The sequence below is a fragment of the Kibdelosporangium aridum genome (assembly GCF_900176515.1).
GTDB classification, from domain to species: domain Bacteria; phylum Actinomycetota; class Actinomycetes; order Mycobacteriales; family Pseudonocardiaceae; genus Kibdelosporangium; species Kibdelosporangium aridum.
Genome location: NZ_FWXV01000010.1, coordinates 114,729 through 227,847, shown reverse-complemented (window position 1 = coordinate 227,847; position 113,119 = coordinate 114,729). Strand labels below are relative to the sequence as shown.

113 protein-coding genes, 1 tRNA gene and 1 pseudogene (2 of these 115 only partly in view) are annotated in these 113,119 nt (G+C 67.2%); 57 read left to right on the top strand and 58 right to left on the bottom strand.

The features are described 5' to 3' along the window. The 3 genes in view from cbiQ to B9C43_RS41755 are tightly spaced (each overlapping or abutting the next) and all read right to left on the bottom strand, a layout consistent with a single transcriptional unit that may run on beyond the window. Positions 1-392: the 5' portion of a cobalt ECF transporter T component CbiQ gene (gene cbiQ, locus B9C43_RS41765; RefSeq protein ID WP_084432955.1), read on the bottom strand. 370 nt of this gene lie to the left of the window's left edge; only the first 392 of its 762 coding nucleotides appear in the window; it begins with the start codon at positions 390-392; the stop codon falls past the left edge of the window. Further along, complete coding sequence (locus B9C43_RS41760; protein WP_084432954.1) at positions 392-727, bottom strand: PDGLE domain-containing protein; 336 nt, start codon at positions 725-727, stop codon at positions 392-394. Before B9C43_RS41760 ends, cbiQ begins: the two co-directional genes overlap by 1 nt. Then, entirely contained in the window at positions 724-1,419 is a 696-nt protein-coding gene (locus B9C43_RS41755; protein WP_084432953.1) for an energy-coupling factor ABC transporter permease, read from the bottom strand. Before B9C43_RS41755 ends, B9C43_RS41760 begins: the two co-directional genes overlap by 4 nt. A 187-nt stretch (positions 1,420-1,606) precedes the next feature. Here B9C43_RS41755 and B9C43_RS41750 point away from each other — a divergent pair, with 187 nt between their 5' ends. Together B9C43_RS41750 and B9C43_RS41745 are read left to right on the top strand one after the other, a co-directional pair. Next, entirely contained in the window at positions 1,607-3,010 is a 1,404-nt protein-coding gene (locus B9C43_RS41750; RefSeq protein WP_033389106.1) for a glycoside hydrolase family 28 protein, read from the top strand. A 152-nt stretch (positions 3,011-3,162) separates the two neighbouring features. Next, positions 3,163-3,546, top strand: coding sequence for a histone-like nucleoid-structuring protein Lsr2 (locus B9C43_RS41745; RefSeq protein WP_033389107.1), 384 nt, complete (start codon positions 3,163-3,165; stop codon positions 3,544-3,546). Between the two features lie 72 nt (positions 3,547-3,618). Here the strand turns inward: B9C43_RS41745 and B9C43_RS41740 are convergent, their stop codons facing one another. After that, complete coding sequence (locus tag B9C43_RS41740; RefSeq protein WP_084432952.1) at positions 3,619-4,203, bottom strand: TetR/AcrR family transcriptional regulator; 585 nt, start codon at positions 4,201-4,203, stop codon at positions 3,619-3,621. Further along, positions 4,200-4,568 (bottom strand): hydroxyphenylacetyl-CoA thioesterase PaaI, encoded by a 369-nt coding sequence (gene paaI, locus B9C43_RS41735; RefSeq protein WP_033389117.1) that lies wholly within the window; start codon positions 4,566-4,568, stop codon positions 4,200-4,202. Before paaI ends, B9C43_RS41740 begins: the two co-directional genes overlap by 4 nt. 75 nt (positions 4,569-4,643) lie before the next feature. Here paaI and B9C43_RS41730 point away from each other — a divergent pair, with 75 nt between their 5' ends. Further along, entirely contained in the window at positions 4,644-5,819 is a 1,176-nt protein-coding gene (locus tag B9C43_RS41730; RefSeq protein WP_084432951.1) for a thiolase family protein, read from the top strand. Between the two features lie 42 nt (positions 5,820-5,861). Continuing rightward, positions 5,862-6,185 (top strand): hypothetical protein, encoded by a 324-nt coding sequence (locus B9C43_RS41725; protein ID WP_084432950.1) that lies wholly within the window; start codon positions 5,862-5,864, stop codon positions 6,183-6,185. Here B9C43_RS41725 and B9C43_RS41720 read toward each other — a convergent pair. Further along, positions 6,182-6,952 (bottom strand): enoyl-CoA hydratase/isomerase family protein, encoded by a 771-nt coding sequence (locus B9C43_RS41720; RefSeq protein ID WP_084432949.1) that lies wholly within the window; start codon positions 6,950-6,952, stop codon positions 6,182-6,184. The genes B9C43_RS41725 and B9C43_RS41720 overlap by 4 nt on opposite strands. A 62-nt stretch (positions 6,953-7,014) precedes the next feature. Here B9C43_RS41720 and paaZ point away from each other — a divergent pair, with 62 nt between their 5' ends. The 6 genes from paaZ to paaE are packed head-to-tail and all read left to right on the top strand — an operon-like array spanning position 7,015 to position 12,646. Further along, on the top strand, positions 7,015-9,048 hold the full coding sequence (paaZ, locus tag B9C43_RS41715) for a phenylacetic acid degradation bifunctional protein PaaZ (RefSeq protein ID WP_084432948.1): 2,034 nt from the start codon (positions 7,015-7,017) through the stop codon (positions 9,046-9,048). Then, a complete protein-coding gene (gene paaA, locus B9C43_RS41710; RefSeq protein WP_084432947.1) occupies positions 9,045-9,971 on the top strand; it encodes a 1,2-phenylacetyl-CoA epoxidase subunit PaaA in 927 nt (308 codons plus the stop codon). Before paaZ ends, paaA begins: the two co-directional genes overlap by 4 nt. Continuing rightward, complete coding sequence (gene paaB, locus B9C43_RS41705) at positions 9,968-10,249, top strand: 1,2-phenylacetyl-CoA epoxidase subunit PaaB (RefSeq protein WP_033389112.1); 282 nt, start codon at positions 9,968-9,970, stop codon at positions 10,247-10,249. The genes paaA and paaB overlap by 4 nt, the downstream gene beginning before the upstream one ends. 6 nt (positions 10,250-10,255) lie before the next feature. Continuing rightward, complete coding sequence (gene paaC, locus B9C43_RS41700; protein ID WP_084432946.1) at positions 10,256-11,089, top strand: 1,2-phenylacetyl-CoA epoxidase subunit PaaC; 834 nt, start codon at positions 10,256-10,258, stop codon at positions 11,087-11,089. Next, positions 11,083-11,571 carry a 1,2-phenylacetyl-CoA epoxidase subunit PaaD gene (gene paaD / locus B9C43_RS41695; RefSeq protein ID WP_033389113.1) on the top strand — a complete coding sequence of 163 codons (489 nt, stop codon included), beginning with the start codon at positions 11,083-11,085 and terminating at the stop codon, positions 11,569-11,571. The genes paaC and paaD overlap by 7 nt, the downstream gene beginning before the upstream one ends. Before the next feature lies 1 nt (position 11,572). Continuing rightward, positions 11,573-12,646 carry a 1,2-phenylacetyl-CoA epoxidase subunit PaaE gene (paaE, locus tag B9C43_RS41690; protein ID WP_084432945.1) on the top strand — a complete coding sequence of 358 codons (1,074 nt, stop codon included), beginning with the start codon at positions 11,573-11,575 and terminating at the stop codon, positions 12,644-12,646. Between the two features lie 335 nt (positions 12,647-12,981). Here the strand turns inward: paaE and B9C43_RS59740 are convergent, their stop codons facing one another. Then, a complete protein-coding gene (locus B9C43_RS59740) occupies positions 12,982-13,116 on the bottom strand; it encodes a hypothetical protein (protein ID WP_260478633.1) in 135 nt (44 codons plus the stop codon). Between the two features lie 89 nt (positions 13,117-13,205). On the opposite strand from B9C43_RS59740, the gene B9C43_RS41685 reads away from it, so the two are divergent. Continuing rightward, the gene (locus B9C43_RS41685) at positions 13,206-14,597 is read left to right on the top strand and encodes a GGDEF domain-containing protein (RefSeq protein ID WP_200825931.1); all 1,392 of its coding nucleotides are present in this window, start codon (positions 13,206-13,208) and stop codon (positions 14,595-14,597) included. A 128-nt stretch (positions 14,598-14,725) separates the two neighbouring features. On the opposite strand, the gene B9C43_RS41680 is transcribed toward B9C43_RS41685, so the two are convergent. After that, the gene (locus B9C43_RS41680; protein ID WP_084432943.1) at positions 14,726-18,223 is read right to left on the bottom strand and encodes an AAA family ATPase; all 3,498 of its coding nucleotides are present in this window, start codon (positions 18,221-18,223) and stop codon (positions 14,726-14,728) included. Between the two features lie 58 nt (positions 18,224-18,281). Between B9C43_RS41680 and lpdA the strand changes: the two genes are divergently transcribed. Continuing rightward, on the top strand, positions 18,282-19,667 hold the full coding sequence (gene lpdA, locus B9C43_RS41675) for a dihydrolipoyl dehydrogenase (protein ID WP_084432942.1): 1,386 nt from the start codon (positions 18,282-18,284) through the stop codon (positions 19,665-19,667). A 225-nt stretch (positions 19,668-19,892) separates the two neighbouring features. Here the strand turns inward: lpdA and B9C43_RS41670 are convergent, their stop codons facing one another. Further along, on the bottom strand, positions 19,893-20,549 hold the full coding sequence (locus B9C43_RS41670; RefSeq protein ID WP_235039155.1) for a response regulator transcription factor: 657 nt from the start codon (positions 20,547-20,549) through the stop codon (positions 19,893-19,895). Positions 20,550-20,742: 193 nt separating this feature from the next. Here B9C43_RS41670 and B9C43_RS41665 point away from each other — a divergent pair, with 193 nt between their 5' ends. The 3 genes from B9C43_RS41665 (at position 20,743) to B9C43_RS41655 (ending at position 26,208) form a co-directional block, all read left to right on the top strand. Continuing rightward, positions 20,743-23,883, top strand: a complete 3,141-nt coding sequence (locus tag B9C43_RS41665) for a DPP IV N-terminal domain-containing protein (protein WP_084432941.1) — start codon at positions 20,743-20,745, stop codon at positions 23,881-23,883. A gap of 109 nt (positions 23,884-23,992) precedes the next feature. Beyond that, positions 23,993-25,024: an L-threonine 3-dehydrogenase gene (tdh, locus tag B9C43_RS41660; protein WP_084432940.1), complete on the top strand. Its 1,032-nt coding sequence runs from the start codon at positions 23,993-23,995 to the stop codon at positions 25,022-25,024. Then, complete coding sequence (locus B9C43_RS41655; RefSeq protein WP_033389127.1) at positions 25,024-26,208, top strand: glycine C-acetyltransferase; 1,185 nt, start codon at positions 25,024-25,026, stop codon at positions 26,206-26,208. The genes tdh and B9C43_RS41655 overlap by 1 nt, the downstream gene beginning before the upstream one ends. A gap of 33 nt (positions 26,209-26,241) precedes the next feature. On the opposite strand, the gene B9C43_RS41650 is transcribed toward B9C43_RS41655, so the two are convergent. Together B9C43_RS41650 and B9C43_RS41645 are read right to left on the bottom strand one after the other, a co-directional pair. Beyond that, complete coding sequence (locus B9C43_RS41650) at positions 26,242-27,135, bottom strand: LysR family transcriptional regulator (RefSeq protein WP_084432939.1); 894 nt, start codon at positions 27,133-27,135, stop codon at positions 26,242-26,244. Between the two features lie 59 nt (positions 27,136-27,194). After that, entirely contained in the window at positions 27,195-28,034 is an 840-nt protein-coding gene (locus tag B9C43_RS41645) for a helix-turn-helix transcriptional regulator (RefSeq protein WP_235039154.1), read from the bottom strand. Between the two features lie 101 nt (positions 28,035-28,135). On the opposite strand from B9C43_RS41645, the gene B9C43_RS41640 reads away from it, so the two are divergent. Next, complete coding sequence (locus tag B9C43_RS41640) at positions 28,136-29,563, top strand: MFS transporter (protein ID WP_084432937.1); 1,428 nt, start codon at positions 28,136-28,138, stop codon at positions 29,561-29,563. Here the strand turns inward: B9C43_RS41640 and B9C43_RS41635 are convergent. Genes B9C43_RS41635 through B9C43_RS41605 form a run of 7 tightly spaced genes read right to left on the bottom strand, consistent with a single transcriptional unit; the run spans position 29,535 to position 35,331 of the window. Continuing rightward, positions 29,535-30,095 carry a histidine phosphatase family protein gene (locus B9C43_RS41635; RefSeq protein WP_160097064.1) on the bottom strand — a complete coding sequence of 187 codons (561 nt, stop codon included), beginning with the start codon at positions 30,093-30,095 and terminating at the stop codon, positions 29,535-29,537. The two genes, B9C43_RS41640 and B9C43_RS41635, sit on opposite strands and share 29 nt — an antisense overlap. 44 nt (positions 30,096-30,139) lie before the next feature. Then, complete coding sequence (locus B9C43_RS41630) at positions 30,140-30,784, bottom strand: response regulator (RefSeq protein WP_084432935.1); 645 nt, start codon at positions 30,782-30,784, stop codon at positions 30,140-30,142. Beyond that, positions 30,775-31,842 carry a sensor histidine kinase gene (locus tag B9C43_RS41625; protein WP_084432934.1) on the bottom strand — a complete coding sequence of 356 codons (1,068 nt, stop codon included), beginning with the start codon at positions 31,840-31,842 and terminating at the stop codon, positions 30,775-30,777. The genes B9C43_RS41630 and B9C43_RS41625 overlap by 10 nt, the downstream gene beginning before the upstream one ends. Continuing rightward, on the bottom strand, positions 31,842-33,185 hold the full coding sequence (locus B9C43_RS41620) for a vWA domain-containing protein (RefSeq protein WP_084432933.1): 1,344 nt from the start codon (positions 33,183-33,185) through the stop codon (positions 31,842-31,844). The genes B9C43_RS41625 and B9C43_RS41620 overlap by 1 nt, the downstream gene beginning before the upstream one ends. Beyond that, on the bottom strand, positions 33,182-34,036 hold the full coding sequence (locus B9C43_RS41615; protein WP_084433127.1) for an AAA family ATPase: 855 nt from the start codon (positions 34,034-34,036) through the stop codon (positions 33,182-33,184). Before B9C43_RS41615 ends, B9C43_RS41620 begins: the two co-directional genes overlap by 4 nt. Before the next feature lie 55 nt (positions 34,037-34,091). Beyond that, the gene (locus B9C43_RS41610) at positions 34,092-34,799 is read right to left on the bottom strand and encodes an anti-sigma factor family protein (protein WP_084432932.1); all 708 of its coding nucleotides are present in this window, start codon (positions 34,797-34,799) and stop codon (positions 34,092-34,094) included. Between the two features lie 7 nt (positions 34,800-34,806). Continuing rightward, on the bottom strand, positions 34,807-35,331 hold the full coding sequence (locus B9C43_RS41605; RefSeq protein ID WP_380144766.1) for a sigma-70 family RNA polymerase sigma factor: 525 nt from the start codon (positions 35,329-35,331) through the stop codon (positions 34,807-34,809). Positions 35,332-35,611: 280 nt separating this feature from the next. On the opposite strand from B9C43_RS41605, the gene B9C43_RS41600 reads away from it, so the two are divergent. Genes B9C43_RS41600 through B9C43_RS57860 form a run of 4 tightly spaced genes read left to right on the top strand, consistent with a single transcriptional unit; the run spans position 35,612 to position 39,608 of the window. Then, a complete protein-coding gene (locus tag B9C43_RS41600; protein ID WP_051896895.1) occupies positions 35,612-36,409 on the top strand; it encodes a DUF4142 domain-containing protein in 798 nt (265 codons plus the stop codon). Continuing rightward, the gene (locus tag B9C43_RS41595; protein WP_084432931.1) at positions 36,406-37,011 is read left to right on the top strand and encodes a ferric reductase-like transmembrane domain-containing protein; all 606 of its coding nucleotides are present in this window, start codon (positions 36,406-36,408) and stop codon (positions 37,009-37,011) included. Before B9C43_RS41600 ends, B9C43_RS41595 begins: the two co-directional genes overlap by 4 nt. Next, entirely contained in the window at positions 37,008-37,214 is a 207-nt protein-coding gene (locus B9C43_RS41590; protein WP_033389138.1) for a ferredoxin, read from the top strand. Before B9C43_RS41595 ends, B9C43_RS41590 begins: the two co-directional genes overlap by 4 nt. Further along, positions 37,215-39,608, top strand: coding sequence for an NAD(P)/FAD-dependent oxidoreductase (locus B9C43_RS57860; RefSeq protein ID WP_200825930.1), 2,394 nt, complete (start codon positions 37,215-37,217; stop codon positions 39,606-39,608). A gap of 130 nt (positions 39,609-39,738) precedes the next feature. Here B9C43_RS57860 and B9C43_RS41575 read toward each other — a convergent pair whose 3' ends face one another. From B9C43_RS41575 to B9C43_RS41555, 5 genes are all read right to left on the bottom strand, one after another. Beyond that, positions 39,739-40,359, bottom strand: a complete 621-nt coding sequence (locus tag B9C43_RS41575) for a response regulator (protein ID WP_033389143.1) — start codon at positions 40,357-40,359, stop codon at positions 39,739-39,741. Continuing rightward, positions 40,356-41,600 (bottom strand): sensor histidine kinase, encoded by a 1,245-nt coding sequence (locus B9C43_RS41570; RefSeq protein WP_084432929.1) that lies wholly within the window; start codon positions 41,598-41,600, stop codon positions 40,356-40,358. The genes B9C43_RS41575 and B9C43_RS41570 overlap by 4 nt, the downstream gene beginning before the upstream one ends. A 6-nt stretch (positions 41,601-41,606) precedes the next feature. Continuing rightward, positions 41,607-42,332, bottom strand: a complete 726-nt coding sequence (locus tag B9C43_RS41565) for an ABC transporter permease (protein WP_160097062.1) — start codon at positions 42,330-42,332, stop codon at positions 41,607-41,609. 73 nt (positions 42,333-42,405) lie between these two features. Next, positions 42,406-43,308: an ABC transporter ATP-binding protein gene (locus B9C43_RS41560; protein WP_084433126.1), complete on the bottom strand. Its 903-nt coding sequence runs from the start codon at positions 43,306-43,308 to the stop codon at positions 42,406-42,408. A gap of 72 nt (positions 43,309-43,380) precedes the next feature. Continuing rightward, positions 43,381-43,887: an RNA polymerase sigma factor gene (locus B9C43_RS41555; RefSeq protein ID WP_051793268.1), complete on the bottom strand. Its 507-nt coding sequence runs from the start codon at positions 43,885-43,887 to the stop codon at positions 43,381-43,383. Between the two features lie 508 nt (positions 43,888-44,395). Here B9C43_RS41555 and B9C43_RS41550 point away from each other — a divergent pair. Next, positions 44,396-45,004: a response regulator transcription factor gene (locus B9C43_RS41550; RefSeq protein ID WP_033389154.1), complete on the top strand. Its 609-nt coding sequence runs from the start codon at positions 44,396-44,398 to the stop codon at positions 45,002-45,004. A gap of 276 nt (positions 45,005-45,280) precedes the next feature. On the opposite strand, the gene B9C43_RS41545 is transcribed toward B9C43_RS41550, so the two are convergent. Both B9C43_RS41545 and B9C43_RS41540 read right to left on the bottom strand, forming a co-directional pair. Further along, complete coding sequence (locus tag B9C43_RS41545) at positions 45,281-45,934, bottom strand: response regulator (protein WP_084432927.1); 654 nt, start codon at positions 45,932-45,934, stop codon at positions 45,281-45,283. After that, positions 45,886-47,781: a sensor histidine kinase gene (locus B9C43_RS41540; protein WP_084432926.1), complete on the bottom strand. Its 1,896-nt coding sequence runs from the start codon at positions 47,779-47,781 to the stop codon at positions 45,886-45,888. The genes B9C43_RS41545 and B9C43_RS41540 overlap by 49 nt, the downstream gene beginning before the upstream one ends. Before the next feature lie 174 nt (positions 47,782-47,955). Between B9C43_RS41540 and B9C43_RS41535 the strand changes: the two genes are divergently transcribed. Together B9C43_RS41535 and B9C43_RS41530 are read left to right on the top strand one after the other, a co-directional pair. Then, positions 47,956-48,873 (top strand): ABC transporter ATP-binding protein, encoded by a 918-nt coding sequence (locus tag B9C43_RS41535; protein ID WP_084432925.1) that lies wholly within the window; start codon positions 47,956-47,958, stop codon positions 48,871-48,873. After that, a complete protein-coding gene (locus B9C43_RS41530; RefSeq protein ID WP_200825929.1) occupies positions 48,870-49,679 on the top strand; it encodes an ABC transporter permease in 810 nt (269 codons plus the stop codon). The genes B9C43_RS41535 and B9C43_RS41530 overlap by 4 nt, the downstream gene beginning before the upstream one ends. Here B9C43_RS41530 and soxR read toward each other — a convergent pair. Then, positions 49,651-50,184, bottom strand: a complete 534-nt coding sequence (gene soxR / locus B9C43_RS41525) for a redox-sensitive transcriptional activator SoxR (RefSeq protein WP_051896898.1) — start codon at positions 50,182-50,184, stop codon at positions 49,651-49,653. The two genes, B9C43_RS41530 and soxR, sit on opposite strands and share 29 nt — an antisense overlap. Before the next feature lie 36 nt (positions 50,185-50,220). Then, positions 50,221-51,348, bottom strand: coding sequence for a hypothetical protein (locus B9C43_RS41520; protein ID WP_084432924.1), 1,128 nt, complete (start codon positions 51,346-51,348; stop codon positions 50,221-50,223). Between the two features lie 172 nt (positions 51,349-51,520). On the opposite strand from B9C43_RS41520, the gene B9C43_RS41515 reads away from it, so the two are divergent. After that, a complete protein-coding gene (locus tag B9C43_RS41515) occupies positions 51,521-52,228 on the top strand; it encodes a M50 family metallopeptidase (protein ID WP_084432923.1) in 708 nt (235 codons plus the stop codon). Between the two features lie 59 nt (positions 52,229-52,287). Here the strand turns inward: B9C43_RS41515 and B9C43_RS41510 are convergent, their stop codons facing one another. Further along, a complete protein-coding gene (locus B9C43_RS41510) occupies positions 52,288-53,856 on the bottom strand; it encodes a hypothetical protein (protein WP_235039153.1) in 1,569 nt (522 codons plus the stop codon). Then, entirely contained in the window at positions 53,853-54,581 is a 729-nt protein-coding gene (locus tag B9C43_RS41505) for a class I SAM-dependent methyltransferase (RefSeq protein WP_084432922.1), read from the bottom strand. The genes B9C43_RS41510 and B9C43_RS41505 overlap by 4 nt, the downstream gene beginning before the upstream one ends. A gap of 127 nt (positions 54,582-54,708) precedes the next feature. Between B9C43_RS41505 and B9C43_RS41500 the strand changes: the two genes are divergently transcribed. Continuing rightward, a complete protein-coding gene (locus B9C43_RS41500) occupies positions 54,709-55,569 on the top strand; it encodes a helix-turn-helix domain-containing protein (RefSeq protein ID WP_084432921.1) in 861 nt (286 codons plus the stop codon). A gap of 57 nt (positions 55,570-55,626) precedes the next feature. On the opposite strand, the gene B9C43_RS41495 is transcribed toward B9C43_RS41500, so the two are convergent. Beyond that, positions 55,627-56,994, bottom strand: a complete 1,368-nt coding sequence (locus tag B9C43_RS41495; protein WP_084432920.1) for an amidase — start codon at positions 56,992-56,994, stop codon at positions 55,627-55,629. Between the two features lie 32 nt (positions 56,995-57,026). Here B9C43_RS41495 and B9C43_RS41490 point away from each other — a divergent pair, with 32 nt between their 5' ends. The 4 genes from B9C43_RS41490 to B9C43_RS41475 all read left to right on the top strand — a co-directional run bounded on the left by B9C43_RS41490 (position 57,027) and on the right by B9C43_RS41475 (position 62,260). Further along, positions 57,027-58,313: an aldehyde dehydrogenase family protein gene (locus B9C43_RS41490; protein ID WP_084432919.1), complete on the top strand. Its 1,287-nt coding sequence runs from the start codon at positions 57,027-57,029 to the stop codon at positions 58,311-58,313. Positions 58,314-58,479: 166 nt separating this feature from the next. After that, positions 58,480-60,240 carry an aa3-type cytochrome oxidase subunit I gene (gene ctaD, locus B9C43_RS41485; RefSeq protein WP_084432918.1) on the top strand — a complete coding sequence of 587 codons (1,761 nt, stop codon included), beginning with the start codon at positions 58,480-58,482 and terminating at the stop codon, positions 60,238-60,240. 38 nt (positions 60,241-60,278) lie between these two features. Next, the gene (gene serB / locus B9C43_RS41480; protein ID WP_033389165.1) at positions 60,279-61,505 is read left to right on the top strand and encodes a phosphoserine phosphatase SerB; all 1,227 of its coding nucleotides are present in this window, start codon (positions 60,279-60,281) and stop codon (positions 61,503-61,505) included. Next, entirely contained in the window at positions 61,502-62,260 is a 759-nt protein-coding gene (locus tag B9C43_RS41475; protein ID WP_084432917.1) for a peptidyl-tRNA hydrolase, read from the top strand. The genes serB and B9C43_RS41475 overlap by 4 nt, the downstream gene beginning before the upstream one ends. A gap of 158 nt (positions 62,261-62,418) precedes the next feature. Here B9C43_RS41475 and B9C43_RS41470 read toward each other — a convergent pair whose 3' ends face one another. The 3 genes from B9C43_RS41470 to B9C43_RS41460 form a co-directional block, all read right to left on the bottom strand. Beyond that, a complete protein-coding gene (locus B9C43_RS41470; RefSeq protein WP_084432916.1) occupies positions 62,419-63,606 on the bottom strand; it encodes a S1 family peptidase in 1,188 nt (395 codons plus the stop codon). A gap of 66 nt (positions 63,607-63,672) precedes the next feature. After that, positions 63,673-65,715: an ATP-dependent DNA helicase gene (locus B9C43_RS41465; RefSeq protein WP_235039152.1), complete on the bottom strand. Its 2,043-nt coding sequence runs from the start codon at positions 65,713-65,715 to the stop codon at positions 63,673-63,675. Positions 65,716-65,749: 34 nt separating this feature from the next. Then, positions 65,750-66,610: a LysR family transcriptional regulator gene (locus tag B9C43_RS41460; RefSeq protein WP_084432915.1), complete on the bottom strand. Its 861-nt coding sequence runs from the start codon at positions 66,608-66,610 to the stop codon at positions 65,750-65,752. Between the two features lie 11 nt (positions 66,611-66,621). Here B9C43_RS41460 and B9C43_RS41455 point away from each other — a divergent pair. After that, a pseudogene (locus B9C43_RS41455) lies at positions 66,622-67,572 on the top strand (DMT family transporter); the annotation flags it as partial. A 63-nt stretch (positions 67,573-67,635) separates the two neighbouring features. Here the strand turns inward: B9C43_RS41455 and B9C43_RS41450 are convergent. Further along, positions 67,636-68,217, bottom strand: a complete 582-nt coding sequence (locus tag B9C43_RS41450) for a biotin transporter BioY (RefSeq protein WP_084432914.1) — start codon at positions 68,215-68,217, stop codon at positions 67,636-67,638. Positions 68,218-68,403: 186 nt separating this feature from the next. On the opposite strand from B9C43_RS41450, the gene B9C43_RS41445 reads away from it, so the two are divergent. Then, entirely contained in the window at positions 68,404-69,051 is a 648-nt protein-coding gene (locus B9C43_RS41445) for a choice-of-anchor P family protein (protein ID WP_084432913.1), read from the top strand. Between the two features lie 38 nt (positions 69,052-69,089). Here B9C43_RS41445 and B9C43_RS41440 read toward each other — a convergent pair whose 3' ends face one another. Both B9C43_RS41440 and B9C43_RS41435 read right to left on the bottom strand, forming a co-directional pair. Next, positions 69,090-69,659, bottom strand: coding sequence for an isochorismatase family protein (locus tag B9C43_RS41440; RefSeq protein WP_084432912.1), 570 nt, complete (start codon positions 69,657-69,659; stop codon positions 69,090-69,092). A 35-nt stretch (positions 69,660-69,694) separates the two neighbouring features. Continuing rightward, a complete protein-coding gene (locus B9C43_RS41435; RefSeq protein WP_033389175.1) occupies positions 69,695-70,990 on the bottom strand; it encodes a nicotinate phosphoribosyltransferase in 1,296 nt (431 codons plus the stop codon). Positions 70,991-71,104: 114 nt separating this feature from the next. Between B9C43_RS41435 and clpS the strand changes: the two genes are divergently transcribed. From clpS to B9C43_RS41405, 6 genes are read left to right on the top strand one after another with little or no spacing between them, the layout of a single operon-like run. After that, a complete protein-coding gene (gene clpS / locus B9C43_RS41430; protein WP_033389176.1) occupies positions 71,105-71,392 on the top strand; it encodes an ATP-dependent Clp protease adapter ClpS in 288 nt (95 codons plus the stop codon). Beyond that, positions 71,389-71,946 carry a DUF2017 domain-containing protein gene (locus B9C43_RS41425; RefSeq protein WP_033389177.1) on the top strand — a complete coding sequence of 186 codons (558 nt, stop codon included), beginning with the start codon at positions 71,389-71,391 and terminating at the stop codon, positions 71,944-71,946. The genes clpS and B9C43_RS41425 overlap by 4 nt, the downstream gene beginning before the upstream one ends. Continuing rightward, positions 71,943-72,959 (top strand): P1 family peptidase, encoded by a 1,017-nt coding sequence (locus B9C43_RS41420; RefSeq protein ID WP_033389179.1) that lies wholly within the window; start codon positions 71,943-71,945, stop codon positions 72,957-72,959. The genes B9C43_RS41425 and B9C43_RS41420 overlap by 4 nt, the downstream gene beginning before the upstream one ends. Positions 72,960-73,015: 56 nt before the next feature. After that, positions 73,016-73,471, top strand: a complete 456-nt coding sequence (locus B9C43_RS41415) for a M67 family metallopeptidase (protein WP_033389180.1) — start codon at positions 73,016-73,018, stop codon at positions 73,469-73,471. Between the two features lie 47 nt (positions 73,472-73,518). Then, the gene (locus B9C43_RS41410) at positions 73,519-73,791 is read left to right on the top strand and encodes a MoaD/ThiS family protein (RefSeq protein WP_033389181.1); all 273 of its coding nucleotides are present in this window, start codon (positions 73,519-73,521) and stop codon (positions 73,789-73,791) included. Between the two features lie 3 nt (positions 73,792-73,794). After that, a complete protein-coding gene (locus tag B9C43_RS41405) occupies positions 73,795-74,745 on the top strand; it encodes a PLP-dependent cysteine synthase family protein (protein ID WP_084432911.1) in 951 nt (316 codons plus the stop codon). A 25-nt stretch (positions 74,746-74,770) separates the two neighbouring features. Here the strand turns inward: B9C43_RS41405 and B9C43_RS41400 are convergent, their stop codons facing one another. Continuing rightward, positions 74,771-75,628: an SMP-30/gluconolactonase/LRE family protein gene (locus tag B9C43_RS41400; RefSeq protein ID WP_235039151.1), complete on the bottom strand. Its 858-nt coding sequence runs from the start codon at positions 75,626-75,628 to the stop codon at positions 74,771-74,773. 21 nt (positions 75,629-75,649) lie between these two features. Here B9C43_RS41400 and B9C43_RS41395 point away from each other — a divergent pair, with 21 nt between their 5' ends. From B9C43_RS41395 to rdgB, 6 genes are read left to right on the top strand one after another with little or no spacing between them, the layout of a single operon-like run. Next, positions 75,650-76,324, top strand: coding sequence for a rhomboid family intramembrane serine protease (locus B9C43_RS41395; protein WP_084432909.1), 675 nt, complete (start codon positions 75,650-75,652; stop codon positions 76,322-76,324). A 54-nt stretch (positions 76,325-76,378) separates the two neighbouring features. Next, positions 76,379-77,035, top strand: coding sequence for a rhomboid family intramembrane serine protease (locus tag B9C43_RS41390; RefSeq protein ID WP_084432908.1), 657 nt, complete (start codon positions 76,379-76,381; stop codon positions 77,033-77,035). Beyond that, on the top strand, positions 77,032-77,838 hold the full coding sequence (gene murI / locus B9C43_RS41385) for a glutamate racemase (RefSeq protein ID WP_235039150.1): 807 nt from the start codon (positions 77,032-77,034) through the stop codon (positions 77,836-77,838). Before B9C43_RS41390 ends, murI begins: the two co-directional genes overlap by 4 nt. A 37-nt stretch (positions 77,839-77,875) precedes the next feature. Then, positions 77,876-78,646: an MBL fold metallo-hydrolase gene (locus B9C43_RS41380; protein WP_033389191.1), complete on the top strand. Its 771-nt coding sequence runs from the start codon at positions 77,876-77,878 to the stop codon at positions 78,644-78,646. Positions 78,647-78,669: 23 nt separating this feature from the next. Then, a complete protein-coding gene (rph, locus tag B9C43_RS41375) occupies positions 78,670-79,446 on the top strand; it encodes a ribonuclease PH (RefSeq protein WP_084432906.1) in 777 nt (258 codons plus the stop codon). Next, entirely contained in the window at positions 79,443-80,048 is a 606-nt protein-coding gene (gene rdgB, locus B9C43_RS41370) for an RdgB/HAM1 family non-canonical purine NTP pyrophosphatase (protein ID WP_084432905.1), read from the top strand. The genes rph and rdgB overlap by 4 nt, the downstream gene beginning before the upstream one ends. Positions 80,049-80,082: 34 nt before the next feature. Here rdgB and B9C43_RS41365 read toward each other — a convergent pair whose 3' ends face one another. After that, positions 80,083-80,625: a TetR/AcrR family transcriptional regulator gene (locus B9C43_RS41365; protein WP_160097060.1), complete on the bottom strand. Its 543-nt coding sequence runs from the start codon at positions 80,623-80,625 to the stop codon at positions 80,083-80,085. Positions 80,626-80,668: 43 nt separating this feature from the next. On the opposite strand from B9C43_RS41365, the gene B9C43_RS41360 reads away from it, so the two are divergent. Then, positions 80,669-81,799, top strand: coding sequence for an FAD-dependent monooxygenase (locus tag B9C43_RS41360; RefSeq protein WP_084432904.1), 1,131 nt, complete (start codon positions 80,669-80,671; stop codon positions 81,797-81,799). 11 nt (positions 81,800-81,810) lie between these two features. On the opposite strand, the gene B9C43_RS41355 is transcribed toward B9C43_RS41360, so the two are convergent. The 7 genes from B9C43_RS41355 to B9C43_RS41325 form a co-directional block, all read right to left on the bottom strand. Next, complete coding sequence (locus tag B9C43_RS41355) at positions 81,811-82,761, bottom strand: serine hydrolase (protein WP_143446960.1); 951 nt, start codon at positions 82,759-82,761, stop codon at positions 81,811-81,813. A 117-nt stretch (positions 82,762-82,878) separates the two neighbouring features. Further along, positions 82,879-83,352: a thioredoxin-dependent thiol peroxidase gene (bcp, locus tag B9C43_RS41350; RefSeq protein WP_037252817.1), complete on the bottom strand. Its 474-nt coding sequence runs from the start codon at positions 83,350-83,352 to the stop codon at positions 82,879-82,881. A 20-nt stretch (positions 83,353-83,372) separates the two neighbouring features. Further along, positions 83,373-83,924: a hypothetical protein gene (locus tag B9C43_RS41345; protein WP_051896904.1), complete on the bottom strand. Its 552-nt coding sequence runs from the start codon at positions 83,922-83,924 to the stop codon at positions 83,373-83,375. A 171-nt stretch (positions 83,925-84,095) separates the two neighbouring features. Next, the gene (locus tag B9C43_RS41340) at positions 84,096-84,278 is read right to left on the bottom strand and encodes a hypothetical protein (protein WP_084432902.1); all 183 of its coding nucleotides are present in this window, start codon (positions 84,276-84,278) and stop codon (positions 84,096-84,098) included. Between the two features lie 84 nt (positions 84,279-84,362). Further along, complete coding sequence (locus tag B9C43_RS41335; RefSeq protein ID WP_084432901.1) at positions 84,363-84,596, bottom strand: hypothetical protein; 234 nt, start codon at positions 84,594-84,596, stop codon at positions 84,363-84,365. A gap of 19 nt (positions 84,597-84,615) precedes the next feature. Beyond that, positions 84,616-85,134, bottom strand: a complete 519-nt coding sequence (locus B9C43_RS41330; RefSeq protein WP_143446993.1) for a GNAT family N-acetyltransferase — start codon at positions 85,132-85,134, stop codon at positions 84,616-84,618. A gap of 19 nt (positions 85,135-85,153) precedes the next feature. Then, positions 85,154-85,627 carry an NUDIX hydrolase gene (locus tag B9C43_RS41325; protein WP_084432899.1) on the bottom strand — a complete coding sequence of 158 codons (474 nt, stop codon included), beginning with the start codon at positions 85,625-85,627 and terminating at the stop codon, positions 85,154-85,156. Positions 85,628-85,702: 75 nt separating this feature from the next. Here B9C43_RS41325 and B9C43_RS41320 point away from each other — a divergent pair, with 75 nt between their 5' ends. After that, positions 85,703-86,152, top strand: a complete 450-nt coding sequence (locus B9C43_RS41320; protein ID WP_084432898.1) for a hypothetical protein — start codon at positions 85,703-85,705, stop codon at positions 86,150-86,152. Here B9C43_RS41320 and B9C43_RS41315 read toward each other — a convergent pair. Together B9C43_RS41315 and B9C43_RS41310 are read right to left on the bottom strand one after the other, a co-directional pair. Then, complete coding sequence (locus tag B9C43_RS41315) at positions 86,112-86,894, bottom strand: TetR/AcrR family transcriptional regulator (RefSeq protein ID WP_235039149.1); 783 nt, start codon at positions 86,892-86,894, stop codon at positions 86,112-86,114. The two genes, B9C43_RS41320 and B9C43_RS41315, sit on opposite strands and share 41 nt — an antisense overlap. 94 nt (positions 86,895-86,988) lie before the next feature. Continuing rightward, positions 86,989-87,198: a hypothetical protein gene (locus B9C43_RS41310; RefSeq protein ID WP_084432897.1), complete on the bottom strand. Its 210-nt coding sequence runs from the start codon at positions 87,196-87,198 to the stop codon at positions 86,989-86,991. Between the two features lie 315 nt (positions 87,199-87,513). Here B9C43_RS41310 and B9C43_RS41305 point away from each other — a divergent pair, with 315 nt between their 5' ends. Further along, a complete protein-coding gene (locus tag B9C43_RS41305) occupies positions 87,514-88,101 on the top strand; it encodes a hypothetical protein (RefSeq protein ID WP_143446959.1) in 588 nt (195 codons plus the stop codon). A gap of 212 nt (positions 88,102-88,313) precedes the next feature. Here B9C43_RS41305 and B9C43_RS41300 read toward each other — a convergent pair. Next, positions 88,314-88,387, bottom strand: a tRNA-Leu gene (locus B9C43_RS41300). A gap of 118 nt (positions 88,388-88,505) precedes the next feature. On the opposite strand from B9C43_RS41300, the gene B9C43_RS41295 reads away from it, so the two are divergent. Further along, a complete protein-coding gene (locus B9C43_RS41295) occupies positions 88,506-88,727 on the top strand; it encodes a DUF3618 domain-containing protein (protein WP_084432896.1) in 222 nt (73 codons plus the stop codon). Positions 88,728-88,740: 13 nt separating this feature from the next. On the opposite strand, the gene B9C43_RS41290 is transcribed toward B9C43_RS41295, so the two are convergent. Both B9C43_RS41290 and B9C43_RS41285 read right to left on the bottom strand, forming a co-directional pair. Next, the gene (locus tag B9C43_RS41290; protein WP_033389209.1) at positions 88,741-89,106 is read right to left on the bottom strand and encodes a hypothetical protein; all 366 of its coding nucleotides are present in this window, start codon (positions 89,104-89,106) and stop codon (positions 88,741-88,743) included. A 126-nt stretch (positions 89,107-89,232) separates the two neighbouring features. Continuing rightward, positions 89,233-89,871, bottom strand: coding sequence for a TetR/AcrR family transcriptional regulator (locus B9C43_RS41285; protein ID WP_327224509.1), 639 nt, complete (start codon positions 89,869-89,871; stop codon positions 89,233-89,235). Positions 89,872-89,947: 76 nt separating this feature from the next. On the opposite strand from B9C43_RS41285, the gene B9C43_RS41280 reads away from it, so the two are divergent. Next, positions 89,948-91,417 (top strand): flavin-containing monooxygenase, encoded by a 1,470-nt coding sequence (locus B9C43_RS41280; protein ID WP_084432895.1) that lies wholly within the window; start codon positions 89,948-89,950, stop codon positions 91,415-91,417. A gap of 55 nt (positions 91,418-91,472) precedes the next feature. On the opposite strand, the gene B9C43_RS41275 is transcribed toward B9C43_RS41280, so the two are convergent. From B9C43_RS41275 to B9C43_RS41265, 3 genes are all read right to left on the bottom strand, one after another. Next, entirely contained in the window at positions 91,473-92,015 is a 543-nt protein-coding gene (locus tag B9C43_RS41275) for a helix-turn-helix transcriptional regulator (RefSeq protein WP_143446958.1), read from the bottom strand. Between the two features lie 99 nt (positions 92,016-92,114). Continuing rightward, positions 92,115-93,731: an LCP family protein gene (locus tag B9C43_RS41270; RefSeq protein WP_235039147.1), complete on the bottom strand. Its 1,617-nt coding sequence runs from the start codon at positions 93,729-93,731 to the stop codon at positions 92,115-92,117. A 333-nt stretch (positions 93,732-94,064) separates the two neighbouring features. After that, positions 94,065-95,996, bottom strand: a complete 1,932-nt coding sequence (locus B9C43_RS41265; protein ID WP_143446957.1) for a phospholipase A2 — start codon at positions 95,994-95,996, stop codon at positions 94,065-94,067. Between the two features lie 94 nt (positions 95,997-96,090). Between B9C43_RS41265 and B9C43_RS41260 the strand changes: the two genes are divergently transcribed. Then, the gene (locus B9C43_RS41260; protein ID WP_084432893.1) at positions 96,091-99,525 is read left to right on the top strand and encodes a tetratricopeptide repeat protein; all 3,435 of its coding nucleotides are present in this window, start codon (positions 96,091-96,093) and stop codon (positions 99,523-99,525) included. Between the two features lie 367 nt (positions 99,526-99,892). Beyond that, on the top strand, positions 99,893-100,780 hold the full coding sequence (locus tag B9C43_RS41255; RefSeq protein WP_084432892.1) for an SDR family NAD(P)-dependent oxidoreductase: 888 nt from the start codon (positions 99,893-99,895) through the stop codon (positions 100,778-100,780). Between the two features lie 368 nt (positions 100,781-101,148). Here the strand turns inward: B9C43_RS41255 and B9C43_RS41250 are convergent, their stop codons facing one another. Then, positions 101,149-102,036 carry a universal stress protein gene (locus tag B9C43_RS41250; RefSeq protein ID WP_084432891.1) on the bottom strand — a complete coding sequence of 296 codons (888 nt, stop codon included), beginning with the start codon at positions 102,034-102,036 and terminating at the stop codon, positions 101,149-101,151. Between the two features lie 80 nt (positions 102,037-102,116). Between B9C43_RS41250 and B9C43_RS56065 the strand changes: the two genes are divergently transcribed. The 4 genes from B9C43_RS56065 (at position 102,117) to B9C43_RS41225 (ending at position 107,248) form a co-directional block, all read left to right on the top strand. Continuing rightward, positions 102,117-103,541, top strand: coding sequence for a PucR family transcriptional regulator (locus B9C43_RS56065; protein WP_160097058.1), 1,425 nt, complete (start codon positions 102,117-102,119; stop codon positions 103,539-103,541). Positions 103,542-103,593: 52 nt separating this feature from the next. Then, positions 103,594-104,931 carry a 4-aminobutyrate--2-oxoglutarate transaminase gene (gene gabT, locus B9C43_RS41235; protein ID WP_084432889.1) on the top strand — a complete coding sequence of 446 codons (1,338 nt, stop codon included), beginning with the start codon at positions 103,594-103,596 and terminating at the stop codon, positions 104,929-104,931. Next, a complete protein-coding gene (locus tag B9C43_RS41230; protein ID WP_084432888.1) occupies positions 104,928-106,313 on the top strand; it encodes an NAD-dependent succinate-semialdehyde dehydrogenase in 1,386 nt (461 codons plus the stop codon). The genes gabT and B9C43_RS41230 overlap by 4 nt, the downstream gene beginning before the upstream one ends. A 116-nt stretch (positions 106,314-106,429) precedes the next feature. Next, positions 106,430-107,248: a S1 family peptidase gene (locus B9C43_RS41225; RefSeq protein WP_380144393.1), complete on the top strand. Its 819-nt coding sequence runs from the start codon at positions 106,430-106,432 to the stop codon at positions 107,246-107,248. 44 nt (positions 107,249-107,292) lie between these two features. On the opposite strand, the gene B9C43_RS41220 is transcribed toward B9C43_RS41225, so the two are convergent. Next, on the bottom strand, positions 107,293-107,781 hold the full coding sequence (locus B9C43_RS41220; protein ID WP_235039146.1) for an Lrp/AsnC family transcriptional regulator: 489 nt from the start codon (positions 107,779-107,781) through the stop codon (positions 107,293-107,295). A gap of 91 nt (positions 107,782-107,872) precedes the next feature. On the opposite strand from B9C43_RS41220, the gene B9C43_RS41215 reads away from it, so the two are divergent. Genes B9C43_RS41215 through B9C43_RS41205 form a run of 3 tightly spaced genes read left to right on the top strand, consistent with a single transcriptional unit; the run spans position 107,873 to position 111,164 of the window. Continuing rightward, a complete protein-coding gene (locus tag B9C43_RS41215; RefSeq protein WP_084432887.1) occupies positions 107,873-108,943 on the top strand; it encodes a thiamine pyrophosphate-dependent dehydrogenase E1 component subunit alpha in 1,071 nt (356 codons plus the stop codon). Further along, a complete protein-coding gene (locus tag B9C43_RS41210; RefSeq protein WP_084432886.1) occupies positions 108,943-109,923 on the top strand; it encodes an alpha-ketoacid dehydrogenase subunit beta in 981 nt (326 codons plus the stop codon). Before B9C43_RS41215 ends, B9C43_RS41210 begins: the two co-directional genes overlap by 1 nt. Continuing rightward, positions 109,920-111,164, top strand: a complete 1,245-nt coding sequence (locus B9C43_RS41205; protein ID WP_084432885.1) for a dihydrolipoamide acetyltransferase family protein — start codon at positions 109,920-109,922, stop codon at positions 111,162-111,164. Before B9C43_RS41210 ends, B9C43_RS41205 begins: the two co-directional genes overlap by 4 nt. Positions 111,165-111,202: 38 nt before the next feature. Here the strand turns inward: B9C43_RS41205 and B9C43_RS41200 are convergent, their stop codons facing one another. The 3 genes in view from B9C43_RS41200 to modA are tightly spaced (at most 55 nt apart) and all read right to left on the bottom strand, a layout consistent with a single transcriptional unit that may run on beyond the window. Next, a complete protein-coding gene (locus B9C43_RS41200) occupies positions 111,203-112,255 on the bottom strand; it encodes an ABC transporter ATP-binding protein (RefSeq protein WP_084432884.1) in 1,053 nt (350 codons plus the stop codon). Further along, a complete protein-coding gene (modB, locus tag B9C43_RS41195; protein ID WP_407657158.1) occupies positions 112,252-112,995 on the bottom strand; it encodes a molybdate ABC transporter permease subunit in 744 nt (247 codons plus the stop codon). The genes B9C43_RS41200 and modB overlap by 4 nt, the downstream gene beginning before the upstream one ends. A 55-nt stretch (positions 112,996-113,050) precedes the next feature. Beyond that, positions 113,051-113,119, bottom strand: the 3' portion of a protein-coding gene (modA, locus tag B9C43_RS41190) for a molybdate ABC transporter substrate-binding protein (protein ID WP_084432882.1). Its footprint extends 717 nt past the window's final position; 69 of the gene's 786 nt are visible here — the last part of the coding sequence; its start codon lies beyond the right edge, outside the window; its stop codon occupies positions 113,051-113,053.

The window sequence follows — 113,119 nt, the reverse complement described above, 5'->3', positions numbered from 1 at the left end:
CTCGTCGTGGCGGCCAGGGTCAGCGACACCAGTACGCCGAGCGTGCCCTTGATCAGGATGTTCCACCCGGCCAGCGCTCCCGCTACGGACACCGACAGGCCGAGGAACTGCGTCCGCTCCCCGCCGCCGACGAACGGCAGCAGAAAAGCCAGTACCACGAACGGAATCTCGATCATGGCGCGCGCGGCGAACCACCTCAGCGGCACTCCCGCGATCGCCCACACCACCAGCAGCACCAGGAAATACCCGGCGAACGCCCAATATTCCGTGCGGGGCGTGGCCACCACGCACAGCACCATCGCCAGCGCCGAGATGATCTTCACCTCGGGTGCGAGTTGATGCACCGGCGAGTCACCCGCGCGGTACAACAGGTGGCTGTGCCCGGCTCCCATCAGCTGTCCTTCGGGGAACGCTTGCGTAGCACCCAGAACAGCCCGCCCGCGACCGCCAGGGTCGCGATCACGCCGATCACGCCGGCCAGGCCGGTAGTCCCTTCGGCGCCGCCCACCGCGTAGTCGGCCAGTGGGCTGTCCTTGAGCGAGTGGTCGGTGGCGCCCTGCGCGATGCAGGTCCCGGTCAGTTGCTCGTTCTCGCCGACTGTGCAGCCTTGCAGGGTGGCGTGATCAAGACCGTCCGGATTGGAATCGGCGAAATACGACACGCCGCCGGCCAGGATCAGGGCTATCAGGGCGAAACCGATGAAGAACAGGCTACGACGGCGAGTCACGACGCCTCCTTGATCACGAGCGGACGCGAGGTGCCGCGCAGCAGATACACCAGGTCCGGGCGTACCGCGGCGACAGCGCCGACGGTCAGCGCGGTGATGATGCCCTCGCCGATCCCAATGAGACAGTGCACGCCGATCACCGTTGCGGCTACGCCGCCCAGTGCGAACGCCGAGTCACCGCCGATCGCGAACTCCAGCACGAAGCCGAGCGACGCGATGACCGTGTTACAGAAAGCGGCGAAGAACGCGACCGCCACCAACCCGAACTTGTTGCGAGTGGCCAGTTTCCGCAGCGCCACGGCCACCAGGTAACCCGCGGCGGTACCGATCAGCGCCATGTTCGTGACGTTCGCCCCCAAAGCGGTCAAACCGCCGTCGGCGAACAACAATGCTTGCAGCGTAAGCACAATCGTCACGCACAGCGCACCGGCGAACGGCCCCACGAGGATGGCGGCGAGCGCGCCGCCGAGCAGGTGTCCGCTCACACCGGGCAAAACGGGGAAGTTCAGCATCTGTACGGCGAAGATGAACGCTGCGACCAGTCCGGCCATCGGTGCGGTGCGGTCGTCGAGGTCCCGCCGTGCGCCGATTGTCGCTATCACCAGCCCGATCACCGCCACCGCGCCAAAAAGGATCGACGTCGGAGCGTTGAGCAGGCCGTCGCTCATGTGCATCGCCACCGAGGTGGACATGGTGGCCTCCTTATCAGGCGTCGACTCACCCTAATCGCCACCCTCGTGTTGTCACTAGAGGTTGGCTATAGCCGCTGAGTATCACTTCGGCGCCGGCCTCGCTCCGGCTTGGCCGAGGCTGGACCGACCGTGGTGAAAACGTTTACAGTCAGAGGCACCCCATCCGCCGCTGGGTTCCTTCGACCACGTGGAGGCACGGATGGATCGCCGTCAGTTGTTCCGGACCAGCGCAATGGCCGCCGCGACCGTGATGGCCCCTATTTCTCCGGCATTACTCCGTACGGCCCATGCCCAGCCGATCATGCTCACTGCCGCGATACCGACACTGCCGTGGCCCGAGGCCAACGAGATCGTCGCGGCCACCAAGCTCCCCATTTTTCCGAGTGTGAATTTTCTCGCCACGGATCCGAAGTACGGGGCGAAAGGGGACAACTCGACCGACAACACCGCGGCGTTCCGGAAGGCCATCGACGCGGCCAGTGCGGCGGGTGGCGGGCACGTGATCGTGCCCAAGGGCAACTATGTCACCGGGGCGATTCATCTGAAGAGCAATGTGGACTTCCACCTGCAATCCGGCGCCGTGCTGAAGTTCAGCTCGGACGCCTCGAAATTCCCCACGGTGCTCACCCGGTATGAGGGCATCGAGTGCATGAACCGCTCGCCGATGGTCTATGCGCACGGCCAGCGGAACATCGCGCTGACCGGAAGCGGCACCCTGGACGCGAACGCCACGTCGTCGTGGAACAAGGGCTCGGACCGGGCCTGGCTGGAATCCCGGATCGCGGCGGGCGTGACCGATCCGGCCAAGCGGGTCTTTCCCGGATCCGGGCACACCGCCCGCTCCACCTTCATCGAGCCGTACAACTGCGACACGGTCCTTATCCAGGGCGTCACTGTTAAAAACCCCAAGTTTTGGCAAATTCACCCAACCCTGTGCAAGAACGTGACTGTCGACGGGGTGACCACCGACCCCAGCACGGCGGCGAACAACACCGACGGGGTCGATCCCGAGTGCTGTGACCACGTCGTCATCGCCAACTGCACACTCGGGGCGCACGACGACAACATCGCCATCAAGTCCGGCCGGGACGCCGATGGGCGCCGGGTCAACATCCCATGTCAGAACGTCGTCGTGGTCAACTGCACGATGAACGGCAACTGGGGTGCGATCACCTGTGGCAGCGAGCAGACCGGTGGTATCCGGAACGTCTACGCCTACAAGTTGAATGTCATTGGCGCGACGAAGTATGCGCTCTACGTCAAGTCCAACACGAAACGTGGCGGTTTCTCGCAGAACATCAACCTTGACTCGGTGACGGGCACGTTCCAGCGTTCCTTCGTGTTCGTCACGTCGACCTACAACAACCAGACCGGTAACTTCCCGCCCGCGTTCGGGCCGTTTACCGTCACCAACTCCTCGTGCACGAAGGCCGCGCGCGTGTTCGACGTCAGCGGCCTGCCGAACGCTCACGTCAAGGGACTCGTCGCGGCCGACTGTAAGTTCACCGGCGTGGCCAACACGGGCAACATCCTCAACAACGTGGACGGCCGCAAGTTCACAAACGTGACGGTCAACGGAAAACCTATCTGATGCATGTCCGTGTGATCCGCCACGCCGGAACGCCGGTAGTTGCGAAGTGCGGGTAGTGACAAACTATAGTCTCTCGTAACTCCTGCACCGGGTAGATTCGATCGGCAGGAGTTACCCATTGTCACCACTGTCGCAAATCGAGGTAACCTTTAATGGCTCAGAGGGTCACCGTCCAGTTGGTTGATGACCTCGACGGCACCGCCGCCGACGACATCAGCACCGTGAGCTTCGCACTCGACGGCGTGAGCTACGAGATCGACCTGACCGAGGCCAACGCGGAAAAGTTGCGTGCCGGCCTTGAGGAGTTCGTGAACTCGGCGCGCCGCACCGGTGGCCGTGTCAAGCGCGGCACGTCGCCGACGAAGCGGGCCGGTTCGCCGGCGAGCCGGGAACAGACCAAGGCCATTCGGGACTGGGCTCGGCAGAACGGCTTCGAGCTTTCCGACCGCGGCCGTATTCCGGCCAACGTCATCGACGCCTTCGAGGCCGCGCACACCGGCAAGAAGAAGAAGGCTGAGCCGGCATTCTCGTCGTGACGCCGGCGCTGGAAGTGGCCGCGGGGAGAGCCACTTCCAGTCACGCCTCGAATGGATTGTTGTCTGTTTTTGTCATCGGGTTCGAAGGCCGTCGAACGCGATCGCGCAGACGGCGTCCGCCAGCTCGGCGCTGCCGAGCCCTCCTCGCGGGCGATACCACTCGATGAGTGAGTTGACGGTGCCGAACAGCAGCCGGGCCGTCACCGACGGATCGATGTCCGGCCGCACGTCGCCTTCGGCCTCGGCCTGTTTCACCAACTCGGTGACCAGCTGATCGAATTCCCGTCGCCGGGCCAGCGCGGCGCGCTCCACTTTGGTGTTTCCACGCACGCGCAGCAGCAGCGTGACGAACGGCAGCCGCTCGACGAGCACGTTGATGCTGCCGCGGACCAGGAATTCCAGCCGGTCGATCGACGGGCCCTCGATCGTCATCGCCTCGTCGGCCACGGCGAACAGGCCGTTCAGCGCCCGGTCGACCGCCAGCCGAAGCAGTTCGTCCTTGCTGGCGACGTGGTAGTAGATCGCCGATTTGGTGATTCCGAGCTTGCGGGACAGCTCTTCCATGCTGGTGGCTTCGTACCCGCGCTCGTTGAACAGTTTGACCGCGACCGCGAGCAGCGATTCCAGGTCATATCCGGGGCGTCCGCGGCGGGTCATCGGTTGATCACCCTGCTGCGGCCGCGGAACTCCGCGATCACTTCGCCGTCCCGGTCCACTGTCACGTCATAAATTCCACTACGCCCGTAGCGCGTCTTTTCCACGGCGTGCGCTATGAGAACATCTCCGGCCCGGGCCGATGTGACGAAAGTGATATCGGCACCCGCGGCCACGGTGACCGGTCCGCGGCTGTTGCACGCGAGCGCGAAAGTCGTGTCCGCGAGCAGGAAAACGTATCCGCCGTGCGCGATGTCGTGCCCGTTCACCATGTCTTTTGTGACGCGCATCCTGGTGACCGCGCGGCCGTCGGCTGCTTCGATCAGCTCGATGCCCAGCGCACGCGACGCGGTATCCGCTTCGAACATGTCGTGCGCCGCATTGTGTGACACCGGATTCACCACCTTGCCAACTGACCGAATGGACGGTTGATAATAGCCGGTATGGCTGAGGCATTCGTGGTTGATGGTGTTCGAACCGCGCAGGGCCGGTACGGCGGAGCGCTCGCCGCGGTACGGCCGGACGACCTCGCGGCGCTGGTGGTGGCCGAAGCGGTGCGCCGCGCCGGAGTGCCGCAGGACGATATCGACGAAGTGATCCTCGGCGCGGCCAACCAGTCCGGTGAGGACAATCGCAACGTCGCCAGGATGGCCGTGCTGCTGGCCGGATTGCCGCACACGATCCCGGGCTTCACCGTGAACCGGTTGTGCGCCAGCGGTTTGACCGCGGTTGCGTCCGCGGCGGCGGCCATCAAGTCCGGTGACGCCGACATCGTGGTCGCGGGCGGCGTCGAGTCGATGACACGTGCGCCATGGGTGATGGCCAAGCCGGGCACGCCGTGGGCCAAACCGGGCGAGGTCGCCGACACGTCCTTGGGCTGGCGGTTCACCAACCCGAAGTTCCCGGCCAAGAGCACGATCTCGATGGGTGAGACGGCCGAGGAAGTGGCCACTCTGGACGGCATCACCCGCGAGGACTCCGACGCGTTCGCATTGCGCAGCCACACTCGTGCCCTCGCAGCCATCGACGCTGGCCGCTTCGACAGCGAGATCGTTCCCGTGCCAATCAAAGACGGAACAGTGACTGTGGACGAAGGGCCGCGCCGCACCACGACGCTCGAAAAACTCGGCCAGCTCAAGACAGTCTTCCGTAAGGACGGCATCGTCACGGCTGGCTCGTCTTCGCCATTGTCTGACGGCGCCGCAGCCCTCGTGCTCGCGAGCGGGGCCGCCGTGGAGCGCCTTGGCCTCAACCCCCGCGCGCGGGTTGTCGCTAGCGCGAGCGCGGGGGTTGAGCCTCACATCATGGGACTCGGACCCGTGCCTGCGACTGAAAAAGTGCTAGCCCGCACGGGTTGGCAACGCGACGACCTGACCGTCGAGTTGAACGAGGCGTTCGCCGCGCAGAGCCTCGCGGTGATCCGTCGGCTGAAGTTGGACGACGAGCGCGTCAACGCCGACGGCGGGGCCATCGCGTTGGGCCACCCCCTCGGTTGTTCCGGCGCGCGCCTGGTGGTCACTTTGCTGGGCCGCATGGAGCGTGAGAACAGCAACCGGGGCATCGCCACGCTGTGCGTGGGCGTCGGGCAAGGCGTGACAGTCGCGTTCGAAAGGCCGTAATTCACAAGCGTCCACGCCGTCGCGCCGGATACAAAGATCGCCATGTACACGATTCGGCGCGACGAGGACGACGAGATCATGGGCTATGTGGTCCCGGTAGGCGACCACTGGCAAGCCACGACGGTGTTCAACGCCGCCCTGGCCGATCCGACGAGCCTGGAAGAAGCCGAGGACATCGTGCGGCGGGATGGGTTGTCCTGCCTGGCCGACCGGTGGCTCGTCGAGTACGACGGCGAGTGGCGCGAGGCGCGTCTGCAGGAGGTCCGTCCGGACAGCGTGCGGTTGTGGTGGGCCGACCCGATGATCGAGCAGTCACCGCACGGGCAGTGGATCGACACCCGCGCCCACAAGATCCGTCGTGCCTAACGTCCCTCGAATGTCGGGGTTTGCTTGTTAAGGAAAGCTTCAACAGCGTTCTGGTGGTCCTTGGTGACGCCGAGGCGTGCCTGACCGGCGCCCTCGGCCGCCAAGGCCTGGCTCAACGAAACGGCCATAGCCGCCTTGGCCTCGGCATACGCCAACGTTGGGCCGTTGGCGAACTTCTGCGCCAGTGCCGAGGTCTCCTCGGCCAGGTTCTCCGGTTCGACCACTTGCCCGACGATGCCCCACGTCAGGGCCTCTTCGGCACTGAACGTGTTGGCGCGGAACACCAGCTCACTCGCGCGCGCCGCGCCGACGGCCCTGCCCAACGTCACAGACAAGCCGGAGTCGCAGGTCAGCCCGATCGCGGTGAAGGCAGTTCCGAACTTCGCCTTGGCCGACGCGATCCGTAGATCGCACGCGAGCGCGAAACCCAACCCCGCACCCACGCACAACCCGTTGATGGACGCGATGACCGGCTTCGGCATCGTCGCGAGGCCCAGGACGATCGGGTTGTAGTGCTGCTCGACGGTGTCGAACGCGTGCGCCGCGTCCGCCCGCAACGTCTCCGCGTGCTCGTTGAGGTCCTGGCCGACGCTGAAGGCCTTCCCAGTCCCGGTCAGCACCACCGCGCGGACCTCTGAGTCCTTGCTGACCTCGGTGATCGCATCGAGCAGATCGTTCTTCACCCGCGTGCTCAGCGCCGCTGAAGTCATCGTGATTGTGGCGACCGCGCCATCGCGAACGAGCGCCACACCGCTTTCGTCAGCCATGCCGCCAAGCTACCATGCCTACTGAACGGACGGTTAGTAATTCAGCTTGGAGGTCGACCAGGATGGCTCCGCTGCGCAGCTATGTGTCCGGCCAGTGGCACACGCCGGATGACGAAGGCGCGCCACTGCACGACGCGGTGACCGGCGAGGAGATCGCACGGATCTCGTCCGCTGGCGTGGACATGGCTGCCGCTCTGGCATATGGCCGCGAGAAGGGCGCCGAGCTGCGTGAGATGACCTTCCATGAGCGCGCCGCGCTCCTGAAGGTCCTGGCTTCGTACCTCATGGAGCACCGTGACGAGCTCTACGCGCTGTCTCACCGCACGGGTGCCACCAAGGGCGACAACAAGTTCGACATCGACGGCGGCATAGGCACGCTGTTCGGTTACTCCAGCAAGGGACGCCGTGAACTGCCCAACGACACGGTCTACGTCGACGGCAACGTCGAACCGTTGGGTAAGGGCGGCACGTTCCTCGCGCAGCACATATGTACGCCGTTGCGGGGCGTCGCGGTGCAGATCAACGCGTTCAACTTCCCGGTATGGGGGCCGATGGAGAAGTTCGCGCCCGCGTTCATCGCCGGTGTGCCGAGCCTGGTCAAACCGGCGAGCCAGACCGCGTACCTGACGGTCAAGCTGATCGAGCTGATCATCGAGTCCGGCATCCTGCCTGAGGGGTCGTTGCAGCTCGTCGCGGGCAGCGCGGGCGATCTGCTCGACCACCTCATCGAGCAGGACCTGGTGTCGTTCACCGGATCCGCCTCCACCGCGCAGCGCTTGCGTACGCACGAGAACATCGTGCGCCGCTCCGTCCGGTTCAACGCCGAGGCCGACTCGCTGAACTGCTCGATCCTTGGCCCGGATGTCACGCCAGGCACGCCCGAGTTCGACCTGTTCGTCAAGCAACTGGTCACCGAGATGACCGTCAAGGCGGGCCAGAAGTGCACCGCGATCCGGCGCGCGTTCGTCCCCACCGCGCTGCTGGACGACGTCGCCCAGGCCGCCAGCGAGCGCCTGGCCAAGATCCAGGTCGGCAACCCGGCCAACCCGGATGTCCGGATGGGTGCGCTGGCCAGCCTGGAACAGCGCGAGGAAGTCCGCCGGTCGCTGAAAGCGTTGCTCGAGGCAGGCCGGGTCGTGTTCGGCGACCCCGACCAGGTGTCCGTCGTGGACGCCGACGCCGAGCGTGGCGCGTTCATCTCGCCAGTCCTCTTGGTGGCCGAAGATTCGAGCCAGGCCCAGCCGCACGAGGTCGAGGCCTTCGGTCCGGTCAGCACGCTCATGCCATACCGCGACACACAGCACGTCATCGAACTCGCCGCGCGCGGCCACGGCAGCCTCGCGGGATCCGTCGTCACTGCGGACACCGCTTTCGCACGCGACGTCGTAATTGGCGTGGCGCCATGGCACGGCCGTCTGCTCGTCACGGACAACGAGAACGCCAAGGAGAACACGGGTCACGGATCGCCGTTGCCCGCGTTGGTTCACGGCGGCCCGGGTCGTGCCGGTGGCGGTGAGGAGATGGGCGGCGTCCGTGGCGTGCTGCACCACATGCAGCGCACGGCCGTCCAGGGCAGCCCGCGCGTGCTGAGCGCCGTCACCAACCGGTGGGTGCCGGGGACCGAGCGGACCGAAGGCGAGCACCCGTTCCGCAAGCACCTCGAAGACCTGCGCCTCGGCGACACGGTCGTGGCCGGGCCGCGCGAAGTGACCATGGCCGACATCGAGCACTTCGCGGAGTTCACCGGCGACACGTTCTACGCGCACATGGACGAGGAAGCCGCCGCGGCCAACCCCTTCTTCGGCGGCCGGGTCGCCCACGGCTACCTCGTCGTGTCGTTCGCCGCTGGCCTGTTCGTTCAGCCAGACCCGGGTCCGGTGCTGGCCAACTACGGCCTGGAGAATCTGCGGTTCCTGACGCCGACGTTCCCCGGCGACTCGCTGACGGTCACCTTGACCGCCAAGCAGATCACGCCACGAAACGACCAGGACTACGGCGAAGTCCGGTGGGACGCCGACGTGACCAACCAGAAGGGCGAGTCCGTCGCCAAGTACGACGTGCTCACGCTCGTCGCGAAGCGGGAGAAGTCCTCATGAGCCTCGAAGAACACTTCGACGCCACGATCGAGCGCGACCAGCGGATCGAGCCGCGGGACTGGATGCCCGATGGCTACCGCAAGACGATGATCCGGCAGGTCGCGCAACACGCCCACTCGGAAATCATCGGCATGCAGCCGGAAGGTGACTGGATCACCCGGGCGCCTTCGTTGCGCCGCAAGGCGATCCTGCTGGCCAAGGTACAGGACGAGGCCGGGCACGGGCTCTACCTGTACTCGGCGGCCGAGACGCTGGGCGCCGACCGGACGGACCTGACCGAGCGGTTGATCGAAGGACGGCAGAAATACTCGTCCATCTTCAACTACCCGACGTTGACGTTCGCAGACGTCGGCGTGATCGGGTGGCTCGTCGACGGAGCCGCCATCTGCAACCAGGTCCCGTTGTGCCGCAGTTCGTACGGGCCGTACGCGCGGGCAATGATCCGGATCTGCAAAGAGGAATCGTTCCACCAGCGCCAGGGCTACGAGCTGCTGATGACGATGATGCGCGGCACCCAGGCACAGCGCGACATGGTGCAGGACGCGACCAACCGCTGGTGGTGGCCCTCGCTGATGATGTTCGGCCCGCCGGACTCACAGTCGACCAACACCGCGCAGTCCATGGCGTGGAAGATCAAGCGGCACACCAACGACGAGCTGCGCCAGCGGTTCGTGGACATGAGCGTGCCGCAGGCCGAGAAACTCGGCGTCACGCTGCCGGACCCGGATCTGAAGTGGAACGCCGAGCGCGGCCACTACGACTTCGGCGAGATCGACTGGGAGCACTTCAAAGAAGTGGTCAGCGGGAACGGCCCGTGCAACAAGATCCGGCTCGAACGGCGCCGCAAGGCGCACGAGGACGGCCAGTGGGTGCGCGACGCGGCCACCGCGTACGCCGCCAAGCACAAGGAGGCTGCGGCATGAGCGATTGGCCGCTGTATGAGGTTTTCGTGCGCGGGAAGCGTGGACTCAACCACGTCCACGTCGGATCGCTGCACGCCGCCGACGACGAGATGGCGGTGCGCAACGCCCGCGATCTCTACACACGCCGCAACGAGGGCGTGAGCATCTGGGTCGTGCGGGCCGACCACATCACCGCGTCCAGCCCGGACGAGAAGGATCCGTTCTTCGCGCCCAGCGGCGACAAGGTGTACCGGCACCCCACGTTCTATGACATTCCCGAAGACGTCCCCCACATGTGAGTGGCCATGTCCTTTGACAACGCCTACGAGGCGCTTACCGAAGACAACGACACCCGGTGGGCATTCGGCACCGGGTTCGCCGACCCCTTGGCGGGCCTTGACACCACGGTTCCGTCCGGTGTGGACGCTGCCGAGCTGGCCAGGACATGCCTGTGGCTCGGTGACGATGCCTTGATCATGTCCCACCGGCTGCAGGAGTGGTGTGCCGCGGCACCGGAGCTGGAGGACGAGGTCGCGCTGGCCAACATCGGCCTCGACCTGCTCGGCCAGGCCCGGCTGTTGCTCGCCCGAGCGGCCAAGGCCGACCCGTCACTCGTGCCGCCGGTGAACCAGTCCGATGAGGACGCCCTGGCGTTCTTCCGTGACGCCGCGGACTTCCACAACGTCCGGCTGGTCGAGCTGGCCGGCGGGGACTTCGCGTTCTCGATGGCCCGGCTGCTGGTGTTCAGCACGTGGCGGCTGGCGCTTTTCCAGCGCCTGGTCGATTCACCGGACCAGGTCCTCGCGGCGATCGCATCCAAGGGCATCAAGGAACTGACCTATCACCGCGACTACGCGGCCCGCTGGGTCGTCCGCCTCGGCGACGGCACGGAGTTGTCGCACGAACGGATGCAGGCCGGGATCGACGCGGTCTGGCCGTACGTCGATGAACTCTTCGACGGCGATTCGGTGCTGCGTGACGAGTTCGACGCGGTGATCGCGCAGGTCATGACCGCTGGCACACTCAAGCAGCCACCTATCCACTCGGTGCCCACGCCTGGCGCACACACTGAGCACCTGGAACCGTTGCTGGCCGAAATGCAGAGCGTCGCCCGTGCCCATCCGGACGCGACATGGTGAGCGCGCGTGCCGTGGCCGAGACGGTCACCGATCCCGAACTGCCCATGCTGACCCTGGCCGATCTGGGCGTCCTGCGTGACGTCCACGAGAGCACGGACGGCGTGGTCGTGACCATCACGCCGACGTACACCGGTTGCCCCGCCATGGATGCGATGCGCTCGGATCTGTACTCGGCGCTGCACCGAGCCGGGTTCGATTCGGTGGACGTGCGGACGGTGTTGTCGCCCGCGTGGACCACCGACTGGATCACCCCTGCTGGGCGGGAGAAACTCGCCTCGGCTGGGATCGCCCCGCCGAGCGCCGCACCTCGCGGCGGCGGCCCGATCCCGCTCACGCTGACCGCCCCGCCGAAACGGGTCGCCTGCCCGCAATGCGGCTCGATGGACACCGAGTTGTTGTCGGAATTCAGCGCCACAGCGTGCAAGGCGCTCCGGCGTTGCCGGGCCTGCGACGAACCGTTCGAACACGTCAAGGAGATCTGACGTGTCCACTTCTCTGCGCCGTAGGACCGAGTTCCACAAGCTGACCGTGGCTCACGTGGAGCGCCTCTGCGACGACGCCGTCGCGGTGACCTTTGACGTGCCCCCCGAACTGGCCTCGGAGTACGAGTTCCGCGCCGGGCAATCGCTGACGCTGCGCCGGATCATCGACGGCCGGGACGAGCGCCGGTCGTACTCGATCTGCGCCATGGTCGGTGCGAAACCGCGGATCGGCGTGCGCGAAGTGCCTGGCGGCGCGTTCTCGCCATGGCTCGTGCACGAGGTCAAACCAGGCGACACCATCGAAGTCCTGCCGCCCACCGGCGACTTCACCCCCGACTCGACGCCCGCGCGGCACGTGCTGCTGGCCGCTGGCTCAGGAATCACGCCAGTGATGTCAATCCTGTCGACGGTGCTGCAGGACCCCGCGGCGAGCGCGATGGTGCTGTACGGCAACCGCCGCACCAACACAGTCATGTTCGCGGACGAGCTCGCGGATCTTAAGGACCGCTACACAGCACGGATGGAACTCGTGCACGTGCTGTCCCGCGAGCCGCGCGAGGCCGAACTGTTCACCGGCCGCCTGGACGCCGCGAAACTCCGGACCTTGCTGCCGATGTTGCTCCAGGTGTCCAAGGTGGACCACTGGTGGCTGTGCGGACCGTTCGGAATGGTCACCGACGCCCGTGAAGTACTGACGGACCTGGGTGTCCCGCGTGAGCGCATCCACTTCGAACTGTTCTATGTGGAGGACGAGCCGCCCGAGCAGGTCCAGCACGTCGACCCAGCCATGACCGGCCCGAGCGCCGAAGTGACCGTTCGGCTCGACGGCAAAACCACCACCGCGATCGTCCCGCGCGACACGACCCTGCTCGAAGGTGCCCAACGTGTCCGCCCGGACTTGCCTTTCGCCTGCAAGGGCGGGGTGTGCGGGACCTGCCGGGCCAAAGTGGTCAACGGCAAGGTCCACATGCGCCGCAACTTCGCACTGGAGGACGCCGAGGTCGACGCCGGATTCGTGGTCACCTGCCAAACCGTGCCCACATCGGACGCCGTGGAGATCGACTTCGACCAATAACCCAACCCGCCAACACCCAACCCACCACGTCCACCCACCAAGCCCCGACCAGAACCGAGACCCATCACGAACCGCCCCACGCAGCGCGACCCCAGACATCCCTCATGCAGCCCGTCCCCAGGCAGCCCCCGCCACTCCCGGGGGGCGACCCCGACGCCATTCTATCCGGGATAAGGCCTGGTCAAGGGGGTTACTGGTCGGTTGTGGACAACTAGATTCGCGAACGGACCGTTCGTACGGCAGCGGGGCGACACAGCGGCCGATTGAGGACCGGTGCCTGGTGGCGCCGGGGTGGCGGGCTCAGCGAGGGCGAGCCCGCCACCTCCCGAGCCACATCAGCAGGCGGCCTGGAAGAGCCACTCGTTGCCGGTGAACCACTCGTTTCCCGCGATGAACCATTCATTCCCAGCGAACCACTCGTTGCCGGCGAACCATTCGTTCCCGCGCTGAACCCACTCGTTGCCGTTCACGGTCGTTCCTCTCTGTACACATCGGATCGGCACAAGACCCCCGACTGGCCGAAAGACATCGGGTGACCTTGCCGATTACCGTTCACCGGGTGACCCGCGTTCGAGATACGGGCCTGGTGATGAGTGTGAACCCCAGGCTGCGCTGGGTCTCGCCCCGAAAGTGGCGTCTCTGGTCGCTGCCACCAGCCTCGATGGCGTATGTGCTGGTCACAGACGTGGTCGCGGTGCTGGTCACAGTCATGGCAAGCCTGCATCTGAGCGTAAGTCGCACCGAATGGGTGTGGTTCGGCGTGCTGGCCGGGGCCTCGCTGCTGCACCTCGAAGCGGCCCGGAGCATCGAACGCAGGCGCGAACTGGCCGTCGAAGGCGTCCCGTACACCAACCTGAAGTCACTCTGGGTGTTCACCGGGGTCCTGCTGTTGCCGCTACCGCTCGTAGTCGCCCTCGTGGTGATCGCCTACACCTTCTGCTGGGCGCGGGTGTACGGCCAGTTCATCTGGCATCGCAAGATCTTCTCCGCGGCCACGTTCATCCTGGCCAGCGCGTGTGCGTCGGCAGTGCTGCGTGCCGGCGGCCTGGAAAACGCGCCACGGGTCCCGGTTGGACCGTGGTCGCTGGTCATCGTGGTCGCCGCGGCCACCACCTGGTGGCTCATCAATTACGCCATGGTCGTCGGCGCGATTCTCTTGTCGTCTCCAGAGACCACCGCCCGGCGTGCGCTCGGTGAATTGTCCGACCAGCTCGTGGTGGCTGCCGCGCTCGGCCTGGGCATCGCGGTCGGCGCGCTCGAGGCGTCCAACCCGTGGGTTGTGCCGGTGCTGATGGTCACCGTGCTGGCTCTCCATCGCGACCTGCTGTTGCCGCAGTACCAGCGTCAGGCCCGGACGGACGACAAGACGGGCCTTGCGGCACCGACGTTCTGGTCGCAGGTGGTCGATGCCGAGCTGCGCCGTGCCCAACTGGTCGGCGCCAACGTCGGCGTGCTGATGATGGACGTCGACAAGTTCAGCGAGATCAACAACAGCTACGGCCATCCGGCAGGTGATCAAGCCCTCCAGGCGGTCGTCCGCGTGGTCCGCTCCGAGATCCGGCGTGGCGACCTGGCCGCGAGATGGGGTGGCGACGAACTCGCAGTCGTCCTGCCCGGCACAAGTAGCACTGAGCTGTTGTCGGTCGGCGAACGCATCCGGCTGCGCTTGGCGCATACGCCGGTGTCCATCACGCACGCCAAAACCGGCAAGACCATCATCCTCGACGGTATCCGGGTGTCCATGGGCGCGGCCGTCTACCCGGATTCCGGTGTGGACGTCGACCGTCTCGTCCTGGCCGCTGACGCCGCGCTGCTGGCGGCCAAGGAAGCGGGCCGCAACCAGATCTGTCTGGCCACGCCGAGCGAGAACGGCTCGGCCCCAGCCTCCGCTCCGCCGGCCATTCCCTTACAGGCGCGTCCGATGCGCCGCCGCACGGACATCCCGTCCTGACCAGCCGTTTGGTCGTTGTACGAATGTAAGAAGCATCATCCAATTGTCGTAATTGCCTGGTCGGTGCACGGTTCTGGCCGGTCGCCGTCGGCATCCTTCTGACCTGGGGTTATGTAGTTGTACAAATGTCAGAGGTATTGGCCAGTTGGCGCATCGGGACCGGAGTCCAGCGATTCCGGCAGGTCCTCGGCCAGCAGCACACGGACTTCGGGGGACTCCGCGCTGCTGGTGATCCGGTGGCCCTGCAGAGCCACCGCCCGGTCGAACATGTTGCGGACGAACCTGCCGTTGCCGAACGACTCGCCCCGCGTCGTGCGCTTGAGCAGCCGGCGGACCGCCGGGAGCACGTCGGGGTGCAGCTCGTAGCCGGCCTTCTCGGTCATGGCCTGGAAGATCGCGATCAGTTCGTCGTCGCTGTAGTCGGGGAACCGCAGTTTGGACGGGAACCGCGACGCCAGGCCCGGGTTCTTGTCCAGGAACTTGGCCATCTTGGCGTCGTACCCGGCCACGATGACGACCAAGTCCTCCCGATGCTCCTCCATCAGTTTGATCAGTTCGGCGATGGCCTCCGAGCCGTAGTCGTCGAACCAGGCCTCGGTCAGTGAATAGGCCTCGTCGATGAACAGCACGCCACCGAGCGCCTTGGCCACCGCGGCACGCACCTTGGGCGCGGTCTGCCCGAGGTACTCGCCGATCAGGTCGCCGCGGGAGACCTCGACCAGATGCCCGGACGAGAGCAGGCCGAGTTTGGCGTAGACGGCCGCGAGCAGCCGGGCCATGGTCGTTTTCGCGGTGCCCGGGCTGCCGGTGAAGACCAGGTGGCGCGTTGGCGAGGCCAGCGGGATCCCGGCCTCGCGGCGCATCCGGTCGGCCTTGGCCTCGGCCACCAGCAGCCGGACCTCGTGCTTGACCGACTCCAGCCCGATCAGCTTGTCGATCTCCGACAGCGGGTCGTGCGGCAGCTCGACCCACGAGGTCGTGGCCAGCGTGTCGGGCACGTCGTCGACCAGGATCTCGTGCAGTGACTCGTTTTCCCCGACCACGCCGTCAGCCAGCACACGCCGGGCCTGCCGGGCGATGGCGCGTTCCAGCAGCCCGATCGCCAGCCGGGCGTTGCCGGTCGGCGTCGACTTCACCAGGCTGCGGACCTTCTGCACGACGCCGTCGCGCAGGGTGAACCCGGCGGCCTCGGACTTGGCTTCGAAAAGCGCCACGAAGTTGTCCTCGGTCAGCGCCGGGAACCGCAGCACGGACGGGAAGTACGCGGCCAGGTCCGGTTCGGACTTCAACAACCCGTTGACGCCCGCGTCCGGACCGGTCAGCACCACCACGAGGTCCTTGGTGTGGCTCTGCACAGCGGCCACCAACGCGTTCACGGTCTCCCGGTTGCGCCAGTCGTCCTCGCTCGGCTGCAGCTCGTGCGCCGACTCGACACACAACACGCCACCGACAGCCCGGTCGACCAGCCGACGCACCCGTGGCCCGATTTCCCAGCCTTCACCGTGGACGAGGTCCGCCCGGTCGACCACCACGATGTGCCCGGACGACAGCACACCGGTCGCCGCGAACATGCGGCCGAGAATCCGGGCCACCATCGTCTTCCCGGTGCCCGGCGGGCCGGTGAACACCATGTGCCGGGCGCGGGCGTCGACGACCATGCCTGCCTCGCGGCGCATCCGGTGGGCCTTCTCCTCGGCCACCAGCAACGCCAGTTCCCGCTTGATCTTCTCCAGGCCCACGCACGAGTCCAGCTCGGCCTGCGGGTCGGATCCGGCGATGTCACCCGGAACCAGCTGGCGCGGCAGATCAGCCTCGGTCACAGTGACCGACCGGGACGGCCCGACCTTCGCCCGTTTACGTGCCGCGCGCACCGACTGCTCGGCGAGGTGCTCCACGAGACGAGCCCCGCGCAGGTTCAGCAGCGGGGGAGTGCGCGTGAGCAGCACACCGGCGGCGAGGCTGACCGTCCGGCTGATCGTCGCACCCCGGCGGGCGACGGCCCGCTTGAGCAGTTCCGCGTAGTGCTTGTCGGTGAACTCGGTCGTCCTGGCCACGCGGAACAGCTGGTACAGCGCCGGGTTCGTGTCGAACAGCCTGGTGTCGCCGCCCGGCCCGCAGACCACGATGACGTTGAGGTCCGGGTGCCGTTTGAGGCTGCGGCGCAATTCTTCGGCCACCGCCGTGCCACACCGGTCGAAGCCGATGATCCGGTCCAGCCCGTCGATCACCAGCAGCGTCTTCTCGGCGAGGCACTCGCGGACGTCCCTGGTCAGCTGCTGCAGCGCGTTGCTTGCGTCGAGGGCGGCGTAGATCGGGTCGGAGATCCAGCGCGCCGACGACACCACACGGTTGTCCACGAGGTTCTGGATCAACGCGCTCACGGCTGTCCGGCGCCCGGTCGCGTCCTGCCCGGCGACCAGCAGCCGAATCTGCCGCTCCGCACCTGGGCGTTCCACCCGCAGGTCCCGCAGCGCAGCCGTCAGTTCGGGCTGGCCCACCAGGGAAACCTCCGGTGCCGCGGCTGCCGCCTGCGCCTGGCGCTCCTGGGTGGCCACCGCGAACTTCTGCTCCAGCGGATTGACCAGCTGGCGCCTGCGGTACAGATCGCTGACGGTCCGCTGGAAGGCGCCGATGGGCAGCAATGTGCCGGTGGAGTTCGGCACGTCCGGCATGCCTCGGAGGCACGCTTCCAGGCGCACGGCCATGTCCAGCCACGCCCGGCACGCGTCCGCCTCGCCCTCGACCACGCCGCGGGCCAGCCACGCGCGGACCTCGTTCGCCCAGCCCTCGGCGAACGGCTGACCGATGTACCTCTTCATGTCTTCGTACAGGGACTCGTCGCTGAACACGGAGAACTCGCTCGGGCTCTCCCAGATGCCCGCCTGCTGCGCCAGGCATGCCACGGCGGCTGCGGCCTCCCAGCCTGAGATCACCGACCGGAGCCGGTTGTGCGCCGCGACGAACCCTTTGACCAGCCACTCCAGGTAGTTCACCGATCCGGCCAGCTCCGGCAGATCGGCCAGGATCTCGTCGGTGGCCGAGCGAGCCCAGTGGTCGGCCAGGTGGGTGTAGGCGATGGGTTTGCGCACGTCCGGCATGTTCAGCTCGTACAGCGCGATGGTCGCCTGGCGGCGCCGTTCGAACGGCTCGATCCCGGCGAACACATCGAGGCATTCCCTGGCCAGCTGGACGGCGAGCTCTCGTTTGTCCAGGTCATCGCCTGCCGCGGCGATCAGCCACTCGCCGGGTGGCCGGAACTTGCTGGTGCGTACGGTGAACCACGTCGGGTTGAAGCTGACGATGGGCTTTTCCGCGCGGAAGTCCTCGAGCAGCCAGCCTTCCAGATCTCCGCATGTGCCGCCGCGGATCGCGGCCGTCCCGGACAGCCACGGGATCATGCCCCACAGCTCGGCACCGACGATGGTGGCCTTCTCGCTGTAGAAATCGGTGAGCTTGTACGGCAGCTCGGCGACACGGGGATCGTTGTTGAGCACGCGGGCCCGCTCGCTGATCTCGTCGAGCAATCCGGCTGGCACTCGCCACGGGCCATACGAGTACAAGTCGATGACTTCGGCCCGGTCGTTCAGCAGTACCTGCAGGTGGTCCGGTAGTCGCGCACGTCCCATCGTGAGCCCCCTCTCGTCGGTTCGGACACCCTAATCCGACCGACATAGGGTTAAGACCATGACCACTGAATTCGATGTCGTCGTCCTTGGGGCCGGTGTCGGCGGCTACGTCGCGGCGATCCGCGCGGCACAGCTGGGCCTGAAGACGGCCGTCGTCGAGGAGCGCTACTGGGGCGGCGTATGCCTCAATGTCGGCTGTATCCCGTCGAAGGCGCTGTTGCGCAACGCCGAACTGGCGCACATCTTCACCAAGGAAGCCAAGTCGTACGGCATCCAGGTCGATGGGACGGTCAGCCTGGACTACGGCGAGGCGTTCCGCCGCAGCCGCAAGGTCGCGGACGGGCGCGTCAAGGGCGTGCACTTCCTGATGAAGAAGAACGGCATCACCGAGGTGCACGGCCGTGGCACGTTCGTTGACGCCAACACCATCCAGGTCGGCGCCGAACAGATCAAGTTCAAGCACTGCATCATCGCGGCGGGTGCCAAGCCGCGGCTGCTGCCCGGGACGGCCAAGAGCGACCGGGTGGTGACCTACGAGGAGCAGATCCTCGCCGAGGACGTGCCGCAGAGCATCGTGATCGCTGGCGCCGGCGCGATCGGCGTGGAGTTCGCGTACGTGCTGCACAACTACGGTGTGAAGGTCACCATCGTCGAGTTCCTCGACCGGATGGTCCCGCTCGAGGACGAAGAGGTGTCCGCCGAGCTGTTCAAGCGCTACCGCAGGCTGGGCATCGACGTGCTGACGTCCACCAAGGTGGAGACCATCGAGGAGACCGGCAACGGTGTCCGGGTGACCGTGTCCAAGGACGGCCAGCAGCAGGTTCTCGAAGCCGACAAGGTGCTGCAGGCGATCGGGTTCCAGCCGATGGTCGAGGGCTACGGCCTGGAGAACACCGGCGTCAAGCTGACCGACCGCGGCGCGATCGACATCGACGCGCGTGGCCGCACCAATGTGCCGCACATCTTCGCGATCGGTGACGTGACCGCGAAGCTGATGCTGGCGCACGCGTCGGAGTCGATGGGGATCGTGGCGGCCGAGACGATCGCCGGTGCGGAGACCATGGAGCTGGACTTCGTGATGATCCCGCGTGCGACCTACTGCCAGCCGCAGATCGCCAGCTTCGGCTGGACCGAGGCGCAGGCAAGGGAACGCGGCTTCGACGTGAAGGTGGCGAAGTTCCCGTTCACCGCCAACGGAAAGGCCCACGGCCTCGGCGACAGCGCGGGCTTCGTCAAAATCCTGTCGGACGCCAAGTACGGCGAGATCATCGGCGCGCACCTGATCGGCCCGGACGTCACCGAGTTGCTGCCCGAGCTGACCCTGGCGCAGCAGTGGGACCTCACGGTGCACGAGGTCTCCAGGAACGTGCACGCGCACCCGACACTGGGCGAGGCGGTCAAGGAAGCCGTCCACGGCCTCGCCGGCCACATGATCAACTTCTGATTGGGCCGTCCGGGTGAAGTCGGTGCGAACGGACCGTTCGCACCGGCCCGCCCCTTGATTGCGCACGTCAGGCCCTCTATCGCCGGTAGACTTTCTGCCGGGGGCGTTTTGCCCCCTTGGGGAGGGCGGGCCCCTGCCCGGGGGCTGGTGATCTTGGTGGATGTGAGTTGTGGGCGTTTGCCGGCCCGAGGTCCGCGCCGTGGTTGCCGTGGTGGGTAAGGGTTTTCAGGGGGCGATGGCGCCGGCCTTGTAGCCGAGGCGGTAGACCGAGCGGACGACGCCCTGGCCGAGTTTCTTGCGCAGGTAGTACACGTAAGTGTCCACCGTGGACTCGCTGGCGTCGGTGCCGAAGACCCGGGTCCGCAGTTCCGCCTTCGGGTAGATCACCGTTGGCCGGGCCACGAGCGTGCGCAGCAGGTCGAATTCGCGTATTGACAGCGACACCCGTTTCCCGCGAGGCATGACGACTTCGTAGCGGCGGACATCCAGCTGCGCGCGGCCAAACGGGATCGTCTCGGCGTTGTCGATGTGCCTGCGCAGCAAGCCGCGGATTTTCCCGAGCAGCCGCGCGGGCAGGAAAGGCTTGGGCAAGTAGTCGTCCGCGCCCGCGGCCATCGCGTCGGCTTGGTCCTTGTCCGAACCGATCGTGGAGAGGACCAGTGCGCGGGCCGTCATCGCTTGGCGGCGCATCGCGGCGAGGTTTTCCAGGTTCTCCGTGGTCCGGTCGACGATGACGACGTCATAGTACGAGTCCAGTGCCCTGGCCATGGTCGGGTCGACGTCGTGGGAATACCCGGCGCCGTCCAGCAATTCGCCGAGCCGGGAGATGAGTTCTTGGTCGTCGGCCACGATCAGCAGTCGCGGCACCGCCTTCCGGTTCACCTTTCCATCCTGCCCGCGCCGACGGCAACTCGCTCACTGTCCACTGTGTATCGCCCGGTGCCCCGGTCGTTCATGCCCACCTCCCTGTGGCCTGTTCGAGCTTAGCGCTCTGTAACGGCGGATACCCGCCGTGTGGTCAACACTGATGGACTCGGATCATCTGGCACGGCATAGTTGCCCGAGGGAGGTAAATATGTCACCTGAGGGCGTAACACGTCGGGAACTTCTTTTGCGCAGCGGCCAGGTCGCTGCGGGGCTGACTCTCGCGAGCGGGGCGACTGCGATGGCAGCGCCGGACGGCCAGGTTGTCTTACGCGAGGGCACGAACATGTCCGCCGCGCTGTCGCCGGACGGCAAACGCATTGTGATCGACCTGGTGACCGGGATCTGGGTGGTGCCCGCGACTGGGGGACGGGCGAAACGGCTGACCGATGACCTGCAGGACGCGACTCTGCCGTCCTGGTCGCCAGACGGCAAACAGATCGCGTTCCAGTCGTACCGCGACGGCAACTTCCATCTCTACGTCATCGACGCGGACGGTGGCAGGCCGCGCAAACTGACCAGCGGCACGTTCGACTACCGCGAACCGGCCTTCTCGCCGGACGGCAAACGCCTGGCGTTCAGCAGCGACCGGGACGGAAGCTACGGAATCTGGCTGCTCGACCTGGCGTCCGGCGCGATCACCGCGGTGACCACGACGCCTGACGAGGAAGCGGCGCCGAAGTGGTCGGCGGACGGGCAGCGCCTTGTCTTCACTGTCAACGACACCGCGATCGACTCCGTGACGGTCGCGACCGGCGAGCGGAAACGACTCATCACGGCCACTGGGGTGGACCGATTTTTCGGCCCGGCTTTCGGGCCCGACGGACAGACGCCCAGCTACATGCGGCTACGCGGCGCGGACGCGCACCTGATGCTGGGCGACCAACAACTCACGCGCGACGAAGACGTCTTCGGCTTCGCCGCCTCGTGGTCCGGCCAGGACGTCCTTTACGTGGCTGACGGCCGCATCCGTCGCCGCTCCGGTGAAGCGGTCAAGGACATCCCAATCGAGGCAGGCGTTTCTGTCGCCCGGCGTAATTACCGGCACCGCGTGCGGGATCTGGGCTCGCCGGCGCCTATGCCGGTGCGCGGGATCGTCAGCCCGGTCGTGTCGCCGGACGGCACGCAGATCGCTTACCGGGCGCTGAATGCGCTGTACCTGGTGTCAAGTACTGGGGGGACACCAAAGCGGATCGTCAGCGACGACTACTTCAACGCCGATCCGGATTTCTCGCCTGACGGCAAGAGCCTGCTGTACGCGAGCGACCGGCTAGGCACCGCTGACCTGTGGGTGCGGGACCTGGCCAGTGGCAAGGACACTGTCCTGACCTCGCTGCCGGGCGCCCAGACAATGCCACGGTGGTCGCCGGACGGGCGCAAGGTCGCCTACATCGACCAGGGCGGTGCATTGTGGACACTTGAGGTGGCCACAGGCAACGTCCAGAAGGTCACGCCCGAGTTGTTCCAGCCGGGGCGGCCGAGTTGGTCGCCCGACGGCAACGTGATCGTGCTGGCCGCGGTCAAGCCGTTCTCCCGGCGTTTCCGTGAGGGCACAAGCCAAATCCTGACGGTGGACCTGCGCAGCGGTGAACTCAGGTACACCGAGCCGATGCCGTTCCGCTCGCTGGCCACCAGGGGCTACGACGGTCCACTGTGGTCTCCCGATGGCAAGTACCTGGCGTTCGTGGTGGAGAGCGTCGCCTGGATCGCGCCGGTGGACGCGGCGGGCAAGTTCATCGGCGACCCGAGGCAGGTCACCGACGAGGTCACCGATTCGCTTGCCTGGCAAGGTTCTCACTCGTTGGTGTACATGTCCAACGGGCAGTTGCGCGTGGTCAGGATCAGTGGTGGACGCCCGCGCACGATCAGGCTCACCACGACCTGGCGCCGTCCACGTCCGCCGGAGCGCTCGATCATCCACGCGGGCGCGGTGTGGGACGGCGAATCGGACCGGCTGCGCAACGACGTTGACATCGTGATCGAGGGCGGGCGAATCGCCGAGATACGGCCCCATCGCGCCGGTGCGGAAACCGTTGACGCCAGCGGGCTTGTCGCGATGCCCGGGTTGATCGACGCGCATGTGCATTGGCATTTGCGTGGCCGGGAATGGGGTGCCCGGCAGGGCAGGCTGTGGCTCAGTTACGGCATCACGACCACCCGCTCGCCTGGTGATCCGGCTTACCAGATGGTGGAGACCAGGGAGTCGCTTGAATCCGGCAGCCAGATCGGGCCGCGATTTCTGGCCACTGGCGAGGCGGTCGACGGATCGCGCATCTACTACAACTTCATGCGCCCCACGCTGTCGCGCAAGCAACTCGACCTCGAGATGTCCCGGGCCATCGCTCTGGAATACGACCTCATCAAGACGTATGTCCGAATGCCGGTCGAGTACCAGCAGATGGTCGTACGGGCGGCGCATACCGCCGGTCTTCCGCTCTCGTCGCACTATCTGTACCCGGCCGCCAACATCGGTATGGACGGGATGGAACACACCGGCGCCACCAACCGGCTCGGGTATTCGCACACGGTCAGCCGGATCGGCCGGGCATATCAGGACGCGGTGACGCTCTTCACCCGATCGGGCATGTCGGTCACGCCGACTTTGTTCAATTCCAAGGTGCTTTACGCCGACGACAAGTCGCTGTTCACCGACGAACGAACCAGAGTCCTTTTCCCGCAATGGGAATACGACCGGCTGCAGAACGACATCAACCTCATCGGCACGCCAGGGGCGTCGTTCAACGCGAAAGCGCTCGAGGCGAACGTCAACATGGTGCTCCGCGTGCACCGCGGTGGCGGGCTGGTCATCTGTGGCACGGACGCTCCGCTCGACAATGTGGCTGTCTCGTTGCACCAGAACCTCCGGGCCATGGTCAAGCACGGGTTCACACCGCGCGAAGCGTTGATCACCGCGACGCGCAACCCGGCGCTTTGGCTCGGCCTGCAGAACCGGGTCGGTGTGCTGAAACCCGGCGCCTTTGCGGACCTGGCGCTCGTGGACGGCAACCCGCTGGCGGACATCAAGGCGGCGGCCGCCGTACGGCGCACGGTCCTCGGCGGCGTCCACTACACCGTGGACGAGTTGCTGGCGCCGTTCCGCAGCCAGGCCCCTGAGAGCAGCCAGGCCGCGGAGAACAGCCAGGCTGCTGGGATCGGCCAGGCTGTTGCGGGTGGCCAGGCTCAGGGGAACGGCCGGGTGGTCAACCAGGTCCTGCCGCCGTTGCCGTCGGCCGAGCGGCGGCACTGGTGGCACGAACCCGAATGGGCGAACCACATCTGCTGTGACCATTGACAGATCCGCAGGTCAGTGTCCAACCGGAGAGGCTAATCAAGCTGCGCTAACAAGCGAGTTCAGAAAGTCCTGATGGACTGCACAACAGGCCCGGGTCCACACTGCCCGCATGAAGGCACTCGTCAAGCTGGTCGAGGGCCCGGGCCTGGAGTTCACCGACGTCCCAGACCCCGAACCGGGCCCGAACGACGTGGTGGTGCGCGTACTGCGCACAGGTATCTGTGGCACAGATCTGCACATCGACGCATGGGACGACTGGGCCGCGAAAACCATCCGCACGCCACTCGTGGCCGGCCACGAGTTCGCGGGCGAGGTCGTCGAGATCGGCGCGGCCGTCACCTCGGTCAAAGTCGGTGACCTGGTCAGCGGGGAAGGCCACCTGGTCTGCGGCAAGTGCCGCAATTGCAAGGCCGGCAGGCGCCATCTGTGCGCCAACACCCTTGGCCTCGGGGTGCACAGCAACGGCGCCTTCGCCCAGTACGCCGTGCTGCCCGAGCTGAACGTCTGGGTGCACCGCAATCCGGTGGACCTGGATGTGGCCGCGATTTTCGACCCGTTCGGCAACGCCGTGCACACCGCGCTGTCGTTCCCGGTCATCGGCGAGGACGTGCTGATCACCGGCGCCGGGCCGATCGGGATCATGGCCGCGGCCGTCGCCCGGCACGCCGGCGCCCGCAACATCGCCATCACCGACGTCAGTGACCACCGGCTTGAGCTGGCCAAACGGGTCGGCGTGGACCTGGCTCTGAATGTGCGCCATGCCTCGATCGCCGACGCGCAGTCCGTGCTCGGCATGTCCGAGGGCTTCGACGTCGGCATGGAGATGTCCGGCCAGCCCAGCGCGATGCGCGACATGATCGCCAACATGTCCCACGGCGGCCGGATCGCGATGCTCGGCCTGCCCGCCGCCGAGTTCCCCGTCGACTTCAGCACGGTCGTGCTCAAGATGCTGCACATCAAGGGCATCTACGGCCGGGAGATGTTCGAGACCTGGTACTCGATGTCGGTGCTGCTGCAGGCGGGCCTTGATCTGACGCCGGTGATCACCCACCGGTACAAGGCCGAAGAATTCGACCTGGCGTTCGCCACGGCCAGGGACGGCAACTGCGGCAAGGTCATTCTGGATTGGACGGAGAGCTGATGTACGGCGCGATGCGCGAGGGCCTGCGGGCCGGGCTGGACGAGATCCGCGCGGCAGGCCTTTACAAGGCCGAGCGGGTGATCGGCACCCCGCAGCGGGCGGCTGTGCGGGTCGGTACCGGTGACGAGGTGCTCAATTTCTGTGCCAACAACTACCTCGGCCTCGCCGACCACCCGGCGCTGATCGAGGCGGCGAAGAACGCGCTGGACGAGTGGGGCTTCGGAATGGCCTCGGTCCGGTTCATCTGCGGCACCCAGCAGCCGCACAAGCAACTCGAGGGCAAGCTGTCGGAGTTCCTCGGCACCGACGACACGATCCTGTACAGCTCCTGCTTCGACGCCAACGGCGGGCTGTTCGAGACGCTGCTGACCGACCAGGACGCGGTGATCTCCGACGAGCTCAACCACGCGTCCATCATCGACGGCGTCCGGCTGTGCAAGGCCCGCCGCTACCGCTACAAGAACCGCGACATGGACGACCTGGAGCGCCAGCTCAAGGACGCCGCCGACGCCCGCTACCGGCTGATCGCGACCGACGGCGTGTTCTCCATGGACGGCTATCTGGCGCCCCTGGACCAAATTTGCGACCTGGCCGAAAAATACGACGCCCTGGTGATGGTCGACGACTCGCACGCTGTCGGCTTCACTGGGCCGACCGGTCGCGGCACGCCCGAGCTGTTCGGCGTGACCGAGCGGATCGACGTCATGACCGGCACGCTCGGCAAGGCCCTTGGTGGCGCGAGCGGTGGTTACGTGTCCGGTCGCGCGGAGATCGTAGAGATGCTGCGGCAACGCTCGCGGCCGTACCTGTTCTCGAACTCGCTCGCGCCGTCGATCACGGCAGCCTCGCTGGCCGCATTGGAGTTGCTCAGCTCGTCGGGTGAGCTGCTGGACAGGTTGCGCGACAACACCAAGCTGTTCCGGACGCGGATGACCGAGGAAGGCTTCGACCTGCTGCCCGGCGAGCACCCGATCATCCCGGTGATGATCGGCGACGCGGCGCTGGCGGGCAGGCTCGCGGATCTGTTGCTGGAGCAGGGAATCTACGTGATCGGCTTCTCGTATCCGGTCGTCCCGCACGGCAAGGCCCGAATCCGCACCCAGATGTCGGCCGCGCACTCGACCGACGACGTCAACCGCGCAGTCGACGCGTTCGTCGCCGCAAGGGCCAAATTGGACAGCTGAACGAAGACTGCTGGGCTTTGAAGGAAAACTTCATTAGGCGCCGTTGCGGGCCTCGTCGATCAGAGCGCCCAAGACCATCTTGAACAGCGGGTGTTCGTCGCTGCCACGTCGGACGGCGACGAACACGCGGCGCTCAGGTGGCGCGTCTCCGACCGGGATCCGGACCGCGCCACGCGTCTTGGTGAAGGCGTTGCGTGGCACCAAAGCGACGCCCGCGCCTGCCGCGACCAACGCGACGATCGCACGGAAGTCGTCTGACGTGTGCGTGATGCGCGGGTTGTTCCCGGCGACCTCGACGATGTCGCGACACGGGTTGCCGGGCAGCGGCGCGATCCAGTCTTCGTCGTCACCGAGGTCCCGGATGCTGATGGTCTTCTGGTCGGCCAGGCGGTGGCGCTCTGGCACGACCACGTCGAACGGTTCGGTGTACAGCGGATACCGGATCAGCCGGGGGTCGTCGGTGCGCGGGCTCTGGCGGCTGTCCTCGGTGATCGCGATGTCGATCTCGCCGTCCAGCAGCAGTGGCACGCTCGCGTGGCCCTCGGCGTCCCGGACGACCACGGTGATGTCCGGGGCGAAGAAGCGGAGCTTGCGGATCGTCGGAGCGACCACCTGGGTGATGGCCGACGCGAAGCTGGCCAGTTCGACGCGCCCCCTGGTGCCGGTGGCGAACGACGCGAGCGTGGCCTGCGCGCGTTCCAACTCGGCCGCGACCGCGTTGGCGTGTTCGACGAGCAATTCGCCGACAGGCGTCAGCGACACGCGCCGGCCGCGTCGGCGCAGGAGTTCCTGACCGGTCTCGGATTCGAGCGCGGCCAGTTGCTGCGACACCGCGGACGGCGTGAGGTGCAGCGCCTCACCCGCAGCGGTTACTGTCCCGTGGTCTGCCAGCGCTCGTAGCACCCGCAGCCGTCGAGGGTCGATCACACGACCATTCTCCATCCTTGGCGGTCGTGCCTGGGAACAGCCCAGCTGTGCCGAAACGATCAGAACCGGGCGCGCAGCTTGTCCCACGTGTCCTGTGTGGAGGGAGTGAACGTGCACAGCCTGGTCTCGCTGCGCGGCCCGAACCACAGGTTCGTGTAGTTGAACTCCAGCAGCCCGGCTTCGGGGTGGTCGAACCGTTTGGTCATGTTGTCCATCCAGCGCACCTCGTGCCTGCTCCACAGCGACTCGAAGTCCGGTGACTTCGCCCGCAGCTCGCGGACCAGGCATTTCCAGTTCTTGTCGGCGACATGCCCGGCCATCGACGCGCGGAACTGCGCCACCGCCCGGGGCATCGTTTCGGCCCGGTCGAGCAGCCGGTCGCGCCAGCCGGGACGAACGAACAACAGCAGCATCGCGTTGCGGTCCTCGAAGGGGATGTCCTCCAGGCCGAAGACCCACTCGTAAGCAGGGTTGCAGCCGAGGATGTCCATTCGCCCGTTCAACACGCCAGCTGGAAGGGGGTGCAGCTGCTGGAGGATCTCGTGCATCTGAGGAGTCAGCGCCCGGCATTCGCTCGGTTCGACCGGGCGCGTCGATCCGGCGAGCGTGAACATGTGTGAGCGTTCGTGCGCGTCCAGCCGGAGCGTGTCGGCGAGTGCGGCGAGCACCTGATCGGATGCGCGGATATCGCGACCTTGCTCGAGCCACGTGTACCAGGTCACGCCGACCCCGGCGAGCTGCGCGACCTCCTCGCGCCGCAGACCTGGCGTACGGCGTCGGCCACCCGGCGGCAGGCCCACCTCTTCCGGACTGATGCGTTCCCTGCGGCTGCGCAGGAACGCGGCCAGTTCGCGCCGCCGCACGTCATCGGGTGTCTTGACCAGGGTCGGGGAGGTCACGACACCAGGATGCCCGCCAATCGATCCTGTTACCAGGTAGTGGACATACCTGGATAACCACACTCTGGTACCAGGCTATGACCAGGCGAAGAGTGGATTTCATGACGACACCCACTCTCCGGCGCACCACCACGGCGCCGGTCGACGCCGCGAGGCTGACGACGGCGGGGCTGATCACGCTCCTGCTGGGCGCGTTCTTACCGATTCTCGACTTCTTCATCGTCAACGTGGCCCTGCCGACCATCGACCGGACCCTGAACGCTTCGGCCACCATGCTGGAGCTTGTCGTCGCTGGGTACGGCATCGCGTACGGCGTGCTGCTGGTCCTCGGCGGGCGCCTCGGGGACACCTACGGTCGTAAGCGCCTCTTCAAGTTCGGCCTGGTGTCTTTCACGATCACTTCATTGGCCTGTGGCCTCGCGCCGACCGCGGGCGTGCTGGTGGCGGCCCGAATCGCGCAGGGCGCCGCGGCCGCGTTGATGCTCCCGCAGGTCCTTTCCACCATCCAAGCCACCACGACCGACGAGCACCGCTCCCGGGCGCTCGGGTTGTACGGCGCCAACGCCGGGATGGCCATGATTTTGGGCCAGCTGCTGGGTGGCGTGCTGCTCGCCGCAGACATCGCGGGCATGAGCTGGCGGCCGATCTTCCTCGTGAACGTCCCCATTGGACTGTTGGGGCTGGTGCTGGTCCGGCGCATCCCGGAGACCAGGTCGGCCAATCCGGCCACTTTGGACCTGGCGGGCACGGCACTGCTCGGCCTCGGATTGTTCACGCTGCTGGTGCCGTTGACCGAAGGCCGGACGATCGGCTGGCCATTGTGGACATGGCTGCTGCTCGCGGCCAGTCCGGTTCTGTTCGCCGCCCTCGTCATGGTGGAACGGAGAATCGAACGCGCCGGACGGATCGCATTGCTTCCACCGTCCGTTCTGCGGATGCCAAGCATCAAGCGCGGTCTGTTGCTAAGCGGGCCGTTCTTCTTGGCGTACGGCGCGTTCACGTTCGTCGCGGCGATAACCCTGCAGGATGGCCTGCGCTACGGGCCACTTGCCGCTGGCCTCGCCATTGCGCCCATGGCCGTGTCGTTCCTCGTCGCGTCGTTGATCTCAAGCCGGTTGGTCAGCCGGTTCGGGCGGGGAGTGATCACGGTCGGCGCGGCGATCCAGGGGACCGGTGTCGTCATCGCGATAGCGACGATTCTCGTGGCGTGGCCGGATGTGACCGTGCTCAGCCTGGCACCGGCCATGGTGGTCACCGGTTTCGGCCAGGGCCTGATGGTGACCACCTTGTTCCGGGTGGTTCTGTCACGGGTCCCCGCGGAAAGCGCGGGCGTCGGAAGCGGATCGTTGGTCACGGTCCAACAGGTGAGCATCGCGCTCGGCGTCGCCACCCTCGGTTCGTTGTTCCTGTGGCTCAGTGAGCCGGACGTGCTCGGGATGCGTGACGCGTTCGCCACAGTGATGGCGGTCCAAGCGGTCGTCGCGGTGATGGTCTGTTTGTTCAGCCGGCGCTTGCCGGATCCGCGCTAGGAAACTCGACCACAGCAGTGTTCGGAATGCCCGTGCTCGTGGAGAACGTGTCGGCCGCGCGACGAGCCAAGGCCAGCCGCATCGACATGCCGTGGCACACCACGAGAGCCGGGCGTGGTCCTTGCTCGATCTCGGAGAGGGCGGCCATCACGCGTTCGGTCTGCTCCGCGAACGTCTCGCCGCCCTCGAAGCCGAAGTCCGCCGCGCCCGAGATCCAGCCCTGGTAGCCGTCGGGGTCCTGGGTGGCGAAGTCCTCGACCAGCCGGTCGGTCCAGATCCCGGTGTCGGTCTCCTGCAGCCGGTCGTCGAACTGGATGGGCAGGCCGATGTGGGCCGACACCGCCTCGGCGGTCTGCCTTGCCCTGGCCAGCGGGCTCGACCAGAGCGCCACCAGGCCCAGGTCGGCGACCTTGACGGCCAGTTCCTTGGCCTGCAGGAGCCCGGTTTCGTCCAGCGGGACGTCCAGCTGCCCCTGGAACCGCCCGGTGGAGTTGTACGCGGTCTGCCCGTGCCTCGCGAGATAGATCGTCACGTGACTTAACCGTAGTGAGGGTTCACCAGGGCTGGCGTGTGATTTCAGGAACCGAGGTACCGCAGTACGGCCAGTACTCGGCGGCTGTAGCCGGTGCTGCGCGCCAGGTCGAGCTTGTCGAAGATCGAGTTCACGTGCTTTTCGACAGCGCTTCGAGAGATGTGCAGTGAGCTGGCGATTCTGTCATTTGTATAGCCTTCCGCCATTTGTCTGAGGACGTCTACCTCGCGAGATGTCAGACGGGACAGCGGATCGGTGTGCGTGGTGCGCGCCAGCAACTGCCGGACGACCTCCGGGTCGAAGGCCGCGTTGCCCGCGCCGACACGGTCGAGGGCGTCGAGGAACTCGCCGACTTGGGCGACCCGGTCCTTCAACAGGTAGCCGACCGCGCCCGCGTCGGAAGTGATCAACTGGGTGGCGTAGCGCTTCTCCACGTACTGGGACAGCACGAGCACACCGATCTCCGGCCAGCGCTCGCGGATTTCCAACGCCGCCCGCAGGCCCTCGTCGGTATGTGTTGGCGGCATGCGCACGTCCACAACGCACACGTCGGGCTGCTCGGCAGCGACCGCATCGACGAGCGCGGCGCCGTCGCCGACCGCGGCGACGACCTCGTGGCCTTCCTCAGCCAGTAGGCGGACCAGGCCTTCGCGCAGCAGGGTCGAATCCTCGGCCAGCACTATCCGCACGGGAACTCCGCGGTCACGACGGTCGGGCCGCCTGCCGGGCTGGTCACGGTGAGGTGGCCGTCCAGTGCGGCCACCCGGCGGGCGAGGCCGGACAGGCCGCTTCCGCTCGTGTCGGCGCCGCCGATCCCGTTGTCAGTGATCCGCACGACCACCATGTTCTCGCGGCCGGCCACCTCGATCGTGACCAGGTCGGCCCGGGAGTGTTTGGCCGCGTTGGTGACCGCTTCGGACGCGACGAAGTACGCCGCCGTTTCCAGCTGAGCAGGCAAACGATCCGGGACGGTGAAGTTCAGCTTCACAGGGATTCCGGCGCGTTCGGCCACCCCGGCGAGGACTTCCTCCAAGCCCAGGTTGTCCAGGACGGTCGGGTAGACGCGCCACGCCACGTCCCGCAGGTCGTTCAGGATCTCCTGAGCCTCGTCATGCGCCTGGGCCAGCAGGTCGTCCCGGTCGGCCACCGGGCGGCGCCGGGTCCGGCCCAGCAGCATGGCCAACGCGACGAGCCGCTGCTGGACGCCGTCGTGCAGGTCGCGTTCGATCCGGCGGCGCTCGGCGTCGACCGCTTCGACCACCCCGGCCCGGCTGGTGGCCAATTCGGTGATCCGCCGCCGCAACAGCTCCTGCTCGCTCGGGCCGAGGTAGCGCAGCGCCAAGGTCCTCTCCAGGGCGGTCACGCCGAGGAGCCCCTGGATGCCGACGAACAGCAGGATCAGGCCGAGCGGGACGACGGCGACCAAGTCCAGCAGTTCCATTTCCCCGACGGCCAGCTGCCGCACGGCGATCCCCGCGACGCCGACCCCGTAGAGAAGCAGGAGCAGCGTCCCGCCGCCGAGCAATCCGACCAGCGACCGAAGCGCCAGGTACTTCACGGCGGCGCGATCGTCGTAATCAGAGGAGCTTTCGACGTCGTGCCACCGCGCCAACCTGCGGCGTTCCACCTCGGTCAGCGACCTGGCCCATCCGCGCGGCCACCTGATCGCGACGTACAACAGCTCGGCCAAGGCCAGCCACGCGCCGATCATCAGCCCGACGATCAACCGGACCCAACGCCGGACCATCAGACCGGCAGCAATCGTGTGATCAGCTCGGACAACTGGTGCACGGTCCGGCATTCGTGCATCTCGACGACGCTCGCGTACTCGTGCGCGAGGGAGTCCCCGGTCGACCACAATCGTTGTGCTTCTGGGTTCAGCCAGTATGTGCGGCGGGCATTCTGCGCGATCCGGCGCAGCGCTGGCAGGTTCGGATCGCCACCGTTGTTGCGGGCGTCGCCCAGGATCAGCACCGAGGTCCGCGGCCCGACCGCATCGAGCCATTCGTCGACGAACACCTGCAACGAGTGCGTGTAGTCGCTGTGGCCGTCCCACCGGGTCAGCCTGGCTTCCTGGTGGATCCGGGTGGCCAGCCCGGCCGGGTCCTCGGCGCCCGCCTTGACCAGGTGCGTGACCTCGTCGGTGGTCTCCACGAACGCGAACGCCCTGACCTTGCTGAACTGATCGCGCAGCGCCTGCGTGAGAAGAAGTGTGAAGTTCGCGAACCCGGCCACCGACCCGGACATGTCGCACAGCAGCACCAGCTCAGGGCGGCCAGGCCGATGATGCCGGTACGCAGGCTTGATGGGCACGCCACCGAAGGCGATCGAGCGCCGCAACGTGCGGCGCACATCGATCTCGCCACGCCGTGCCCGGCGCCTGCGAGCGGCCAGCCGAGTGGCAAGTTTTCGGGACAGCGGATAGATCGCGCGACGCATATCCGCGAGTTGCGCGCGGCCCGCGGTGAGGAAATCGACCCGATCCGACGGCGGCGCGACGGCGTTTCGGGCGACGGTCTCCCGGCCGCGCAACTCGGCCGTCCGGCGCCGTGCCTCCGTCTCGACCATCCTGCGGAACTCGCCGATCCGCCTGCGGATCTCGTCGCGGCGGACATCCGCCATGAACCCGGGGTCCTCGGCCCCGAGCGCCGCCAGGACCCTGACCAGCAGTGTTTCCGGCCGCAGTCGCTGCAAGGTCTGATACGCCGACCAGCCGCCCGCGCCTTGCGTGCCCTCGCCGAAGCGGCCGAACGCCTCGATCGCCGCTTGCGCGAGCGCTTGTTGCTCGGCCGCGGACCCGGCCGCCAACACCTGCACGAGCTGCTCGCGCAGCGACTCCAGATCCCCTGGCTCATCAACCGGGCCACCCACCGAACCCGGGAAGTACAGGTCGAAGACCTGGTCGAACACGGTTCGCTGACCGGACCGGCGCAGCAAAGCAGCCGCCAGGCCTTCCCGGACCCGTTCCCGGTCGTCCATCCCGAGCACGGCCAGCACGCGCGCGGCGTCGACCGTCTCGCCCGGACCGGCCAGGATCGAGTGTTCCCGCAGCGCCTCGACGAACCCCACGAGGCGCTCCGGCACGCTCATCCGAAGACCTTGAGTTCGGCGACCGCGCGCTTGCGGTCGGCCTCGTACTTCAACACGACCCCGAGGGTGGTGTGCACGACCGACTCGTCCAGGTGGTCCGCGCCGAGCGCCAGCAAGGTCCGCGACCAGTCGATCGTCTCCGCGATCGACGGTGATTTCCGCAGCTCCAGCGCCCGCAGCGCACCGATCACGCGGACCAGGGACGCCGCAAGGACCTCGGAGACCTCGGGCACCTGCATCCGCACGATCTCCAGCTCCCGATCGGCCTCGGGAAAGTCGATGTGCAGGAACAGGCAACGGCGCTTCAACGCCTCGGAAAGCTCGCGGGTGGCGTTCGACGTCAGCACCACGAACGGCTTGCGTGTCGCGGTGATCGTGCCCAGCTCCGGCACCGTGACCTGGAAGTCGCCGAGGACCTCCAGCAGCAGGCCCTCCATCTCGACGTCCGCCTTGTCGGTCTCGTCGATCAGCAGCACCGTCGGCTCGGGGTTGCGGATGGCCGTCAGCAACGGCCTGGGCAGCAAGAACTCCTCGGTGAAGATGTCCGCGCGCGCTTCGTGCCAGCCTTCGTCACGGCCCGCGGTGATCCGCAGCAGCTGCTTGGCGTGGTTCCACTCGTACAGCGCGCGGGCCTCGTCGATGCCCTCGTAGCACTGCAAACGCACCAGCTGCGAGCCGGTCGCGGTGGCCACGGCACGCGCCAGCTCGGTCTTGCCGACCCCGGCCGGTCCCTCCACCAGCAGCGGCTTGCCGAGCCGGTCGGCGAGGAAGACGGTGGTCGCGATCGCGGTCGACGTCAGGTAGCCGGCACCAGCCAGCCGCTGGGCGACCTCGTCAACGGAGTCGAACAACACCGGCGTCCTCCTGAGTGAGCGCTTGCTCACTCAGGTTAACCGGTCGATGCCCTCAGCCATCCACAGACAGCAGGATCTGACCCTTGTCGTCCCGTACTTCCAGCCGCGCTATCTCGCCTGGCTGAAATGTCGTGCCACCGCTGAGCTTGAGCGGCTCATTGCGCCCGCCGGGCGGGACCAGCCAGTTGGTGACGGTCTCCGTCAGGCCACGCGTGGACACGGCCACCAGCTCGCACTTGCGCGGACCGACCGCGCCGCGCAGTTCGATGGACACCTGCGTGCCCCAGTCCTGCGACAACATGGTCACGTTGGCGTCCATCTCGCCGCCGACCCCGTTGAGGATCTGGGGCGAGTCGCTCGTCGTCGGCGCAGGCTGCTCGATCCTGACGTTCAACGGCGGGTTGGCGGCGATGGGCACTGGATCTCCGCTGGTCGCCACGATCGTGACGACGGGAGCGGCGACGATCAGGAACGACGCGGCCGCCGCGGCGAACCACTGCCTGCGGCGACGCTGGTGGCGCGATTTGCTGGCCTCCTCGAGCAGCGAGGACAGCACCTGCGGGCCAGGCACAGGCACGAGCAACGCGGGCGCGTCGTGCTTGACCTTGTCCAGCAGGTCCGGGACATCCTGCAGCTCGACCAAGTCCAGCTGACACCTGGGGCAGTCGAGCAAGTGCTCCTCGAACGCCGCGTTGTCGGGCTCGTCGAGCGCGCCGAGAATGTACGCGGCTATGTCGACATGACCTGACGCATGCACCATTCCCGACTCACCCCCGATCGCGCAGCGCGCGCCTCAATGCACGGACCGCGTGGTACAGCCTCGACTTGACCGTACCCGGAGGAACGCCCAGTGTCTCGGCTACGTCATTAACCGTGCGGTCACGTAGATAGGTCTGCATGATCGCTTCGCGCTGATCCTCGGACAACACCCGCAACGCGTCGTATACGACCATCGCACTCAGGGTGCGGTCGGATTCGTCGGGCACGCCGACCGAGTTGGCGTCCGGCTCCTCGACTTCCTGAGGCCTGGCCTTCCGGCTGCGCCTGCCATCGATGACGATTCGCCGGGCGACTGTGTAGAGCCAGGCACGCAGCATGTCCGGGCTGCGGTCCAGCTTCTCGGCGTTGCGCCAAGCCCTGATCAGGGTTTCCTGCACGACGTCCTCCGCCCAGTGCCGGTCGTTGCCGGTCAGCTTGAGCGCGAACGCCATCAAGGGCGTGCCGAAGTCCCGGTACAGCGCGGTGGCCAGGTCTTCTTCGGTATGCCCGTGACGGCGTAGCTCGTCACCCAGTAGGGCTCTTGCGGAATGGCTGTGGCGTCCCACGGTGACATCCTGGTGTGGCGGCCGTTGTCCGTCCAGTGCCAAATCGTTGCGGAATTTTTGTTTGAACCACCCGGCAACCCCGCCCGTATCCATCGGTGAAGGCGTAAACCAGGTGCCCCGCCAGGACGCACCCGTGGGCCCGCCGGGACAGGAGACTTTCCTCTGTGGACCCAGCACGGCCTTTTCCAGCAACGTCGCTTATCGCGTCCGTCCATCGCGGACGCCCGGAGAGACAAGGAAGGACGCCGTGAAACGAACCCTCGCGTCGCTGGTGTTCTTGCTGATCACGCTGTTCATGGCGGGTCAGGCGGTCGCGACCGCGCAACCGGGAACCCCGCCGCTGACGGCTCTCGACGGTGAGTTGCTCACCAAGGTCCGGTTAGCCGGCCTGTGGGAGATGCCAGCAGGTGAGATGGCGCAGGAACGTTCCTCGGATCCCAAGGTGCAAGAGGTCGGTCGCACTCTGATGACCGATCACGCTGTCCTGGACCAGGAAGTACGCCGGGTCGCTTCGCTGTACGCACACCCGTTGCCCGCTGAGCCGAACGACGCACAGAAGAGCTGGCTCACCGAAATGGCCACATCGACCGGAGCGCAGTTTGACTCCGTCTGGGCGATGCGGTTGCGCTCCGCGCACGGGATGATCTTCCCGCTGATCGCTCAGGTCCGCGCGGAGACCGAGGACCCGGAGATCCGCAAGTTCGCCACCACAGCGAACACGGTCGTCATGAAGCACATGACGATCCTCGAGAGCACCAACAATGTGGACTTCGCCAACCTGGCTGACCCGACACCGTTGAAGTTGTCGTCGGACGCCGAAGGCACCGACATGGTCGTCGCGGTGATCCTGGTGCCGCTGCTGGTCGCGCTGACGGTTTTCCTGCTGTGGCTTGCCACTAGCCGGAACAAGCGGCGCAGGCCGTATCAGGCGCCCAGCCAGGACGACGAAGAAGACGACGACCGCCGCGACGATCCTCGCGGAGGCGGCGGAGGCGGCGGCGGGACGCGCACCCGGTTGTTTGTGGACAAGGAATACGCACGGTGATTCAGTCAGTGACCGACACGGTCGTTCTCGCAGTTGGCGGCACCGCGGACGAAGGTCTGCGCAGCGTCGCCGCGGTCTCGGCTCGCGCCGCGTATGCGTTGATGTGCTTGACGATCTGCTGGGGAATCCTCACCAAGACCGGCTGGGCACGGCGGTTCGGTGAGCGCAAGACCTTGCGTGCCGGGCATATGGTGCTCGCCACACTGACGATCACCTTCGGCATCGTGCACGCCTTGGGCTTCTTGTTCTTCGTCGAAGGCGCGTTCACGTTCGCGCAGATCGCGATACCTTTCGGCGATGGTGTGTTCTTCCGTTACGCCATCGCGATCCTCGGCCTGGAACTGATGATCGCCATCTTCATCACCGCGGGACTGCACCGCTGGACTTCGTCCCGTCGCTGGCAGTTCGTACACCGAACGGCCTACGCCGCGCTCCCGCTTTTGGTCGTGCACTCGATCCTCGGTGCGATGGCGAATGGACACCTTGCAGTACTGTGGCTCGCGGGATTGACTTTGCTGATCCCGACTGTGACCCTCGCAATCCTGCGTTTTGTCCCCACCCGAATGCTCGTGCAGATCGGTCTGGTGGAGGAACAGGTATGAGAGGTCGTCGACTACGGGTCAAAGTGGACAACGACCGCTGTGAGCGGTACGCGATATGCCAGATGGAGGCACCCGACCTGTTTGAGCTGAGCCCCGACGGGCGGCTTTTCTACACGAAGAGACCGGAAGAGGATCAGGTCGAGCAGGCGGCCGCAGCTGCACGTTGCTGCCCCATGCAGGCCATCAGGGTGGACAGGGTTTAGATGACCGACTTCGAACGCATCGTCATCGTGGGAGCGGGTGTCGCGGGCTTACGGGCCGCGGAACGCCTGCGGGAACTGGACTACGACGGCGAGCTGGTGATCATCGGTGACGAGCCGCGGTGGCCGTACCACCGACCGTTGGTGTCAAAGGACTTGCTGGCAGGCAGTGACCGGCCGGCCGACCTGACCCTGCAGCGCCACATCGACACCGGCGCACGCTGGCGGTTGGGTACCCGCGCGGAACGGCTTGAAACACAGCGCAAAGTCGTGCACTTGCCCGGTGGCGAGGAGATCAAGTACGACGGCCTGATCATCGCCACGGGCGTGGAACCGAGGCACCTCAAGGGTGTTCCGCGGCACAGCCCACGCGTGCACACACTGCGCACTGTGGACGAGGCGCTGGCGGTCAAGAAGGTCATCGCCCGCAGCGACCTGCCGATCGTGGTGCTCGGCACCGGATACATCGGCTGCGACGTCGCCGCGAGCGCCCGGAAGATGGGCCGTGACGTGGTCATGGTCGGTCGTTCGCGGTTCCCGCTGCGCAACCTCGGCAACGACGTCGCCGCCGCGGTGGACAAGCTGCACCGCAAGCACCGCGTGCGGATGGCGATGGGCACCGACATCCGTAATTGGATCTGTGCCGACGACTCCGTGGCGATGCACACCACCGACGGCCAGCTGCTGGTCGCGGGCGCGGTGATCATGGCTGTCGGTTCGATCCCAGCGGTGGAGTGGATGCGCGGATCCGGCCTCATCCTTGAGGACGGCGTGCTGTGCGAGTCCACTTTGTTCGCCGCGGGCGCGCAGGACGTCGTCGTCGCAGGTGACTGCGGCCGCTGGCCCAACCTGCGGTTCGACGACACGCCCCGGCGCGTCGAGCACTGGATCAACGCGGTCGAAATGGGACGGCACGCGGCCGAGAACTTGTTGCTGGGCCGGGACAAGGCCACGCCGTTCATGCCGATCCCGCGGGTCTGGTCCGGACAGTACGGTGTCCGGCTGCAGATCGCCGGTATCCCGTCGCTCGGCAAGGACACCGTGCACCTGGCCGATGGCGCGCCCGGAACGCCAGGTGTCACCGGGTACGTGCGCAACGGCAAGCTGGTCGGCGTCTGCGGCTGGGACACGCCGCGCGCGATGATCAAGTGGACCGAGAAGCTGCACGAGGAACTGCCCGTTCCCACCGAGACCAAGGGCCGTCGCCCGGTCGCGCCGATGCCGTCCAAGGCGCCGGCCACGGAACCCGTTGCCGCGCAAGCGGCCGAGCGGCCACCAGCGCCGCCTGCCCGCCAGAACACCCTGGCGGAGATGCCGACGCAGGTCCCTGCGATGGCAGCTGTGACTCCCGCGCGCGTCGGACCGTCGATGTCCGTGCCCGCGATGCAGCCGGTGGCCCGGCCACCAGCGCCGGCCGGGCCGCCGCCCGGGACTGGCCGGAATATGCAGCCCGTGCCGCCTCCGGTGAACCGGCCGCAGATGTCGCGTCCGATGCCCGCGATGCCGCGGGCGGCGGCGCCGATGAACTCCGGTCCCATGCCGCAGCCGTCGATGCGTGGGATGACTCCGGTGGAGCGGCCTTCCATGCGCGGCATGCCGATGGAGCCCCCCTCCATCCGCGGGATGCCTCCGGTCGAACCGCCGTCGCGTCGTGGTTTGCCTCCGGTCGAGCCGCCTTCCATGCGTGGGATGCCGCCAGTGGAGCCGCCTTCGATGCGGGCCATGCCTCCGGTGGAGCCCCCGTCGATGCGCGGGATGCCTCCGGTCGAACCGCCTTCAAGGCGGGGCTTGCCACCCGTGGAGCCCCCGTCGAGGCGGGGAATGCCGCCGGTCGACCAGCCGTCTGGCAGGCATGCGAAGCCGGAACCGCCGATGCGCGGTGGCGACCCCGGTCCGATGACCGAGCAGATCCCGCCGGTGCGTTCCGAGCCGCTTCTGCCGCCGACCACGGCGATTCCGATCCTGTCGGCGCCCAACCTGTCGCTGTCGAACTTGTCCATGCCGAACATCGAGGTGCCGGACACGCCCGCGGACGCGATGCGTCCCGCGCCGCCGCCGTCACGGCAGCGTCGGGCGGGGCGTCCGGAACGTGCGGAGCGCAAGCCGCTTCCACCCGTGCCGCCGATGCCGGCCAACCAGCACCCGTCGTTCCCGAACATGCGGCCCGTGGCGCGGCCGGTCGACGAACCGATGATGGAACACCCGTCGTTCCCGGCGATGCGTCCGGTGCAGCGTCCGCCTATGCCGTTGATGGATCATCCTTCGTTCCCATCGATGCAGCCCGTCGCACGGCCAGGCATGGACCACCCGTCATTCCCGTCGATGCAACCAGTCGCGCGGCCTGGCGCAGAAGACAGTCGCTTCCCGGCAGGAGAAGCGATCAGAGGGTTCGGCTAGAGACACGGCTGGCCGAGCAATGCCGCGGCGGCCGGGCCCTCGGCCGTCGCGGCGCAAGCCCCCTCGTGTGCGAGCAACCCGACCGCTCGCTTGCGAGGGGGCCTTTTAAGTTCTGCTTCACGAAAACCGGTCAGTCCAACAGGCCCCGCCGATAGGCCTCGCCGACTGCCGAGGCACGGTCGCGGACATCGAGCTTGGCGTAGATGTGCAGCAGGTGCGTCTTGATGCTGGCTTCGCTGATGAACAGCTTCGACGCCGCTTCCCGGTTCGTGGCACCGGCCGCGACCAGGTTCAGCACCTCCAGTTCGCGTGGCGTCAGCGTGCCGCGCTGTGGCTTACGCACTTGGCCGATCAACCGGTTGGCCACCGATGGCGAGAGCACCGACTGGCCTTGGTGCGCCGCGCGGACCGCCTTGAGCAGTTCCTCGGTGGTCGCGTCCTTGAGCAGGTAACCCGTCGCGCCCGCCTCGATCGCCGGCAGCACGTCGCTGTCGGTGTCGAACGTGGTGAGCACCAGAACCCTTGTCTCCGGCGCGGTTTCCCGCAGTTTGCGGATCGCGCGGACACCGTCCAGTTCGGGCATTCGCAGGTCCATCAGCACGACGTTGGCGTTGTGCGTGGCCACCATCTCGATGGCCTGGCGCCCGTTGCCGGCCTCACCGACCACTTCGATGTCCGGCTCGCCGGTGAACGTGGCCCGCAGGCCGTCCCGGACCACCGGGTGGTCGTCGACGATCAGCAGCCGGATCACGACACCGCCTCGCCTTCCGTTTGGGCCCCTGCTTCGGCACGGATCGCCGGGACGCTGGCCCCGATCGCGGTGCCCTCGCCCGGCGTGCTCTCGATCTCCAGCGTGCCACCAACTCCGAGCAGCCGCTGGCGCATCGTGCCAAGACCGTATCCGCTCGCGTCACCCGGCCCGGCGGCGTCAGGCTCGAACCCGACGCCGTCGTCACGGACGTCCAGCAGGACCACGTCGTCCATATAGGACAGCGTGATGCCTGCCCGGGTGGCGCCCGCGTGCTTGGCGATGTTGGCCAGAGCCTCCTGTGCGACGCGGAACAAAGCGACCTCGATGCCCGGGATCAGTGGCTCCGGTGTGCCGGTCGTCTCGGTCCGTACCGGCACGCCAGAGGCCTGGCTCCAATTTCGCGCCATCTCCGCGATCGCCTCGGGCAGCCTGGAGTTCTCCAGCGGCGCCGGGCGCAGCGCCTGGACGGATCGGCGAGCCTCGGACAGGCCGCGCTCGGCCAACAGCTGCACCTGATCCATGTGGTGCTGCCACTTCTCCGGTTGCTCACGAACCCGGTTGGCCGCGTGCAGCTGCCTGATCAACGCGGCCAGTTCTTGCGCCAACGTGTCATGGATTTCGCGCGCCATTCGTTGACGCTCGTCCAGTACCCCCGCCTCGCGGGCCTGCACCAGCAGTTGCGCGTGCAGGCCGGCGTTTTCCTCCATCGCTTTGGCCAAGCGCTCGTTCGTCTCGGTGAGCTGGCTGATCGCCTGCTTGCGACGCTCGCTCTCCAGACCGGCGACCCACCCCGCGAAGATCACCGGCCCGGCGACCGCCATCATCACCACATAGGGCGAAGTCTCGAACGCGCCTTCCTGGATCACGAATGTGCTGATCGCGTTCGCCGTCACCGCGAACACCGCCCACCGGGCCGGGAAAAACGCGAACGCGTAAGGGAAGCCGATCCACACGTACGAGCTGAATGAGTCGCTTGTGGATATCAGCGCGGTGCTCGTGGCCAGCAGGCCCAAGTACGCGACCACCGCCCAGACCCGGTCGCGTGGCCAGACCGGCCACCACTTGGCGATCGCCGCGATCCAGATCGCCGCGACCACAGACAGCGCCACCGTCAACAACGGCTGTGGCGCCGCCCTCCGGTCGACAAGGCTCCACGTGACAGCGGCCAGCAGGGCCGCGTACGCGATTCCCGTGTAGATCCATCGGGCCCGGTGCGCGTCGCCTTCGGTGATCTGCAGCATCCCCCCTCATTCCCAACGGAACAGCCTGGCAGCGGCCAGACCGGCGACGATCGTGTACGCGCCGAGCACCGCGAGGTGCAGTGGCTCCGGCATGGTGCCACTCCAGCTGGCTCGAAGCGACTGCATGGCCGCGCCGAGCGGGGTGAAGTCGCCGATCCGGACCAGGAACGGCGGCAGGTTCTCGGCGGGCATGAACACCCCGCCGAACACCAGGCTGGCGAAGAACAGGCCGACGCCGATACCGGTGGCGACCCGCGCGCTCGGCGCGATCGCCGCGACGAGCAGGCCGACAGAGAACAGTGCCGTGCAGCCGAGTGCGAACGCGGCCAGGAAGCCGCCGATGTGCGCTGGCAGCGTGAACTGGAAGCCCAGGTGGCCGACCAGCACGACCATCACGGCCGCTGCCACCGCGAGACCGAAGCTGATCGCCAGCTGCGCGGTGAGCACCTTGGCCGGGTTCATCGGCGTGGTCGACATCCGGCGCAGGATGCCTTTCTCCCGGTATCCGGCCAGGGTCGTCGGCGTCAGGTTGAGCGCCAGCTGCGCCAGGCCCAACGCGAGAGCCATGGTCGGGAAGTACGTCATGATCGGATCTTTGTTGCCGTTGGGCTGTGCGATGACCCCGAAGACGACGACGATCGCGACGGGCAGCGCGATGGTCACGATGGTCGACGCCGGGTCGCGCAGGAACAGCTTCAGCTCGGTCAGGGTGAGCGTGCCAGTGCCGGACATGGGTTCTCCTAATGAAGCCGTGCTTAACGGACGGCGTGAATTCCGGAAGTGCAAACGACGAACAGAAACCGGGTCAGAAACGCTTGCCGGTGAGCGCGACGAAGGCGTCATCCAGGTTCGCCTGCTCGACCCGGAGGTCCGCGGCGACGATCTGGTTGCGCGCCAGGACCGCGGTCACGGCGTAGAGCAGATCGCCCTGGCCGGTCACAACGACCTGGCCGCCGTCGTGCGCCACCTCAGTGACCTCAGGGATCGCGGTCAGCAGGCCCTCGTCGAACGGGCGGTTGACCCGGAACCGGATGACCTGGTGACTGTCCATTCGCGACACCAGGCCGCGTGGGGTGTCGATGGCCACGACGGCGCCATCGTCGATCAGGGCCAGGCGGTCGCAGAGCCGCTCGGCCTCCTCCATGAAATGGGTGACGAGTACGACGGTCACGCCGGTCTGCCGCAGCCGCTCGATCAGCCCCCACGTCTCGCGGCGCGCCTGCGGGTCCAGGCCGGTGGTCAGCTCGTCCAGGAACACCACGCGTGGCCTGCCGACCAGCGCGAGCATGATGAACAGCCGCTGTTTCTGGCCGCCGGAGAGCTTGCCGTACGGGGTGGCGCGTTTTTCGGACATGCCCCATTCGTCGATGAGGCGCTCCCAGTCGGCCGGGTCCGGGTAGAACGAGGCGTAGAGGTGCAGCGCTTCCCACACCTTCAGCCGTTCCGGCAGATGGCTTTCCTGCAATTGCACGCCAACTTGGGTGTGCAGTTGCCTGGCGTCACGGCGGGGGTCCTTGCCCAGCACGCGAATCGTGCCGCTGTCGGGGACCCGCAGGCCGGCCACGCACTCGACCGTGGTCGTCTTGCCCGCGCCATTGGGGCCGAGGATGCCGAAGATCTCACCCTCGGCCACGGTGAAGGACACATCCCGTACCGCGATCTTGTCGCGGTACCTCTTGTGCAGGTTGGACACCTCGATGACTGACATGCCACGCAGCATGCGTTGCGGAAGCGTGTTTCCGGATCGCCTCACCAGCCATCGGAGTGGCGGATACGGGCATCAACCAATCGGTCGATACGCGCCGATCCGCTTGCGCAACCGGTAGAGCGCCGAATGCGCGCCCTGTGTGGTCGTGCCGAGTTCGCGGGCGATCTCGCTGTGCGGCATTCCGTCCGCGAGCATGTCCACCAAAGCGCGGTCGCGGCGGGGCAAAGCGAGAATCCGGATCGCGAGCCACTGGGCCTCGGCCTTGTCACAGGCGAACTCCGCCGGGTCCTCGGCGGACGGCGGCACCAGCCTGGGGTGATTGGCCATCCGGGTGGCCACTGTGCGGCGCCTGGCCTCATCCGCGCACAGCCGGGTGACTGTGGAGACCAGAAACTGTTCGATCCTGCTCATGTCCAGGTCGTCGAATTCCGCCCCGCGGATCAGGGCCTCGTTGACGATGTCATCGGGGTCCACCGGTGCCGCGCAACGCCGGGCGGCGATCCGGACCAGTGTCGGCCGGATCTTGATGCACTCCTGCCAGTAGTCGTCGGTACGCGTGCGTGCGTCCGGGACCGGCATTACCACACCCCCGATCGGCCCGCCACGTCCCAGCGCAGGGGCCGTCTCGATGTCGAGTAGTTGTTAATTGAACATATTTCTTCGATGTTTCGATGGAAGCATCTACCCGGTGACACGGGCCCGGGAGGGCCATTCGGCCTGTGTCCCATGTGGTGAGAATCTCAACTGATATCAGGCGTTTCACTGTAACGGCGGTACGGCGGCGACTAACTTCCGCCATTCGAGTGAACCTCGGTCAGATGGGCCGTCCTCAAACGAAAAACGTAGCGTGGGAGACGTTGCGACTCGGTCGAGTTCTGGTGAGGTTGAATTCTTTTGCGGTTATTTTGATCGACAGAATTCCGTCACCGCGGAGTCGTTGCGTAGTACCTCGCGAGACCCCCGGTGCTGAAGGCACCGGCGGTCGAGCGACGCGGGGCAGGGCCGCGTCGCTCGGCCGGGCGCGGGTGCGCCGCGCGGCACATCTGATTGTGTTGCGCGGCGCACCGACTAGCTCGTGGCTGAAACCGTGACAACCAGCGTCTTCATCGTTGACGACCATGAACTGGTCCGGCGCGGCCTGGTGTCCTTGCTGGCCGACGAGACCGACATGCGGGTGGTCGGCCAGGTCGGCACGGTGGTCGAGGCGTTGGCCCAGGTCCCCGAGCAGCTGCCCGACGTGGCCGTCCTCGACGTCCGGCTGCCGGACGGCGACGGTGTCCAACTGTGCCGGGACTTGCAGCTGCGCTGCCCGGAGGTGCGGTGCCTGATGCTGACCCCGTTCGTCGACCCCGAGACCATGACCGCCGCGATCGAGGCAGGCGCGGCCGGAGTGGTGCCCAAACACGTCGCCGGAGCCGAGCTGACCAGCGCGATCCGGATCGTCGGCGCGGGCGGCAGGCTGTCGGAGGAACCTCAGCCCGAGCAGGCCCGTGATCCGCTGCACGCGCTGACCCGGCGGGAACGGTCGGTGCTGCGGCTGCTCGGCGAAGGCCTGACCAACCGGCAGATCGCCGAGCGGCTCAACCTGGCGGAGAAGACGGTGAAGAACTACGTCTCCAGCGTGCTCGGCAAGCTCGGCCTGCGAAGGCGCACCCAGGCAGCGGTCCTGGCCGCGGAAGTGCGCCACCGGCTCTGAACTGGCCTGATGGGTCAGGCGTCGTGTTCTGGCGGTGCGGCGGCTGGGCTGTGGAATGGTGCCACTGCCTCTGCACAGGATGGGCCTGTCATGTGCCGCGAGGCCCGGAACTGGCCATCCTCAGCGACCGAGTCGTGTGCTGTGGCCGACAAACTGCACCACCGACTGTCACCTGGTCTTATGGCTCGCTGTCAGTGCGCTGCGCGGCCTTAGAGCTCCGTGGCGCGCGCCTCGCCCCCGTGGCCGAGAAACTGCGCCAACACCGTCTACCTGCGCTTATGTCTCCGCGCTGTTGAGGTAGGCGAGCACGGCGAGCACCCGCCGGTTGGTGTCGTCCGACGGAACCAACCGGAGCTTGCTGAAGATGTTCGCTGTGTGTTTGCCGACCGCGCCCTCGCTGACGAACAGCTGCGCGGCGATCGCGGCGTTCGACTTGCCGCTGGCCATCAGCTCGAGGACCTCGCGTTCCCGCGGGCTGAGCTCGGCGAGCGGCTCGTGGCGCGCGTTGCTGGCCAGCAGTTTGGAGATGACCTCCGGGTCCATCGCGGTGCCGCCCTGTGCGACCCGCCGGACCGCGTCGATGAATTGGTCCGAATTGAGCACCCGGTCTTTCAGCAAATAGCCGATTGCTCCGGCGCCATCTGCCAGCAGTTCTCGTGCGTACAACTGCTCGACGTGTTGGGAAAGCACGAGCACCGGCAGACCCGGCACCTTGCGGCGTGCTTCCAAGGCCGCCTGCAGGCCTTCGTCGGTGAACGTCGGCGGCAGCCGGACGTCCACGATCGCCACGTCCGGATTCTGCTCATCGAGGGCTTTGACCAGCTCAGGGCCGGTCGACACGGCGGCGACCACGTCGAACCCGTTGGCCTCCAGCAGCAGCGTCAGGCCGTCTCGGAGGAGGTAGAGGTCCTCGGCGAGGACAACGCGCACGGGACCTCCAGGGTCACGGTGGTCGGACCGCCCGGTGGGCTGGTGAGGGCGAATACGCCGTCGAATGTAGCGAGTCGCCGTTGGATGCCGTGCAGGCCGCTGCCACCTGCGGGATCCGCCCCGCCACGGCCGTCGTCGGCGACCGTCACCCGCAGTATGCCGTTGACGAACCGCAGGTCGACGCTGACATGTTCGGCGTGGCCGTGCTTTGCCGCATTGGTGAGCAGTTCGCTGATCGCGAAGTACACCGCCGCCTCGACTGGCGCGTCGACACGGCCAGGAATTGCGACGGACACGTGCACTTGCAGCGCACTGTCCAGTGCTAACGCTCGCACTGCGTCGCCGAGACCGCGTTCGGCAAGCACCGGCGGCAGGATCCCGCGGACCAATTGGCGAAGTTCGACCAGTGCTTCGGCGGACGCGTCGCGCGCGTTGGCCACGAGCTTCTTCGCCGCAGCCGGGTCCTGGTCGATCAGCCGCTCCACCACGCTGAGGTTGAGCCCCATGGCCACCCATCTGGCCTGGGCCCCGTCGTGCAGATCGCGTTCGATCCGGCGCAGTTCGGCGGCCTGGGTGTCGGTGGCGTCCGATCGGGTCTCGCGCAGGTGGGCCACACGTTGTGCCAGCTCAGCGGACCTGGTCGGTCCCAGCAGCCACCTGCTCCAGTAGCCGTGGGCCTTGAGGCAGGTTTCGCTGACCAGCAGGCCCACCACGGCCGCCACCAGGCCGGTGACCGGGGTGAGCCAGCCAGGCAGGTCACGCAGCGATGGGATGACATCGCCGAGATAGGCCCAGTTCTCGCCCACGTCGACACCGGTGACCATGTTGATCGGGCGAGACCAGACCCACGTCCAGAAGTACCCGAAGAACCCGACGACGACCAGGATCACCGGCACGGCCGCGATCACGAGCGTGACCAGCGGATCCAGGATCAGCCACAGCACGTCACGCCAGGTGGCCTTGTCCTTGAGCAAGGTCTGGGCGGTCTGCGAGTAGACGATGATGTGCGGCGAGTCGTACAACATCCGGCCGTGCTGATACTTGCCGTCCGGCCGAGGCGCAGGCGGTGGCGGCATCGGCAGGTACGGCTCTGCAATCGGTATGCCCGACCAGTTGCTGATCAGCCTTCGACGGGCCCGGACGAACGCTCGGGCCGGTTGATAGCGGGGGCCCAGAGGTCCGAGGAATCCGGCGATGGCCACGGCCGCTATCCCGATCATCGGGATACCGGCCAGCGACAGCCCGAAGGTGGCTCCGAGCTTCAGCTGGTCGCGTCCGCGCGCCATCACCCAGGACCAGAACGTGGTGCGGCTGGTCCGGCCGGATGGCCCAAGAAGTGCGCCAGTCCACCGGCTGTAGAGCCGGAGCGTCAGAGGTGCGGCCGCGAGGCCGGCCAAGACCCCGGGTAACGCCGCCAGCGGGTGGACCAGAAAACCGGCCACCTCGAGCACGACGGGCAGGCCCACGGTGAATCCGCTGGTCAACGGGGTCGTCAAGGCCCACAAGTGGTCCCTGTGCGTGGCCGGGTCTTTGAGCAACCACTCGAACCGTTCCATCCGCGCGACTAGGCCGGGCTCGCGGTAGAGCTGGTTGCCCCAGCGGTACCACCCGTCCCGGTCTGGCTGTGGCGGCCCCGGCTTCGGCCAATACGGGACCGGGATGTCGTGGCCCGTCCAGCGCGCCACCAACCGTCTGACCAGGTTCTGCAACCACCGTTCCCGCTTGAACCCGGCGAGAATCCCGACGCACGACACGACGAGCGCGGCCGCGCTCTGCACTGTGGCCAGCAAGGACAGCGCGAACAGCGCCAGCCCACGGACCAGGGCGAGGGCATGTTCGCGCAGCACGGGGTAAGTCTCGCTGATCCTCGCGCGGCCACGCACTACTCACAGGCATAGGAGCGGGGTATAGCTAGCCCCACCCCAGGTTTGGTTCCAGACGGATACGCACCGGCCCGTTTCGCCAATAGCGTTCTCCCCATCAAAAGCGAGCAGACAGCAAACGTTCGAGGGGAGCGGGGAATGGCGGTCATCGAGGTCGCGAACCTGCATAAGCGATATGGCGATCAAGTCGCGGTCGACGACGTTTCTTTCACGGTCGAGCGCGGCGAGATATTCGGAATTCTCGGACCGAACGGCGCGGGCAAGACAACGACCGTCGAATGTGTCGAAGGATTGCGCGTTCCGGACAGCGGCAGCATTTCCGTACTCGGATTCGACCCGCGGCAGGACGGCTGGGAAGTACGCCGGCGAGTCGGAGTTCAGCTGCAGAAAAGCGAACTGCCGGAGAAGATGCGGGTGGCCGAGGCGATGGACCTCTACTCGTCGTTCTATCCGAACCCCGCCGACGGCGACAAGCTGCTGGACGACCTGGGCCTGACCAGCAAGCGCCGCACGCCGTTCAAGAAGCTGTCCGGCGGTCAGCAGCAACGCCTGGCGATCGCGTTGGCGCTGGTCGGCAACCCGGAGATCGCGTTCCTGGACGAGCTGACCACCGGCCTGGACCCACAGGCCCGCCGGGACACCTGGCAGTTGGTCGAGCAGATCAGGGACAGGGGAGTGACGGTCGTGCTCGTCACCCACTTCATGGAGGAAGCCGAGCGCCTCTGCGACCGCCTTGCCCTGGTCGACGCGGGCCGTGTCGTCGCACTCGACACCCCAGCGGGCTTGGTGTCCAGAGTGGACGGCGGCGGGCAGCGGCTGCGGTTCCGCGCCTCGGTCGACTTCGACGACCGGCTGCTGACGGACTTGCCCGAGGTCACGAGTGTGGCGCACACAGCGAGCCAGGTCGTCGTGACCGGCAACGGCAACCTGCTGCACGCGGTGAGCAGCACGTTGGCGAGCCGCAACGTCGTCCCGCTCGACCTTCGGATCGAACAAACGAACTTGGAAGACGCGTTCGTCGCGCTGACTGGGCGACGTCTGGTGGAGGAGTCATGAGTACGCAGGTCATAGAGAAGGCGCAAGAAATGAGCCATCCCAACACAGCTACGGGACGCGGAAGCACGCTGACCGGGCTCGGCAAGCTGACGGGCAGTGAGTTCCGGTTGCTGCTGCGGGATCCCGGGATGATCTTCGTGGCGTTCGTCCCCATCCTGCTCGTGATGATCTTCGGGCTGCTTCCGTCGACCAGCTCGCCGAGCGAGGACTTCGGAGGCGGGCGGTTCATCGACTTCTACCTGCCGCCGATCGTCACGATGGTCATCGGCATGATGGCGCTCAACGCGTTGACCAGCGTGCTGGCCACCTACCGGGAGCGCGGCATTCTGCGCCGGCTGGCCGTGACGCCGGTCCGTCCGGTCTCATTGTTACTGGCGCAGGGCATTGTGAACCTGGCGTCGCTGACCACGATCACCGCGGGCGTGCTCGCGCTGGCCGGGCTGGCGTTCGATGTGCCCTTCCCGCGTCAGTTCTTCGGGTTCGTGGTGGCGTTCTTGTTGTGCGTCACGGCGATGTTCGCGGTCGGCCTGCTGATCTCGGCGCTGGCGCCAACCGGCAAGGCGGCGAACGGCATCGGCACCATGGCGTTCTTCCCGTTGGCCTTCCTGGCAGGCGTGTGGACGCCAGGGCCGCTGATGCCCGACGTCGTCCGGACCATCTCCGACTTCTCGCCGCTGGGTGCGGGCTCGCAGGCGATGCTGCGGGCGTGGGAAGGCTCGTTTCCTGAGCCACTGCACCTTGTGGTGCTGCTCGCGTACACGATCGGGCTGGGATTCCTCAGCAGTCGCCTGTTCCGGTGGGAATGACCCCACACGGATCACAATCCGCGGACTCGCCTGAGGGGAGCGAGTCCGCGGATTGCCGTGTGCGGGCCTCGATCAACCTGCGGGGCCCGGCCCCGTGCGATGCGAGCTGGTCGTCCTTGTTGGCCAGGGCGCAGCGGTCCAGCGAGAGGCAACCGCAGCCGACGCAGTCGGTGAAGTCGTCGCGCAGTTGCAGCAGTTGCTCGATCCGCGCGTCCAGTTCGGCCCGCCAGGACTCGGACACCTCGGCCCAGTCGGTGCGGTTGGGCACGCGGCCTTCCGGCAGTCTGCCGAGCACTTCGGCGATGGTGTTCAGCGGGACGCCGACCCGTTGGCCGATCCGGATGAAGGCGATCCGGCGCAGCGTGTCCCGGCGGAACCGGCGCTGGTTGCCCGCCGTTCTCCGGCTCGAGATCAGCCCCTTGGCCTCGTAGAAGTGCAACGTCGAAACGGGGACACCGGCACGTCTGGCCAGCTCACCGACGGTGAGCTCGGTACTGGGCGACATGGTCGCGATGGTATCCGCGCTGGTGGGCAGCGTGCGTCAGATGGCCAGCGTCCAGCCGGTCAGCGAATAGGCGCTGAACCAGCTGCCGAACAGCACGAACGCCACCGTCGCGGCGATCATCGTGTGGCGCTTGCGATTGGCCAGTCCTTGCGCGACCGGGATCAACAGCGGAAACGCCGGGATCAGGAACCTGGCTTTCGAGTACGTGATTCCCGCGGTGACCACGACCATGAACACGGTTCCGCCGCCGTAGAGCCACAACGGCCACGGCAGACGCGAGAAAACGATCAAGAAAGTCAGCACGACGGCGCCGATCACCAGCAGCATCGTGACGGTTTCCATCACGGAATTGCCGGTGTCCAGGATGTCGCCGAAGAATTGCGCCGTCTGCCTGCCGCCGTCGAAGTAGCTGAACCAGCCCTGCCGCTGGATGTCGAACCAGCCGGTCAGGCTGCCGGTCTGTTTGGCCACATACCCCCACCAGCTGAACAGGCCGATCGGGCTGATCACCGCACACACCATGGCCTGCCAAGCCTTTCCTTCCCGGAATACGGCCACGATCGCGGCCAGCGCGACCACGCCGACCAGCACCGACGCGGACGGACGGACCAGCCCGGCGGCCGCCGTGCAGGCCCCGGCCAGCAGCCAGTTTCGTTCCAGCACGCCGACAAGAGCCCATGCGGCCAGTGCGGTGAAAAGCGCCTCGGTGTACGCCATCGACAACGTGATGGCCATTGGCGCGCCGCCCCACAATGCGACCAGCAACAGCCCGGTCTTCGGCCTCGGGTCCACGATCCGCGCCACCCGGAAGATGCCGGCTGCCGCGGCACACCCGGCGATCAGGCTGACGAGCAAAGCCGCGGCCACGCTATCCGAACCAGTGATGGGCGACACAACGCGAATGAGCATCGGATATAGCGGGAAGAACGCGAGCGGCGTCGTCGGCGTTCGTTGCCCGGCCGCGTCGACGAACCGCGCCGGAACGTTGTCGTAACCGTTCTGCGCGATTGCCAGGTACCAGTCGCCGTCCCACGACTTCAACACGTCGAACAGCTCGCGGTGACGGTTGCCGGCCAGTATTGCGAGCACGACCAGACCGGATAGCCGGACCAGCAGGAAAACACCGACGGCATGCAGGTACGGCCGGGCGCGCGCGGCGGTCATCGTCGTGTTTCGTCCTTTGAGCATGGTGCGAGACATTCTGGAGTGCCGGTCGCCCTTCCGCTGGCTTCCTTTCTTCGGCTTTGTCACCCACAGCCTAGGTCGCCTGGCCGCGCCACCTGCATTGACCTGCGAGTTCACCGGCCGCCAACACGGGGTGTGGTGAGGTGTCGCGGTGGATTTCTGGGATGAGCTGTTCGGCACGCAGCCGGACCCACCCACTGCGGTGACCTTGGTGACCGGTGCGGCGGCTCTGCTGCTCGTGCTGTCCGGGGAGCCGTGGAGGCTGGCCCGCAACGTGATCACGATCGTGCACGAGGCCGGTCACGCCCTGGTGGCCGTCCTGGTAGGCCGTCGGCTGCGCGGGATCACCCTGCATTCGGACACGTCAGGTGTCACGGTGTCACGAGGCAAGCCCACAGGCCCCGGGATGGTGCTGACCGCGTTCGCGGGTTACGTCGCGCCGTCCCTCATCGGTCTTGGTCTCGCCGCGCTGATGATCGCGGGCAAGATCACCCTGCTGTTGTGGGTGATGACCGCGCTGATGCTGGCCGTCCTGATCATGATCCGCAACGTGTACGGCGTGCTGTCGGTCGTGCTCACCGGTGCTGTCCTGGTCACGGTGTCGCTCGTGACCTCGCCGCAGGTGCAGGCCGCGTTCGCGTGCCTGGTCGCGTGGTTCCTGCTGTTCGGTGGCGTGCGGCCGGTGTGGGAGCTGCAGGCGAAACGGCGGCGCAGGCAGGCTCGCGATTCGGACGCCGATCAGCTGGCACGGCTGACCGGCGCGCCCGGGCTGTTCTGGGTGGCCATGTTCATGCTCATCTCCCTCGGCGCGATGGTCGTCGGCGGCATGTGGCTGCTGGAGCCGGTCATCGCCACGTGAGGGCTGTTGTGCATTTGTCCAACGCCTTGGACATATGTCAGAAGCTGCTGGTCAACGACTCATGCGAGCTTGGCCGGGTCGATGGCTTCCTTGGCGAAGTTGAACCCGGCGGGTGGGATGCCTCTGGCCGAAGTCAGCCAGCCGCTCTTGTCCGCAGGCTGGCCGCTCAGGCCACCGTCCAGCAGCAGGGAGACGTAGCAGCCGAAATCCACCGCGAACGCGTCGTACATCTCGCCCGGATGGCGCCGATCGACGACGCCACGCCGCAACACGTGCAGCACACGCGCGTCGTACAACTCGTCGATCGTGTCCGGGCATGCCATGTGGCTTATCAGGAAGGTCCTTGATCCGCGCCTGCCGACGACCTCGTCGACCAGTAGCCGGAGAGTCTGCCGAGCGGGCTCGTGGGCCATGATGGCGGTCTGTTTGTCGCGCAGGAACCAGTCGCGGGCCGCGCGTCGGATGTCCGCGATGCCAATGGGTTCGTCGCGGGCGTTCTGCGCGGCCAGTGCGGCGATGTTGATGGCGTCTCGGGGAACGCCTTCCGCGGCGCGGACGAGTTCGTTGAACGCGCCACGCTTGAACATCTCGTCGAGCACATCGGACTGAGGTTCGCCCAGCATCTCGGTCAACCGGAGGCTTACGTGGTTGTGGAACAGCTGGCCGAAAAAGTCCTGGGCACGGCTACGAACGTGATCGAACAACAGGAAGTCGTCCAGGCTCGCCGCATGTGCCGCGTCCGCGCCCACCTCGATTCCCATGTAGTCCCCGCCACTACTCGGGCCGGTCCGGAACTGGCAGCGCCGCTCGATCGCCGCGATCTTGACCGTCAACCCGGCGACCGGCAGGATCCCGCGCCGCACGAGGTCGGCGAGCAGCGGCTGCAGATCCAGCGGAACGCTGCTCCATTCGTCCAGCATCAGCCATAACCGGGAGCCGTCGAGCGCGCGGACGATGTCCCGCAACGCCCGGTTGAGCGGACCGAACACGACATGGTGCTGCTCGACGCCGCTACGCCGCAGGCGGCTCTCCCGATTGGCGGTCTCTTGGCGGCCGGCCGAGATCCGAGCGCCTCTCGTCGCCAGGTCGACGCCGTGGTGCTGCGAAAATGCGTCCCCGACCTTGGTCTCATGCTCCACTTGTCCAACGACTTGTACAGATGTAGCAGCCTCGGCGAGGGCGTCCAGTGCGGGCAACAGAGCCTCACGCCCGTCACCCTCCACGGCCGTCGACAGCAGCTCGTCATGCATCGCCTCGAGCGTGTCCACGAGAAGATGGGTGCCCCGCTGAGCCAGGTTGACCGTGGGGTCGCCGTACATGCCGCCGGTCGAGCCGATCGTCCGTAGGTCCACGTAAACGGCCAGGTCTCCGGTCTGCGTGAGCAGATCCGCGAGGTGCAGCAAGGCGTGCGTCTTGCCGGTGCCCCTGCGGCCGTAAAGGATTTGATGGTCGGTCGAGTGCAACATCGCCGAGAAGGACCCGGCCGAGACGTAGGTTGCCGCCAAGGAATCGCGGTCAGTGCTCTCGGCTCGACGTGGGATGCGCATCAGAGCCTGGTTGAGGTGCTTCTGCCGAGTGGACGCCACTCCTGCCAGCGTGCTCGGGCCCGCGAACGCAGGCCAGGTCATTCACCCTTGCGGGCCGCAACCAGCTGGGTGACTCCGGCGTACCTCTCGACCACAGCGGTGAAGCCCCTGGCACGCAAAGCTTCCGCGATCTGCCCACGGTCGAACATGCGCTGCCCGCTGGCCTGGCCCAACAGGGTGTCCACCGTCCGCATCGGCTCCCACGTGCGGCGGCCACTCGTGAACAGCGCGACGCGGCCGCCCGGCTTGAGAATCCGGGCGAACGAATCCAGCGCGGCCATCGGCTCAGCGAACATGTGCAGTGCGGCGAAACAGCACACCGCGTCGAGTGACTCGTCCCGCAACGGCGGGCGTACGGCGTCGGCCCGGAGGTAAACGGGGGCGCTGTCCAGGGCGACCGCGTGCGTGAGCATCGTGGTGGACGAGTCGAGCCCGATCGCCAGGCCCTCCGGACCGACCACCCTGGCGAACTGCCTGGTGAAACCACCCGTGCCGCATGCGACGTCCAGCACGAAGTCGCCCTTGCGCAAAGCGAAGTTCTCCTGCACGAACCGGTGCTCGTCGGCCATGCTGGGCCCGTTCAGGCCTTTCGCCACGCGGCCGAGTACCGGACGCCAGTAGCGCTCGTAGATCCTCGGCACGAAGTTGGTGCGCATCAGGCGGTGCGCCAGGCCAGTGGTCGGTTCGTCGACGTCACCGAGCATGTCCACGTAGTCGCCGACGTGCACCGGCTCGGCGGTCAGCAGGTCGATCAGCCGTGCGTTCATCGTGCCTCCACATAGGACTCGGCCGTCTGTTCATCCTAGTTTGCCGGTCGTGCAAGCGAGATCTCGTTGGAGTGGACCTCGGCGTGGACTGTCCTGAAGGGAGGGCATTTGTCTCTAGGTTGGGCGAATGGGCGTGAACGCATCGACTGCCATGAGCCGCGAACTGGGTCACGAGATGCGCCTGCGGCGCGAGGCTTTGGGCATGACACTCGCTGAGCTGTCGCAGACCCTGGGATGGTCGATAAGCCGGACCTCCAGGATCGAGAACGGGTTGGCGACGGTCAGCGACGTCGAACTGGCCCATTACATGGCGTACTTGGGATCGACACTCGCGGAGACCTTGGAACTGGTCCGTTTCCGGCAAGGCCGGGACCGAGGCTACTGGCTGAGCCCGCACGGCCTGCGGCTCGAAGACTCGTTGAACTCATTGGCTTTTCACGAGGCGTCCGCGATCGCGACTGTGCACTACCAACCGCTGGTGGTGCCTGGCCTGCTGCAGACTGAGGACTACGCACGGGCAATGATCAGCCGGGAGACCTGGCGAACCTCGGACAACATCGAGGAGTGTGTGCAGGCTCGGATGTACCGGCAGCGTGTGGTCACGCGAGGCCGCCATGAGTTCTATGTTCACGAACAGGCTCTCCGGCTCCGGGTCGGAAATCCTCGCCTCATGCACGAACAGTTGTTGAAGCTGGTGTTGCTGGCGGATCTCCAGGATGTCCACGTGAGGATCGTTCCGTTGGCTGCGGGCGAGCGCTCGGTGTTCGGCAACTCGTTCGGCCTGTTCGAGTACGACAGCGGCAGGCCGTTGCTGTCCCTGCCGAATTTCGCCACCACTGTGTTCATTGAGGATCCGGAGCATGTGGATCCATTCGTGCTGCTGACCCCGAGCATCGAGCAAGTTGCTCTCGACACCCGACAGTCGCAGGAGCTGCTTGCGGCCATCGCACTTGACTACGAGCGAGCAGTCGAAGACCAGCGTACGTAATGCGCGAAGGTACCCATTGCACGGCAACAGTTTCTGCACATAACTCTGAGCCGTGGGTCAGCCCAGGCCGGGCGGAGTGCGGTCCTGCCAGCGCTCTTCCTTCTGCAACTGCGCGGCCAACGACAACAGCACCGGCTCGGAGTTCTCAACGCTGACAAGCTGAGCGCCAATCGGCAACCCCTTGCTAGTCAACCCTGCGGGCACATTCACGCCCGGCAACCCGAGGATGTTCCATGGCCACGCGTAAGGGCACGCCGCGATCATCGTCCGCGTCGTGCCGAAGTTCGACAGTCCGTCGTAGTGCCCGACGGGCGTTGGCGGAGTCGCGGTGGTCGGCGCCAGGATCACGTCGGCGTTGTCGAAGATCCGGCCGACCCGGCGACGCTCGAACCGTTCGTGCAGGCGCGAAAATTTGACCAGGGGCGAGAGCATCCGCCCCATCCTGTGGTTTTGCTGCGTGCGCGTGTCGAGCAGGCGCATGTCCGGGACCTCTTGCGCCGCGCCCTTCAAACCTTCGAGCGACCGCGCGAAGACGCCGAGCCCGACCAGCCCGTAATGCGGGCTCGCCAAAGTGACCTCATGCCCGAGCCGAGCCAGCACCCGGCCCAGCCGGACCACCGCCGAGCGCACCTCCGGATCCAGCCGTGCGGGCAGCAACGTGAACGGAACCTGCAGCGCCAAAGCGATCCGCAACCGGCCTGGCGCACTTTTCGCGCCATCCCGCATCCGGGTGCCCGTCGCGGCCAGGACGTCCAGCAAAAGCGCCGCGTCCTCGACGGTCCTGGCGAGCGGTCCGTGCGTCGCGAGACCGTTCCACATATCCGGCAACGGATCGCTGGGGACCAACCCGCGGGTTGGCTTCACACCCACCAACCCGGTCCATGCGGACGGGATCCGGATCGAGCCGAGGCCATCCGAACCTGTCGCCGCGGGGACCAGGCCCGCGGCCACTGCGGCGGCCGACCCACCCGACGAACCGCCGGGCGTGTAGCCGATGTCCCAGGGGTTGCGGGTGGCTCCGAAAGCGTGCCCCTCGGTGAACGGCCACTGGCCGAACTCCGGGGTGTTGGTCTTGCCGACGATGACCGCACCGGCCTGGCGCAACCGGCGGACGATCTCGCAGTCCGCGCCTTTGAGAGGAAATTCACCGGCGCAGCCGAACGCCGTCGGCTCGCCTTTGATGTCCGTGTCGTCCTTCACCGCGATCGGCACCCCGAGCAACGGCGCCCGCTCACCGGCGGCGAGGCGCTCGTCGGCCTGCGCGGCCTCGGCGAGAGCGGCCTCCCGGCGCAGCCGCCGGAACGCGTTCAGGCTCGGCTGTGCCTTCTCGATCCGGTCAAGTGCCTCGGTGACGAGGTCGACCGAGCTCGTTTCGCCGGCAGCGACCCGTTCAGCGGTCCGCTGCAGGCCCACGAACTCCGTCACGACGCCTCCAGTGGACTTGTGTTTCGCCTCCCATGGGATGGTGCCACCCCGTGCGGCAGACTAGTCACCTCGTTGGAGAGGAGAACACGGTGGTTGACGAGGTTGTCGAGGCTTGCGCACGCGCAGCGAAACAGGCGGCGCCGTCTCTGGCCACGGCATCCGAGCAGGCCATCGACGCCGCGCTGACCGGAATGGCCGAGCGGCTGCGGGCCAGCGCCGACGCGGTGCTGGCGGCCAACGCCCAGGATGTCGAGGCCGCGAAGGCCAGTGGGATGAGCTCGGGCCTGTTGGACCGGCTGACCATCACCGAGGCGCGGCTGACCGCCATGGCCGATTCTTTGGTCCTGCTCGCGGGCGTGCCGCATCCGCGACGCGAGACCCCGATCCGCGACCTGCCGGACGGCCTGAAACTGGTCGAACGGCGCAGGCCGGTCGGCGTGATCGGCGCCAACTACGAGGCCAGGCCGAACGTCACAGTCGACGTCGCCTCCCAGCTGATCAAGTCCCGCAACGCGGGCGTCCTGCGCACTGGTTCGGCCGCGCTCGGCTCGGCGACCGCCCTGGTCCGCGAGGTCATCGCGCCTGCCCTGGAGGACGCCGGGATCGATCCCGCGGCCATCCAGCTCGTGCCGAGCGCCGACCGGGCGGCGGCAGCGGCCCTGGTCCGTTTTCCCGACCTGGTCCCGCTGGTGATCCTGCGCGGCAGCGGCGACAGCACCCGTGAGCTGGGCTTCGAGGCCGCCAAACACGGTGTGCGGACGCTGGCCCACGCGGACGGCGGCGGCGTGCTGTACGTGGACGGCGGCGCGGACCTGGCCAAGGCACACGACCTGATCGCCCGCAGCCTTGACCGGCTCGGCGTGTGCAACCGGCTCAACCTGCTGCTGATCGACTCCGCCATCTATGCAGATGTGCTTCAAAGCGTTCTGGAGACATTGGAGAAGGCGGGCGTGCGGGCCTCGTTGCCGCCGCACGACCACCCGATCGGCTACGAGTGGGCGCTGGACTCCGATCGTGAGGCGACCGTGACCGTCTCCCCGGTCGACGACGCCGTCCAAGCGGCGCAGCTGGCCAACGAGAAGACCTCGGGCCTGGCCGCCGGCATCGTGACGGAGAACTCAGCGACCGCCGAGAAGTTCATGGACGCGTACACCGGGACCGGCGTGTTCTGGAACGCCACGACCAGGCTGCTCGACGGGTTCAAGCTGCTCGCGGTGCCGGAGACCGGGATCAACATCGACAAGGTGCCTGGTCCGCGCGGGCCGGTCACCTACACCGACCTCACGCTCAGGCAGTACGCCGTCGTCCCAGCTCACTAGCCCAAACCGGCTGAGACTGTGACACATCCGACGAGTTGCCGCCTCGAAGGATGTGGTTGGCTCCCCTCGCGCGCCCACATATGTAGCGGGGGATAGTATCCAGACCGTCGCCCGGACAGCTGTCTCGGCGCGGCCCCGAACGAGAACCACCACTGGAGGCACGGAAGTGACGGCGGTAGCCCCCAAGCCGATCGCGACTCGACCGTTCCCGGCGGGTAAGACGGTCAAGGGTTCGTACCTCCTGCGGTTGTTCCGCACTACGGACCACAAGCAGATCGGGATCATGTACCTGGTCACCGCGTTCGCCTTCTTCATGGTGGGCGGCGCGATGGCGATGCTGATCCGCACCGAGCTGGCAGTGCCTGGACAGCAGTTCCTGTCGCAGGAGCAGTACAACCAGCTGTTCACCATGCACGGCACGATCATGCTGCTGCTGTACGCGACGCCAATCCTGTTCGGGTTCGCCAACTTCGTGCTGCCGTTGCAGATCGGCTCGCCGGACGTGGCGTTCCCGCGGTTGAACGCGTTCTCGTACTGGCTGTACCTGTTCGGCGGGATCATCGTGATCTCCGGCTTCCTGACCCCGGGAGGCGCCGCCGACTTCGGCTGGTTCGCCTACACCCCGCTGTCGGACAAGATCCATTCGCCCGGTGTCGGTGCGGACCTGTGGATCACCGGCCTGGTGGTCAGTGGTCTCGGCACGATCCTCGGCGCGGTCAACATGATCACGACCGTGATCTGCCTGCGCGGGCCGGGTATGACCATGTTCCGGATGCCGATCTTCACCTGGAACATCCTGATCACCGCGATCCTCGTGCTGATCGCCTTCCCGATCCTGACCGCGGCCTTGCTTGGTCTGCTCGCCGACCGCCATATCGGCGCCCATGTCTTCGATCCAGCCAACGGTGGCGTGATCCTCTGGCAGCACCTGTTCTGGTTCTTCGGCCATCCCGAGGTCTACATCGTCGCGCTGCCGTTCTTCGGGATCATCTCCGAGATCATCCCGGTGTTCAGCCGCAAGCCGCTGTTCGGCTACAAGATGCTGGTCTACGCGACGCTGTCGATCGCCGCGCTGTCGGTGGCCGTCTGGGCGCACCACATGTACGCGACCGGCGCCGTGCTGCTGCCGTTCTTCTCGTTCATGACGTTCCTGATCGCGGTCCCGACCGGCGTGAAGTTCTTCAACTGGATCCTGACCATGTGGAAGGGCCAGCTGACGTTCGAGACACCGATGATGTTCTCGATCGGCTTCCTGGTCACGTTCCTCTTCGGTGGCCTGACCGGCATCCTGCTGGCCGCGCCTGCGATCGACTTCCACGTGTCGGACACGTACTTCGTGGTGGCGCACTTCCACTACGTGCTCTACGGCACGATCGTGTTCGCGACCTTCGCCGGGATCTACTTCTGGTTCCCGAAGATCACCGGCCGGTTCATGGACGAACCGCTAGGAAAACTGCACTTTTGGACGACCTTCATCGGCTTCCACGGCACGTTCCTGGTCCAGCACTGGGTCGGTAACGAGGGCATGCCGCGCCGGTACGTCGACTACCTGGCGTCCGACGGGTTCACCACGCTCAACACGATCTCCACGGTCGGCGCCTACATCCTCGGCGCGTCGACGCTGCCGTTCATCTGGAACGTGTTCAAGAGCTACCGCTACGGCCAGATCGCCGAAGCGGACGACCCATGGGGCTACGGCAACTCGCTGGAGTGGGCGACGTCGTCCCCGCCGCCGCGGCACAACTTCAAGGAGCTGCCGCGGATCCGGTCCGAGCGTCCGGCGTTCGAGCTGCACTACCCGCACATGGTCGAGCGGTATCGCGCGGAGGCGCACGTCGGCGGCAACCACAAGGCGACCCCGTCGGAGATCCTCGCGGAGAAGACCCAGCCGGACGAGATCACCGGCGGCGACCCGCACAAGAAGTAGCACTCGAGCAGAGGTAGCTCCAACCGAGGAGGCCCGCCTTGCCCGGTCCATCAAGCACGCCTGTACTCATCACGGTGAGCGGCCCGGACAAGCCCGGTGTCTCCTCGGTGCTTTTCGCGGTGCTCACGAGGCACGGCGTCGACGTCCTCGACGTCGAGCAGGTCGTGATCCGCGGCCAGCTCGTGCTCGGTGTGCTGGTCGGTACCGACCACGACCCCGAGGGGCTGCAGGAACTCGTCGAGCAGGCGATGGCGACCGTGACCATGCAGGTCGAGGTCGAGATCGGCGCCGACACCCTGACCCCGGCCCGGGTCGGTTCCACGCACGCCGTGATCGTCCTGGGCAGGCCCGTCACGGCGCGGGCGTTCACCGAGGTCGCCCGGCGGATGGCCGCTCTGGGCGTCAACATCGACGCGATCCGGCGCGTGGCCGACTACCCGGTGACCGGGCTCGAGCTGCACGTCTCCGTCGCCGACGACACGCCAGAGGCGGACGGCCTGCTGCGCAACGCGCTCGTCGAGGTGGCCTCCCGGGTGGGCCTGGACGTCGCGGTCGAGCGGGAAGGCCTGACCCGGCGGGCCAAGCGGCTGATCGTGTTCGACGTGGACTCGACGTTGATCCAGGGCGAAGTGATCGAGATGCTCGCCGCCAAGGCCGGCTGCGAGGACCAGGTCAAGCAGATCACCGACGCCGCGATGGCCGGCGAGATCGACTTCACCGAGTCGTTGAACCGGCGGGTGGCTGTCCTGGCGGGCCTGCCCGAGTCCGTGCTGGACGAGGTGTCCGGCGCGCTGGAGCTCACGCCCGGCGCCCGCACGACGGTCCGGACGCTCAAGCGGCTCGGGTTCCGGTGCGGTGTCGTGTCCGGCGGGTTCACCCGGGTCATCCAGCGCCTGGTCGACGAATTGGGCCTGGACTTCTGCGCGGCCAACGAACTCGAGGTCGTCGACGGCAAACTGACCGGCCGCGTGGTCGGCGAGGTCATCGACCGGCCAGGCAAAGCGGTCGCACTGCGGCGCTTCGCCGAAGACTCCGATGTGCCGCTGGCTCAGTGCGTCGCCGTGGGCGATGGCGCCAACGACATCGACATGCTGTCCGCGGCTGGTCTGGGGATCGCGTTCAACGCCAAGCCGGCGCTGCGCGAGGTTGCCGACACGGCGCTGTCCCACCCGTACTTGGACGTTGTCCTGTTCGTGCTCGGCGTGACCCGCGCCGAGGTCGAGGCCGCCGACGCGGCTGACGGAATCGACGGCGAACGGCTGTGAGCATCCTGGCTCCACTGGCCGCCCGCTACGCGTCGTGGCTGGCTCTCCCGGCGGACCAGACCAACCAGGTCGAGACCGCGCCGGAGCTGGTCCGGGCGATGCCAGTAATTCTCCGGATCGAACGTGACCCGGTCCCCAGCCGCACAGCGTTGCTCGAGGCAGCCGCTGCGGCGGCAATCGCGGTGTGCCTCGACCCACGATCCGAGCCGGAAGGCGAGTGGCACGAGCCAGTCAGTGCGTGGGTCGCAGGGCACATCCGGAAGGTCTCCCGCCGTGCGCGCGGCGCGCATTGGCAGGCCGCGCAAGCGTTTCCGGGCGTCACGGTCGAGGTGGGCGGCGCCGAGGTGCGCGCGCTGGTCCCCGAGCTGGTCGTCGAGACGCCCAAGGAGATCAGCCGACTGCAGATCTCCGGCAGCGAACTGCCCGCCGACGAACCCGACGCCATCCCGGACGGCGTGCCGGTCCTCTGGCTGAATCCGGACGTGCCGTTGACTGCGGGCAAGGCGGCCGCGCAGGTGGGCCACGCCAGCATGCTGCTCGCCGCCCTGCTCGACGAACCGGACATCAAAGCGTGGACTGAGAACGGCTTCCGGTGCGCGGTCCGGACGCCGACAAAGGCCCAATGGGCAACGCTGCACCCCGGCAATGACCCTGGCGGCGCATGGCAGAACCGCCGGGTGATCGCCGTCCGCGACGCCGGATTCACCGAGGTTGACCCGGGCACGGTCACCGTCCTGGCCCAGTGGCGCGCCTGACGCGCCATCTCAGTGGACCGGCGGTTTTGCCTCGCGGGTCACTCAGAATCGCGTGCTCGCGTTCCGCTAGGACGATCCGCCGCTTGCGTTCGAAGGTGCGCCCAGCCTTGTCCCGGAAGATGGCGCACCTGGTGCGCCACCCAAGTTGACCAGCGGATCTATCCGGTCACCACGGTGACGCCGAGTTTGGTCGCGGCCTCGTTGATCGGCTGGAAGAACGTGGTGCCCGCGGTGGCGCAGTCGCCGATCCCGCCGGACGTGACGCCCTGAGCCTGCGTGCCGCTGACGAACGGCCCGCCGGAGTCGCCAGGCTCGGCGCACACCGAAGTCCGCGTCAGGCCGCGGACGATCCGGCCCTCGCCGTAGTTCACGGTCTCGTCCAGCGCGGTGATCTCGCCACACGCGAAGCCGGACGTCGCACCTGACCGGCACACGGACGCTCCGATCGGCGCCACCTCGGTGCCCGTCACGGTAATCGGGCCACCGTCACGCGTGTCGACCGACGCCGGTGCCTGCGCGGTCGGGTCCGTCACGTCGACCAGGCCGAAATCGCCGTCCGTGTCGAACGTGCCCGCGTTGACCCGGCCGAATTCGAGGCCGTTGTTGAGGACCACGCCGCCGGACGCGGTGCAGTGGCCCGCGGTGATGAAGTGCTTCGAGCCACCGGGACCGCTCGCGGAGAACCCGATCGAGCACCGGGCATCGCCGACGGTGAAGCCGCGGCCGCCGATCACGTCCACCAGGGGCCGGGCTGTCCGCTCGGTCCACTCGACCCGGACCAGGTCACCGCCGCCCTTGGCCTTCTCGATGAACGTTTCCGCTGGCGCGTCCTTCTTGGACTCGATCACCACGCTGTTGGTGGTCGGGTCCACGTACCAGGCCACCACCGACGGCGGCGCGGACTGGGCCATGCGGTCGATGCGGGTCTTCTGGCCGGTCAGACCGGCCAGGTTGTTCTTCATCATCCGGGGCTCGGCGCCCGCGCGCTGCACCTCGCCGATGTACTGCCGGTCGATGATCCCGACCATGAGCTTGCGCTTGGTGTTGTCGTACCAGGCACCTGCGTACGCGACTCCGAGTTTCCGGCGCAGCGCGTCGACCGTCTTGCTGAGCGGAGCCTCCTCGCGCGCCCTGGCCGCGGCCTCGTCGGGCGTGAGCCGCACGTCCTTGCGCATTGTCGGCTCAAGAGGAGTGGACGATCCAACCTCGACGGTCTCGTGCGCCACCGGTGACTCGTTCGTCGTGGCCACCGCGGTGAGGGTGGCCGACACCGTCACACCGATCACGAGTCCAACAAGGACTTTCCGGTTGAGTGGGCGTGGCTCATGCTCCCGGTGCGACCCCATACGGCTGTCTCCCTCACCTTCCGCGATGCCTCCGTAGGTTGGTACGGACGACAATGGGAAGGTGGTTCAACTATTAAGTCTGGCCAATGCACCTCGTACAACTGACTGGTCGTAGGTCGTCCAAAATGGTGGCAACGACGCCCGGAGGAATCCGCCGTATCGCGCGGTCGCGAGCCGCGAGTCAAGGATCGCCACGACGCCCTTGTCGTCGTTGGACCGCAGCAACCGGCCCGCGCCTTGCGCCAGCAGCAGCGCCGCGTGCGTCGCGGCGACCGTGAGGAAGCCGTTCCCGCCGCGCGCTTCGACCGCTCGTTGCCGAGCTGACGCCAGCGGGTCGTCCGGACGCGGGAACGGGATCCGGTCGACGACCACCAACTGCAGCGAAGACCCGGGCACGTCGACGCCCTGCCAGAGCGACAACGTCCCGAACAGGCACGTGGCCTCGTCCTCGGCGAACTTGCTGACCAGCAGCGAGGTGGAATCCTCGCCCTGGCACAAGATCGGAAAGTCCAGGCGTTCCCTGAGCTCGTCGGCGGCCTGTCTGGCCGCGCGCATCGAGGAGAACAAACCGAGAGTCCGGCCGCCTGCCGCGTTCACCAGGCCTTCGAGCTCGTCGAAGAACGCAGGCTGCAGGCCGTCGCGGCCGGGCGGGGGAAGATGCCGCGCCACATACAGGATCCCGCTTTTCTCATGGGTGAACGGCGATCCGACGTCGATGCCCGACCAATGCGGCGCGTCGTTGTCGGCGGGCGGCGCGATGTCGGTTGCTGTCCCTTCGGCCTTCTGCGCGGGCCGCTGCTCGACGGGCAGGCCCCATTGGCGAGCCAGGGCGTCGAACGATCCGCCGAGCGTGAGCGTCGCCGACGTCAGGATCGTGGTGCACTCGCCGAACAAGCGCTCGCGCAGCAGCCCGGCGACGCCGAGCGGCGCGACGCGGAGTGCGGGTGGCCGCGGGTTGCCGCCGATCATGTCGGAACTGAGCCAGACGACGTCACGCCGTTGCCCGGTGTCGGCGTCGAACGCCTCCAGGACTCGGACCGAGGTGTCGTGGATTTCCTCAAGCAGGGCAATGGCTTGACGCCGCGCTGTCGTCGATTCGACGTCCTGTGACGAACGGTCCGGCCCGAGGGCCGTGATGCACGAGTGCGCGGCGTCGCGCGTCACCGTCAGGACACCCTGAAGCGCGCGCGGCAGATCGTCCAGGCGGCCCTGGGGAAGATCGTCGAAGATCTCCTTGATGCCCTCGCTGGCTTCTTCCAGCCGGTCGACGATGTCCTCGGCGATCTGGCGGCCGCAGCGTTTGACCGCCGCCGAGACCATGCCCGCGGTCAGCTCGGCCGTCGCGACCGACGTGACCCGGTCGACCAGTTCGTGCGCCTCATCGATGATCACGACGTCGTGCTCGGGCAGGACCTGGTAGCCCTGCAGGGCGTCGATCGCGAGCAGGGCGTGGTTGGTGACCACGAGGTCGGCCCGTCCGGCCTCGGCCCTGGCCAGTTCGGCGAAGCAGTCCGTGCCGAACGGGCATTTGTCCTTGCCGAGGCATTCCTTGGCGGACACGGAAACCTGGCGCCATGCCTGGTCGGTCACGCCCGGCACCAGCTCGTCGCGGTCGCCCGTCTCGGTCTCGGAGGACCATTCGAAGAGCCTTTTGACGTGCCTGCCGAGCGCCGACACGGCGAACGGGTCGAACAGTCCGCCGTCGTCTGGCTCTTCTGGTGCGCCAGTGTCCAGCCGGTGCAGGCAGAGGTAGTTGCGGCGGCCCTTCAGGATCGCGAACGTCGGCTCGCGCCCGATCGAGGCCTTCAACGCTTTGGCCAGCCGCGGGAGATCACGGTCGACCAGCTGGCGCTGCAGCGCGATGGTCGCCGTGGAGACCACGACGGTCCGGCCGGTCTCGATCGCGTGGCGCACCGCGGGAACCAGGTAGGCCAACGACTTCCCGGTGCCCGTGCCCGCCTGGACGGCGAGATGCTCACCGGTCCTGATCGACTTGTGTACCGCCTCGGCCATGGTCACTTGGCCGGGCCGCTCGGTGCCGCCGACCGCCTCGACGGCGGTGGTCAACAGTTCGCGCAGGGAAGGGAGAGTGTCGGCGGTTCGGGGCACGGATCGAAGGTACCGTCAGCCCCCGTCAAAACTTTCAGACCCTCGAGCGCGTGGCGTCGACGAGAGCGGTAACGGCGGGGTGCCACGACCCTGAAGCCGGACCAGTCAAAACCAGCCGTCTTTTCAACTTCTGTTTCAAAGGCACGAGCGCGACCCGGTTGTCGATCATGGCTTGCATCAGGCCGGGAACGATCGAAACGCCGATACCGGCCTGCACCATCGCGATCAAGGTGGCTCCTTCTCGGACCCGGTGGGTCGGCCGGAGACGGCTCGTCGTGCGCCGGTAGAGGTCGCGGATATGGCGCTCGCAGCCGCCGTCGGACAGCAGGAACGGATCGTCGTCCAGATCCGGGATGTCGATCACGTCCTCGGCCGCCAGCGGGTGATCACGGCGGACCAAGGCGTGGAACTCGTCGGCGCCGATCTCGACTCCGTCATGGCCCTCTGGATCGACCAGCACAGCCGCGTCGATGGTTCGTTCGTTGAGCCACTCGACGATCTCGTGGTCCTCGCCTTCGAAGACCCGGATTTTGATGCCGGGGAAGTCGCCACGCCAGCGCGTCAGCAGCGCCGGCAACAGGCCCTGGCAGACGGTGGCCGGTGCGGCGAGCCGGATCGTGCCAGTTGGCTGGCTCGCGTTTTCGGCCACCAGGACGTCGATCGCGGACGCGGCGCCCACGGCGGCCCGTGCGTGCTCGATCAACCGCGTGCCGAAGGTCGTCAGCTGCGGCTGTTTGGTGCGGTGGAGCACCGGGCTGCCCACCGAGCGCTCAAGCGCGGCGATCGCGTGGGAGACGGCGGACTGGCTGATGCCGAGCGCCGGCGCCGCCGCGCTGAACCCGCCCTCGTCGACCACGGCGAGGAACGCCCTCAGTTGAGCCAGGTTCACGGTCATGAGCAACTCTCATGGATCATCCAGATCGACTTGTTGGACTCATTGTGCCGCACTCGGTGAACCTGATGTCCGATCACCGCCGGACTTGCCCGGCAGTGAGCAGCCACAGTGGGAGCGTGATGAGCGAGCTACGGATACGCGCACGTCAAAGGGGATGGCGCAGCGGAGAAGCCACCTGGGTGCCTGCGTTCGTGGTGCTGTCCATGATCTGGGGATCGACGTTCTTCCTCATCAAGATCGCCGTGAACGCGGGCGTCTCGCCGATGTGGGTGGGGCTGTGGCGGTGCGTTTTCGGCGCCATCGCGCTCTGGCTGATGGTTCTCGTGACGCGCCAGCGGCTGCCTCGCGACCCGAAGGTCTGGGGCCACGGCGCCGTGGTGGCGCTTTTGCTGAACGCGGTGCCGTTCCCGCTGTTCGCGTTCGGTGAGACCAAGGTCAGTTCGGTGCTCGCCGGTGTCTGGAACGCGACCGTCCCGCTGGCGACGCTGGTGTTCGTGCTTTTGCTGCTGCCGGAGGAACGGCCGACCCCGAGGCGGCTCGTGGGGATGGCCATCGGCTTCGTCGGCGTGCTGGTGGTCCTCGGCATCTGGAACGGCGTCGACACCGGGCCGTTGGTCGGCACATTGGCCTGCCTAGGTGCGACCACCTGCTACGGCGCCGCGTTCGTGTACTCCCGGCGTTTCATGTCCGCGCGGCCCGAGTCCTCGCTGGTGCTCGCGGCGGTCCAGGTCGCGTGCGGAACGGTCGAGCTGGGCCTGGTCACGCCGGTCGTCGCAGGTGGGCCGGGGTGGCCTGGATTTGGCGCCATGGCCGCGTTGCTGGTGCTGGGCGCCTTGGGGACGGGCGTGGCGTACCAGTTGAACTTCGTGGTGATCCGCGCCGCTGGGTCCACGGTCGCGTCTACGGTCACCTACATCACGCCACTGTTCTCCACCGCGCTCGGCGCGGTGTTCCTGGCCGAACCAGTCGGCCTGAACACCGTCGCCGGCGCGGCGTTGATCATCTTCGGTGTGCTGATGAGCCGGTCAGGCCCGGCGGTTGACCAAGGCCCAGGCGCCCGGCAGCAGCCCGGCGGCCAGCAGGATCTTGATCCCGTCGCCGATCAGGAACGGCAGCAGCCCGCGCTCGATCGCGGTGGCCAGGTCCATGCCGGTCGCGGCAGCGAGCCATGAGACGCCGATCGCGTAAATGACGACGTTGCCCAGCACCATCGTGGCGATCGTGCGCAGCACCGTACGGTCGCCGCCACGTGCGGCCAGCGCGCCCACCAGGACCGCGGCCACGGCGAAGCCGACCAGATAACCACCGGTCACGCCGAGCCAGCCGGACTTCCCGTCCTGGAACCACGGCACCCCGGCCATCCCGGCGACGAGGTAGAGCAGCATCGAGGCGGCGCCACGGCGCCACCCCAGTGCGGCGCCGACGAGCAACGCGCCGAAGGTCTGCCCGGTGATCGGCACCGGGCTGCCCGGCACCGGCACCACGATCTGTGCGGCGAGCCCGGTGAGCACGGCACCGCCGACCACGAGCGCGGCATCCCGGACGAGTGAACGCGGCACGAGGTCGGCGAGCACGGCCGGACGACCCGGAACGGGCACAACTGACACGGTTACCTCCCGAATCGATCTTCTGAACGGCAGGTTAGTTGTCAGAACTAAGGTTTTGGCCGTGACGATCCCAACACAGGGGTGCACCCCTATCGGCGTCACCGCAGGTAGCGGGCACTCACTGGAACGGGTGGAAGGCCGGGTGTCGGGTCGTGGCCGGCGCTGAACGCGCCGATCATGAACGCCATGAACAGGCAGATTGCTGTTGTGCTGGCGGCTGCCGTGCTTGTGGTTCACGCGGCACCGGCGTCCGCGGCCACCGGTAGCGGGACCGCCTCAGTGGGCTCGGTGGACGTCGTGCTCGAAGGCAAGAAGAGAATCGTGCAGCCGCCGGTCGGGCAGTGCCTGACGTCCGGCGGGACGGTGCAGAACGCGAGCAAGCGGATCAGGCTGCGCGGGGTGGCCGAATTCGGCGACGGCACCACGAAGTGCACCGCCGACAAGGAAACCGGCCGGATCACGGTCGAAGCCACCGGCCAGCGGTTCGAACTGAACGCGCTGCCCGAGTACGGCGGCCCCAGAATCCGGATGAACGACTACCTGGCGACGTGCGCGACGACGCTGAACGGAAGCGTCGCGCGAATGCAGTTCTCCGGCCTGGTCGGGATCGACGCGCCGAAGGAGCTGACGCCGAACTACACGGTGCTGATCCCCGGCGACCACCCGGACGACCCGCCGCTGGCCAAGGTCATCCTCAACGAGATCATCGTGCCGTCCCCGCCGGACGGCAGCATCACCCTCAACCTGATGCACGTGATCTTCGCGCCCAACGGCGGCGGCCCGATCACCGGCGAGCTGGTCGTCGGCGGCGTCTACTGCACGCCACTGGTCTGAAAACCCCAGGTCAACGGATGTGGCTCAGCATATGAGCCTCATCCGACCCGAGGTTCTCCCACCAGCTCCGCGCCCGCGTCACGCAGTTGCCCCAGCGCCGAGTCGACCGTCGGCTGCGCCACGCCCGCGGTCAACTCCAGCAGCACCCGCGTGGACAGCCCGGCCCGTGCCGCGTCCAGCGCGGTGGCCCGGACGCAGTGGTCGGTCGCGATGCCCACCACGTCCACGTGGTCCACTGAGCGCGCCTTCAGCCAGTCGGCCAGTGAGCTGCCGTCCGCCGCCGAGCCCTCGAATCCCGAATAGGCCGCCGCGTAGGCGCCTTTGGAGAACACCGCCTGGATCGCGGTGACATCCAGCTCCGGGTGGAACGACGCGCCGGGCGTGCCCGCCACGCAGTGCACCGGCCAGGTGTCGACGTAGTCCGGGTTGTCGCTGAAATGAGCGCCCGGGTCGATGTGGTAGTCCCGGGTGGCCACCACGATGTCGTAGGGCGTGCGGCCGATGTGCTCGCTGATCGCAGCGGCCACCGCGGCGCCGCCGGTGACAGCCAGCGAGCCGCCTTCACAGAAGTCGTTCTGAACGTCGACGACGATCAACGCATTGGACACGGTGACTCCTTTGCAACGACACAGCCGATGAACGGTCAGTCAATGAACACAGTCGGGATGGCCGGCTCGCCGTGCGAGAGTTTCAAGCCCTCCCACGGCAGGCTGACCAGGCCCCGCTTCACGCGCTTGCGGCACTGCTCCAGGGTGGGCGGGTCGGCCACCGGCTGTCCACCACGCAGGAACGGCACTTGCAGGTCGCGGTCGTTGTCCGACATCGGCGGCCACTGCTTGTCCGGCTGGTAGACGACTTCTTCCAGAGCCGTGCCGGTCGGCTTGTGGCGCCGCATCGCGCCCTTGCGCCCGCCGCGGGATTCCTTGTGGGAGCTGCGTTTGGCCACGGGACGGCCGTCCACTTCGACCAGTTTGTAGACCATGCCCGCGGTCGGTGCGCCCGAGCCGGTGACCAGGGAGGTCCCCACGCCGTACGCGTCGACGGGCTCGGCGCGCAGCGCCGCGATCGCGTACTCGTCGAGGTCACCGGACACCACGATCCTGGTGTCCTTGGCGCCCAACGAGTCCAGCTGTTCGCGGGCCTGCCGGGCGAGCACGCCGACGTCACCGGAGTCGATCCGGACGGCGCCCAATTCAGGCCCGGCCACCTCGATCGCTGTGTTGATGCCGTTGGTGATGTCGTAGGTGTCGACGAGGAGCGTGGTGTCGACGCCGAGCGCGTCGACCTGAGCCTGGAACGCGGATCGCTCGTCGTCGTGCAGCAACGTGAACGCGTGCGCGCACGTGCCGGCGGTCGGGATTCCGTACGTACGACCGGCTTCCAGGTTGGACGTGGTCGCGAACCCGGCGATGTATGCCGCGCGTGCACTGTCGACGGCGGCGCTCTCGTGCGTCCGCCGTGAGCCCATCTCGATGATCGGACGGCCGTTCGCGGCGCTGACCATCCTGGCTGCTGCCGAGAGGATGGCGCTGTCGTGGTTCAGAATCGACAGAACGACCGTCTCCAGCACGACTGCCTGCGCGAACGTGCCACGCACGGTCAGGATCGGCGAGCCGGGGAAGTAAAGCTCACCTTCAGGATATCCGTCGACGTCTCCAGAAAATCTGTAAGAAGCCAGCCAGTCCAGGGTCTGCTTGCCGACCACGCCGGCCTCGCTGAGCCTGCTCAGCTCGTCGTCACCGAACCGGAACCGGGCGATCGTGTCGAGCACCCGCTGCGTTCCGCCGACCAGCCCGTACCGGCGGCCGTCAGGCAACCGGCGGGCGAACACCTCGAAAACACATGGCCGTTCCGCGGTGCCATCGGCCAAGGCACCTGCCAGCATGGTCAGCTCGTAGTGGTCGGTGAGCAGCGCAGTGCTCGCGCCGGGTCCGTTCATGAAGCCAGAGCCTATGGCGCCGGTTGCCGGGGCGATCACCGGGCCGAACCCGCAGCGTGCCCAAACCCCTGAACTCGACACAACAGCCTGGCGGGCGCATGCCACCATTGACGTATGACCACGCCAGTCGAGCTGGGGAAGACACACGGTGCGGATCAGAGCGCCGAAGACAAGCCGTGGCAGACGATCGTCTGGAACGACCCGGTCAACCTGATGTCGTACGTGACCTACGTGTTCCAGAAGCTGTTCGGTTACACCAGGGACAAGGCCACCAAGCTGATGCTCGACGTGCACCACAAGGGCAAAGCGGTGGTTTCCTCCGGCGACAAGGACAAGGTAGAGGCGGACGTGGCCAAGCTGCACGCGGCGGGGCTCTGGGCGACGATGGAGCGGAACTCTTGAACCCTTGGCGCCGGGATGGCGACGAGGTCGTGACCGAGCTGGAGCGCCAGGAGGCCGCTGTGCTGCGCGGCCTGGTCGGCCAGGTCAACGACATGCTGCGGGCCAGGGCGGAGGAGGCGCCGCAGGACGAGCTCGCCGAGCTGACCGGCATCCGGACAGGCCCCTCCACGGCGCCGGACGATCCGATCCTGTCGCGGCTGCTGCCTGACTTCCACCGTCTGGACTCCGACCAGCCGTCCAAGGAGGACATGGACTCAGCGGCCGCGCTGCGCTCGCTGCACGAGCCGACGCTGCTGGACCTGAAGACCGGGGTCGCCGGGGTGGTGCTGGAGACGTGCCCGCCGGACGGTGGCCCAGTGCGCCTCAGCCTGGAGCAAGCGGACGCTTGGCTGTCGGCCTTGAACGACGTGCGCCTGGCGCTGGGCACGGCGCTGGACGTCGACGAGAACATGCCCGACGAGCTGCCGGACGACGACCCACGAGCCGGTCACCTGCCGGTCTACCACTGGCTCACGGTCGTGCAGGAAGAACTCATCCACGCCATAGGGTCATGAGCGCAGGCACACGCAACGCGATTACGGACGTCGAAGGCCTGCTGGTCGGCCACCACCAGCAGGTCGGTGACGGCTGGGCGACGGGGACAACCGTCGTGCTCACACCGCCAAACACCGTCGGCGCCGTCGATGCACGTGGTGGCGCGCCTGGAACGCGTGAGACGGACACGCTGCTGCCCGAGAACCTCGTACAGCACGTCAACGCCATCTGTTTGTCAGGCGGCAGTGCGTATGGGCTGGCCGCTGCGGACGGAGTCATGCGGTGGCTCGCTGAGCACAACCGGGGGTTGGCCGTTGGTGCGCGACCGCATGAGGTTGTCCCGATCGTGCCGTCGGCCGTGCTGTTCGACCTACCGGTCAACGCGTGGGGCAATCGCCCGAGTTCGGACTTCGGATATGCGGCGTGTGAGGCGGCATCGGACGCGCGGCCCCAGCAAGGCAGCGTCGGTGCCGGCACGGGCGCTCGCGTCGGCTCGCTCAAAGGCGGCGTCGGCACCGCGAGCCTGGTCGTCGACGGGTTCACCGTCGGTGCGCTCGCGGTGGTCAATGCCGTGGGTGAGGCCGTGGATGAGTTGACTGGCGTCCCATTCGCGGCGCGGTTCGGCCTGGATGGCGAGTTCGGCGGACCCTGGCCCAACAGAGCGGCCACCTTGCCCGACATCTCGCGCAGGCTGCTCAACACGACCATCGGCGTGGTCGCGGTGGACGCGAAGCTCGCCAAGGCGGAGACGCGGCGGCTGGCCGTGGCCGCGCACGACGGCCTGGCTCGCGCGGTGCACCCGGCGCACTCGATGTTCGACGGCGACACGATCTTCGCCCTCGCCACCGGGACAAAAGAGCTGGCAGACGAGGGTGGCGCGGAGAAAGAGCCACTCCGGGCGCTCGGGCTGGACCGGCTTTGCGCCGCCGCCGCGGACACGTTCGCCCGCGCGATGGTCCACGGGCTGCTGGCGGCCGAGGCCAACAGCAAGCTGCCGGCGTACCGCGACCTGTGGCCGGAACATTCCCCGTGATCTGGTGGCCTTTCTCACCGGGTGGGAACGCCCCATCCACCCCTTAGGATGGGGACGTGTTGCAGATCCGCCGTGACCTCGTGGACGAGATGGTGGCCCATGCCAGGCGCGACCACCCTGACGAGGCCTGTGGCGTGATCGCCGGGCCAGACGGGACCGACCGGCCCGAACGGTTCGTGCCGATGACCAACGCCGCCCGGTCGCCGACGTTCTACGAGTTCGACTCGGCCGAACATTTCCGGCTGTGGCGCGAAATGGATCGCAACGACGAGGTGCCGGTGGTCATCTACCACTCGCACACCGCGACCGAGGCCTACCCGTCGCGCACCGACATCGCGCTGGCCAGTGAGCCGGGCGCGCACTATGTCCTGGTCTCCACCCGGCACCCGGAAGAGATCGAGCTGCGGTCGTACCGGATCGTGGACGGCCAGGTCACCGAGGAGCCGGTGGAAGTCGTCGAGTCGTACTTGTTCTCGCACACGGGGGCGGACGACGTCCCCGACCGCGGCTGAGCCGATCGCATCGCGCCGTTTTCAAACCCGAAGCCCGGAGGATTCCCATGGCTGTGACCGTTTCCATCCCGACCATCCTGCGCACCCACACCGGTGGCGAGAAGGCCGTCGAGGCCAACGGCAGCACGGTCGCCGAGATCATCGACGATCTGGAGGCCCGCCACGGCGGCCTGAAGACCCGTCTGGTCAAGGAAGGCACGCTGCACCGGTTCGTCAACGTGTACGTCAACGACGAGGACGTCCGGTTCGCCGGTGGCCTTGAGGCCAAGGTCTCCGACGGCGACACGGTGACGATCCTTCCCGCGGTCGCCGGCGGCTGACGCGTGGCCAGGTACGACTCGCTGCTTGACGCGCTCGGCGACACCCCGTTGGTCGGTCTGCCACGGTTGTCGCCGGGCAACGGCGTAAGGCTGTGGGCCAAGCTGGAGGACCGCAACCCGACGGGATCGGTCAAGGACCGGCCTGCGCTGAAGATGATCGAGGCGGCCGAAAAAGACGGCCGTCTCACCCCGGGCTGCACCATCCTCGAACCGACCTCCGGCAACACCGGTATCGCGTTGGCCATGGCGGCCAAACTGAAGGGCTACGGCCTGGTCTGCGTGATGCCGGAGAACACCTCCGAGGAGCGCCGTCAGCTGCTGCAGGCGTACGGCGCCCGGATCGTGTTCTCGCCCGCGGCCGGCGGGTCGAACCAGGCGGTGGCCACGGCCAAGGAACTGGCCAAGCAGAACACCGACTGGGTGATGCTTTACCAGTACGGCAACGAGGACAACGTCCGCGCCCACTACGAGGGCACCGGCCCGGAGATCCTGCGCGACCTCCCGTCCGTGACACACTTCGTCGCGGGCCTCGGCACAACCGGGACCCTGGTCGGCGTCGGCCGCTACTTTCGCGAGCACAAGCCCGGCGTCCAGATCATCGCCGCCGAGCCACGGTACGGCGAGCTGGTCTACGGCCTGCGCAACCTCGACGAGGGCTTCGTGCCCGAGCTGTACGACCCGTCGGTGCTGACTGGCCGCTACTCCGTCGGCTCGTATGACGCGCTGCGGCGAACCCGTCAGCTCCTGGAGACCGAGGGCATCTTCGCCGGCGTGTCGACGGGCGCGATCCTGCACGCCGCACTCGCCGCGGCCGAGAAAGCCGCGAAAGCGGGCGAGACGGCCGACGTGGTCTTCATCGTCGCCGACGGCGGCTGGAAGTACCTGTCCACCGGTGCCTACAGCGGCTCGCTCGACGAGGCCGCCGAACGTCTCGACGGCCACCTCTGGGCCTAGTGGCGTACTTCCTGAGCCAGGCCTGTCACCCTGCGAAAGCAGTGGACGGCAGGCCTGATCCGGCGTTCGGGATCACGAACACCGACCCGGACAGCGGCTCACGCTTGAGGTCGGTCTCGGTCATCCCGACGCGCGCCGTCGTGATGTAGAGATCCGTCAGACCATCACCGCCGAAGCAGCACGCCGTCGTGTTGCGCGCGGGCACGATGACGGTGCTGAGCAACTTGCCGTCGGGCGTATAGCGGCGCACCTGACCGTCGCCCCACAACGCGACCCATACGCACCCATCGGCGTCCACACACAGACCGTCAGGGGAGCCGTCGACATCAGCGAACGGGCGCCGCGATGAGACCGTCCCGGAGTCGACGTCGTAGTCGAACACCTCGATCAGTCCAGTTGGCGTGTCCGCGTAGTACATCCGGGTGTTGTCCGGGCTCCAGCCGATGCCGTTGCTGATGGACACTTTCTCGAGCACTGTGCTCGCCTTGCCGTTCGGCTCGACCCGCGCCAGCCACCCGCCACCCTCAGCGGTGTCGTACCGCATGGTGCCCGCCCACAGCCGCCCCGCCGCGTCGACACCGGCGTCATTGCCGCGCACGCCGTCCCTGGCCCAATAGACGAGCCACCGCTGTTCACCTGCGGAATCGACGATCGCGATCCCGTCACGGAGGTTCAGCACCAGCCCGCCGCCCGCGCGCGGCTTGGCGGCGCCGACGTCCATCGGCGCGGTCATGGTCTCGTTCACGCCCGTCGACGGGCTCCACCGGTGGATCTCCGGAGCGAGGATGTCGACCCACAGCAGCGTTGACGTCCTGGCATCCCAGGTCGGCCCTTCGCCGAGCGTTGCCTCGGCGCGCACCGCGATCTCGAAACGATCAGTCACGAACCGAGATACTGTCATTTCATGGAGCCCAGTGGATTCCCGCGGCCGGATGAGCCACGGGGTCACAATCCGCGACCACCCAAACCGCCTGTCCCACCGGCGAAGCGGATCATCCCGCCGCACCCGCTGCAGGCGCTGATCGTGGTCGCGGGTTTCGTCGCGCTGCTGTGGGCGATCGAAGGCATCGACACGGTCCTCGGCGGCAGGCTGGACCTGCACGGCATCTGGCCACGTGAGATCGACGAGTGGGACGGCATCATCTGGGCCCCGCTGCTGCACAGCGGCTGGGACCACCTGATCGCCAACTCGGTCCCGTTCCTGGTTCTCGGCATCCTCACCACGGCCGGCGGAATGGGCCAGTTCATCGGCGTCACCGCGATCATCTGGCTGTTCAGCGGCGTCGGCACGTTCCTGATCGGCGCGCCGGGCATCCACATCGGCGCGTCCGGCGTCGTGTTCGGATTCCTGACTTTCGTGCTGGTACGTGGGTTGTTCGTGCGCAGCCTCCCGCAGATCTTGATCGCTGTCGTGGTCTTCGCGATCTACGGCTCGGTGCTGTGGGGCGTCCTGCCGAACCAGCCGGGCATCTCATGGGAAGGGCACCTCTGCGGCGCCGTCGGCGGCGTCGTCGCGGCCTGGCTGGTCGGCCGGTCGCTCAAACAAGCCAGCAGGCCGCAGCCGGGTTTTCCTGGGTGAAATCCAGGGTTTCACCTGATCCCGGGCCCACATCGGGCGACGTAGCCTCGAAGTGTGACCACTTTGCCTGCTGTGCCCGCCGCCCCCGGCCCGGTGAACCGGGTCGTGCCGCCCAACCCGAAACAGGCGGTGCTGGTGGTCCTCGGCTTCACCGTGTTGATGTACCTGGTCGAACTGGTCGACCTGATCCTGCCGATGGACCTGGACCGCTGGGGGATCGTCGCCAGGTCATGGTCCGGGCTCGACGGCGTGATCTGGGCGCCGTTGCTGCACTCCGGCTGGAGCCACCTGTTCAGCAACACGCTTCCGGTGCTGGTGTTCGGTTTCCTCGCGATGGCCGGTGGATTGGGCCAGTGGATCGCGGTGACCGTGACCATCTGGCTGGTCAGCGGATTGGGTGTCTGGCTGACCGCACCCTCTGACGTGGTCACGGTCGGCGCCTCCGGCATCGCGTTCGGCTGGCTGGCCTTCCTGTTGGTGCGCGGCATCTTCAACCGCAGCCTCAAACAGCTCGCGGTGGCCCTCGCGTTGTTCCTGTACTGGGGAAGTACGCTGCTGGGCGTGCTTCCTGGTAACCCGCAGATCTCCTGGCAGGGCCACCTCTTCGGGGCGCTGGCCGGTGTGCTGACCGCATGGCTCACTTCTCGCGCCAGCCGCGGCAAGGGCAAGGTCGAGCAGGCCGGTCCCGCGGTCCCGGAGCTGCCGGCTTGATCTCCGCGGACGCACCGATCGGGATCTTCGACTCCGGCGTCGGAGGGCTCACGGTCGCCCGCGCGATCCGTGACCAGTTGCCGGCCGAGCGACTGCGCTACATCGGCGACACGGAATTCTCGCCGTACGGGCCCAAACCGATCGCGGAAGTACGGGCCCACGCCCTGTCGATCATGGACAACCTCGTCGACAGCGGTGTGAAGCTCCTGGTGATCGCCTGCAACACCGCCTCGTCGGCGTGCCTGCGGGATGCCCGCGAGCGCTACTCCGTCCCGGTTGTCGAGGTCGTCCTGCCCGCCGTGCGGCGTGCGGTCGCGACCACGCGAACGGGCCGGGTCGGCGTGATCGGCACCATCGGCACGATCCGGTCGGAGGCATATCAGGACGCGTTCGCCGCAGTGAAGGACGTGACCGTGACGGCCGCGCCGTGCCCGAGGTTCGCGGAGTTCGTCGAACACGGGGTCACCTCCGGGCGCCAGGTGCTGGGTCTGGCCCAGAGCTACCTGGAGCCGCTGCAGCGCGCCGACGTCGACACGATGATCCTCGGGTGCACGCACTACCCGTTGCTGACCGGCGTGTTGCAGATTGTGATGGGCGACGGGGTCACGCAGGTGTCGTGCGCGGAGGAGACCGCCAAGGACGTGGTCCGGGTGCTGACCGAACGGGACTTGCTGCGGGAATCCGCTGATGAGGAGCCTAGGCACGAATTTCTGGCCACCGGGCCAGTCGCCCCGTTCCACCGGCTGTCACGCCGTTTCCTTGGCCTGGAAGTGAGCACAGTTAGGCCGATGGTGCGAAATTGACCCGTTGTTGGCACGCCCGTATGTAACGCTATGCACCGTGTTGTTGACCGTGCTGGGCTGTTCGGGCAGCGTCCCCGGGCCGAACTCGCCTGCCTCGGGATATTTGGTCGAGGCTGACGATTTCCTGATGGCGATGGACCTCGGCAACGGCACATTGGCCGAGCTGCAGTGCTACTGCGACCCGTTCCTCCTCGGCGCGCTCGTGCTCTCGCACCTGCATCCCGACCACTGCGCGGACTTCACCGCGCTGACGGTCTTCCGGCGCTACCACCCCAAGCCCTCCAAGGATCCCAGGGCGCAGCGGTTGCCGGTCTACGCACCCACCGACGCCGCGGACAGGTTCGCCCGCGCGTACGCCCCGGACGCGAACGAACTGGCCACGACGGACCTCTCGGACGTCTTCGACTTCCGGGTGTTGGCCGAGGACACGGTCACGATCGGCCCGTTCGAGGTGACGGCGCGAAAAGTCGACCACCCCTGTGAGGCCTACGGTTTCCGCGTGTCGCACGGCGGGCGCAGCCTCGTATACACCGGCGACAGCGGGCCGTGTGACGCGCTCGCCGAGCTCGCCCAAGGCGCCGACGTCCTGCTTGCCGAGGCGTCGTGGACGCATGAACCGGGTCGCCCGCCGAACCTGCATCTGTCCGGCAGGCAAGCAGGGGAGTTGGCCAGCCGGGCCGGCGTACGGCGCCTGCTGATCACCCACGTGCCGCCGTGGACCGACCGCGAGGCCGTGCTGGCGGAGGCCCGTCAGGCCTACCGCGGCCAGTCCCAGTTGGTCGAGCTCGGGGACACGTACACGGTCTGAAGGCCATCTCGTAGGGTGGCCGGGTGGCGCGAAGTGACGGCAGAAACGATGACGAACTGAGGGAAGTCCGGATCACCCGAGGCTTCCAGAAGTGGCCAGCCGGATCGGTCATGATCGAGTTCGGCAACACCAAGGTCTTGTGCGCGGCCAGCGTCACCGAGGGCGTGCCGCGCTGGCGGGTCGGCTCCGGCCTCGGCTGGGTGACCGCCGAATACGCGATGCTCCCGTCGGCGACCAACACGCGCGGCGACCGTGAGTCGGTCAAGGGCCGCGTCGGCGGCCGGACCCACGAGATCAGCAGGCTGATCGGCCGGTCGTTGCGGGCGTGCATCGACCTGTCCGCGCTCGGCGAGAACACCATCATGATCGACTGCGACGTGATCCAGGCCGACGGCGGAACCCGGACGGCCGCGATCACCGGCGCGTACGTCGCCCTGTCCGACGCGATCACGTGGCTCGCGGCGGCCGACCGGCTCGCCGACCCCAAGCCGCTGTCGTGCGCGATCGCCGCGGTGAGCGTGGGTGTGGTCAACGGCCGCGTCCGGTTGGACCTGCCGTACGAGGAGGACTCGATCGCCGAGGTCGACATGAACGTCGTGGCGACCGACACGGGCACCCTGGTCGAGGTGCAGGGCACCGGCGAGGGCGCCACGTTCGCCCGCTCGACCCTGGACCAAATGCTCGACCTTGCACTGGCGGGCACCGAGAAGCTCTGCACGCTGCAGGCCGAGGCGCTCGCCCTGCCGTATCCCGGTGATCTGCCCGAGCCCGCGCCGCGCAAGAAGAAGGCGAAGTCGTGACGCGTCTGCTGCTGGCCACCCGCAACGCGAAGAAGCTGGTGGAGATGCGCCGGATCCTGGAATCGGCCGGTATTTCGGGCATCGAGGTGATCAGCCTCAACGACGTGCCCGAGTACCCCGAAGCGCCGGAGACGGGCGCGACATTCGAGGAGAACGCGCACGCGAAGGCGGTCGACGCGGTCAAAGCGACTGGTCTGCCCGCGGTGGCCGACGATTCGGGCCTTGAGGTCGACGCGCTCAACGGCATGCCCGGCGTGTTGTCCGCACGGTGGGCAGGCTCCCACGGCAACGACGATGCCAACCTCAACCTCGTGCTCAACCAGCTCGGTGACGTCCCGGACGAGCGCAGGGGAGCGGCCTTCGTGTGCGCCGTCGCGCTCGTCGTGCCGGGCCAGGAGGACGTGGTGGTCCGGGGTGTGTGGCCGGGCCGGATCATCCGTGAGGCGCGGGGCACGAACGGCTTCGGCTACGACCCGATCTTCGTACCGGAGGGCGAGACCCGGTCTTCGGCCGAGCTCGAATCGGCCGAGAAGGACCTCGTCTCACACCGCGGTCGCGCCTTGAACCTGCTGCTCCCGCACCTGCGGGCACTGAGTTCGTGAGCATCCGGTTGTGAAGCCTGGCTTCACAACCGGCCTATTCAGCGAAAGCTGACATGAACATCGGGACCAGCGCGTCCTGCAGGTCCTCGCGGGATCTGACCGGTCCCGTGCCCACGACCTGGTCGAAAAGCAGGCCGTCGATCTGCGCCACCAGGTTGGCGGCCCGGCGGCGGTGGTCCGGCACGTTCATTGCGATCAGCAACTCCTCGGCCATCGACCGGAACTGGCCCTCGAGCCGTCGCATGGTGGCCTGCAAATGCGGCCGCCTGGTCGACTCCATCGTCAGTTCGAACCGGGCGAGCATCCGGTCGCGTCCGGCGGTGGACCACTGCGCGATCAGGCCCGCGACCGCCCCGATGTCCTGCACGTCCACGGCCGCGATCTCCGCGGTGCTCAGCTCGGCGAGGTGGTCGAGCACGCCGGCCAGGAGCGCTTCCCTGGTGCGGAAGTAGTACGACGTCGAGCCCTCCGCCACACCGGCCGCGCGATCGACGGCGCGGTGCGTGAGCCCGCGCATGCCTTCGCGGGCAAGTGTGACGATCGCTGCGTCCATCAGTTCAACTCGACGGTCGGGCACTCTACAAGTGTAGAGTCCTCTACAGGTGTAGAGGAGGGAAGCCGTGCCGAATGCGGTGATCGCGGGTGGCGGAATCGGCGGCCTCGCGGCCGCCATCGCGCTGTCTCACGCCGGGTGGGACGTCGAGGTGTTCGAGCAGGCGCCGGAACTCACTGAGGTCGGCGCCGGGCTGACGTTGTGGCCGAACGCGTTGCGCGCCCTCGACTACCTCGGACTGGGCGACCAGGTCCGCGACATCGGAGTGCTCGCCGGAAGCGGCGGGATCATGGACTCCCGGGGCAGGTGGCTGTTCCACACGCCCATGGCCGAACTGGAGCGCCTGAACGGTCCCGCCGTCGCGCTGCATCGAGCGGACCTGCATGCGGCCCTGGTCGAAGCGGTCCCGCAAGGGGCCCTGACGACAGGCACGAAGATCACTGGCGCCCGGATTGACGGACGGGAAGTGGTCGTGACGCACAGCCAGGGCGAGACACGGGCCGACTTGCTGGTCGGCGCCGACGGCCTGCGCAGCGTCGTCCGGGCTCGGTTCTGGCCCGGCACCGATCCGGTCTACTTCGGCGCCACGGCTTGGCGCACTGTCGTGGACCGGCCAGGCAAGCGGCTGGACGTGGCGGGCGAATTCTTCGGCCTTGGCGAGGAGTTCGGCATCGTGCCGCTGCCCAAGGACCAGGTGTACTTCTTCGCGGGCGCGGTCGTCCCGGCCGGGCAGACGAGCCACGACGGGGAACTGGCCGAAATGCGCCGCCGGTTCGGTGCGTGGGCCGATCCGATCCCGCAACTGCTCAGTGAGGCGTCGCCGGACAAGATCCTCCGGCACGACCTGTCATACGTGCCCAAGCTCAAGTCCTATGTGCACGGACCCGTCGTGCTGATTGGCGACGCGGCGCACGCGATGACGCCGAACACGGGGCAGGGCGCGTGCCAGGCCTTGGAGGACGCCGTCACGCTCGGCGCAATTCTGCAAGGTAGGGGTGACCTGGCGCAGTATGACGACCACCGGCTGCGCCGGACCCAGTCGATCGCCCGGATGTCCAGGCAAGCGGGCCGGGTCGGCCTGACGACCTCGCCCGTCCTCGCTGCCGCGCGCAACACCATGATGAAACTGGTGCCGAACGCGGTGTTGGTGCGGTCGTTTAGCCAAATGCACAACTGGTCACCACCTTGTACAACGTGACTGACCTGGTCTTATGGCTCCAATAACGGGGCGACGGCCTGGGCAGCCTCGGTGGCCGACTTGGCCGCGGCCTCGTAGGTCTGCGGCTTGGGATGCTCGGTCAGCAAGATCACTGTGTACCGCCACGTGCCCCTTCGGCCTTGGGGATCGACAAGGCCGGTGCTGTGCACGGACACCGCTTGGCTGTTGTCGGTCCACGCCTGCTTGATGGCCCAGTGCTTGTTGACCGCGGACGGGATGCCGAAGTGTTGAAAGAAGTCGTCGGACCCGAACTTCGCCGCGTTGCCCATCGCGGCGAGCATGTCCATGCGGATTGTCGCGGGCGCTTCGTCGACGATGTAGTCGTAGATCCGGACCAGGTCGTGCGCGGTGATCAGGGTGTCGCCCCACTGTCCGGGTCTCGTCTTGGGCGGTTCAGTCCCTGTGAGTCCCATCGCCTTGGTCATCCGGCCGATGATCGCCCGGCCGCCGCCCCCGTCCATCCAGAGCTGGTTGCAGATGTGGTCGTCGCTGAGCCGGATCATCGTGTTGATCTGCCTGCGCAGCTGCGGGTCGTCCGGGTGGTACAGGAAGGCGTCCACCGCGACCAGCAGTTTGACCAGCGACCCCGCGTAGAACTGCCGATCGGCGTTCTGGGAGACCAGCTCGGTGCCGCTGTCCCGGTCGACAACGACAGCGGCCGCTGTCGCGTTGCGCGACGTCTGTCTGACAACCTGTTGGACGTTCACCGATATGCCGAGCGCGCCGGGTGAACGCTTGGTCGGTGCCGGGTCACCGGGCGCCGCGGCCGGCGGATTGGCCCATTCCGACGGGGCCTGCGACACCTCGCCGCCCGACCCCGTTTGCAGCGGCAGTTCCTGTAAAGGTTCGGGGCCTGCCTTGGTTGCCGCACAACCGATGAGCCCCAACGTGGCCGCCGCCGTCACCGCGGCAGCCACGATCGTCCACTGTGTCCTCCTCATGCCCCGGAAACGCCCAAGGCACAACAGCAGGTTGACTGCCCGAAGGCTCAACCTTTACGCAGGTCAGCGCGTTAACGCACGGACTGGCCGCAAGGTTGAGCCAGGTGGTTGAAATTCCTAAACACCGAGGTCGCGGCGCAATTTTGCGACATGTCCCGTCGCCTTGACGTTGTACGCGGCCTTCGAAATTTTTCCGTCACCGTCGACGATGAAGGTGGACCGGATCACGCCCATCACGGTCCGGCCGTAGTTCTGCTTCTCGCCGAACGTGGCCCACTTGGTCATCACCGCGCGGTCCTCGTCGGACAGCAGTGGGAAGGTCAGGCCTTCCGCCTCGACGAACTTCGCGAGCTTGGCCGGGCTGTCCGGGGAGATCCCGATGACGTCGAACCCGGCGTCGTTGAGCTCGGCCAGGTTGTCCCGGAAGTCGCACGCCTGCTTGGTGCAGCCCGGTGTGCCCGCGGCGGGGTAGAAGTAGACGACCACCGACCGGCCGCGGTAGTCCGAAAGCGACACCGGCTTGCCGGTGCTGTCGGGAAGGGTGAAATCAGGTGCCGGATCGCCGACGGCCAGCCGCTTCTGCTCACTCATAGCCGCAGAACCTACCCGGCTCAGACGGTGCCTTCGAACTCGGCGCGGTCACCGGCTGTGGCGATGTCCGGCTGGACGATGACCCGCAGGTCCGTCGCTTCGGCGGGCACGGCGAACGCGAACGTCAGCCGCACGCTCTTGCCCGGCGACACCTCGATGTCGGCACCGACGTTGCCGTCGTAACCCTGGGCCTTGTCCACGACCGGGACCACCGCGTTGCCGTCGGGGTCGGTCGCCCTGACCACCAGTTGGGTCGGCCGGTACGACCGCGTGCCCTGGTTCTCGACTGCGACCTCGAACGCCACCGCGCGCGGCACCCGGGGATACGCGGTTTCGCCTGGTACGAACGCTTTCGGCGCTAGCACAGTGACCATAAGGGACTCGCCGGCGGCCCGGCGCTCGCCGAATTTGGCAGGCCGGTCGGCGATGGCGACGGGCGGCGCGACCGCCCGGGGTGGCGCGGCGGCGGGGGAGACCCCTGTCGCGGCCGCGCTGGTCATCACACCCGCGTCGCACCCGGTCACCAACGCGCCAAGTACGCATGCGGCGACCGCCAGTCGGACGGGTCTCACGGGTTCCTGCTTTCAGCCTGCGGGGAGAGGAGGTGTGACTCCCACAGAGTGGGGCCTGTCGCGCTAAATACCCACAGTGAGGCATGCGTCGAGTCGGAGCTGGTGTCGTGATGTGGCCAAGCCGTAACCGAAGACGCACCTGGAGTGACCATCGCCACCCCACAGGTGCGGTCAGGCGGCCATCGCGAAGAAGACGACGAAGAGCCCGACGGTGACCAGCCACGAGGCGATCAACCAGCCGAAATCGCGCCACGGCGAGACGGGATGGCTGTCCTCACCTGGGACGTAGACGCCACGGGCCTCGAACCAGTCGACCACGCGAAGCGCTCGCCGCAGCGGCTCGAGTCCCCGCATGGATCCGCCCTTCCGTTCACCGACCTTTCGACATGGTGTCAGTTCGTCCGGAATGGTCAAGCCACTGGGTGGAGCATCACCGGGTCAGGCAGGTGGGGTGAAGCCGGTGATCCAACCGGGGTCGGCCGACTCCCCGCACATCGGGCACGGCCGTTCGACCATCACACCCGGCGCGATCTCGTGGTAGATCGATCCTTGGCCGGGCACGGTCATCGGCCGCAGCACGGCCATGTCGTCCTCGTCCTCAAGGCGGATGTGGGTGACCTGGCGGCAGCCGTGGCAGACCGAGCGCTGTGGCAGTGACCCAGGCGTCGACATGTTTCCAACGTACCGGTGGCTACCAGACGTCGCCGGGTCGCCAGTCGCACACGATCTCGCCGGACAGGTCCAACGCGACGGCCACCGGCAGGACGTAAATGCTGCCGTCGTCGTCCTCGGTGCGTTCGACTCCACCAGGCGCGAGCACCGAGGACGGCCCCTTCCACAATTGCCACCCACGCGCTTCGTAAAGCCCCTGGCCTTCTTCGCTGGCGCTCAGCGCGCCGAGGTCGTAACCGCCTCTGACGATGCGTTCGAGCGCCGCCATGATCGCTCCGCCGTGGCCCTTGCGCTGATGGTCCGGATGGACGGCCATCGCCTCCACGTAGCCGGCCCGCAGCGGGCGTCCGTCGATGATCAGCCGTCGCTGCCCGACGGCGCCGTGCGCGATCAGATTCGGGCCGTCCCACAGCAGTGCGTGCATGCCGCCGAGGGCGTGGTCCCAGTCATCGTCGGAGAACTCGTCGTCGAAGGCGACCGACATCAGGTCTCGTGCCGTGGCCAGGGCGGCGGTCTCGAGGTCGGCCGTGTGCGCCATCTGCAGGTGTGTCACGGGCTCATTGTGGTGGCGCGGAAAGTCGGCCACCTCTGATTTTCGGCCAGCCGAGCAGCCCGAACGACTCGTTGGCGCGGTACGCGCGGATGCCCGCGGCCGGGTACTCGATCATGTCGGCCGGCAGGTCGTCCGGATCGAACCAGCCGAGTTCGGAGCACTTCCGCGGCTCGCGGTTGACCGGTTCGCCGGCCCACCGCAGCGTCTCGAAGAACAGCCCGACGCGTGGCTCGATTCCGTAGCCAGTGGCGTGCGACGTGTGCACGTGAGTCAGGTCGCCGGGCTCGATCCGGACGCCGATCTCCTCCTCGGCCTCCCGCACGGCGGCGTCGAGCAGGGACTCGCCCGCGTCGAGTTTCCCGGACGGCAGGTGCCACAGGCCGTCGAACTGGGGCAGTGGGTCCCGGCGGCGGCTGAGCAGCAGTTCGCCGTCCCGGATCAGGAGCAGGTGTACATCCACGATGTGCCGGTCCGTCATCGATCCCGGATTCTACGGCCGACCTTGCCGTACATCATACGGTACACTGTACGGTAAGAGTGGAAAGGCAGGGGTATGACCGAACTTCCAGAGGCCGTCGCCGCCAGCAGCGGGTTCCAGCCGTCGGCCGAGGACATCGCCAGCGTCGAGGCCTGGTTCGCCGAGTACGACGCGCACGCCGTCAACGCGGACGTCGAGCGTATGGCGGACATGGCGATGTTCCCGCTCAACGTCGTCAGCGACAGCGACGAATCGGGTAACGGCGGTGCGGCTCAGCAGACGCGCCAGCAGTTCGTCGAAGGCATGTCACAGGTCATGGGGGATCCCGGTGAGCTGAAGATGGAGTCACGCCGCACGCCGATCTTCCTGACCAAGCAGCTCGTGCTGGTGATCAGCGACGCGACGTTCACGACTTCGGCAGGCGGTCAGCAGGCCCGGTACGCCGACCTGCTGGTCAAGCGGGACGGCAAGTGGTTCTTCCAGACTATGGTCCAGGGCGGCTGGGGTGATCAGCTGAGCGGTTGACGAACACCTCGATCCCGTCGAGCAGCCTGCTCAAGCCGAACTCGAAGGCGAAGCCGGGATCGATCGTGCCGTCGAAGGCGGCACCCGCGGCCGAACCGACCGCGGTGGCGAGCGGGTACTTCGCCGCGTCGCCGATCTTGGCGAGGAACGGCTGGTGGGCCATCCACCAGTCGTTGTCCGTCATTCCCGTCTGCCGTTCGGCCTGGGACTTCTCCACGCTGACGCGGGCGGCGCCGTGCACGTACTGCAGGACGAGGCTGAGCACGGCGTCCATCTCGATCTCGGCCAACCCGGCATCGGCGACGGCCCGCAGTTCGTAGTCGTACTTGGCGATCAGGTTCGGCCCGAGCGGCGGGCGCGTCGTGGCGACGTGCAGCAGCCAGGGGTGGCGCGAATAAAGGGCCAGGTTCGCCCGGGCGACCTGGTCAAGGCGTTCGCGCCACGGCCTGCCGTCCATGTCGGGCCGTTCGGTCTCGCCGTAGACGGTGTCGAGCATGAGGTCCAGCAGCTCGCCCTTGCCGGGCACATGGGTGTAGAGCGACATGGTGCCGACACCGAGCTGGTCCGCGACCCGGCGCATCGACAGGGCCACGAGGCCTTCCCCGTCGGCCACGTCGATCGCGGCCCGCACGATCCGGGCGACGGTCAGCGCGGGTTTGGCGCCGCGGCTGGGCCGCTCGGCCGTCCGCCACATCAATGCCAGGCTTCGTGCGGGATCCCCGGAACCGCTGTACTCGACCACGGTCGTCACCGTACAGCGCACGACAAGCAATTCAGGGTGGGTGATGGGGATTTCCGACTGTCAACAATGGACAGCGGACTCGGCGGAAGACGAATCAATTCGCCGGTGCGTCGGCGGGGCCGGCGTCGCGCAAGATGTACGCCATGTCCATTTCGGTGCCGGAGATCTTGCCGTCGGTCATCAGAATGGCCCGCTTGCCGAGGCCCGCGGCCTCGAGGCGCAGGCCGACCTCGTAGGCAAGGCTGGCGTATTGCCGGTTGGTGAAATCACCGAGTACTCGGATAGTCAGGTCTCGATAGTTCATGCGTTGACCCTGGCGCGCCCGGCCGTGTCGCACAAGTCGCCCGATGGTGCGGGTTTTGCTGCGACGTAACCGAATACGGAGTGTCCAAAAGAGAATTAAAGATCACGAATATGTCGGGCTCGAGTCCGAACGGGACCATGGTGTCGGCTGCAACGGAAATGCAATGCCTTTATGCAGACTGAGCACTGCTCACCACGGTTGTCGCAGCGGCTGCCGCTGTTCGTTGGATCTCTGAGGAGTCGCATCCCGATGTATGTCAAGCACCGTCCTGTCTTGTCCCACGTTCGTGTGATCGCTCCACTCTTGGTCGCAGTTTTGGGCCTGTCGGCCTGTAACTCGTCCACGAGCGGCGCGCCCGCCTCCGGCTCAGGTGCTGGCTCAACCGGCGCCGCTCAGGAGGCCAAAAAGGACAAGGTGCTGTTCGAGAGCGACTTCGAGGGCGTGTGCTCGGGCGCGCCGCAGGCCGCCGCGGCGGCGTACGACAAGTCGCAGGCTGGGATCCACCCGGCGCTGGGCTTCTATTCGCCGTCGAGTGCGGTGGACACGAAGATGATCGCGATGCAGATCCCTGACGGCTTCACTCGCGAGTGGACCGACGGCAAGAACACCCTGGCCGAGGTGCAACTGGTGGTGTGTGCCAAGCGGGTCAAAGACTCGGTGGTCAAGAAATGCGACGGCTACCAGCGCGACGGCAAGGACAGCGGCCAGGTGGTCACCCTCCACAACGCCACCTACGAGGTGAAGCTGTACGCCGCCAAGACCGGCCAGGAGGTCGCGGCCAAGACCATCGACCTCAAGGCCGACGAATGCCCGCGATACGTCCTCGGCGACCAGACCGACGAATTCCCCGACATCAAGGACGACGCCCTGGCCTTCATCCAGCCCCACATAAAGACCGGCTGACCACCCCTGGCCATTTCCCCGAGCCACCCCCGCCACCGGTAGCCCGGCCACACGCTGGCGGACCGAATCTCAGCCAAGCCCTGCTAGTCCAAGCCCAACGTAACAACGCTGGTTCAGCAGGAGCTCGCACCGTGGGGTCTGGGGGCTCGGCCCCCAGAAGAAACCGCGGCTACGCGGCCCACGCTGGAGGCGTCGCACAGCGCGACGCCGCGTAGGGCCGGGGGGACTTGAACCCCCACTTGCACGGACCTAAACCGTGTGCCTCTGCCAATTGGGCTACGGCCCCTCAAGCGACTTCGGGGCCATAGCCTAGTGGTCTGCGACCCGCCGTGATCCCGGGGCCGCATGAGTGCGCCGGGTGATCTACCGTGGTGCGCCGAGAGCCAGGCAGCTTTGGAGGACTTGTGGCCCGCGACCCAGACACCATCCAGCGCGACATCGAGCAGGCTCGTGACGCGCTGGCGTCCACGCTTGACCAGCTGAGTGAGAAGGCCGACCCGAAGAAGCTGGTCGACGACGCGACGTCGAGCGTGAAGTCGAAGTTCGACGATCCTCGGGTGAAGGCCGCTCTGATCGGTGTGGGTGTGCTGGTCGCGGTGCTTGTCGTGCGGAGGCTGTTCCGCTGAGCCACCCTGGGGGCTACGAGCTGGTGGCGGCTTGCGCCGGCTCGTCCTCCGTGGGTTTCGCGGTCTTCGGCGGTTCGGTTTCCGCGGCTGGTTCTTCGGTGGCTGGTGGTTTTTCTTCGGTCGCCGGGGCCGGTTCTTCCGGCTTGGCCAGGCGCGCGTTGAGGTAGGCCGTGGTGAATTCCAACGCGTCGCCGTCGAGCCGGTGTACGACCGTGCGGTTCTTCTCGTTGCCCGCGAGTTCTTCGACCAGCTGGTCGGCTCTGTCTCTTGCCGCGATCAGGCCTGGCGCGGTGGCGGTGAGGGTTTTTCCTCTCCCGACGATCGTGATGGTCCAGTCGTCGCCGTCTGGCACGTAGTTCGCCTCGATCGGTTCCATCATGGGCCGGCCCCTCTCGCCGCGGCTGGATCGTCGAGCTTGCTCGTCACCATTAGACGTCTTACGAGCCTATCCCGACAGTTCAGTCGCGGGTGATCGATCCAGAGTGTTAGTGGTCGCTCTGGTTTGCTACTGACGGTGGTCGTGCTGGCGCTCCAGCTCGCCTTTAAGGCCGAACCACGTCATCCGCATGATGTGTTCGGCGGCTTGTTCGGGTGTCACATCGTCATGCCGCACGTACCAGACCGACAGTCGCTCGCACGCGCCGACGAGGATCTCCGCGGCCGCTTCGAGTGACCGTTGGTCCGTCTCGGGCATGTATGCCGAGAACAACGCTATGTGCAGCTGGATCTGTTCTTGGCGGGCTGTCTCGATTTCAGCCACGGCCGCCGCGCCGACCACGGCTGTCTCGGTGCGCAGCAGCAGCTCCCAGGACCTGCGGTGGTCGTCGGTGAAGCGGAAGAAGGTCTGCAGGCCCTTGCGGAGGGCCTCTTCGGGTGAGGCCGCGCCGATGACCGACTGCGCGGTCCGTTCTCGCAGCTCGGTGCGCACTTGCCGGATGCAGGCCACGAGCAGGCCTTCTTTGGAGCCGAAGTACTCGTAGATCATCGGCTTGGACACGCCGACGCGGTCGGCGATCTCGTCCATCGAGGTCGCCGCGTACCCCCGTTCGGAGAAGACCGCTTCAGCGATCGTCATCATCTGCCGCTCCCGGTCTGCTCGTGGCATCCGGCGTCGGCGTTCGGTCTTGGTCTCCGCACTCGTCACGTCTTAACTCTACCGTTCCCTACTAGAAGTAACCTACTATCGGTAACATCGGTGGCTCCGCAGGCATGGAGGTCAGATGGGCGAGCGGTACGAGACGGGCGTCGTTGTCGTCGGCACCGGCTTCTCCGGGCTGGGCATGGCCATCCAGCTGAAGAAGGCGGGCCGCAGCGACTTCGTCGTGCTGGAGAAGGCGCAGGACGTCGGCGGCACCTGGCGGGACAACACGTATCCCGGGTGCGCCTGTGACATCCAGTCGCACATGTACTCCTTCTCGTTCGAGCAGAACCCGGACTGGACCCGGTCGTTCTCGCCGCAGCCGGAAATCTGGGATTACCTGCGTCGCGTTACCGAAAAGTACGACGTGCGCGAGCACATCCGGTTCGGTGTGGAGATGGTCGGCGCCCACTGGGACGCCGAGGAGAGCCGGTGGCATCTGTTGGCGCGCAACGGGGACGAGTACGTCGCCAAGTTCGTCGTGTCGGGTATAGGTGCGCTGCATATCCCGCGGATCCCGGAGTTGCCGGGGCTGCCGGACTTCAAGGGCAAGGCGTTCCACTCGGCCGACTGGGACCACGACTACGACCTGCGCGGCAAGCGGGTCGCGGTGATCGGCACCGGCGCGAGCTCGATCCAGTTCGTCCCGCGGATCGCGCCTCAGGTGGCCGAGCTGACGGTCTTCCAGCGCACGCCGCCGTGGATCATGCCGAAACCCGATCACGCGATGCCGGAGTGGAGCAAGCGGTTGTTCAGGCTGGTCCCGGGTGCGCAGCGGCTCTACCGCAACGCCATCTACTGGATGCTCGAAGCCAGGGCGATCGGGTTCAACGGTCGTCCCGGCGTGATGAAGGCGGGCGAGTTGATCGCGCGCAGGCACATGGCCCGGCAGGTCAAGGACCCCGCGTTGCGCCACAAACTCACGCCGGACTACACGATGGGGTGCAAACGCGTCCTGATCTCCAACGACTACTACCCGGCCCTGGCTCGCCAGAACGTCCACGTGGTGACCGAGGGTGTGACGCACGTGCGCGAGCACAGCGTGATCGCGGCGGACGGCACCGAACACGAGGTGGACGTGATCATCTTCGGGACCGGGTTCCACGTCACCGACGCGTTCGACGAGCTGGACGTCATCGGGCTCGACCACAAGAACCTGTCCAAGGAATGGCGGCAGCGCGGGATGCAGACCCACAAAGGCATCACCGTCTCCGGCTTCCCGAACCTGTTCTTCCTGCTCGGGCCGAACACCGGGCTCGGCCACAACTCGGTCGTCTTCATGATCGAGTCGCAGATCCGGTACGTCGCCGAAGCGATCGACCTGGTCGAACGCAGTGAAGCGAAGGCGTTGAACGTCCGGCCGGAGGTTCAGGACGACTTCAATGAGCGGGTCCAGCACAAACTCGTCAAAGGCGTCTGGACGCAGGGCGGATGCAAGAGCTGGTACCTCGACGCGGCCGGCGTGAACCGGACGGTGTGGCCGGGATTCACGTGGCGCTACTGGCTGGAGACCCGGAAGGTCGACCCGGCCGACTTCGAACTCATCAGGTGATGTGGTGACGACGTGAGCCGCGGGACACCAGGGAGGTGCCGCGGCTCACGCCGTGTCAGTCGTCGTTCTCGCTCTCGAAGTCACCGTTCACCTGGTGGTAGACGGGTGGCTCACTGGGCGTGCCACCGATCCGCCGCAGCAGGCTGATCAGGTCGACCGTGTCCAGGCCGCACAGTTCGGCCATCCGCTCGATCGCGGCGAAGTCGAGCTGGACCTCGGCGGCGCCCGCGGTGTGACCGGCTGGATGGTGGTCGAGTCTGTCGCGGGCCCAGCGGCGCAGCGGCAGCAGTTCGGGATGGTCGTCGCGGACGACCTGACGCAGGTCGATCCGGACCCGGCCGCGTGGCGAGTCGGTGAACACCCGCTCGTGCACGCGTGCGATCAACTCGTGGGGCAGCTCGTCCAGCGCCAGGCAGATCTCCACGAACCGGACCATCGAGCACTGCCGAGTGCCCAGTTCGTAGGTGGCCAACGTCTGCAGCGAGATGTCGCTCTGCAAGCGGCGGTTGAGCTGCTTGCGAGTCAGACCGCGCTTCTTGCGCAGTCTGCGGATCTCGTCCCCGAGCACCCGTTGGTACACAGCCACGTCGAACAACACACTGGAGGAACTCGCCGGTAGGCCCACTCTTACGCGAAAGTAGATTTTTCTTTCCGTGTTACTCCCAAAGAGTGAATCTCATTCAGCTAGTCCACCCGGCTAGTTCACGCAGGGGGCGCCGTTCGAGCCGATCCGCGGCGGCGGTTGCTGCTGCTGGGCGCGGGCCGTGCCCGGGTCGAGCTGCAGCATCGGCTGCGCGGCGAAGCCGTTGGTCGCCTGGTAGTCCTTGCCGAGGAAGACGACCACGTGGCCCTTGGCGACGTTCGCGTCCTGCTCCACGGTGTAGCCCCCGCCGAGCGCCTCCGCGACCTTGTCGGCGTTGGCTTTCTCCCCGCGTGCGTACCGGACCACGGTCTTGGTCCTGGCCGTCACGCTGGACGTGTCACCGGCGGTGAAGCCTTGGCCGGCGAGTGTCTCGGAGACCTGAGCGGCCAGGCCGGTCTTGCCGTTGCCGTTGCGGACGTCGACAGTGATCGCCTTGTTGCCCGCGTCGGTCGGCTGCCCGCCGCCCGACGACGGGGAGCCTGGTGGCGGCGCCGGCTCGCCGAGCAGGCCCTGCACGAACGCCTTGACCTCGGCCGGCTTGATCTCGATCGCGTCGCCGTCCTCCGGCGTCTTGAGGTCGGGACGGCCGGTCGGGATGGTCTTGAAGTCCAGCGCCCCGCCGGTCATGCCCTGCATCTGCTTGGCGAACTGGACGATGTTCCACTTCTGGTCCAGCACGACCGACTTCTTGATCGCCACGAGCAGCTTGTCCAGCTTGCTCTGGTCGGTCAGGGTGCCCGCGCTGAGCACCTTCGTGGCCATGCTCTTCATGAAGACCTGCTGGCGCACGATCCGGTCCAGGTCACCGTTGGGCAGGCCGTGCCGCTGGCGGACGAACTGCAGCGCCTGCACGCCGGACACTTCCTGCTCGCCTGCCGCGAACCGGGCGCCGGAGAAGCTGTCGTTGACCGACTTGACCAGGCAGATCGGCACGCCGCCGACCGCGTCGGTGATCTCGGAGAAGCCGAGCAGGTTGACCTCGGCGTAGTTGTCGATCTGCGCCCCGGTCAGGCCCTGGATGGTCTTGATCAGCTGTGCCGCGCCGGCCTGGTTGGACTTGACCTCCAGTTGGGCCTGGTTGGTCTCGCCGTCGGCTTTCAGCTTGCGCATCGCGTCGGCCTTGGCGCGGGCGTACGCCGAGTTGATCTTGTGCTTGCCGTAGCCGCCGGGGATGTCCACGTACGAGTCGCGCGGGATCGAGATGCCGACAGCCTTTTTGCCGTCGTTCGGGATCCGCATCAAGATCAGCGTGTCGGTGTTCAGCACGCCGTCTGCCTTGCCGCCGTTCAGCTTGGCCAGCAGTTCCTTCGACAGCGGGTTGCCCTGCGCGTCGACGCGGCTGTCCAGACCGACCAGCAGGATGTCCGTCGCGCCGTCTGCGGGCTTCGGTCCACCGGCGCCTTCGTCGAGGACGTTGGCCGTGGTGTAGCCGCCGACGATCTCGTTGTACTTGCCGTAGCCGTAACCGGTGGCGCTGAGGATGATCAAGGACACCACGGCGATGAGGACCTTGCCGCCGATCCGCTTCGGTCGTTCTGGCGCGACGGCTGGGCGTGGCCGTGAACGCTCACCGGAGCGCTCACGCGCCGGAGCGAAACGATCACGTGCCGGGTGGTCCCGGTTGTCTCTTTCACGCAGCGGCGTACGGGAGTCACGATCAGGCGGCGGCACTCGACGGCGCGGTGACGCACCCTGCTGACCACGCGGCGGTACCGGACGTCCTCCACGGCCCTGATCGCCTGCGCGGCCGCTCGACCTTGGCGGCCCGTACTCCAACTACCTCTCCTGTCAGCTCAGCTGTGCCCCATGTGTCCCAACTACCTATCGGACGCGCAGGGAGGGCATCCGGTTGTCGGTAGGGTGGCACACCGTCGTCGACATGGTGTCGACCACATCGTGGTACGGCGTGCCGCAGCCGGTTCACCAAGCCAGTTTCCCGGCCTGACCTGCGGCGATTCCACCGACAGCCCGGTGGCGCGATTTGTGCGCCACATCCATATGAGGCTACCCAGCGTTCACGACTGTCGCTTTGGTACGAATCCTGGTGACTGTGACGTGCCCCGCAATCGCGAGGGCCACGGCCACGGTCGCGCCGTGCACGACGGTGCCGAACGGGCTCCACGTCGACAGGATCGGCGGGACGCAGGCGGCCGCGGTGAGCAGCCACGGCCAAGTCCGGCCGGATTTGCCGGTGTGCACCACGTGCAGCAGGTATCCGCCGAGCATCAAGTGGATCAGGTTCGCCAGCGGGTCCAGCGCCATGCCCAGCAGCGCGGGCGCGCCGATGTGCCAAGTGACGCCGGTGACCGCGAACCCGAGCACCCCCAGGGTGGCGTAGCCGACGCCCAGGACGCACGCCAGCGCCTGGACACCGTTGACCGGGCCTGGCAGAGCGGCCACCGCGTGCGGCCGCCGCTCGTACCAGAAAAATGCGACGAGGATCGCGGCAGTGATCATCGAGACCGCCACCCAGGTGCGCGGCCGCGTGAACCAGTCGAGGCCGACGGAACTGGTCAGTCCGGCGTACAACAGCACGAGGCCGACGTACACGAGATAGACCGTCATCGGTCTCGACCGCAGGAAGCCGACGGTCCTGGCCGGGACCCAGTCGAAGGTCCGGACCGTGCAGGCCAGGCTGACCTGGGCGATACCGAGCAACGGCAGATAGCGCAGGAACACGAAGCCGGCAAGGGCGGCGACGGCCACACCGATCAGCGCAGGCCGGGGGACCTGGCGCAGCGGGCCGTCCTCCCAGTGAAACGCCAGCTGGCCGAATCCGAGAGCCAGCAGCAACCCGCTGACCAACAGGTACGCGTCGGTCGACCCGATGGCGTGCACCACGGTCGAGCCGACAAGGAAAGCCAGCGGGACGACTACCCCGAACCTGTCGTAAAGCCACTCCATGGCGGGGCACGCGGCGACCGTGATCAAGAAAATGCCGAGCACCCAGAGCGGCTCGAGCACCAGCGGACCCACCGACGCGATCGTGCCCTCGGGCGCGTCCAGCAATTCGAGGGTCAGCGGGATGAGCAACCACGCCAGCACGAAGGCGAACACCGGCCTGAGCAACGCGTGGATCCGGATCGCGAGGTACGCGCCGTAGTCGCCTTCGGAAGACCGCCAGGCCAGCACGTTCGCGTGCCCGCCCGCGAAGAACAACAACGGCGCGAGCTGCAATAACCAGAAGCCGCTGGCGTGCGTGAACGCGAGGACGGTCTCGCCGACCACGATCCCGGCCATGCTCAGCACCCGCAGCATCGACATGTAGTCCACGGGTGGCGCTTCCGGTGCGCCAGGGGCTGGACTGCGCCTTGACCACGGCGGCCTGCCGGCGAACAGGAAGATCACCACGAGCAAGCCAACGGCCCACGAGGAGATCGGTTCGGCCCGCGGCGGACCCCAGCGTTGGTGCCACGAGTTGACCACCAGGCCGACCGTGTACAGGTCGGCGACCATCTCGCAGAGGCCCGCCGAGTTCTTCGGGTTGAGCTCGCACTGCTTGTGCATGTCCCGCGACAGCTGGTCGTCCAGCCTGCGGCGAAGGTCCGCGGGCAGCGGGTGGCCCTTTTTCTCGGCGTACCGGAGCAGGTCGTAGCCCAGGTCGTGTGCCTTGCAACCGACGCTGTAATCCCAGCGGGTGTTCTCGTCACCCAGTGGCGTGGAACATCCGCCGTCCACGTGGACGGCGCGCATGGTCCCGTCCGGCGCGCGCAGCCGGCCAGGCACGACCTTCTCCACAGTGGAGAAATCGGCGGGCAGCAGGGCGATCGGGTCGACCCCGGACGCGGGATCCAGCAAGGCTTCGATCGTGCGCGCGGCGGCCGCGAAATCGCTGCCCGGCGGCACCTGCTCGGGCGGCGGGGCCGGACGCGACGCGACTATTCCAAATGTCAACGCCGCGATCGTGACCGCCAGCACCCCCAGCAACCTGCGCACACGCCGAAAGTACCGTCCGGCGTGCGATCTCGCGGTAAGGGTGGCCCGCTGGATCTGGTACGGCTAACCGGATTGTTCGGGCAGGATCAACGCTATGTCCTCCGGCCCGAACGAGTTGGGTGAGCTGCTCCGCGCGCACAGGGTCCGTGCTGGGCTGACCCAGCAGGAGCTCGCCGACCGGGCCGAAGTGAGCGTCCGCGCGGTGCGGTACATCGAGCAAGGCCGGGTCGCCAAGCCACGTCCCGCCTCCATGCGCAGGCTCGCCGAGGTCGTCGGGCTGGTCCTGGACGGGCGCACCGAACTGCGGATCGGCGTGCTCGGCCCGTTGAGCGTGCGTACGGGCGCGGGGCCGATCGACATCGGGCCGTCGATGCCGCGGTCGCTGCTGGCGTTGCTGGCACTGCAGCCCAACCGGGTCGTGACCCGCGAGGAGATCGTGGACGTCCTGTGGGGCGAGCACCCGCCCAAATCCTCGATGAACCTCGTTTATACATATGTAGCAAGACTTAGACGTTCGCTCGACCCGGCTCAGCCGATCGCCGCGGCACACGGCGGCTACCTGCTGAAAGTCGACGAGACCGGACTCGACGCCCTGCGGTTCGACGACCTGGCCAGGCGCGCGCGGGCGCTCGCGGCCGAGGATCCGCACACCGCCGAGGCGAACTTCGTGGAAGCGTTGCAGTGCTGGCGTGGCGGCGTGCTGTCGGACATGCCGGACCGGCTGCGGCAGCATCCGGCCGCCATGGCTCTCGCGCAGCGCCGCCTTGCCGCGGCTTTGAGCTACGCGGACCTGGCCATGGCTTTGGGCCAGCACGAGCAGGCCGCCGTCCAGCTGCAGCGGCTGACCGGTGAGGACCCGTTGCACGGCGGGTTGCACGAAGGCCTCAACGCCCGGCTGATGCTGGCCTTGGCTGGATCCGGGCAGCAGGCCGCCGCGCTGCGCCTGTTCGGCGAGGTGCGCGACCGGCTGGCCGATGAGCTCGGCGTCCGGCCGGGCATAGAGATGCGCGAGGCGCACCTGCGGATCCTGCAGCGGGAAGCGCCGACCGCCCCGGCGATGGCCCCTTCGACGGGCCGCAGCGTTCCGGCCCAGCTGCCGGCGGACGTCACGGGCTTCGCCGGTCGTGAGGCCCAAATCGAGGCCCTGGACGCGCTGGTCCCCGAGGGCAGCCAGGCCAGCGCCGTGGTCATCGTGACCATCGAAGGCATCGCGGGCGTCGGCAAAACCGCGCTGGCCGTGCACTGGGCGCACCGCGTCCGCGACCGGTACCCGGACGGCCAGTTGTACGTTGACCTGCGCGGTTACGCAGCTGGCGCACCTGTTCGGCCACTGGACGCGTTGTCCCGGTTCCTGCACGCGCTTGGCGTTCCCGCCGAGCAGGTCCCGATCGACGTCGAAGAGGGCATGGGCCTGTACCGGACGTTGCTGGCCAACCGGCGGGTCCTGATCGTGTTGGACAACGCCAGCGGCGTGGACCAGGTCCGGCCCCTGCTGCCCGGCAGTGCCGGGTGCCTGGTCCTGGTGACGAGCCGTGGCCGCCTCGGCGGGTTGTCCGCGCGGGAAGGCGCCTACCGGCTCGCCCTGGACGGCCTGCACCCGGACGAAGCCAAGGCCCTGCTGGCCCGCAGCATCGGCCAGGACCGGATGCGCGACGAATCGGCCTCGGTCGAGGACCTGCTGGAGGCCTGCGCGTACCTGCCGTTGGCCTTGCGCATCGCGGCGGCCAACATCACCTCCGGGCCGCACACCGAGATCGCCGCGTACACCGCGGACCTCCGGCGGCAGGGAAGGCTCGCTGGGCTGACCGTCGAAGGCGACGAGCAAGGCGCGGTCCAAGCCGCGTTCGACCTGTCCTACGCCCAGCTGGAACCCGACTCACAGAACCTGTTCCGCCTGCTCGGCCTGATCCCCGGCTCGGACTTCTCGGTGGACGCCGCGATCGCGGTGACCGGCGGAACCCCGGCCAAGGTGCGCCGTGGAATCGGCCACCTCGTCTCGGCGAACCTCGTACACCCCGAACCTGGCGACCGCTACGGACTGCACGACCTGCTGGCCGAATACGCGGGCCTACGGGCACGCGAGGATGACGCCTCGGCGGCACTGGTCCGCCTGCTCGACTTCTACCTGCATACCGCGCACGCAGCGACAAGCCTGCTGTTCCCGGACACCTCCCGGCTGCCGGTGCCCAAGATGGCGCACGGCGCGCACGTGGTCGTGCTGGCCGACGAGACCGAAGCGATCAGCTGGCTGGACGCCGAACGCCCGAACTTGATCGCGGCGGTGAACTGGGCCGCGGCGAACGGGCCACGCCGGTACGCCTGGCAGATCACCGACGTGCTGCGCGGGTACTTCATCAGCCGCGGCCACGGCGTCGACGGCCTGGAGATCTGCCAAGTCGCGCTGGAGGCGGCCAGGCAGGAAGGCGACCAATCAGCTGAGGCCTCGATGCTCGACATCCTTGGCCTCGTCTACTACAACCTCAGCGACTACCAGCGGGCGATCACGCACCACAACGATGCGCTGGCGCTCAACCGCCGGATCAGCAATCGGGCGGGCGAGGCGGCGTCGCTGCACAACCTCGGCCGCGTGCACTCCCAGTTGGGCAGGCCCGCCCAGGCAGCCAGCTACTACTCGCAAGCGCTGACCATCAACCGGGAGACAGGTAATCGTGTCGGCGAGGCGACCGGACTGAACTACATCGGCGTCGCACAACTGTCGCTCGGCCGCCCGGATCAAGCGCTGAGCTGGCACAAGCAGTCGATCACGTTGGCGCGCGAACTGGGCAACCGGTACGTGGAGGCGCGCGCGTTGAACGGCGCCGGGCTCGCCCATTGGGCTATGGGCGAGCTGGACAACTCCGTGCAGTGCCACTTGCGGGCGCTCGCGACGTGCCGTCAACTCGGTGACCGGCATGGCGAGGTGAGCACGATCATCTGCCTCGCCGAGACCCATTGCGACGCTGGTCGCTACCGCCGTGCGGTCGTCCTGGCGCGCACAGGGATCACACAAGGGCGGCAGCTGGGCGAGCGACGTCACGAGGTCAGCGGCCTGGACATCGTGGCGACCGCGCACATGCGCCGTGGCCACACGGACATCGCGTTGGGCCACTACCGGGATGCGCTGCAGCTGGCGAGGGACATCGAGTTCCGGTACGGCGAGACCTCGGTCCTGATCGGGATGTCCGCCGCGCTGCGCCGATCCGGACACGTCGCCGAGGCGCTCACGGCGGCACGGGACGCTCTCGCCGTCATGCGTGACTCGGGCATGCGGTTGCTTGAGGCCCGCGCGTTGACGGTCCTCGCGCTGGGCCACCTGGCTTTCAACGATTTCTCCCGGGCCTACGACCACGCCCAGCAGGCGTTGACCATTGCGCGAAAAACCGGCCAGCGACTGGTGGAGGCCTGGGCGCGCCAGGCCAAGAGCCTGGTCCTGCGCGGCCTTGGCGAGACCGGCGACGCGATGGTCGAGCGCGGTGCCGCGGAAGCGATTTTCACCGCGCTCGGGGTACCCCCGGCCGACGATCTCTGAGCAGATCCAGATCTCCTGGAGAAGCCCGGAGCGTATTACGACATACCCCCCGATGCCGTAATACGCCTTCCGGGCATCTGGAACGTTAGTCTTCGCCAGTGGATCTCCAGTGAAGATTCCCTATACTTCCGAACGCTGTTCAACGGCAACATTGCATCGGTATTGACCTGCGAAAATGCGGTTGATCTCAATCGGTGACCGGCAACTTTGAGCCGAAAATCGGCAGTTCGATTCACACTTCCGCGTTGTTCGGTGATAGGCGGGGCTCTACGGTAGGGCTGAACTCGTTGGCGCGTTTGGCGCAATGTCCAGACCGTTCGTCGCCGGTCACCCATTCGGGCCCAGGCCGGGTGTCGACACTGGACACATGAGGTTCTTGGACGGAAAAGCAGTGGTCATCACCGGGGCTGGGCGCGGCCTTGGGGAGGCGTTCGCACTGCACGCCGCCCATGCGGGGGCGGCGGTCGTGGTCAACGACATCGATGGTGACCTGGCGGAACGGACCGCGGAGAACATCCGCGCGCAGGGCGGCAAGGTGGTCGCCAGCGGCCACTCGGTGGCCGATCCGGCCCAGGCGCAGGCGATCATCGACTTGTGCGTCCGAGAATTCGGCGCGGTGCACGGCCTGATCAACAACGCTGGGCTCAACTACGAGGCACTCCCGTGGGACGAGGAAATCGACCAGATGAGGGAGCTGGTCGAAGTCAACGTCCTCGGGGTGATGTACATGGGTGTCGCAGCCGCGCGCCAGATGCGTGCACAAGGCGGCGGTTCGATCGTGAACGTCTCATCCGGAGCGCATCTGGGACAACGCAAGCTGGGTACGTATGCGGCATCCAAGGGTGCGGTCGCGTCACTGACGTACTCATGGGCACTGGACATGGAGGAGGCCGGAATCCGCGTCAACGCGTTGTGCCCGTTGGCGCACACCAGAATGGTGTGGAAATCGGAACGTTCCCTGCGGGCATGCCCGCCGGACCGCACAGCCAGCCGGATCGCTCCGGTCGCGCTGTTCCTGCTGTCCGACCGGGCGCACGGGATCACCGGCCAGGTGGTCCGCTGCAACGGCCCGCAGCTGCACATCGTCGGTCAGCCGTATTTCAAGGCGCCGATCCTGGAGCGGGACGTCTGGGACTCCGACGGCGTCGAGCACGCCTTCAACGAGGTTTTCCAGGCTCATCTGGAGCCGTATGGCCTGGAGAAGCGCCTCCCACCACGGCTACGCAAGTGGATCGTGCCCGCCACGGCGTCCTGAGAACGGCACGGGCGACGACGTCGTTCTGACGGAACGCCGGCGAGTTTGACGTGTGGGCGGGAAAGCCGCCACCGCGACGATGCTCGTCGGCGTACCGAGGGCGAAGCGCCGGGGATGGGCCCCGACCCGCGCTGTTGACGACACGCAGGTCGGTCGGCGTGACCAAGGCCGGTCTCGTGCCGCGGTCGCCCGTACAACGTGCGGGTTGCTTGGGCTGCTCGCGACAACGACGCCGTCCACTGTGTCCGCTCGGAGTGGACGGTCGAGGGCGGGCTGGTCCTTGATGTCCGGCACCGTCTTTCTTGGTCACCTGGACAAGCCAGCCTCGAATCAACTGTGGTCACCGAGTGGACACTGTCCACACTGGATCATGTCGCCCGCAGCACCGCTACCGGGCACTTCGCGTAGTGCAGGACCGCCTGACTGACCGAGCCGAGCAGCATCCGGCGCACCGCGCCGCGGCCATGGCTGCCCACGACGACCAGGTCCGCGTTCTGGCTCTGTTCCAGCAGGGCTTCGACCGGCTTGCTCATCGTGACGATGTGGCGCACCCGGACGTCCGGGTACTTGGCCGAATGCCCGGCCAGGTTCTCCGACAGCGCCAGCTTGGCCTGCTCGGTGATCTCGTCCCAGTTCACGTCCCACTCGCGGACCGGAGCGAGCGCGTCCAACGGCAGATCGCTCCACGCGTGCACGGCGACGAGCTCAGCGTCGTGCCGGGTCGCGTAGTCGTAGGCGAAATCGACCGCCCTGGAGCTGGTCGAGGATCCGTCCGCGCCGACCACGACCCTTCGATGGTGTGCGGGGTGGTCGGTTTCGCGGACCACCACGACCGGCGCGTCCACCGACCGGACCAGTTCCGCCGAGGTGGAGCCGAGCAGGACCTGGTGCACGGCGCCGTGTCCAGACGATCCCAGCACCAGCAAGTTCGCGTGCGCGCCCAGCCGGTTGAGCACGTCGACCGGCTCACCAGGGGTCAACTCGCCCTTGACCTCGTTGCCGCCGGCCAGCGGACGGCATTCCTCGACGAGGTCGTCGACCAACTTCTGGTACTCGGTCCGGAATGGGTCCTCCGACAGCACCAGGGCCTCGGTGCGCAACTGGGTCAGCTCGGTCAACGGCCAGCGGAACGCGTGCACGATCACCAGGCGCCTGCGCCGGGTCGCGGCCTCCCTGGCCGCCCAATGCGCGGCCCGCCGCGCGGCAGGGGAGCCGTCGTAGCCGACGACGACGGCGTCGTGCGCGGATTCGGACATCGCGTCTCCTTTGGTCTCGTGCGTCGCTCGTTCGGTGTTCCTTTCCGGTTGTCCGTGCCGCCGCGTGCGACAGTGACCCGGTGACACTCACTCTGGCCGCACTTGTCCGTGAGCGCGAATTCGGATTGCGTGTGCTGGCTGGGGAAGACGTCGTGAATCGCCCGATCGGTTGGGTGCACGTCAGCGAACTGGCCGACCCGGGTCCGTTTCTGCGTGCGGAAACGCTGCTGCTGACCACTGGCCTGCAAATGGGGCCACCTAGCGACTTCGTGTCACGGCTCAAACAGGCCGGAGTGGTCGGCATCGGGTTCGGCGTCGGACTGTCGCACGCGTCCGTCCCGGCCGGGCTGGTCAAGGCGTGCCAGAAGGCGGAGATGCCGCTGGTCGAAGTGCCGCTGGAAACCCGGTTCTCGGACATCACCAAGTTCGTCGCCGACGACATGGCGCGCACCGCGGTCCGTGAGGCGCGATCCACCGCCGAGATCGAACGCGCGCTGATCCGATGCCTGGCCGCGCCCGACGTTCCCGGCGAGATCGTCCGACGGCTCGCACGGTGGCTCAACGGCTGGGCCATGGTGGTTGACCAGGACTTTCGCCTCGTCGCTGCGGCTCCGGCCAAGGCGCGGCGGGAGCTGAAGCGGGTGCGGGCCGAGTTGGACCGGGTCACGCCGGCCGGGCGGTTCTCCATCTCGTGGTCGGCGGACAAGGTCCAGGCGTCGGTCCACCCAATCGAGCACATGGGCGGGTATCTGGCGGTCGGAACGCCGAAGTTGAGCGCGGACGGGCACAGCGTCATCGGCACGGCGCTGAGCCTTTTGGCGTTCCAGGCCGAGCAGACCACCGCGGTCCGGCGGGTTGAGCAAACCCTGCGGTCAGCGGCTGCGCGGTTTCTGGTCCGCGGGTGCAGCCAGGACGCGGTCGAGATCGGAGTCGCGCTGCCCAAACCGCCGGTCAGGGTGGCGCTGGTGGCTGGAGATGTTGCCGCTCAGCTGGAGCAGGCGATGCCTGAGGCGCTGTGCATTCCACGAGACGGCTATCTGGTGTGCGTTTTCGAGCGGTACGGGGTTCGCCAACTGGCTGAGGTGCTGGAAGGGCAGGGGCGGGCGGTCGTGAGTGACCCGGTGCCGCTGGATCGAACGTCGGAAGGGTTCGCGCAGGTGGCGAGTATGTCCGGTGCGCTGACGGAAGACGGTCCGGTGATCATCACCAACGCAGACCTTCTCGACAGCGGCTTGTTGTCGCATGTGGACACGCCAGGGATCCGCGCGTACGCGGACGCGTTGCTGGCGCCTTTGCGTGGCCACGACTCGTCCCTGGATCTGATGGGAACTTTGCGGACCTTCCTGGCGTGCGACGGGAACTGGACCGAGGCGAGCGCACGGCTGGCGATCCACCGGCAGACGCTGCGGTACCGGCTGCACAAGATCGAGGAACTTCTCGGCCGCAGCCTCGACGCGGTCGGCACCAGGGCCGAACTCTGGGTCGCACTACATTTGGACAACTGATACTACATTTGTACAACTGACGGATCCGCAGGTCAGCGGGTGTACTTCCGGTATGACCACCGGTACCTCGCAAGGCGTCGAGCAACGGCGCGTCCTGCGCACGGAGATCCCCGGCCCGCGCTCGCGTGAGCTGCACGCCCGCAAGGTGGCGGCGGTTGCGCCCGGCGTCGGTACGACCCTTCCCGCGTATGTCGTGCGGGCTGGCGGCGGCATCGTCGTGGACGTCGACGGCAACCAGCTGATCGACTTCGGTTCCGGCATCGCAGTGACGAACGTAGGCAACTCCGCGCCGCGAGTCGTCGACGCCGTCCGCGCTCAGGTGGCCGACTTCACGCACACCTGCTTCATGATCACGCCGTACGAGGGCTACGTCGCCGTGGCCGAGCGGCTGAACCAGCTCACACCCGGCCACCATGAGAAGCGCACAGCGCTGTTCAACTCCGGCGCCGAGGCCGTGGAGAACGCGGTGAAGATCGCGCGCCACCACACCGGCCGCTCGGCCGTCGTCGCGTTCGACCACGCGTATCACGGGCGCACCAACCTGACCATGGCGCTGACCGCGAAGAACATGCCCTACAAGCACCGGTTCGGGCCGTTCGCAGGTGACGTGCACCGGGTGCCGATGGCTTATCCGTACCGGTGGCCGTCCGGCAGCGCCACCTGCGCTGACGAGGCGTTTGAGGCGTTTACGACCACAGTCCGCGTGCAGGTCGGGTCGGACAACATCGCCGCGGTCATCGTCGAGCCGATCCAGGGCGAAGGCGGATTCATCGTGCCTGCACCGGGATTCCTGCACCGAGTCGCGCAGTGGTGCGCGGCCGAGGGGATCCTGCTGATCGTCGACGAGATCCAGACCGGTTTCTGCCGGACCGGCGACTGGTTCGCCTCGACTCACGAGGGCATCGTGCCCGACCTGATCACCACCGCGAAGGGCATCGCGGGCGGCCTGCCACTGGCCACGGTCACCGGTCGCGCCGAGATCATGGATTCGGTGCACGTCGGCGGACTCGGCGGGACGTACGGCGGCAACCCGATCGCGTGCGCCGCGGCCCTCGCAGCGATCGACACCATGCAGGCCGAGGACCTGTGCGGCGCTGCGCGGCAGATCGAATCGACCATGCGGCCGAGGCTGGAGGCCCTGGCTGCGAAATTCGGCCAGGTCGGCGAAGTCCGTGGCCGGGGCGCCATGTTGGCCGTCGAATTCGCCGAACCCACACCGGTTTTGGCCGGTGCCGTGTCCGCGGCTTGCCACCGAGCCGGGCTGATCACGTTGACGGCTGGCACCTTAGGCAACGTCCTGCGGTTCCTGCCACCGCTGGTCATCGGTGCCGACCTGCTCACCGAAGGCCTGGACATCCTCGACGCGGCTTTCCAGGAGGTCCTGTCATGAAGACCGAACTGTTCATCGACGGCAAGTGGGTACCGGGTTCCGAAGGGAGTTTCCCGGTCCTCGATCCGTCGTCCGCCGAGACCATCACTTCGGTCGCTCGCGCCGGTCTCGACAATCTTGACGCGGCCATAACCGCAGCTCACGCCGCGTGGCCGTCCTGGGCGGCCACCCCGCCGCGTCAGCGAAGCGAGATCCTGCGCCGGGCCTTCGAGGCAATGATCGCGCGCCGCGAGGAGATCGCCGCGTTGATCACGCTCGAGATGGGCAAATCACTGGCCGACGCGACTGCCGAGGTGACCTACGCCGCCGAGTACTTCCGGTGGTTCGCCGAGGAAGCCGTCCGGATCGGCGGCGAACTGCGGACCGCGCCGGGCGGTGCGAACCGGATTTTGACGTTCCAACGGCCGGTCGGCGTGTCACTCCTGCTGACCCCATGGAACTTCCCGGCGGCCATGGCCACTCGCAAGGTCGGGCCCGCGCTCGCGGCCGGATGTACCGCAGTGCTCAAGCCAGCCGAGGACACTCCGCTGACGGCTCTGTTGCTGGCCGATTTGCTCGCCGAAGCAGGCCTGCCCAACGGCGTGCTCAACGTCCTGACCACCGACAAGCCAGGGGACCTTGTAGCGGAGGCGCTCAGGGACGAGCGGATCCGTAAGCTGTCCTTCACAGGGTCGACCCAGGTGGGACGGCTTCTGCTGGCCCAGGCGGCGGGCCACATCGTCAAGTCCTCCATGGAACTCGGTGGCAACGCGCCGTTCGTGGTGCTCGAGGACGCGGATCTCGACGCGGCCGTCGAAGGTGCGATGGTGGCCAAAATGCGTAACCACGGCCAGGCATGCACAGCGGCTAATCGGTTTCTCGTACATGAATCTGTCGCAGAAGAGTTCACCACGAAGCTCGTTTCTGCTATGCGCGCGATGCCGTCCGCTCCCTTGATCAACGAGCGTGCCGTGACAAACGTCGAAGCGAAGGTGGAAATATCCGGCGGCACAGTCCTGCTCGGCGGAAAGCGAACTGGCCAACCTGGATTCCACTATCCGCCAACGGTCGTAACCGACGTTCCGCGCGACTCCGTTCTGGCCCGGGAGGAGATTTTCGGGCCGGTGGCGCCGATCTTCACCATCCAGGACGACACGGACGCGGTCACCTTCGCCAACGCGACCGAGATGGGCCTCGTCGCCTACGTGTACACCGCTGACCTGGGCAGGGGTTTCCGGCTGTCGGAACAGTTGGAGGCAGGCATGGTGGGCCTCAACCGCGGCCTGGTGTCCGATCCGGCCGCGCCGTTCGGCGGCGTCAAAGAGTCCGGGCTTGGCCGGGAAGGCGGCTTCGAGGGCATCGGCGAATACCTGGAAACCACCTACGTGGCTACGTCCTGGTAACACAACCGGGATCAACATCCGAAGAAAGTCGGGTTGACCGGCCCGAATCCGCTCTGGTGTAGTCGATTCGCGTTCACCTCCCTGCACTTTGAGTGGACTTCGGAAGGACTGATCCGTTGAGCACCAACACGTGGTTCAGCGCGCTCAAAAAATCGGCGGTTGCCATTGTCGGCGCCGCCACCATGCTCAGCCTCGCCTCGCCGGCCGCGGCGGCTCAGCCGCAGCCGGACGGCGAGGTCGGCGTCCAGGTCATCGGCGGAACGAGGGCAGCCAAGGGCGAGTTCCCCTGGATGGTCCGCCTGTCCATGGGCTGCGGTGGCGCGCTGTACGCGCCACAGATCGTTTTGACCGCGGCGCACTGCGTCGGCCGGACCGGCAACAACACCAGCATCACGGCCACGATCGGCGTCGTGGACCTGCAGGACACGACCGCGACGAAGATCCGGTCGACCTACGTGCACCGGTCCCCGACGTACGGCACGTCCACCGGCGGTGACTGGGCGCTGATCAAGCTGGCCAGCCCGGTCACCAACGTGAAGCCGCTGAAGATCGCCACCACCAAGGAGTTCGACACCGGCACGTTCGACATCGCCGGCTGGGGCGACACGCGTGAGGGTGCCAACACCGGCAGCCGGTACCTGCTGAAGGCCAAGGTGCCATTCGTCCCCGACACCACCTGCAAGGGCATCGGCGGTTACTACGCCAGTCTGATCCCGGCCGCCGAGATCTGCGCGGGTGACCTCGCCAACGGCGGCATCGACACCTGCCAGGGCGACTCTGGTGGCCCGATGTTCCGCAAGGACAACGCGGGCGAGTGGATCGAGGTCGGCATCGTCAGCCACGGCAACGGCTGCGCCAGGCGCAACGCGCCGGGCGTCTACACCGAGGTGAGCACCTTCGCCTCGGCCATCGCGGCCGCCGCGGCCCGGATATAGCGTAAAACCCCAGGCCCTCGTGGGTGGCTCGCTCGATGAGCCACTTACGAGGGCTTTGGCCTGAGCTCGTCCAGGATGAACATCGTGTGCGTGGCCATGACCTCGGGCATGGACTGCAATCTGTCCAGCACGACGTCGCGCAGCGCGTCGCTGTCGGTGGTCCGCACGAGCAGCAGGCCGTCGTACCCGCCGGACACCATCGCCGCGTGTTCGACCTCCGGCATGTCGGCCAGGCGCTGAGTGAACTCGCGCCACGACCGCTGGCGCAATTTGACAGCCAGGTACGCCGAAACCGTGTAACCGTACCGGTGCGGATCGATCGTCGCGTGGTAGCCGGTGATCACGCCGGACGAGGTGAGTTTCTCGATCCGGGCGTAGGCGTTGGCGCGCGAGACGTTGACCTGTTCGGCCAGCTTACGCACTGAGATTCGGCCATCCGCCCGCAACAGTTCGACAATCTTGCGGTCGACCTCATCCAGGACCGGCGCCATCCGTCCATCGGGCTCCCGCTGGCCGGACATCTGATGGGACATCCGGACCTCCCGTCGCCGTCGCGTGGACAAGTCGTCTCGGTCTCGGCCGCTAGCGTGGACAACTGTCACGATACCAACTGACCATTCGGTCATGAAGTCGATCGAGGCGAGCCCCGAGCTCATGCTGCCGGGCCGGAAACCCATCCAGCTGGTCGACGAGAACGGGTCGGCCGTCGGAGACCTGCCGGACGAGCGCGTGTTGCGATCTCTGCACCGCGCCATGGTGCTGGGCAGGCGGTTCAACAGGCAGGCCACCGCACTGACCAAACAGGGCCGCCTCGCGGTCTATCCATCCTCGGTGGGCCAGGAGGCCTGCGAAGTGGGCGCGACCCTGGCACTCGAGGACAACGACTGGCTGTTCCCGACGTACCGCGACACCGTCGCCGTTGTCACGCGCGGGGTTCCTGCCGTCGAGACGCTCACGTTGCTTCGCGGCAACTGGCATTCGGGTTACGACCCGTACGCGCATCGTGTCGCTCCGTTGTGCACGCCATTGTCGACGAACGGGCCACACGCGGTGGGCCTGGCGCACGCGGCGCGCCTGCGCGGCGATTCGCTGGCAGTCCTCGTGTTCATGGGCGACGGCGCCACCAGCGAAGGCGACGCGCATGAGGCGTTCAACTTTGCGGCCGTGTTCAACGCGCCGGTCGTTTTCTTCATCCAGAACAACCAATGGGCCATCAGCGTCCCGTTGTCCAAGCAGTCCAAGGCTCCGACGTTGGCCCACAAGGCGATCGGCTACGGAATGCCGGGCTACCAAGTCGACGGCAACGACGCGGCGGCCGTCTACACCGTGGTCTCCGAAGCACTGGCCAGGGCACGCTCCGGTGGTGGACCGTCCATTGTGGAAGGGCTGACGTACCGGGTCGAGCCGCACACCAACTCCGACGACACCAACCGCTACCGCGACCCGAGCGACGCCGAGCCGTGGCGCGCGGCGGACCCGATCATCCGGTTCAACCGCTTGCTTGGTGTGGACGAGTCGGCGTACGCCGAGGAAGCCGACCGGATGATGGCCGAGCTGCGCGCCGAGATGAACCAGGACGCGCACGTCGACCCGGACGAGCTGTTCGACCACGTCTACGCCGTGCCGACGCCGCGGCTGCGCGCGCAGCGCGACGCGTTGCGGGCAGAGCTCGCGGCGGACCGGGGTGAGGCGTGATGGCTCAGATCAACATGGCGCAAGCGTTGAACCGTGCGCTGCGCGACGCGATGGCCGAGGACCCGAACGTCGTGGTGTTCGGCGAGGACGTCGGGCCGTACGGCGGCGTGTTCACGGTGACCGAAGGCCTCACCGCGCAGTTCGGCGAAGACCGTTGCTTCGACTCGCCGCTCGCGGAATCGGGAATCGTGGGCACCGCGGTCGGCATGGCGATGTACGGGATGCGCCCGGTCGTCGAGATGCAGTTCGACGCGTTCGCCTACCCGGCGTTCGAGCAGATCACGTCGCATGTGGCCAAAATGCGCAACCGCACGCGCGGCAAGGTCGCGCTGCCTATGGTCATCCGCATTCCATACGGTGGCGGCATCGGCGGCGTCGAGCACCACGGCGATTCGTCCGAGGCGTACTACACGCACACGCCAGGGCTGACGGTGATCACTCCGGGCACGACGGCCGACGCGTACTCGCTGCTGCGGGCCGCGATCGAGAGCCCGGATCCGGTGATCTTCATGGAGCCGAAGTCCCGGTACTGGACCCGCGCCGACCTCGACCTGCCCGCACGCACCGACCCGATGAACCGCGCGGTGGTCCGCCGGACGGGCCAGGACGTCACGCTGATCTCGTACGGCTCCACCGTGCAGACCTGCATCGAGACCGCCGAGGCAGCCAAGGAAGAAGGCTGGGACGTCGAGGTCATCGACCTGCGGTCGCTCACGCCACTGGACGAGGACACCGTCTGCGCTTCGGTCCGCAAGACCGGACGGGCCGTTGTCGTCCACGAGTCGTCGGTGTTCTCGGGATACGGCGCCGAAGTTGTCGCGACCGTGAGCGAGAAGTGTTTCCACTGGCTGGAGGCCCCGGTGCTGCGGGTTGGCGGTTTTGACGTGCCATACCCGCCGAAGGACCTTGAGGAGCACCAGCTCCCGCACCCGGACCGGATCCTGGACACGATCGCCCGCCTGCAGTGGGAGGACCAGTGAACGTCCGCGAGTTCACCCTGCCCGACCTCGGTGAGGGCCTGGTCGACGCGGAGATCGTGCGGTGGCTGGTCGCGGTCGGAGACGCGGTCGAGGTGGACCAGCCCGTCGTCGAGGTCGAGACCGCCAAGGCCGCGATCGAGGTGCCGGTTCCGTACGCCGGTGTCGTGACCGCGCTGCACGGCGAGGCAGGCTCGACGATCAACGTCGGTGCACCTTTGTTGTCGGTCGCGTCGGCCGGGTTGTCCGAGCCGGGCGTGGAAACGAGCCCCAACCTCGTGGGTTCTGGAGTCACCAAGCGGGCCCGTCGTCAGGGGCGCCGCCGGGCGTTGGCGGCCGTCAACGGCGTGGCTCCTCAGATGAGCCAGGTGGCCGTCGAGCCTGAGAAGACGGGGCCGGTCGCGGTGATCTCTCCGGTGGTCCGCAAGCTCGCCAAGGAGAACCACGTCGACCTGCGGGCCCTGGCCGGGAGCGGCCCGGACGGCCTCGTGCTGCGCAAGGACGTGGTGGCTGCGATCGAGGGCCAGGCCGGAATTCCCGTCCAGGACAACAAGGTGACGCGGATCCCCCTGCGCGGTGTCCGGGGCGTGGTGGCCGAGCGGCTGAGCCGGTCACGCCGCGAGATCCCCGAAGCGACCGTGTGGGTGGACGTCGATGCCACCGGCCTGCTCGCGGCACGCCAGGAGATCAACAGCGTCGACCCGGCCCGTCCGGTGAGCCTGCTCGCACTGATCGCCCGGTTCTGCGTGCTGGGCCTCCGGCGATTCCCGGCGCTGAACTCCACTGTGGACACCGAGCGCGGCGAGATCGTGATCTCCGACGCGGTGCATCTCGGATTCGCCGCGCAGACTCCCCGCGGCCTGGTCGTTCCCGTGGTCAAGGACGCGCAGGACCTGACCACCCGGGAGCTGGCCGCTCAATTGGGCCAGCTGACCGAGCAGGCCCGGGAAGGCACATTGCCACCGGCCAAGATGACCGGCGGCACGTTCACCGTGAACAACTACGGCGTGTTCGGTGTGGACGGTTCGGCCGCGATCATCAACCACCCCGAGGCCGCGATCGTCGGCATCGGCCGGATCATCGACCGGCCGTGGGCGGTCGACGGGCAGCTCGCGGTCCGCAAGGTCGCCGAGTTGACGCTCGCATTCGACCACCGTGTTTGCGACGGCGAGGTCGCGGGTGGCTTCCTGAGGTTCGTGGCCGACTGCGTCGAGCATCCGACAGCGCTGCTCGGCGACATGTGATGGCGCGCCAGCGCGGCCACATCTGCTGACCTGGGCATTCAGATGGGGTAGGCGTGGGTTTCGGTCGCTTTGACCGTGACCCACACCTGCTGCCCCGGCGTCAATGACAGCTCCGCGACCGCTGCCGTGGTCACGTCAGCCAGCAGGTCCGGCGTGCCGTTCAGCCGGACACGCACGGTGTCGGCGTGCTGTTCGATCCCGGCCACTTCGGCGAGCCATGTGTTGCGGGGACTGCCTTCCGGCCGATTTTTGTGCAGGCTCACCGCGTTCGGCGGGAACGTCACGAAGACCGCGCCGTCCATCGGGTGCGCGGTGGTGAGCACGCCGCCGTCGTCGAGTTTGATGCTCACGCCGTTGGCCACGCCGCGATACAGGTTCAGCCCGACGAGAGCCGCGATGTAGTCGGTCCGCGGCCGTCTCGCGATTTCGGCGGGCGGGCCTGCTTGCACCACGGACCCGTGCTCCACGACGAGCAACTGGTCCGCGAGCACCATGGCGTCCAACGGATCGTGCGTTACCAGGACGGTCGCGCCCTCGTACTCATCAAGGTGCTTTCGCAGCTGCGCCCGGATCTGGATGCGAGTCGCGGCATCCAGTGCGGCCAGTGGTTCGTCCAGCAGCAACAGGCCCGGCCGGATGGCCAAGGCCCGCGCGAGCGCGACGCGTTGGGCCTGCCCGCCGGACAACTGCCGGGGCTTGTGGCGCGCCTGCTGAGCCAGGCCGACCCGGTCGAGCCACTCGGTTGCCTCCGCGTTCGCCTCACGCTTGCGCATGCCGCGCGCCCTCAGTCCGAACGCGACGTTGTCCACAGCGGACAGGTGGCCGAACAGGAGGTAGTCCTGGAACACCACCCCGATGGATCGGTGTTCCGGAGGAACGAACACGTTGCGCTCCGGATCGTCGAGCGTCCGGCCGCCCAATTCGACCACCCCGCCCGTCAGCGGTCGCAGCCCGGCCAACGCTCGCAGCGCAGTGCTTTTCCCGGCACCGTTGGGTCCCAGCAAGGCCAAGGTGCTGCCGGGCTGCACATCGACCTGTGCATTCAGAGTGAATGATCCGATGTGGACAGTTAAGTTCGACTGCAGAGTCATGCGCGTGCCCCGATCCACCGGTCGCGCAGGCTGACCAGGATCGCGATGGACACGACCAGCAGCACGAGGCTCAGCACGGTGGCGCTGTCCGGGTCCTGTTCCAGCGCCAGATAAACAGCCAGCGGCATAGTCTGCGTGGTCCCCGGATAGTTCCCGGCGAACGTGATCGTCGCGCCGAACTCGCCAAGAGCACGTGCCCAGCAGAGCACCGCACCTGCTGCGATGCCGGGTGCGACAGTGGGAAGAGTGATGCGCCGGAACGCCGTCCACCTTGAGGCGCCCAGAGTCGAGGCGGCCTCCTCAAAGCGCGGATCGGCTCCACGCAACGCACCCTCGACGGCGATCACGAGAAACGGCATCGCGACGAACGCCTCCGCGACGATCACACCCGTTGTGGTGAACGGAAGCGAAAACCCGAACCACGAGTCCAAGTATTGGCCGATCACGCCACGCCGCCCGAACACCAACAGCAGCGCCACGCCGCCCACCACCGGCGGCAATACCAGCGGCACCGTGACGAAGGCGCGCGCGATGCGCCTGCCCGGCAGTTCGGTCCGCGCGAGCATCCACGCCAACGGCACACCCAGCACCAGGCAAATCACCGTCGCGACGGTGGCGCAAATCAACGACAACCGCAGCGCCTCGCCGACCTCGGCGGTGCTCAACCGATCGATCAACGTCGGCCACGGCGTCCTGATGACCAGCCCGATCAGGGGAAGTACCAGGAATGTCAAGCCGATCAGCGCGGGAATGATCAGGACGACCGGGACCCGCGCTCGAACCCCTCTGTGACCGTTACGGGGTTTCAAAGCGGGCCTTGGTCAACACGTCGCGCCCCTTTGTGGACAGCACGTAGTCCACGAA

Excerpts from the sequence above, each read along its gene's own strand:
- B9C43_RS41755 (WP_084432953.1), bottom strand. The coding sequence starts at position 1,419 with ATGTCCACCTCGGTGGCGATGCACATGAGCGACGGCCTGCTCAACGCT.
- B9C43_RS41745 (WP_033389107.1), top strand. The coding sequence starts at position 3,163 with ATGGCTCAGAGGGTCACCGTCCAGTTGGTTGATGACCTCGACGGCACC.
- B9C43_RS41740 (WP_084432952.1), bottom strand. The coding sequence starts at position 4,203 with ATGACCCGCCGCGGACGCCCCGGATATGACCTGGAATCGCTGCTCGCG.
- paaI (WP_033389117.1), bottom strand. The coding sequence starts at position 4,568 with ATGTTCGAAGCGGATACCGCGTCGCGTGCGCTGGGCATCGAGCTGATC.
- B9C43_RS41730 (WP_084432951.1), top strand. The coding sequence starts at position 4,644 with ATGGCTGAGGCATTCGTGGTTGATGGTGTTCGAACCGCGCAGGGCCGG.
- B9C43_RS41725 (WP_084432950.1), top strand. The coding sequence starts at position 5,862 with ATGTACACGATTCGGCGCGACGAGGACGACGAGATCATGGGCTATGTG.
- B9C43_RS41720 (WP_084432949.1), bottom strand. The coding sequence starts at position 6,952 with ATGGCTGACGAAAGCGGTGTGGCGCTCGTTCGCGATGGCGCGGTCGCC.
- paaZ (WP_084432948.1), top strand. The coding sequence starts at position 7,015 with ATGGCTCCGCTGCGCAGCTATGTGTCCGGCCAGTGGCACACGCCGGAT.
- paaA (WP_084432947.1), top strand. The coding sequence starts at position 9,045 with ATGAGCCTCGAAGAACACTTCGACGCCACGATCGAGCGCGACCAGCGG.
- paaB (WP_033389112.1), top strand. The coding sequence starts at position 9,968 with ATGAGCGATTGGCCGCTGTATGAGGTTTTCGTGCGCGGGAAGCGTGGA.
- paaC (WP_084432946.1), top strand. The coding sequence starts at position 10,256 with ATGTCCTTTGACAACGCCTACGAGGCGCTTACCGAAGACAACGACACC.
- paaD (WP_033389113.1), top strand. The coding sequence starts at position 11,083 with ATGGTGAGCGCGCGTGCCGTGGCCGAGACGGTCACCGATCCCGAACTG.
- B9C43_RS41680 (WP_084432943.1), bottom strand. The coding sequence starts at position 18,223 with ATGGGACGTGCGCGACTACCGGACCACCTGCAGGTACTGCTGAACGAC.
- lpdA (WP_084432942.1), top strand. The coding sequence starts at position 18,282 with ATGACCACTGAATTCGATGTCGTCGTCCTTGGGGCCGGTGTCGGCGGC.
- B9C43_RS41665 (WP_084432941.1), top strand. The coding sequence starts at position 20,743 with ATGTCACCTGAGGGCGTAACACGTCGGGAACTTCTTTTGCGCAGCGGC.
- tdh (WP_084432940.1), top strand. The coding sequence starts at position 23,993 with ATGAAGGCACTCGTCAAGCTGGTCGAGGGCCCGGGCCTGGAGTTCACC.
- B9C43_RS41655 (WP_033389127.1), top strand. The coding sequence starts at position 25,024 with ATGTACGGCGCGATGCGCGAGGGCCTGCGGGCCGGGCTGGACGAGATC.
- B9C43_RS41640 (WP_084432937.1), top strand. The coding sequence starts at position 28,136 with ATGACGACACCCACTCTCCGGCGCACCACCACGGCGCCGGTCGACGCC.
- B9C43_RS41625 (WP_084432934.1), bottom strand. The coding sequence starts at position 31,842 with ATGGTCCGGCGTTGGGTCCGGTTGATCGTCGGGCTGATGATCGGCGCG.
- B9C43_RS41620 (WP_084432933.1), bottom strand. The coding sequence starts at position 33,185 with ATGAGCGTGCCGGAGCGCCTCGTGGGGTTCGTCGAGGCGCTGCGGGAA.
- B9C43_RS41610 (WP_084432932.1), bottom strand. The coding sequence starts at position 34,799 with ATGGTGCATGCGTCAGGTCATGTCGACATAGCCGCGTACATTCTCGGC.
- B9C43_RS41590 (WP_033389138.1), top strand. The coding sequence starts at position 37,008 with ATGAGAGGTCGTCGACTACGGGTCAAAGTGGACAACGACCGCTGTGAG.
- B9C43_RS57860 (WP_200825930.1), top strand. The coding sequence starts at position 37,215 with ATGACCGACTTCGAACGCATCGTCATCGTGGGAGCGGGTGTCGCGGGC.
- B9C43_RS41570 (WP_084432929.1), bottom strand. The coding sequence starts at position 41,600 with ATGCTGCAGATCACCGAAGGCGACGCGCACCGGGCCCGATGGATCTAC.
- B9C43_RS41565 (WP_160097062.1), bottom strand. The coding sequence starts at position 42,332 with ATGTCCGGCACTGGCACGCTCACCCTGACCGAGCTGAAGCTGTTCCTG.
- B9C43_RS41560 (WP_084433126.1), bottom strand. The coding sequence starts at position 43,308 with ATGTCAGTCATCGAGGTGTCCAACCTGCACAAGAGGTACCGCGACAAG.
- B9C43_RS41555 (WP_051793268.1), bottom strand. The coding sequence starts at position 43,887 with ATGCCGGTCCCGGACGCACGCACGCGTACCGACGACTACTGGCAGGAG.
- B9C43_RS41535 (WP_084432925.1), top strand. The coding sequence starts at position 47,956 with ATGGCGGTCATCGAGGTCGCGAACCTGCATAAGCGATATGGCGATCAA.
- B9C43_RS41530 (WP_200825929.1), top strand. The coding sequence starts at position 48,870 with ATGAGTACGCAGGTCATAGAGAAGGCGCAAGAAATGAGCCATCCCAAC.
- soxR (WP_051896898.1), bottom strand. The coding sequence starts at position 50,184 with ATGTCGCCCAGTACCGAGCTCACCGTCGGTGAGCTGGCCAGACGTGCC.
- B9C43_RS41520 (WP_084432924.1), bottom strand. The coding sequence starts at position 51,348 with ATGACCGCCGCGCGCGCCCGGCCGTACCTGCATGCCGTCGGTGTTTTC.
- B9C43_RS41510 (WP_235039153.1), bottom strand. The coding sequence starts at position 53,856 with ATGACCTGGCCTGCGTTCGCGGGCCCGAGCACGCTGGCAGGAGTGGCG.
- B9C43_RS41505 (WP_084432922.1), bottom strand. The coding sequence starts at position 54,581 with ATGAACGCACGGCTGATCGACCTGCTGACCGCCGAGCCGGTGCACGTC.
- B9C43_RS41500 (WP_084432921.1), top strand. The coding sequence starts at position 54,709 with ATGGGCGTGAACGCATCGACTGCCATGAGCCGCGAACTGGGTCACGAG.
- B9C43_RS41490 (WP_084432919.1), top strand. The coding sequence starts at position 57,027 with ATGGGATGGTGCCACCCCGTGCGGCAGACTAGTCACCTCGTTGGAGAG.
- B9C43_RS41470 (WP_084432916.1), bottom strand. The coding sequence starts at position 63,606 with ATGGGGTCGCACCGGGAGCATGAGCCACGCCCACTCAACCGGAAAGTC.
- B9C43_RS41460 (WP_084432915.1), bottom strand. The coding sequence starts at position 66,610 with ATGACCGTGAACCTGGCTCAACTGAGGGCGTTCCTCGCCGTGGTCGAC.
- B9C43_RS41445 (WP_084432913.1), top strand. The coding sequence starts at position 68,404 with ATGAACAGGCAGATTGCTGTTGTGCTGGCGGCTGCCGTGCTTGTGGTT.
- B9C43_RS41435 (WP_033389175.1), bottom strand. The coding sequence starts at position 70,990 with ATGAACGGACCCGGCGCGAGCACTGCGCTGCTCACCGACCACTACGAG.
- clpS (WP_033389176.1), top strand. The coding sequence starts at position 71,105 with ATGACCACGCCAGTCGAGCTGGGGAAGACACACGGTGCGGATCAGAGC.
- B9C43_RS41420 (WP_033389179.1), top strand. The coding sequence starts at position 71,943 with ATGAGCGCAGGCACACGCAACGCGATTACGGACGTCGAAGGCCTGCTG.
- B9C43_RS41410 (WP_033389181.1), top strand. The coding sequence starts at position 73,519 with ATGGCTGTGACCGTTTCCATCCCGACCATCCTGCGCACCCACACCGGT.
- B9C43_RS41395 (WP_084432909.1), top strand. The coding sequence starts at position 75,650 with ATGGAGCCCAGTGGATTCCCGCGGCCGGATGAGCCACGGGGTCACAAT.
- B9C43_RS41355 (WP_143446960.1), bottom strand. The coding sequence starts at position 82,761 with ATGAGGAGGACACAGTGGACGATCGTGGCTGCCGCGGTGACGGCGGCG.
- bcp (WP_037252817.1), bottom strand. The coding sequence starts at position 83,352 with ATGAGTGAGCAGAAGCGGCTGGCCGTCGGCGATCCGGCACCTGATTTC.
- B9C43_RS41340 (WP_084432902.1), bottom strand. The coding sequence starts at position 84,278 with ATGCGGGGACTCGAGCCGCTGCGGCGAGCGCTTCGCGTGGTCGACTGG.
- B9C43_RS41335 (WP_084432901.1), bottom strand. The coding sequence starts at position 84,596 with ATGTCGACGCCTGGGTCACTGCCACAGCGCTCGGTCTGCCACGGCTGC.
- B9C43_RS41330 (WP_143446993.1), bottom strand. The coding sequence starts at position 85,134 with ATGGCGCACACGGCCGACCTCGAGACCGCCGCCCTGGCCACGGCACGA.
- B9C43_RS41325 (WP_084432899.1), bottom strand. The coding sequence starts at position 85,627 with ATGACGGACCGGCACATCGTGGATGTACACCTGCTCCTGATCCGGGAC.
- B9C43_RS41320 (WP_084432898.1), top strand. The coding sequence starts at position 85,703 with ATGACCGAACTTCCAGAGGCCGTCGCCGCCAGCAGCGGGTTCCAGCCG.
- B9C43_RS41310 (WP_084432897.1), bottom strand. The coding sequence starts at position 87,198 with ATGAACTATCGAGACCTGACTATCCGAGTACTCGGTGATTTCACCAAC.
- B9C43_RS41290 (WP_033389209.1), bottom strand. The coding sequence starts at position 89,106 with ATGATGGAACCGATCGAGGCGAACTACGTGCCAGACGGCGACGACTGG.
- B9C43_RS41280 (WP_084432895.1), top strand. The coding sequence starts at position 89,948 with ATGGGCGAGCGGTACGAGACGGGCGTCGTTGTCGTCGGCACCGGCTTC.
- B9C43_RS41260 (WP_084432893.1), top strand. The coding sequence starts at position 96,091 with ATGTCCTCCGGCCCGAACGAGTTGGGTGAGCTGCTCCGCGCGCACAGG.
- B9C43_RS41255 (WP_084432892.1), top strand. The coding sequence starts at position 99,893 with ATGAGGTTCTTGGACGGAAAAGCAGTGGTCATCACCGGGGCTGGGCGC.
- B9C43_RS41250 (WP_084432891.1), bottom strand. The coding sequence starts at position 102,036 with ATGTCCGAATCCGCGCACGACGCCGTCGTCGTCGGCTACGACGGCTCC.
- gabT (WP_084432889.1), top strand. The coding sequence starts at position 103,594 with ATGACCACCGGTACCTCGCAAGGCGTCGAGCAACGGCGCGTCCTGCGC.
- B9C43_RS41230 (WP_084432888.1), top strand. The coding sequence starts at position 104,928 with ATGAAGACCGAACTGTTCATCGACGGCAAGTGGGTACCGGGTTCCGAA.
- B9C43_RS41220 (WP_235039146.1), bottom strand. The coding sequence starts at position 107,781 with ATGTCCCATCAGATGTCCGGCCAGCGGGAGCCCGATGGACGGATGGCG.
- B9C43_RS41215 (WP_084432887.1), top strand. The coding sequence starts at position 107,873 with ATGAAGTCGATCGAGGCGAGCCCCGAGCTCATGCTGCCGGGCCGGAAA.
- B9C43_RS41210 (WP_084432886.1), top strand. The coding sequence starts at position 108,943 with ATGGCTCAGATCAACATGGCGCAAGCGTTGAACCGTGCGCTGCGCGAC.
- B9C43_RS41200 (WP_084432884.1), bottom strand. The coding sequence starts at position 112,255 with ATGACTCTGCAGTCGAACTTAACTGTCCACATCGGATCATTCACTCTG.